Genomic DNA, 110,145 nt, shown 5'->3' with positions numbered 1-110,145 from the left:
TAGCTCGATTGACACACGCTGGACGAATATGAGGTAGTCGGACGCAAGCCTGTCGTGATGCATCCCACCCTCAGGGCCAGCATGGAAAGTCGTTCACCGGACGCCATTGGCGATTCAAAGGCCGATCGCGCGCCCAGCCTCTGGTGGTTTGCGCTCGCGCTCTTCCCGCACGTTGTATCCCAACTGATGCGACTGCATCAGCATAGTGCCGCGGGTTGGCTCATCTGGGACTATGCCGGCCGAATCGCCGCTCTGGTCATCCTTGCGGCGATTCCGGCAGCACGCGCTATCGCCTATCGCAGGGAGAAACGCCGGATCTCTCTACTTGAAATCGGGGTCTGGATTGCAGGGTTAGTGCTGCTGGACCGGTTGGGTCAGTGGCCGCAACGTCTCATCAATGCAACATTTCCAGCGACCATCGTCGGCGAGTATCCGCACCCAACCGGCTGGCTCAACGTCTTCGATCTTGTCGTTGGCCTGGTACTGGTCGCGGCCAGCGAAGAGATCATCTTCAGGCGGTTGCTTCGGAACGCCGCCCGACCTTACCTGGGTGACGGCGCCTTTGCCATTCTCATCACGTCTCTCATGTTCGGTGCCTATCATTGGTGGTCCGGGGTCGGGAACATCCTGCTCGCCACAATATTCGGCATCCTTTTCATGGCGATGTATCGGCGGTCAGGCGCCCTTTGGCCGGTCTTGCTCGCGCATTACCTCGTTGACCTGGTCGCGTTTGCCGGAATTTGGCGCTGGTTCTAAAGCGCGAAGGCAACTAGCGCGACGCCGACAATTGCTTCTCGGCGATGTTGAGCCACTCGTCCTGCGCCTTGCGCAGATATTTCGGCGCGCGGCGCATCTGGATCAGGAGCTCGTTGAAGACCATGCGCGCCTCCGCGGTACGCCCGACCGTCTGCAGCAGCATGCCGTAGCGCACGCGTGCTTCGGCGCCGGGGAAATAGCCGGCGAGAGCGTGATATTCCTCCAGGGCCTCGTCGAGACGACCGACCTCGGCCAGCGCACGGGCGTAGAGCAGATGCGCATCGGCGGAGTCGAAGTCCGGCCATTGCTTCTGGAGATCGTCCAGCGTCGCCAGCGCGTCGGCCGGACGCTTGGCGGAAAACTCGGTCTGCGCCTTACGAAACGCATAGGCGGGATCGTGGCCCATGGGCAGCTTCAGGATGTGATCATAATGCGCTTCCGCTTCGGCGAACCGGCCGATATTGGCGCACTCCTCCGCCAGCGCGGCGCGGTTGGCGATGGTATCGGTGCCGGCGAGGCGATCGGACAGCTCACGATAGCGCTTCTCCGGATCGAGGCGATTGGCGACACGCTGCCGCGCCTGCCTGGCACCGGGGCTGGAAAACCATTCGGGAATGAGCTCGACCGCGATATAGGCGAGCGCGCCCATCATCGGCACCAGCAGGATGATGAAGGCCCAGGGCCGCAGCCGCCCGGTCCGCGAGGCATGGTAGATCAGCGTGAGATCGAGCAGCAGAACGACCAGGGCAACGGGCATGTGACATCCACGGGCACAACGACAGCGCACGCTTCCTGATATCGCAACCGGCGCGACCGAACAACCTGGAGTTGCCAGCCTTCGCAGAAATCAGCGGCTCAAGACGCACGCGCCTGGAGGGCGACGAGGAATCAGTCGTCTCAAACGCAACGCAGGTTCACGGGATCGCAGCCGGAAGCGGCTATTGCTTGGCGTCGTCGGCCAGCATCTTCCGGTACTTCTCGACGTCGCGTGTCACGAGCTGCTGCAGCAGCTCCGGCGCATGCTCGTTGTCGTCGGGGGCAACGGTCGACAGATCGGCAAAGCGTTTCTTCACCGCCTCTGTCTCGACAGCCGTGCGCGCCGCGGCATTCAGCTTGGCGATGACGGCCGGCGGCGTGCCCTTGGGCGCGAACAGGCCGTTCCAGCCCTGCGCCTCGAATTCGGGCAGGCCTGCTTCAGCCGAGGTCGGCAGATCCGGCAGCGTGGCGAGCCGCACGGTCGAGCCGACCACCAGCCCCTTCACCAGCTTCTCGTTGATCGACTGCGAGACGGAAGCGGCCGCATCGCAGACGCCGTCGATCTGGCTGCCGACCGCATCGGTCAGCGCAGGCGCGGCGCCGCGATAGCCGACCAGCGTCGCATCGATCCCGGCCGCGGTGATGAAGCTCTTGCAGATCAGATAGTTCGAAGAGCCGACGCCGGCATGGCCGAGATTGATCTTGCCCGGATTGGCCTTGGCGTAGGCGATGAACTCCTTCAGGTCCTTCGCCGGAAAATCCTTGCGCAGCGCGATGATGCCGAACGTCTTCGCCACCATGGCGATCGGCACGAAGGAGTCAGGCGTGAACGGCAGCTTTGGGTAGATCGTGTAGGTCGCGGCATTGGTGCCGGCATTGCCGATCGCGATGGTATAACCGTCGGGCTCGGCGCGGGAGGCGCGCGCCAGCGCGGTCGAGCCGCCGGCGCCGGCAACATTCTCGATCACGATGGTCTGGCCGAGCGCAATCCCCATCTGCTCGGCGACCGCCCGCGCGATCACGTCCGAAGTGCCGCCGGCAGCGAACGGCACGATCATGGTGATCGGACGCTTGGGATAGTCCTGCGCGAATGCGCAAGTCGCTACTGAAAATGTCGCGAACGCCAGCGCCGCGACCGCGGCGAGAGCACGCTTCACCACGAACGGGATCACGCGGCTTTTTCCAGATGCTGGGCGAGGCCGGCGAACAGGCCGCGGCCGTCGGTGCAGCCCATGATGTCTTCGACGTGGTTTTCGGGATGCGGCATCATGCCGAGCACGTTACCCCCGTCGTTGACGATGCCGGCGATCGAATGTGCCGCACCGTTGATGTTGTTGAAATCGTCGACCTCGCCAGCAGCGGAGCAGTAGCGGTAGAGCACCCGCCCCTCGCCTTCGAGCCGCTTGATGGTTTCTTCGTCCGCCTCGTAATTGCCCTCGCCATGGGCGACCGGCACGCGGATCACCTGACCGGCATTGTAGCCGCGGGTGAACGGCGTGTCGGACCGCTCGACGCGCAGATGCACGTCGCGGCAGATGAATTTCAGCCGCGCATTGCGCATCAGGACGCCCGGCAGCAGGCCGGATTCGCAGAGGATCTGGAAACCGTTGCAGACGCCGAGCACAAGCCCACCCTTGCCCGCATAATCGCGCACCGCATCCATCACCGGCGCACGCGCGGCGATTGCGCCGCAGCGCAGATAATCGCCGTAGGAGAAGCCACCCGGCACCACCACGAGATCGGTGCCAGCGGGCAGCGACGTCTCGGCGTGCCAGACCATCGCCGGCTCGCTGCCGGAGATCAGCCTCAATGCGCGCGCCATGTCGCGCTCGCGGTTGATTCCGGGAAAGACGAGGATGGCGGCTTTCATGGCAGAGGTTCCGACGGAGCTGGGAATCGAGGCTGGCCAACGGGCCAATTCGCGAAGAGACATAACCATTTGACGGGGATTTTACCAGTGCTAGCGTTGCGGAGCGCCTTTGTACACAGGCCATAGCCACTCGCATTTGGCCGCTCGAATTGCCCGGGATTGAAGCCATGAACGTCCCGTCGCGACCCGCATCCCCTTCCGAACCGGTGTCCACCGAGGGCGTCGTCGCCGCCGGCGCCTATGTCGACGGCCGGCGCGTCGCCAACATCGCCATCAGCGAGGCATCGAGCTGGCGAGCCAAGCCCGGCCACGTGGTCTGGATCGGGCTGCACGAGCCCGACATGGCGCTGCTCGGCGCGGTGCAGAAGCAGTTCGACTTGCACGAGCTCGCGATCGAGGACGCCAACCACGCCCATCAGCGGCCGAAGATCGAGCAATATGGCGAGGCCCTGTTCATCGTCGCGCGCACGGCGCAATTGATCGAGGGACGGATCGCCTTCGGCGAGACCCACATCTTCATCGGCGACGGCTATCTGGTCTCGGTGCGCCACGGCGCCTCGACGTCCTACAAGCCGGTGCGCGAGCGCTGCGAAAGCTGCCCGCGGGCACTCGCCCGCGGCGAGGACTACATCCTCTATGCCATCCTCGATTTCATCGTCGACAATTACTCACCGGTGCTGGAAAGCATTCACGAAGAGATCGAGGAGATCGAGGACGACGTGCTCGCGCACGCGATCACCAAGACGCAGATCGAGCGGCTCTACATGCTGCGGCGTGACCTGTTGCGGCTCCGTAACGCAATCGGGCCGCTGGTCGAGGTCTGCCGCCGTCTCGAGCACGATGAGCTGTCGATGGTGCGCGCGACGATGCAGCCCCTGTTCCGCGACGTCACCGACCATGTCCGCAACATCCAGGAGCGCATCGATTCCATGCGCGAGGTGCTGGCCTTCGCCTTTGAGGCGAGCCTGCTGGTCGGCCAGGCCCACGAGACCGCGGTGTCCAAGAAGCTCGCCTCCTGGCTCGCGATCATCGCCATCCCGACCGCACTCGCCGGCATCTACGGCATGAACTTCAAGCACATGCCGGAGCTGGAATGGGACTACGGCTACTACATGCTGCTTGGCGTGATGCTGACGGCATGCGCCGCGCTGTACTGGCGTTTTCGCAGCGTCGGGTGGCTGTGAAGCGAAAGTAATCAGCCAGCAACGTCGTGACTGGCCTTGCCAGACCCTCATGGTGAGGAGGCGCGCAAGCGCCGTCTCGAACCATGCAGGCCCGGCTCTTACACCTCGGCCTTCATCCTTCGAGACGCGCGCCAAGGGCACGCTCCTCAGGATGAGGAGCGAAGCTCAGACGATCTCCACGCGATAATTCTCGATCACTGTGTTCGCGAGCAGCTTGTCGGCCGCTTCCTTCAGCGCCGCTTCCGCCTTGGCCTTGTCCGCACCGGAGAGCTCGATGTCGAACACCTTGCCCTGGCGGACGCTGGCAACGCCATCGACGCCGAGCGACTTCAGCGCGCCTTCGATGGCCTTGCCTTGCGGATCGAGGATGCCCGTCTTCAGGGTAACGGTGACACGTGCCTTCACGTCAAAATCCTCTTCAGCTCTTCACCAGCACCGGGCCGGAGCCCTGCGGACGCTCGTTTTCCATGAGAATGCCGAGACGCTTTGCGACTTCGGTATAGGCCTCGAGCAGGCCGCCGAGATCCCTGCGGAAACGGTCCTTGTCGAGCTTCTCGTTCGACTTGATGTCCCACAGGCGGCAGCTATCCGGCGAGATCTCGTCGGCGACGATGATCCGCATCATCTCGTTCTCGAACAGGCGCCCGCACTCCATCTTGAAGTCGACGAGGCGGATGCCGATGCCGAGGAAGAGACCGGTGAGGAAGTCGTTGACACGGATGGCGAGCGCCATGATGTCGTCGATCTCCTGCGGCGTGGCCCAGCCGAAGGCGGTGATGTGCTCTTCCGACACCATGGGGTCGTTGAGCTGGTCGTTCTTGTAATAGAATTCGATGATCGAGCGGGGCAGCTGCGTGCCCTCCTCGATGCCGAGCCGCTGTGACAGCGAGCCGGCGGCAACGTTCCGGACCACCACTTCGAGCGGCACGATCTCGACCTCGCGAATCAACTGCTCGCGCATGTTGAGGCGGCGGATGAAGTGGGTCGGCACCCCGATGTCGTTGAGGTGCTGAAACAGGTACTCCGAGATCCGGTTGTTGAGGACACCCTTGCCCTCGATCACCTGATGCTTTTTCGCATTGAACGCGGTGGCGTCGTCCTTGAAGTGCTGGATCAGGGTACCGGGCTCCGGACCTTCATAGAGAACCTTTGCCTTGCCTTCATAAATGCGACGCCGACGGCTCATGGGGATGTACCGTGTTTTGTTGAAATCCATGAAATTGGTGTGCTCCGGTTGACTAGGATTACGACCCACAGCGGAGCTGCCGTGAACGGCCTGGAACCCATGGAAACAGAACAGGAACCAGCCCTTCAGGCAACCTATCCGATTGGCTGTCCCAGCACAATCGATCCGGTCCATCCGACGCTGACTTATACCGCCTTGCCTGCGGCTTAACGGCCCGTTGTTTTGCCTATCCGTGCTATCTATGTAGGCATGCAGCCGGGTCGCCGCAACGGAAGGCTCCCGCGCCATTCAGCAGGGGATTTGGAACAGGCATGAGCGAGTTCGACAAGCGCCAGGAAGGTTTCGAGAAGAAGTTCGCCCTCGACGAGGAGCAGAAATTCAAGGCGGAGGCCCGCCGCAACCGGCTGCTCGGCCTGTGGGCAGCCGAAAAGCTCGGCATCACCGGTGACGCCGCCATCGCCTATGCCAAGGAGGTGGTCGCGTCGGATTTCGAGGAGGCCGGCGATGCCGACGTCCTGCGCAAGATCACGGCCGATTTCACTGCCAAGAACGTCGCCGTCACTGAACAGGCGATTCGCGCCAAGATGAGCGAGCTGCTCGCGGTGGCGGCCGCCGAGGTGAAGGCGGGGAAATAATCGGTTCAGCCGACACGCCGGCGCGCAATGCTCTTGCGCGCCGGCGATTTCTTTCCGGGCGTGGTCTGGACATCCAGCCCGGCATAGTTGCGACGGATGGTTTCGAGCAGGCGCTCTGCGGCAGCGCTCAAAAAGCCGCCGCGGCGCGTGACAAGGACGGTGTCCTGGTCCGCGGCAAGATCGCCCACGGTGATCGTCGCGATCGAGGCCGCACGCAGCTCCTCCGCCACATGGCTTCGCGCCAGTAATGCAAGGCCCAAGCCCGACTCGACGAGCCGCTTCTGCGCGGTGAGGCTGTCCACGGCCGTCCACTCCACGTCGCCGAGCCCTTGCGTCAGAAACAACGCGAACACGTGAGCCGCGGCGATCTCGCGACGCCCGCGATTCTCCGGGAATGCGATCCAGCGTTCGCCGCGAAGCTCGGCGAGGCGCTTCACGCGGCGTCCGGCCAGAGGATGATCAGGCGCACAGACCACCTGCAACGCCTCGCGCAGCACCAGCTCGCAGGCGAGATCGCCGGAGCGGTCGGTGTTGTAGCGCAGGCCGATCGTGGCCTCGCCGCGCCGGATGAGATCGCTGACCTCGGCGCTGGTCGCGGTGCGCAAGCTTAACGTGACGGCGGGATTTTCCCCGGCGAACCGCTTCATGATGGTCGACAGGCGGCCGTCGGCAAGCGTGCCGGTCACGGCCAGCGAAACCGGTCCCGAATTCTGCTTGGTCAACGCGCGGACCGCCTGTTCGGCGTCCTGCGCGGCGGCAACCGCGCGTTCGGCATAGGGGATCAGCACGCGCCCGGCATCGCTGAGCCGGGTGCGGCCTGCCACCCGCTCGAACAGCGGCACGCCGAGCTCCTGCTCCAGCAGCGCGATACGGCGCGAAATCGCCGGCTGCGAGCGGTGCAGGAATTTCGCGGCGTTCGAGATCCCGCCCCTGCGATGAATGGTCAGAAAGGTGTTGAGGGCGTCGCTGTCCATCCCGATCTCATGCAAAAAGCTGATGATGCTGGAAAGAATAACAAATTTGGCGGATGGCGAGAATGCTCGTAAAGCCTGCCTCGGCGGACAACACGGAGACGAGCCATGACGAGCCAATTGGACAAGGCGACGGCGTTTCGCGCGCTGCACGAGCGACCCGGGGCCTTCATCATTCCCAACCCATGGGATGCCGGTACGGCCAAGCTGCTCGCGGCGATGGGCTTCGAGGCCCTGGCGACCACGAGCCTCGGGGTGGCCAACATGCTCGGCGCTAGCCGCGTCAGTCTCGACGTCATCCTCGACAACGCGCGTGCGATCGTCGCGGCCACCGACCTGCCCGTCAGCGTGGACCTCGAGAATTGCGGCGCAGACGAGCCGAAGCGCGCCGCCGAAGCGATACGGCGTGCCGCCGAGGTTGGCGCGGTCGGGGGCTCGATCGAGGATTTCAGCGGCGACCGCGATCGCCCGATCTACGATTTTTCCCATGCCGTCGAGCGCGTCCAGGCCGCCGTGGAAGCGGCGCGCGCGCTACCAATTCCGTTCACGCTGACGGCGCGGGCCGAGAACTTCCTGCACGGCCGCAAGGACATCGACGACACGATCCGCCGCCTGCAGGCCTTCGAGGCCGCTGGCGCCGATGTCCTGTATGCGCCTGGCCTGTACGATCTCGCCACGATCCGGACCGTCGTCTCCTCGATCGGCAAGCCGTTCAACCACGTCATGGGCTTTGCCGACCCGACGCTGACAGTCGGACAATTGTCCGCCGCCGGCGTCAAGCGCATCAGTGTCGGCGGGGCGATGTCGCGCTACGCGCTCGCCGCGTTCCTGAATTGCGCGCGCGAGATGAAGGACAAGGGATCCTTCACCTATGTTCGCGAGATGGCTCCCGTCGGCGAGCTGCGCGCCGCCTTCGCCGCGGTCAGCCCTCCTTGAAGCCGTATTCCGGCACGTTGCCGCTGGCACCGTAATATTTGTACGGCAGGAACTTGCCGCTCATGGTGATCTTGACGCGGTCGCCCTTGGGGTTGGCGACACGTTCGAGCGCCATGTCGAAATCGATCGCCGACATGATGCCGTCGCCGAACTCTTCCTCGATCAGCGCTTTCCAGGCCGGACCGTTCACCATCACCATCTCGTAGAAGCGGTAGATCAGGGGATCGGTCGGCGGCATCGGCGTGCCGGTGCCGCGCATCGGCACCTCGTTGAGCATCGCAACTTCCGCCTTCGACAAGCCGAACAGCTCGCCGGCATTGGCGGCCTGCGGCTTCGTCAGCTTCATCTGGCCCATGATCGCACCGACGATCAAGACCTCGGAATAGCCGCCGATCTTCTCGCAGATGTGCTTCCAGCTCCAGCCCTTCTCGCGCTTGATGTCGAGCAGTTTTTCGGTGAGGTCTTCGCGCTTCATGTCAGGGTCTCCTTGGTTGTCGTCATGCCCGGGCTTGTCCCGGGCATCCACGTTCTTGGCCGCTGCTCAGGAAGACGTGGATGGCCGGGACAAGCCCGGCCATGACGCCTCTCTCGACGGTTCGGGCTTGGCATCGGACGCGATCGTCAGCTCGGGCTTGCCGACGTGCACCAGGGGCACGTTGCGTGGATCGTGATCGGGTGTCTCGGCGGCAAAGGTCTTGCTGCGCGTCACCAGGAAATCGATGATGTGGTTGCGCAAGGCATAGTAGAGCGGATGGCGGTGCAGATCGGTGCGGCCGCGATCCCGCGGCAGCGGATTCTCGACGACCTCGGCCAGCACCGCGCCGGGACCGTTGGTCATCAGAAAAATCTTGTCGGCGAGATAGATCGCCTCGTCGACGTCATGGGTGATCATGAACGCGGTCTGCCCGGTCTCGAGACAGATGCGCCGCACCTCGTCCTGCAGCGTACCGCGCGTCAGCGCATCCAGTGCCGAGAACGGCTCGTCCATCAGCATCATCTTCGGCGTGATCGACAGCGCCCGCGCGATGCCGACGCGCTGCTTCATGCCGCCCGACAGTTCCGACGGGCGCTTGTGCTCGGAGCCGGTGAGACCGACGAGATCGATGAAGGTCTGCGCATGCGCCTTGACCTTGGCGCGATCCCAGCTTCGCCATTTCGAGCTCACGGCATAGCTGACATTGCCGAGCACGGTGCGCCAGGGCAGCAGCGCGTGGCTCTGGAAGATCACGGCGCGATCAAGGCTCGTGCCGGAGATCGCCTGCCCGTCGACAATGACGGCGCCCTCGCTCGGCGCATCGAGGCCGGCGAGGATGTTGAGCACCGTGGTCTTGCCGCAGCCGGAATGGCCGATCACGCAAGCGAACTCGCCGCGGGCCATCGACAGCCATAGGTTCTCGAACACGGTGGTCGTGGCACCGCCCGCGCCGGAATAGCGCTTTGCGATGCCCTCGATGGAGATGAATTTATCGGTCACAAGCGCTACTCCGGAAACGTGACCATGCGCGTGAAGCGCGCCAGGATCTGGTCCAGCAGCATGCCGACCACCCCGATCAGCAGGATTGCGATGATGACATTGGTGATCGAGAGATTATTCCACTCGTTCCAGACGAAGTAGCCGATGCCGGTGCCGCCGACGAGCATCTCGGCCGCGACGATCACGAGCCAGGCGATCCCGATCGAGATGCGCATGCCGGTCAGGATCGTCGGCGCCGCTGCGGGGAGGATCACGGTGAAGGCGCGCCTGACGGTGCCGACCTCCAGCGTGCGCGCCACGTTGACCCACTCCTTGCGCACGCTGGCAACGCCGAACACCGTGTTGAGCAGCATCGGCCAGATCGAGCAGATGAAGATGACGAAGATCGCCGAGACCGAGGAATCCTTGATGGTGTAGAGCGCCAGCGGCATCCAGGCGAGCGGCGAGATCGGCTTCAGCACCTGGATGAAGGGATCGAGCGCCTTGCTCAGCAGCGGCGACATGCCGATCAGGAAGCCGAGCGGGATCGCGACCAGCACGGCCAGCAAATAACCGGTGCCGACGCGCGCGATGGAATAGGCGAGCTGGATGCCCAGCCCCTTGTCGTTCGGCCCGTTGTCGTAGAACGGCCGCTTGAGGTGCTCCCAGAGTTTTGCGCCGACGTCGAGCGGCCCTGGCATGGCAGATTTGCCTTGCGTGGCAGTCAGGCCCATCAGCTTGGCGTATTCCGGACTCATCGTTGTCGTTGTGCCGGTCGAGCGCGTGGCGAGATGCCAGATTCCGAGGAATGCGGCGAGCAGCACGATGGAGACGAGGCCGGCCCGGAGACGGAGGGAGGTGCTCATATTGCATACCCGAGGGGTCGTGTCCCGGGCGCAGCGCGGCACCCCCGGCGATGCGAAGCATCGTCCGGCGTGACGCGCTGCAGAACCGGGACCCATGCAGTCACACTGGGTCCCGGCTCAGCGAAGCAGCACTGCGTGCTGCATCGCGTCCGGGACACGAGAACGCGGCCCATCACGCCCCCTTCCTGATCTTGAAGCTCGCCAAATAGTCCTCCGGCTTGGCCGGATCGAAATTCTTGCCCATCACCGCGAACGATTTGTACGCACTGCCGGGAGGCGTGAGCCCCATCTCGGTCATCAACTTCTTCGTATCGGTCGCCAGATAAACCTGCTCGGCGACCGCCTTGTAGTCGACGTCGCCCTTGATCTGGCCCCAGCGCTTCATCTGCGTCAGCATCCACACCGCGAAAGATTGCCAGGGGAACGGATCGAAATCGACACGCTTGGGATCGGTCTTCACCCCGCCGAGGCCGTCGGCATAGGTGCCGGTCAGCACCTGCTCCAGCACCGTGACCGGCGCGTTGATGTAGTTGGCCGGCGCAATGGCTTCGGCGATCTGCTTGCGGTTCTCCGCCTTTGACGCATAGGCGGTGGCATCGACGATGGCGCGGGTCAGCGCCGCAAAGCTGTTCGGCGCCGTCGTGATGAATTCGCGGCTCGCGGCAAAACTACAGCAGGGATGGCCGTCCCAGATCTCCTTCGACAGCAGATGCATGAAGCCGACGCCGTCATAGATCGCGCGCTGGCAGATGTTGTCGGGCGCGAGGAAGCCGTCGATGTTGTCGGCGCGCAGGTTGGCGACCATCTCCGGCGGCGGCACCGAGCGGAGCTGCACGTCGGTGTCGGGGTCGATCCCGTGCTCGGCGAGATAGTAGCGCAGCAGATAATTGTGCATGGAATAGTCGAAGGGGATCGCGAATTTCAGCCCCTTCCAGTCCTTCGGATCGCGCTTGTCCTTGTGCTTGGTCGCCAGCACGATGCCCTGCCCGTTGATGTTCTCGATCGCGGGGACGGCAAAGGGAATCGCATTGGCCCCTAAGCCGAGCGAGATCGCGATCGGCATCGGCGCCAGCATGTGCGCGGCGTCGTATTCCTTGTTGATGGTCTTGTCGCGGATCACCGCCCAGCCCGCGGTCTTGACCACTTCGACGTTGAGGCCGTGCTTGGAATAGAAGCCCATCGGCGCCGCCATGATGATGGGCGTCGCGCAGGTGATCGGAATGAAGCCGACCTTGAGGTCCTTCTTCTCGGGCGCGCCGGCTTGCGCGAACACTTCGGTCGCCGTCTTGAGCGGGAAGAACTGCGAGAGGGCCGCGAGCGCGGTCGAGGCACCGACCGACTTCAGGAACGCACGCCGCGCCACATCCTGCGGAAACATCGCGCGCATCACCGCGGAGGCGACCACGCCCTCGTAGCGCTTCTCTTCGCTTTCGACCGGCTCGCAACGCAGCGCTGTCGCCTGCTCGTGCTCTTCCGCAGAACGATGCTGGCCGCAGGCACAGCCGGTTCGAAGGTTGCGATCGGGATCAAACGGATTGTCGAACGTGGACATCGGCCCTCCTGCGCGTCATTGCGAGGAGCAATTACGCAAGGAGCATGCCATCGCTGTCCGACCGGCCAGTGCCTTGATGACGCAGCGCTTTCGCCCACGCTTGGCCATTACGAAAACTCGTGATAAACGAGATTTCGTAGTTCAATGACGAGATTTCGTAATGGCAACGACGCCAATGCTGGCCCATGACGATACCGCCGAGACCCTCGACCCGCGCGTCGCAGCCTTCGAATCTTCGGTCGAGGCCACGCTGCTGGTTGATCCTTATGGCGACCAGATCGTCGATGCCAATCCCGCCGCCTGCGCCCTGCTCGGCTATGACCGCGCGCTGCTGCGGCAGACGAAGGCGAGCACGCTTCACGCCGGCGAGCTCCCTGCCCTCACCGTCTTCACCCAGGCGGTGCTGCACAAGGGCGCCTACTGGACCACGGCGCTCAAGCCCCGCCACGCCACCGGACAGGATCTCAGGCTGGAATATTCCGGCTGCGTGCTGCCCCATGACGGCCGCACGCTGGTGCAGCTCACCCTCACCGATCTCGAAGCGCGCCGCCGGCGCAATGTCGATGCCGCCGCCGAAGATCATATGCGCGGCGGCATCACGACCTGGCAGCGCGTCGAGCGCGTGTTCCAGGACATCGAGCGCGAGAACCAGCTGATCCTGCGCGCCGCCGGTGAAGGCATCTATGGCGTGAACGCGGAAGGCAAGACCACCTTCGTCAATCCCGCGGCCGAGCGCATGCTGGGCTGGACGGCGGAAGAGCTGGTCGGCAAGGAGATCCATCCGATCGTCCACCACACCCATCACGACGGCCGGCACTATCACAACCATGACTGTCCGATCTATGCGGCGTTCCGCGACGGCGCCGTGCACCAGGTCGACGGCGAGGTGTTTTGGCGCAAGGACGGCTCGCCGGCCTGGGTCGAATACACCTCAACGCCGATCCGCGATCGCGGTGTCGTCGTCGGCGCCGTCGTGGTGTTTCGCGACGTCAGCCAGCGCCGCGAGGCCGACGAGAAGCTGCACGCCGCCCTTGCCGAGGTCGACCGTCTGCGCGAGCGGCTGGAGCTGGAAAACGCCTATCTCCAGGAGGAAATCCGCATCGAGACCAATCCGCGCGGCATCATCGGTCAAAGCGAGGCGATCCAGAAGACGCTGCGGCAGGTCAAGCTGGTGGCACCGACGACGGCGGCGGTGATGATCAACGGCGAATCCGGCACCGGCAAGGAGCTGATCGCGCGCGCCATCCACGAGGATTCCACCCGCAGCGACCGGCCGCTGATCCGCGTCAACTGCGCCGCGATCCCGCGCGAGTTGTTCGAGAGCGAGTTCTTCGGCCATGTCCGCGGCGCCTTCACCGGCGCAACCCGCGACCGTATCGGCCGCTTCGAGCTCGCCGACGGCGGCACGCTGTTCCTCGACGAGGTCGGCGAGATACCGCTCGAATTGCAAGGCAAGCTGCTGCGCGTATTGCAGGAGGGGAATTTCGAGCGCGTCGGCCAGGAGCGCACCCGCGCGGTTGACGTCCGCGTCATCGCCGCGACCAACCGCGATCTCAAGCAGGAGGTGCAGCGCGGCCGGTTTCGCGAGGACCTCTATTTCCGCCTCAACGTTTTCCCGATCGAGACCGTGCCTTTGCGCGAGCGGCGCGAGGACATTCCCCTGCTCGCGCAGCATTTCCTGACGCGCGAGAGCAAGGCGCTGAAGTCGAATTTGCGCCTGTCGGAAGGCGATGCGCGGCGGCTCACCCGCTATGACTGGCCCGGCAATGTCCGCGAACTGCAGAACGTGATCGAGCGCGCCGCGATCCTGTCGCAGAACGGCCGCCTGCGCATCGATCTGCCTGACGCCTCCGGCGCGCAAGCGCCTAGCGGTGCCACCCGCCAGAAGCTCGACGCGCGTCCCGCCGTCATGACGTCGTCGGAAATGCGCGACCACGAGCGCGCCAACATCCTGGCCGCGCTCGAGGCCTGCGCCGGAAAAGTCTTTGGCCCCGGCGGCGCGGCCGAGATGCTCGACATCAAGCCGACCACGCTCGCCTCGCGGATCAAGGCGCTGGGGATCACGCCTCGTCCGCGACCAGGCGTGAACAGTTGATCAGGGTTGAGCTTTGGTTGAATCGATGCGAGCCGAGGCGACACCTCTCCCGTAGGGAGAGGTCGGATCGCATCGAAAGATGCGATCCGGGTGAGGGGTTACAGGCTCACCGAACGCGGCGGCCCCTCACCCGGATTGCTCAGCGCGCAATTGCGCGCCATAGCAATCCGACCTCTCCCCGTCGGGGAGAGGTGAACCAGCACTACGGTCGACGCGCGACACTCACGCCGCCTTGGTCGTCACATCAGATGCGATCGGCAAGCCCTGCTCGATCGGCAGCGACGGATCGCGCGACCATTCGTTCCAGGAGCCGAAATACATCCGCACGTCCTTCACGCCGGCGTTCTTCAGCGCCAGGAACGTGTTCGAGGCGCGCGCGCCCTTGAAGCAGTAGAGGTACACCGGCGTCGTCTGCGAGATGCCGACGGTGGCGCATTCGGCCAGGATTTCATCCTTTGACTTGAAGCGCGGGCCATCGGCAGTCGGCTTCATCATGCGGTACCATTCCAGCCACACCGCGCCGGGGATGCGGCCCTTGCGCGGGCAGAAATCCTTCCCATAAGGAGAAGAGCTGTCACCGATCCACTCATCGACGTCGCGCACGTCGAGGATCGCGATGCCGGGCTTGCCGACGGCGGCGAGCATGGTCTTGGCATCGATCAGGATCTCGCCCGCTTCAGGCACGATCGGGAACGAGGCCTTCACTGGGGCCGGAACGTCCTTCGTCACCGGCAAGCCCGCGGCTGCCCAGGCGTCGAAGCCGCCGTGCAGCACCTTCACCTTGGGATAGCCGAGCATGGTGAGCAGATAATAGCCGCGGCAGGACTGACCGAAGCCGGAATTCATCGACTGCTCGTAGACCACGGCCGTTTCCTTGCCGGAGAGACCGGCGGCGCCGAACGCGTCGGCGAATTTGGTCTTCAGCTCGCTGATACCCTCGGGCGTCGAGGTGGCGAGGAAGGTGAAGATGTCGTGCACGTTCACGGCGTCGGGCAGATGCCCGGCGCCGTAGGCGTCGGGATTGCGGGTGTCGATCACGACACACGGCTCGGTCTTCAAGAGATCGGCAAGTTCGCTGGCAGAGATCAGAACGTCCGTCATTGGCAGCCTCTCCGTTGAGGTTAGGTGGTCTTCGGGGTGGACTCGCAAAAACTCAGCTGTCGGCGAGCATCTTGCGCAGCTGCTTGGTGGCAGGCGTGACGATCGCGACGAAATAGGCCTCGCGCAGACGCCGCTGCGCGCGGTGGCTCTTCAGGTAGCCGCGCGCGCCACAATGCAGCATCGCCGCATGCGCCGCCGCGACGCTGGCATCGCCGGCGCGCAGCCGAAGCGCGATCACCTTGCGCCAGTAGGTCTCCTCCGCGTTGTAGGGATCGCGCGCCAGCGCCATGGTCTCGGCCTCGAGCTCGGCAGCGAGATCGCGGAAATGCACCGGCTGCTGCGGCAGATAGCGGTTGATATGGCCGAGAGGATTGCCAACCTCGCCCATGATGTTGATGCAATCCTTGATGAGGCCGAGCGCCATGCCGGCCTGAAGCAGGATGAAGCCGGCGCGGATCTTCTTCACGAAGGGCCCGGCGGGATCGGCGAGGATCAGCTCATCGGGGACAAAGGCGTCGCGGAACTGCACGCCATAGGTGCCGGTGCCGTCCATGGCGAGGAATGGCTTGCATGGCGTCAGCGTGATCGCGGGGTCGGAGCAGTCGGCCAGGAACATGACCGTGCCGGGCTCGCCCCTTGCGATGCCCTGATCATCCTCGCGCTCGAAAATCGTGCCGAAGAAATGATCGGGGCCGAGATTGGAGACCCAGGGCAGCGCGCCGCGGACGATATAGCCGCCCTCGACCTTCTTTCCCTTCAGCTTGAGCTTCTCGATGCCGAAGAAGCTCTTCATCGGGTTGGACAGGCCGGTGCCGCCGAGCGCGCGTCCGGTTGAGAACGCATCTCCAAAACGCTTGGCCAGCTTCAGATTGGTCGAGTTCGCCGCGTACCAGACCAGCGTGTTCTGGCACCATGCCATGAAGGCCGTAGCCCCGCAGACCTCGCCGATCACCGCCATCGCCTGGATCGCGCAGCGCAGATCGGCGGGCCCCTCGTGAGGCACGTGACTGCCCCACGCGCCGACCGCACCGAACTTGCGCAGCACCTCGGCCGGATAGACCGATCCGTCGTCGATGCCGGCGGCAAGCGGCGCGAGCTGCTCGCGCGCGATCCGCGCCACCTCGCCCGCAATGGACGGTGCGGGCTGATCCAGAACTTCGGCCCGTGATAAAGCCAGTGAACCCATGATCGTCTCCCGCACCCTGTGTCCTGTTGCCGCTGCTAGATGCCGACCTCGAGATTGACGGGGCGGGTGAAGGTGTTGGCGACCGGCGACCATTTCTTGACATGGGCGACCAGCGCGTTGATCTCGTCCGGCGAGATGCCCTCGCATTCCATGTCGACCTTGACACGGACATCCGTGAAGCCGACCGGCTTGTCGGAGGTGTCGCCGGTGCCCCAGACCGCGGTGATGTTGAGATCGCCTTCGAGCTCCAGCTCGAGCTTGTTGACGATCCAGCCGCGGTGCACGGCGTTGGCGTGCAGGCCGACCGCGAGGCACGAGCCGAGCGCGGCAAGCGAAGCTTCGGACGGATTGGGCGCAGTGTCGTCGCCCAGCAGCCCCGGCGGCTCGTCGACGATGTAGGGCGGCAGATTGCGGATGTAGTTGGCGTGGCGGAATTTTCCCTCCGCGACCGTCTTGCACTTCAAGGTCTTGATGACCTTCGGATTTGCCTTGCCATTGGCAATCAGTTGCTCGAGCCCGTTCTTGTCGATGGGCGCGAGGCAACCCGTCAGCACTGTCTTTTGGACGACGGCAGTCATCAGTCTTCTCCCTGGCAGAAGTGGAAATCGGTAGGATACCGAACGGTCTGTTTCCCTGCATGGAGCGTGCCAGACGAGGCCAAAAGCGAAATGCGAAACATTGGAGCCGCTTAAGCGTCGCTGCCTGCGGATTGATCAGCCGCCCTTTGCTCAAAGGCGATGCAGATGCGCTCTGCCATGCGAATCTTTTCAGCGCCGAACAGATGCGGCTTGCTGATGTGACGCGGCTACGATTAAGTTGGCGCTCATGGCAAAGACGTCATCCAAGAAGAATTCACCGCACGCCGGTGCCGGCGACGACGAATCCGCGCGCGGGCGCCTGCTCAGTGCCGCGACGCACCTGTTCTGCAAGAACGGCATCAACGCCACCGGCATCGATGCGATCATCGAGGAGGCCGGCACCGCGAAGACCACGCTCTATAAATTGTTCGGCTCCAAGACCAATCTCGTCAACGCCGTGCTGGAGAGCGAAGGCAAACAGTGGCGCGAATGGTTCATCGGCGCCATGGAAGCAGGCGGCGGCGATGCGCAGACCAAGCTCACGCGCATCTTCCCGGCGCTGAAGAGCTGGTTTGCCGAGGAGCGCTTCTACGGCTGCCCCTTCATCAACGCCGTCGGCGAGCACGACAAGGACGCAAAGCAGTTTCGCAACATCGCACTGAAGCACAAGAAGATCGTGCTCGGCCACATCGAGAAGCTCGCCGGCGAGCTTGGCTCGAGCGAGCCTGCCGTGCTGGCGCATCAGCTCGGCCTCATCATCGACGGCGCCATCGTCGCAGCGATGATCTCGCGCGATCCAGGCGTGGCGGATACGGCGGCGCTCACGGCGGGGCCCCTGCTCGGTCAGACGAAGGCGAAGAAGAAGCGCGTAGCGGATCAGCTGGAGGCGGTGTGAACGCGCCCATCCCGTAGCCCGCATGAGCGAAGCGACATGCGGGACCTTTCCCCGGATATCGCTTCGCTCATCCGGGCTACAAGAGCTACGACTCTTGCGCCATCATCCCCTGCAGCCGCTCCAGCTCCGCCTCCAGATCGCGCTCGACATCCGCCGCGCGAATGTCGAGCACCCGATAGTCCCGCGCTTCCAACCACGCCCGCCGCGACGCACGGTCCGCGGCGATCGCCTCCCCCTCGCCCGGGTTCACCAGTTCGATCGCGATCCGGTGCGGAAACGAGACGAAGTCCGGGATATGGCGCCCCACCGGGGTCTGGCGCTTGAACTGGCCGGCGAAGCGGCGGTCACGGGTCAGGGCCTGCCAGAGCAGCCGCTCGGCGTCAGTGGGGTTGCGACGGAGCAGCCGAGCGAGGCCGCGCACGGTCGAGCCGCTGTCAGGCACGCCGCCGCCCTGGCCGTGCTCGGCCAAGAGCGCACGCAGGCGCGTCGCCTGCGCGCCGTCGAGCACGCCGCCCTTGGCCGGGCCCTTGCGTCCCTCCGCGATCGCCATGACGACTCCATGGAGGGTGTGCATGTCCTGCTTGGTCGGCTCCATCCGGCTGAAGATGTTGCGCAGGTTCACCAGCATGGTGTCGCGCTTCTCGGCCGGGCGCAGGAATTCGACCTTGTCGAGCTCGCGCACGAGATTGTCGAAGAAGGCCTGCATCTGGTGCTGCGAGGCGCGCTCGGATCTTTCAGGCATGGCATGCGGCAGCGCGCCTGAGGTCGCCAGCTTGAACCATTCATAGCCGATCAGCAGCACGGCCTGGGCGAGGTTGAGCGAGGCGAAGCCCGGATTGACCGGGAAGGTGATGATGCGGTTGGAGAGCGCGACCTCCTCGTTGGTCAGGCCCCAGCGCTCCCGGCCGAACAGGATGCCGCACCTGCCGCCGGTCGCGACGTGCCCGGCGATCTCGCTCGCTGCGGCCGCCGGCCCGACCACGGGCTTGGCCTGGTCGTGGGGACGAGCCGTGGTGGCGAACAGCAGGTCGAGGTCGGCGACCGCCTGCTCCACCGTGTCGAACAATTCGACCTTCTCCAGAATGTGGTCAGCTCCGGCGGCGGCCCGCTGTGCCGCGATGTTGGGCCAGCCGTCCCGGGGGTTGACGATGCGCAAGGCGCCGAGCGCGAAATTGCCCATGGCGCGTGCGGCCATGCCGATGTTTTCACCCAGCTGCGGCTCGACCAGGATGACGATGGGTCCGTCGAGGGAAAGGCCCGCCTTGCTTCTATCAGTCCCCGACATCTCGCTTCGCTTTCACACTGTCTCTCAAGGCCTTGGCAAGGCCGGCTTAGGAATTGATTCAAGCCGGCCACCGGCCAGCCTGGGCGCTGCCCGCCTGTCGTTTGCCTGTCCTGACGAAATTCTCAAGGGAAATAACGGGTTGGATTCGACTTTTGAATCTCGCTGGGAACGTGAGCCCGGACCCGGCTGCGGGGCGGTTGGCCGCTCCCCGTCTGGGGAAGCTGGATGAGCTAAAAGTGCATAATCCCTTGGCTTTCGCCCGCCGCGTCTGGGTGCTAAGAGGCGGCGGATATTCCCGTGGCGCACCATCAGCGCCGTTCCCAAGAGGCTTCCCCGATCATGGCAAAAATCAAGGTATCCAATCCCGTCGTCGAGCTCGATGGCGACGAGATGACCCGGATCATCTGGCAGTACATCAAGGACAAGCTGATCAACCCGTTCCTGGATGTCGAGCTGATGTATTTCGACCTGGGCATGGAGCACCGCGACCACACCAACGATCAGGTCACCATCGACGCCGCCGAGGCGATCAAGAAGGTCGGCGTCGGCGTGAAGTGCGCCACCATCACCCCTGATGAAGCCCGGGTGAAGGAGTTCAACCTCAAGCAGATGTGGAAGTCGCCGAACGGCACCATCCGCAACATCCTCGGCGGCTGCATCTTCCGCGAGCCGATCATCTGCAAGAACGTGCCGCGCCTGGTTCCCGGCTGGACCAAGCCGATCATCATCGGCCGCCACGCCTATGGCGACCAGTACCGCGCCACCGACATCAAGTTCCCGGGCAAGGGCACCCTCTCGCTGAAGTTCGTCGGCGAGGATGGCACCGTGATCGAGAAGGAAGTGTTCAAGGCGCCCGGCGCCGGCGTCGCCATGGAGATGTACAATCTCGACGACTCCATCATCGATTTCGCCCGCGCCTCCTTCAACTACGGCCTGCTGCGCGGCTACCCGGTCTATCTCTCGACCAAGAACACGATTCTCAAGGTCTATGACGGCCGCTTCAAGGACATCTTCCAGGAGATCTTCGACAAGGAGTTCAAGAAGGAGTTCGACGCCAAGGGCCTGACCTACGAGCACCGCCTGATCGACGACATGGTCGCCTCGGCGCTGAAGTGGTCCGGCGGCTATGTCTGGGCCTGTAAGAACTACGACGGCGACGTGCAGTCCGACACGGTCGCGCAGGGCTACGGCTCGCTCGGCCTGATGACCTCGGTGCTGCTCACCCCGGACGGCAAGACCGTGGAAGCCGAAGCCGCCCACGGCACGGTGACCCGCCACTACCGCGAGCACCAGAAGGGCAAGGAGACCTCGACCAACTCGATCGCGTCGATCTTCGCCTGGACGCGCGGCCTGTCGCACCGCGCCAAGCTCGACAACAATGCCGAGCTCGCCAAGTTCGCGAACACGCTGGAGAAGGTCTGCGTCGACACCGTCGAGGCCGGCTACATGACCAAGGACCTCGCGCTCCTGGTCGGCGCCGACCAGCGCTGGCTCTCGACCACCGGCTTCCTCGACAAGGTCGCCGAGAACCTGACCAAGGAGCTGGCGGCTTAAAAGCCAACTGTCATGCCCCGGCTTGACCGGGGCATCCAGTACGCCGCAGCCCATCGGCTGACTCACCGCCGCCTCTGGAATACTGGGTCGTCCGGTCAAGCCGGACGACGACAGCGGAGGCGGCGTTGGCCACTCCCTATATCTTCGAAGGTACGCGCGTCGGCCTCAGCCCGCTCCGCCTTCCTTCTCCGCCTGCGCCAGCTCCGCCGCCGCGAGATCGCCGCTGTCGGCGAGCCGCGCCTTGGCGGTGGTGTGGACGTGCTCGGCCAGCGTCGGCATGCGCGCGATCAAGGCGTGAAAATCCTGGGCGTCGAGCACGAGCAGCCGCGTCTTGCGCGTCGCCGTCACGGTGCCGCTGCGCTTGGTCTTGTGCAAGAGCGCGATCTCGCCGAAGAAGGTGCCATCGGCAAGGCGCACCTGCTGGCTCGGCAGCGCGATCTCGACCTCGCCGGCGGTGATGAAATACATCGACGAGGCGACATCGCCCCGCCGCACCAGGATCTCGCCCTGCTCGATCGTGCGTGCCCGCAAGAGCCGCATGATGTCGGCGATTTCCGCGGCCGCTAGATGCGAGAACAGCGGCACCCGCGCCAGCATGCCCCAGGTGACGACGAAATCGCGCCGCCTCACCTCTTCGGCGAACGCCGAGGAGATGATCGCGACCGGAAGCGCGATCATGGCGAAGCCGCTGATGATCGCGAAAGTCGAGATGAACTTGCCGAGCGGCGTCACCGGCACGACGTCGCCATAGCCGACGGTGCCGAGCGTCACGATCGCCCACCACATCGCCTGCGGGATGGTGCCGAGCTTGTCCGGCTGCACGTCGCGCTCGACGACATAGAGCAGCGAGGCGAAGGTCAAGACCGCGCCGATCAGGATGACGATGCAGCCGATCAGCGCGCGCCGCTCGGCATGCACCGCGGCGAGCAGCGAACGCATCGCCGGCGAATAGCGGATCAGCTTGAAGAACGGCAGCACGCCGAGCCCGGCCAGCGTCGCGTGCCGGCCCGTGGCGAGCACGATTGCGGCCGGCAGGAACGCCATGAGGTCGATGATGCCGAGCGCCGAGAAGACATAGCCCAGCCGGTCGGACAACGCTGAGCCCTTGCGCGGCGTGTGACCCGCCACGGTCCACAGCCGTGCCAGATATTCGAGCGCGAACACGATGACGGCGAGGACGGCGATCGCGCTGAACAGCACATCGAACCGCGCGTCGAGCTCCGGCACCGAGGCGAGGACCATCGCGGCCACGTTGAGCACGATGACGCCGATGATGAGCTGGATGAAGCGCGACCCGACCGAATAGGCCAAGGGATCGTGCTCCAGCAATTCGTAGAGGCGATCCCGAAGCTCGGGATCGCGAAGCCCACGTCCTCGCGGAACGAGGCGCATGGGCCTTTAAGCGCCTGCCATCGCTTTTTCGATCGCCGACAGCGCCGCCGCCGCCTTGGCGCCGTCAGGGCCGCCGGCCTGGGCCATGTCGGGCCGGCCGCCGCCGCCCTTGCCGCCGAGCGCTTCGGAGGCGATGCGCACCAAATTGACGGCGTTGAAGCGCGCGGTGAGGTCTTGCGTCACGCCGACCACGACACCGGCCTTGCCGTCCTCGGTGACGCCGACGATGGCGACGACGCCCGAGCCGATCTGCTTCTTGCCGTCATCGGCGAGGCTCTTGAGATCCTTCATCTCGATGCCTTCCACGGCACGCGCCATCAGCTTGACGTCACCGACCTCGCGCACGCCCGCGGCTGCGCCGTTGCTGCCCGCGGACGCGCCGCCGCCCATGGCGAGCTTCTTGCGGGCGTCGGAGAGCTCGCGCTCCAGCTTCTTGCGCTCCTCCATCAGCGCGGCGATGCGCGCCGGCACGTCGTCGAGAGAGGTCCGCAGCTCGTTCGCCGCGGTCTTCGCCAGCGCCATGGTGTCGTTGGCGTGTTTTCGCGCGTAGTTGCCCGTTAACGCCTCGATGCGGCGCACGCCCGAGGCAACCGCGCTCTCGCTCGTCAGCGTGATCAGGCCGATGTCGCCGGTGCGCTTCACGTGGGTGCCGCCGCAGAGCTCGACCGACCAGCCGAGCGCGTTGGCGCCGCGCTCGCGCGCGGTCCTGCCCATCGAGACGACGCGGACCTCGTCGCCATATTTCTCGCCGAACAGGGCGCGCGCGCCGGCCTCGCGGGCTTCGTCGACGCCCATGATACGCGTGGTGACCTCGTCGTTCTCCAGCACGACGTCGTTGGCGATGTCCTCGACGCGGGACAGCTCCTCCGCCGTGATCGGCTTGGGATGCACAAAGTCGAAGCGCAGGCGGTCGGGCGCGACCAGCGAGCCGCGCTGGGCGATGTGGTCGCCGAGCACCTGGCGCAGCGCCTCGTGAATCAGATGCGTCGCCGAGTGATGCGCGCGGATCGAGGAGCGGCGCGAATGATCGACCTCGAGCTGCAGCGCAGCGCCGAGCTTCAGCTCCCCACTCTCCACCGTGCCGATGTGGACGAAGAGATCGCCGAGCTTCTTCTGCATATCGGTGACGCGGAATTTGAGTCCGCCCTCGCCCGAGAGCACGCCGGTGTCGCCGACCTGGCCGCCGGACTCCGCATAGAACGGTGTCTGGTTCAGCACGATCGCGCCCGTCTCGCCGGCCTTGAGGCCCGTGACCTCCTGGCCATCCTTGACCAGTGCGGAGACAACGCCCTCGGCACTCTCGGTCTCGTAGCCCAGGAATTCGGTGGCCCCGAGTTTTTCGCGCAGCGGGAACCAGATCGCTTCAGAAGCCGCTTCGCCCGAGCCTTTCCAGGACTCGCGCGCCTTGGCCTTCTGGCGCTCCATCGCGTCGGTGAAGGCAGCCTGGTCGACGCCGATGCCGCGCGACTTCAGCGCGTCCTGCGTCAGGTCGAGCGGGAAGCCGTAGGTGTCGTACAGCGTGAAGGCGACGTCGCCGTCGAACATGTCGCCCTTCTTTAAGGAAGCGCTCTTCTCGTCGAGGATGGCCAAGCCGCGCGACAGCGTCTTGCGGAAGCGGCTCTCTTCCAGCCGCAGCGTTTCCTCGATCAGATTCTCCGCGCGCATCAGGTCGGGATAGGCCTGGCCCATCTCGCGCACCAGCGCCCAGACCAGGCGGTGCATCAAGGGCTCCTTCGCGCCCAGCAGCTGCGCATGGCGCATCGCGCGGCGCATGATCCGGCGCAGCACGTAGCCGCGGCCCTCGTTCGAGGGCAGCACGCCATCCGCGACCAGGAACGCCGAGGAGCGTAAGTGGTCGGCGATGACACGGAACGAGGCCACGGTCTGCTCGGTCGGCCCGGTGCCGAGCGCGGACGCGGTGGCATCGATCAGGTTCTTGAACAGGTCGGTCTCGAACACGCTCTCGACGCCCTGGAGGATGCAGGCCATGCGCTCCAGGCCCATGCCGGTGTCGATCGAGGGACGCGGCAGCGGCTGGCGCTCCTCCTTCGTCACCTGCTCGAACTGCATGAACACCAGATTCCAGAATTCGAGGAAGCGGTCGCCGTCCTCCTCCGGCGAGCCCGGAGGGCCGCCCCAGATGTGCTCGCCGCGGTCGATGAAGATCTCCGAGCACGGGCCGCACGGGCCGGTGTCGCCCATCGCCCAGAAATTGTCCGAGGTCGGGATGCGGATGATGCGGTCATCGGAGAAGCCGGCGATCTTCTTCCAGAGCCCGTGCGCCTCGTCGTCGGTGTGGTAGACCGTGACGAGCAGCTTGTCCTTCTTCAGCCCGAACTCTGAGGTGATCAGCTTCCAGGCAAGCTCGATCGCGCGCTCCTTGAAATAGTCGCCGAACGAGAAATTGCCGAGCATCTCGAAGAAGGTGAGATGGCGCGCGGTGTAGCCGACATTGTCGAGGTCGTTGTGCTTGCCGCCGGCGCGCACGCATTTCTGCGACGTGGTGGCGCGCTGATAGGGCCGCTTCTCGACGCCGGTGAAGACGTTCTTGAACTGCACCATGCCGGCATTGGTGAACATCAACGTCGGATCGTTGCGCGGCACGAGTGGCGAGGACGGCACGATCTCGTGGCCGTTCTCGGCAAAGAAGTTCAGAAAGGTCGACCTGATCTCGTTGACGCCGCTCATGTTCATCCAATCGGGTATGCTTGGGCCCGCTTCTCGCCGTCCAAACCGGACGTTAAGGCTGATATCTGCGGACAGAAGCGCTTTTAGACAAGGCCAGCTTCGCTGTCCAGAAACTGTGCAAGGAGATCAGAGGGTTGCCGCAGCCGCGCAATCCGGTTGAAAGCGACAGAAGTCGCGTTGACAGGCTTGGCCGCGCTGTGGTCTCTACCCATCTGTATCGTACGGCCACGTCGGGAGAGACCGGCTTTAGGTAGCCGGCGCCGAAGGAGCAACCGCCCCGGAAACTCTCAGGCAAAAGGACCGCGTGGCTTTGACAGCATCTGGAAAGAGGCGCCGACGGGCTTGAAACCCGGGTGGCACCCGCCGACGGGATAATACTCTCAGGCACAGCGACAGATGGGGCTTCGACTGGCTTCCACGGGGAATCCTCCCCGGGAACCGCCGAGGGCCCCTTAAGATGCTAGCGCACAACCAAGACTCCCTGAAACGCACCCCCCTCTACAGCCTCCATGTGTCCCTGGGCGGCAAGATGGTGCCGTTCGCGGGCTACGACATGCCCGTGCAGTACCCCGCGGGCGTGCTGAAGGAGCATCTTCATGCCCGGGCAGCCGCCGGCCTGTTCGACGTCTCTCATATGGGCCAGATCGCGCTGCGGCCGAAATCCGGCAAGCTCGCGGACGCCGCCCGCGCGCTGGAACGGCTGGTGCCGCAGGACATCGTGGCGATCGCCGAGGGGCGGCAGCGCTATGCCCAGTTCACCAATGCGGACGGCGGCATTCTCGACGACCTGATGGTCGCCAATTTCGGCGATCACCTGTTCCTGGTCGTCAACGCCGCCTGCAAGGACGCGGACGAGGCGCATCTGCGCGCGAATCTGTCTGGCGAGTGCATCATCGAGCAGCTGGCCGACCGCGCGCTGATTGCGCTGCAGGGCCCGAAGGCGGAAGCGGTGCTGGGCAAACTTTGTGCAGAGGCGCCGGCCATGAAGTTCATGGACGCCGGCCCGCATGAGATCGCCGGCATCAAATGCTTCGTCTCGCGCTCCGGCTACACCGGCGAGGACGGTTTTGAGATCTCGGTTCCGGCTGGCGACGCCGAGCGCCTTGCCAGGATGCTCCTCGACAATCCCGACGTGCTGCCGATCGGCCTCGGCGCCCGCGACAGCCTGCGGCTGGAAGCCGGGCTCTGCCTGTATGGCCACGACATCGACACCGCCACCACGCCGGTCGAGGCCGCGCTGGAATGGTCGGTGCAGAAAAGCCGCCGCAGCGGCGGCGCCCGCGCCGGCGGTTTCCCCGGCGCCGAGACGATCCTCGCCCATTTCGATGGCGGCGCATCCCGCCGCCGCGTCGGCCTGCGGGCCGAAGGCCGCGCGCCAGTGCGCGAGGGCGCGCTGCTGTTTGCCGACAGCGCGGGCGGCGAGCCGATCGGAAAGGTCACCTCGGGCGGTTTCGGCCCGAGCCTGAGCGCGCCGGTCGCGATGGGCTACGTGCCCACCAACTTAAGCGCGCTCGGCACGAAACTCTTCGCCGAAGTGCGCGGCCAGCGCTTAGCCGTGCAGGTCGCCGCCATGCCCTTCGTGAAAAACACCTACAAACGCTGAGGACAAGACAATGACCACGACGCTGTACACTTCCGACCATGAATGGCTCGCCATCGACGGCGATACCGCTACCGTCGGCATCACCGACTACGCCCAGCAGCAGCTCGGCGATGTCGTGTTCGTCGAGCTGCCCAAGATCGGCCGCAGCTTGAAGAAGGCGGAAGCCGCCGCCGTCGTGGAATCGGTGAAGGCCGCCTCCGACGTCTATGCGCCCATCTCCGGCGACGTGATCGAGACCAACGAAGCTCTGGCCGCCGAGCCGGCGCTGGTCAATTCGGATGCGCAGGGCGCGGCCTGGTTCTTCAAGATCAAGATTGCCGACAAAAGCGAGCTCGGCGGCCTCATGGATGAAGCCGCCTACAAGGCACACACGGCGTGAGGATATGAGCCGAGCCATCACCACACACTCACTGTCATCGTCCGCGAAGGCGGACGATCCAGTACGCCGCGGCCCATCGGCCCTAACCGAAACGCCTGCGTTTACTGGATGCCCCGCCTGCGCGGGGCATGACGGCGACAGCGAAATCTAAAGCGAGGACCCATGATGACCGCGCACCGCAAGTCCAACGGCGACACCGCCACCTCGTTCGTTCGCCGCCACATCGGCCCCTCCGCGCGCGATGTCACCGCCATGCTGGAGGCCGTCGGCGCCAAGAGTGTCGATGCGCTGATGGCGGAGACGCTGCCGGCCTCGATCCGGCAGGCCGCCCCGCTCGATCTCGGCAAGGCCTTGAGCGAAACCGAGGCGATCGCGCATATGGGCGAGCTCGCAGCACAGAACCAGGTCTTCACCTCGCTGATCGGCCAGGGCTATTCCGGCACGATCCTGCCCGCGGTGATCCAGCGCAACATCCTGGAGAACCCGGCCTGGTACACGGCCTATACGCCCTACCAGCCCGAGATCAGCCAGGGCCGGCTGGAGGCGCTGTTCAACTTCCAGACCATGATCTGTGACCTCACCGGGCTCGATATCGCCAACGCCTCGCTGCTCGATGAGGCAACCGCGGCGGCCGAAGCCTTGGCGCTCGCCGAGCGGCACTCGCAGGTGAAGGCAAAGGCCTTCTTCGTGGACAAGGACGTGCATCCGCAGACGCTGGCGGTGATGCGCACCCGCGCCGAGCCGCTCGGCTGGAATCTGATCGTCGGCAATCCCCTCACCGATCTCGACAAATCAGACGTGCTCGGCGCGCTGCTGCAATATCCGGGAACCTCGGGCGCATTGCGCGACCTCAGGCCCGCGATCGCGGCGCTCAAGGCCAAGGGCGCGCTCGCCATCGTTGCTGCCGACCTCCTGGCGCTGCCCCTGCTCGCCTCACCCGGCGAGCTCGGCGCCGACATTGCGATCGGCTCGGCACAGCGATTCGGCGTGCCGATGGGCTATGGCGGACCGCACGCGGCCTATATGGCGGTGCGCGATGCGCTGAAGCGCTCGCTGCCCGGCCGCATCGTCGGCCTCTCCGTGGATTCGCGCGGGATGCCGGCCTATCGCCTCGCGCTGCAGACCCGCGAGCAGCACATCCGCCGCGAAAAGGCGACCTCCAACATCTGCACCGCGCAGGTGCTGCTCGCCGTGATCGCCGCGATGTACGCGGTCTATCATGGGCCCGAGGGCCTGACGCAGATCGCCCGCAACGTGCACCGCCGCACCGCCGTGCTCGCGGCGGGCTTGCGCAAGCTCGGTTTCGCGCCGCAATCCGACAGCTTCTTCGATACGGTGACAGTCGATGCCGGCGCCAAACGCGACGAGATCGTCGCGCGCGCGACCGCCGAGAAGATCAATCTCGGCCTTGGCGATGGCACCTTGCGTATCGCGCTCGACGAGACCACGACGCCGGCGACCGTCGAGGCTGTCTGGCGCGCCTTCGGCGGCACCCTCGCCTATGCCGAGATCGACGCAGCGACGCGCGAGGCGCTGCCGGACGGCTTGAAGCGCTCCACCGCTTTCCTCACCCATCCCGTCTTCCACGCGCATCGCTCGGAAACCGAGATGCTGCGCTACATGCGCAAGCTCTCAGATCGCGACCTCGCGCTCGACCGCGCCATGATCCCGCTCGGCTCCTGCACCATGAAGCTGAACGCGACCACCGAGATGATGCCGCTGACCTGGCCGGAGTTCGCCTCGCTGCACCCGTTCGTCCCGCGCGAGCAGGCCAAGGGCTATCACGCGCTGTTCGCGCGGCTGGAAAAATGGCTGTGCGACATCACCGGCTATGACGCGATCTCGCTGCAGCCGAACTCGGGTGCGCAGGGCGAATATGCCGGCCTGCTTGCGATCCGCGGCTATCACGCCGCACGCGGAGAGAGCCATCGCAAGATCTGCCTGATCCCCTCCTCCGCCCACGGCACCAACCCGGCTTCGGCCGCGATGGTCGGCATGGACGTGGTCGTGGTCGCCTGCGAGAAGAACGGCGACGTCGACGTCAATGATCTCCGCGCCAAGGCGGAGAAGCATTCGAACGATCTCGCTGCCGTCATGATCACCTATCCCTCGACGCATGGCGTGTTCGAGGAGCACATAAGCGAGATCTGCGACATCGTGCATGCCCATGGCGGCCAGGTGTATCTGGACGGCGCCAACCTCAACGCCCAGGTCGGCCTGAGCAGGCCCGGCGATTACGGCGCCGACGTCAGCCATCTCAACCTGCACAAGACCTTCTGCATCCCGCATGGCGGCGGAGGCCCGGGCATGGGCCCGATCGGCGTCAAGGCACATCTTGCCCCGTTCCTCCCCGGTCATCCCGCGACGAAGGCCGATGCGCCGGTCGGCCCGGTCTCGGCCGCGCCGTTCGGCTCGGCCTCGATCCTCACCATCTCCTACATCTACATTTTGATGATGGGCGGCGAAGGCCTGAAGCGCGCCACCGAGATCGCGATCCTCAACGCCAATTACATCGCAGCGCGCCTCGATCCGCACTTCCCGGTGCTCTACAAGAACGCCAAGGGCCGCGTCGCGCATGAGTGCATCATCGACCCGCGTCCGCTCAAGACGACCTCAGGCGTCACCGTCGACGACATCGCAAAGCGCCTGATCGATTACGGCTTCCACGCCCCGACCATGAGCTTCCCGGTGCCGGGCACGCTGATGATCGAGCCGACCGAGTCGGAATCCAAGGCGGAGCTCGACCGCTTCTGCGACGCCATGATCGCGATCCGCAAAGAAATCGCCGAGGTCGAAGCCGGCCGCTTCAAGATCGAGGCCTCGCCACTGCGCAACGCCCCGCACACCGTGCACGACATCGCCGACGATGCCTGGAATCGTGCCTACACCCGCAGCGAAGGCTGCTTCCCCGACGGCGTCTCGCGCACCGACAAATACTGGAGCCCCGTGGGCCGCGTCGACAACGTCTATGGCGACCGCAATCTGGTGTGCTCCTGCCCGCCGGTGAGCGATTACGCGGAAGCGGCGGAGTGACGGCTTCACAGGGTGGGTTAGCGGGCGGCTGCGCGAAGCGCAGTCCGCCGGCGTAACCCACCACTTCAGCTTCCGCGGAGACGCACGGTGGTGGATTACGACTGCGGCAAATCCACCCTACGATCCTATCAGTCAGGCCAACGCATCAAGCTTCCCGACCGGGCCACGAGGCTCTGACAATGGGTCCTCGCGACTGAGAGCGCCCATACTTGGGATTCATCGATCTTGCCCTGGAGATCGGCGAGAGCGCGCGCCTGCCAGTGCACTCGTTCGCGTCCAATCGGCAAAGATTCGGTCTCAGAATCAACTCCGACAAAGGGCATGATATCGGAATCATCTTCGAGGCGTGCCTTGAACCTTTGTCGTGCAATTGCTCTGGCACCCTCGACCGGAGACACGCTTCCCGCAAGTATGCCTTTCGCCGTCTCGATAATAATTTGGCGAGCGGCAATGACCTCGGATTGATTCCAACTCACGGCGATCCCGGTCTCAAGAACTGATCCTGCATCTCTTATATTACCCAAAACGAAACGGGCACCGAAGACGTCGGCAACTCAACGTCCTCAGTGCCCGCTCCTCGCGAAAACTCTTCGCGGTAAGTCTTACTCCTCCGCCGGCTCCTCGCCGTCGGCGTCGCGCTCCGGCGTGCCGGCCAAAATCTGCTCGGCGATCAGGCCGGAGTTCTGGCGGATCGCGGTCTCGATCTTGGCGGTGATGTCGGGGTTGCCCTTCAGGAATGCTTTCGCATTCTCGCGGCCCTGGCCGAGGCGCTGGCTGTCATAGGAGAACCAGGCGCCGGACTTCTCGACGATGCCGGCCTTGACGCCGAGATCGAGGATCTCGCCCATCTTGGAGACGCCCTCGCCGTACATGATGTCGAACTCGACCTGCTTGAACGGCGGCGCCAGCTTGTTCTTCACCACCTTGACGCGGGTGGTGTTGCCGACCACCTCGTCGCGCTCCTTGATCGCGCCGATGCGGCGAATGTCGAGGCGGACGGAGGCGTAGAACTTCAGCGCATTGCCGCCGGTGGTGGTCTCGGGCGAGCCGTACATCACACCGATCTTCATGCGGATCTGGTTGATGAAGATCACCATGGTGTTGGACTTGTTGATGGAGGCGGTGAGCTTGCGCAGCGCCTGGCTCATCAGGCGGGCTTGCAAGCCCGGTAGCGCATCGCCCATCTCGCCCTCGAGCTCGGCCTTCGGCACCAAGGCCGCGACCGAATCGACCACCAGCACGTCGACCGCACCGGAGCGCACCAGGGTGTCGCAGATCTCCAGCGCCTGCTCGCCGGTGTCGGGCTGCGAGATCAGGAGCTCGTCGATGTTGACGCCGAGCTTGCGGGCATAGACCGGGTCGAGCGCGTGCTCGGCGTCGATGAAGGCGCAGATGCCGCCCTTCTTCTGCGCTTCCGCCACCGTATGCAGCGCCAGCGTGGTTTTACCCGAGGATTCCGGCCCGTAGATCTCGACGATGCGCCCCTTGGGCAGGCCGCCAATGCCGAGCGCGATATCGAGCCCGAGCGAACCGGAGGACACCGCCTCGATGTCCATCGACCGGTCGTTCTTGCCGAGCTTCATCACCGAGCCCTTACCGAACTGGCGCTCGATCTGAGAGAGCGCGGCGGCCAGAGCTTTACTCTTGTCCATGGAAGATCCTTCGACGATACGCAGGGCAGTTGCGGACATTGGGTCGTGCTCCTTATGGCGAGGATTCGCTAGGGGGACAAACGATTGAGAGGCGGGCCGGCGATAAAAGCAATGTACCCTATTTGTTCCAGGTTCGCAATATGTTCTTTTGCGGATTTGGAAGCTTGGTAGCAGGGGAAGCGGCCTGGGCCGCCTCGGTTGGCCTCTTTCGTTTCTTGCCTCCGGGCGCTCGCGATTCTATCTCCAGTTCGCCGGTGCGCTCCTTTTCCCCTGCGGATGTTCATGGGTTTGCCGATCAATAGAGGTCCGGATTTCACGCCGGCGCAGTGGTTGGCTGCCGCGATCGGACTCATTGTGTCCATATCCGCGGCCCACGTTCTTGCACTCGCCAATTGGACTGTCGTCTTGGTCGCTGCCGGAGTGTGCGTGCCGCCAGCGATCATCGGGTGGCTGAAAACAAGAAGCCGCGGAACGTCCTGATTTGCCAGCGTGCCCTCTCCCACCGCGAAGAATGACCCGCATCAAGGACGCATCGCCCGCGCGCCGTCATATTTCCGCAATCCTGCGGCACCGAACCTTTTGGCGGTCTCGGGCCTTCTGTGGGGATGGGACCGCAACTCTGGGGACCTCAGTCATGACGGACAACAACACGAACCACGATGCGATCAGGCGCAATCCGTTGCTGGAGGCGGCGCAGCAGGAGATGGTGAAGTTCGAGCGCAAGGAAAACGAGTTCCGCAAGAAGGACCGTGAAGAGCGCGCCGCGGAGCTGCGTCTGCCCCTGGGCGAAATCAAGATTCACTAGGGCTTGCCCCGCGCTGGCCTCAGAACCGATACGGGCTGCGCCGTCGAACGATGCCCGTGCTGCCGCCGGGACAACCTTCGCAGACGATGGCCGCCAGGGAGCGGTCACCACTTCTTCATTCTGACGATCCCCTCACGCCGTCGGGACTTGCTTCGGCTGCAGGGCGATTGCGGGCGATTACGGTATCTAAATACTACCAGTAGGTCATTGACCAAATAGCAGAATTTTCCAACGCCCTACTGTGCATGGGGTTGTTTTCCATCTTTTGAAAGTCGAGGCGTGCCCCGGCAGGCGTATCCCGTCTACAGCACCGCCAGCAGCACCAGGCCGATCACCAGCACGACGAAGCCAGCCGCCGTCGCGGCGGCGAATGACCGCTCTACGTTATCCATGATGCCACCCCGTTTTCGGCGCGCCACGTTTCCCCCATGGCTGCGCCGAACGGATAAAATCTTGCCGACCGGTGTGTCCGCAGTGGTGCGAACGGATGTCGAAATTGGGACCGGTGCGGGGCCAGTCTGCGGCCTTTCGATCGCGACCTACACGGCCGTCAGGCCGGGGCAGACACGGCCGCCGCCCGTCAGGCTGTCGTAAGCTGAGCCGGCTAGGGTTGCTCGGCTATGGTGTTGCAGCCCAGCACCTCAGCCTCCAATAACTCTCTGCCCCGCTTGGCTCTCCCCAGGCGGGGCTTTTTCATGCCTGGCGGCCGGCACGCGGGTCCGGCTCCTCCTGGGTCAGGCGCAGCGAGAAGGCGCGGATCGCGGGCGCCGCCAGCAGCACGACCGGCAGCATCGCGGCCCATGCGATCAGCCATGACAGCATCCAGTGCTGAACGAAGATCATCAGGCTGCCTGCGGGAAAGCTAGCGATCCCCGCCGCGATCAGCGAGGTCAGTCCGGACTGGATGATGCCGAAGACGAAATGAGAATAGCGGCGGGGAATGCCGAGCATGGGGCGTCCGTGGTTGCTTGCCATCCATCGGGCAAGCAAGGCACATGCCGTCGCCTCGAGGGGCTCTCGAATCCCACCCTGCGGGCACGCCTTGCCCGTCGCCCGGCTGCACTTGGGATGGAGTTCAGGAACTCTGTTCATGGTCGGAGAACGACGGAGCGCGAGCGCCCGCCCGCGTGTGATCCGTGGCTTGCGGCAGATTTTGCTTGTCTCCGGAATATTGTGACGGCCAACATGTTTGCAGGCAGGAAGGTGAATCGTGGGAGGTGACCATGAATCACAGGGGCGTCGAGTTCACCGTGGCCAAGACGGCGATTCCCGGAGTCTGGCAGTGGCAGTTCCGCATCGGCGAGGAAGTCAAGACCGGCAAGACCGAGACGAAAATTGACCTGCTGGCGATCCGGCGCGTGCAGCTGCGCATCGATCGGGAGCTGAAGGCGATCGAGCGAAAGACGGCTTGAACCGGCCAAACGAGATCGGCCACGGCGGGGCACTCATGCGCTGCAGAGCGCCAGGGGGGTCCCGCGCGGCGTGATCCGTAGCCGCCCGGAATTGATCTGACGGTGGTTTGAGATTGCACTGTGCGCGCCCAGGGGCCTTGGGGGCGAGGCATCATGTGCGCGATCGGTGCCGGCCATGCCGCTCTATTTCTTTCGAATCCGCAACGGCCGTTATTCCGGCTGCGCCGAGCAGGCGACGGAATTCGCCGATCGCAATGCGGCCTGGAAGGAGATGACCAATGTCTGCGCCGACATGAGCGCCGGCATTGCCCGCAAGCTCCGGGAAAATTCCGAATGGCACATGGAGCTGCTGGACGAGGCCAAGGAGCCGGTGTTCCGGATCCGCATCGTCGCCGAAACCTTCGACTAGCAAGGCCTTTCGGGATCAGCCTCTTTCGGGATCAGCCTCGCCTCAGTCCGCGCTGGGCAGCCGCCGCATGGTGAACTCGATGTCGCCGCCGGGCAGTTCGCGCCAGGTCTCGACCGCGCTCATATAGCCGGCCTTGGGGTAGCGGGCGAAGAAGGCCTGCGCCCTTTCCCGCGCCGCCGCGCGCGGCAGCGTGAAGGTCTCGCGTAGATAGCCGTCGCCGGCCGTCTGGCCCGGCTTGCCGGCCATCTTGCGCCGCCGCGCCATCCGCTCGGCGAGATCCCGCGGACGATCGGCCATGTCGTGCCCTCCTCTACGCGCTACGCTGAGCCAAATGTAGGGCGCGGGCCGGATCAAGAGGAGTCCCGTCCGAAAGGCGTCGTGTCGCCCCGAAAGGAGCGTGCGGTCAGTTGGCCGCCGTGCCGCTCTTGGTCTTCTTCGGCGCGCTGGTTGCGGCCGACGCCTTCGGTGCCGCCGGCTGCTTCGGCGGATCGGAGCGCATGCCGCCCCAGGGATCGTTGGACACCTTGGAATCCGGAATCTTCTTCAGCGTTTCCTTGTAGGCCTTTTCACGCTCGGCCTCGGCAGCCTTCTCCTCGGGGGTCTTGCCCGGCCCTTCCTGCAGCAAATTGAGGTTGGGCATTTGTGCGTAGGCAGGTCCCGCCAGCACGGCCAGCACCGCGGCCAAACGGAAAAGCTTCATCGTCCACTCCTTGATCATCCATGAGGCGCGGATCGCCCCGCGCCGTGTCATTCTTGTCGCAGCCCGGTCGCGATCCGGAGCCGGCCAAGGCCGCATGGGCACGCTAGAGCCGATCCGATCTGCACGATTTGGGCGCATGCAGCCAGTCGTCCCAGATCGGACCGCATTTGGTGCACCCGCTCAGCACGAGACCGAGCGCGGCCATGCAAACGACGAGGACACACCGACGCAACATCATCCACCCGTACCCGAGCGAGGCATCATATCGGGCCAAGTCAGGCATTTTCAAGCCGAGGCGGCCGGCGCGAGACCGGGTGACTTTGCCGCGCCGATGCGCGCACAATGAGGCGAAACATCCGGCAACACAGGAGAGCGCGACAGCAATGCAAATGCAGCCAGAAGCCGAATTCGGTCTCGCCGACGCCCGACGCATCCTCGGCGAGGTTTTTGCGCCCTGGGTCCAGGATCTCAACCTCGCGGTCGAGCGCATGGAGCATGCGCAGCCGGCAGAGGTACCGGACTGGCAGCCGGGCGCGCTGCTGCGCATGCCGTTTTCGGAGCGACTGTGCCGGAACGGCGGCGTGGTCTGCGGCCAGGCCCTGATGGCGCTCGCCGACACCGCGATGGTGATCGCGATCCTCGCTGCCAATCGCGGCTACCGCCCCATGACCACGGTCGACCAGACCACGCATTTCATTCGCGCGGTCTCCTCGTCCGACGTGCTGGCGGACGCGCGCGTGGTGCGGCTCGGGCGTACCATGAGCTTTGGCCGCGTAACGCTGCTCTCCGCCGCCGACAGCAAGCCGGTCGCGATGGTGTCGAGCGCGTTCGCGATGCTGCCGGGGTGAACTCGCTCTGAAAGGAAGAGAGCCGCGGGAAGCGCAAAGCGCCGCGCGGCTCTCGATGGAAGCATGTCGGGACAGGAAACGCGGTCGCGCTTCGCCTCGTCACCCATGCGATGTTACTTGCCGAGGATCTCGTCGGCCGCGGTGACGACGCTGACGGTCGGATTCTTTCCACAATAGGAACCGAACTTCTTGGCGTTCGCGATGAAGACGTCGGTGTCGATGATCGCGTTGTCCTCGTCGCCCTTGTACCAGCCGTCCATCCAGGTCAGCACGACCGCGATGTTGTCTTCGCCGCTCTCGAGGAACTGCTTGCAGCTCATGGTCGAAAGATCCCACTTGACCGCGTGGGCGGGCATCGATGACAGCGAGAGCGCTGCGGCGAACAAAATCGAAAGCATGGTCTTCATCAATATCTCCATCGGCGCGTGGCGCCACAAAAGTAAGGCTCGTAGGGAAGTTCGTTGGAGCGGCTCTCCGCTCCAACGTCGTAAACAAAGTCTGAATCGCCGTGCAAGTAGCGCCAGTATTGAGTTTAGTTCGACGTAATTTCTATGCACTACTTCACAATCATCAGCAGGACTAACGCGGATGATCGAGAAGCGCGCATCGCAACGTCACCGTGTTTTCAAAGGTGGAACGATCACCTTCGAAAACAGCGGCATTCCTTGCACGGTGCGAAACATGTCGGCGGGCGGCGCGGCGATCGACCTCGACGTCCCCGTCATGTTGCCGCAATCGTTCACGCTCTCGATCGCGCGCGACGATTTCGTACGGCATTGTCGCACAGTTTGGCGCAGCCACAAGCGCGTCGGCCTCGCTTTCGTGCAATAGCACGCGCGATGTGAACGAGCGTTCGCATCGCATGCACAACACGATCATGATTGCTTGATACGGCGACGGCGACGGCAGCGCAGGCTTGCGATCACGAGCGTGATGATCGCGAGCGTGATCAATGCTGAACCCGCAACAAACCGTCCGCCCGGACGATCGATCGTGCGCGACCAGAGCGACGGCGCCTCGCCCAGCCGCGCCAGGCGGAACGCCACCACGCTGTCGCCGATCGAGGTGCCTGCCTCGGAATGGCCGCCGGCGCCGATCGCGACATATTGCTCGCCCTTCCAGAGATAGGTCATGGGATTGGCGACGCCCGGCACCGGCAGCCGGCCTTGCCACAGCTCCTTGCCGCTGCGCGCATCGAAGGCGCGCAAGTAAGCATCCATCGCGCCGGTGAAGACGAGGCCGCCGGCGGTGACCGCGAGCCCGTTGACGAGTGGCGCCCCCCAGGGCAGCGGCATGCCGAGCGGCGCCAGATCCTCGGTGGTGCCGACCGTCGAACGCCAGAGGATTTTTCCGCCTCTCAGATCGACCGCGACCATCTCACCCCAGGGTGGCTTGTTGCAGAGCAGCCCGAGCGGCGACATCACCACCACACGCGACATCGCGAACGGCGCACCACGCTGCTGGCCAAAATCGTGACCGGGCGGCGGATTGAATCCGGCCGCCTCAGCGCGCGGGATCAGCCTGATGAGATGAGCGGCGCGGCTGGTGTTGGCATAGAGGATCTGGTTGACCGGATCGAACGCCGCGCTGCCCCAGTTCACACCACCGCCGGTGAACGGAAATTCCAGCGTGCCCTGCACCGAGGGCGGCGTGAACAGACCCTCGTTGCGTGCTTCCGCGAATTGACGTTCGCATGCCGAACGGCCGAGGCCCGGCAATAGCGAGAGCGCATCATCGGGCGAGATCGTCTGCGACGTCAGCACCGGCACATGCGTCGGGAATGGCTGCGTCGGCGACAGCGCTTCGCCGTCCGCGCCGCCCTGCGGCACCGCGCGCTCTTCGACCGGCCAGACCGGCTTGCCGGTGTCGCGGTCGAGCACGAAGACAAAACCCTGCTTGGTCGGCTGGATCACGACATCGCGCGGCCCCTCGCCGGTGTCGATAGTCGTGAGCGTCGGTTGCGCCGCCACATCGTAATCCCAGGCGTCGTGGTGCACGGTCTGGAACGCCCACACCAGCTCGCCGGTCTCGATGCGCAGCGCGATCACGGAATTGGCATGCTCATTGTTGCCCGGCCGCCTGCCGCCCCAAAAGTCCGGTGACGGCGAGCTCGTCGGCAGAAAAACGAGCCCGCGCGTCTCGTCGACCGACATCGGCGCCCAGACATTGGCGTGGCCGGCCTCGATGCCGTCGCGCTGCAGCGGCTCGAAGGTCCAGCGCGGCTCACCGCTGCGCGCATCGAACGCGCGCACCACGCCGCTCGGCGCGTCGACACGGCGGTTGTCGCCGATCGCAGAGCCGATCACGACGACACCGCGGCCGATAGCCGGTGGCGAGGTGATCTGAAATTCGCCGGGCCAGTCCAGCCCCATGCCGATCTCGAGCTTGATCTCACCGCCCTTGCCGAAATCGGCACAGGGAATTCCCGTCTTCGCATCGAGCGCGATCAGGCGGACGTCGTTGGTGCCCATGAAGATGCGCGATCGGCAGACGGCATCCCGATGTGCCTGATCATCGATCCAGTGCGTGACACCGCGGCAGACATAGCGATTGGCGGGACGCTGATTGGTGGCGATCTTGGGATCGAAACGCCATTTTTGCACGCCCGTGCCGGGATCGAGCGCAATCACCTCGTTGAAGGGGGAGCAGAAGATGAGGCTGTCCTCGACGAACAGCGGCGTCGCCTGGAATTTGGTCCGCCGCATCAATTCGGGCGGGCGCGCGGTGAGATCGCCGGTGTGATATTCGAAAGCGCGGACGAGTTGCCCGACATTGTCCGGCGTGATCTCTCGCAATGGCGAGAAGCGCGAGCCGCCGATATCGCCGCCCCAACTCTCCCAGGCGAGGCACGGCCGCACTGCAAACAACAGAAGTGCGAGCCCGGCCGAAACCCGTAAGCAGGTCCGCAACATCCGCCTCACTTCATCTCGGCTTCTTGGCAGGTTCGCTCGGGCGGGCACCACCCCACGGGTCGTACTTCTCCTTGGGCTCGGGGATGCGCTCGAGCGCGGCCTTGTAGGCTTTCTCGTCGACCTTGGGGCGGTTGTCCGCCGGCTTGGCGCCGTCATTGGGCTGGCGCCGGCCCTGCGCCTGCGCCGAGGCCGCCGTCAGTGCCAAGACGGCGGCTGCTATGACCAGAATCCTCATTAGTGCAATCCCCCTCGTGTGGGGTACAAACTAGCCCGCAATCGCGGAATAGCAAATGCCGCGGGTTCCAAGGCTTCAGCAAATCTTGATCAATCGGGACTTCGCCCGATCACATTCGTGCCTATCTGTTGGCCCGCAGGGGACCTCCAGGGATGTTGCGGATTATTGCTCATGCGGCGCTGTTCGCCGGCGCGCTTGCGCTCGGCGCCTGCGGCTTTACCGACAGCCGCGCACCGGTGCCGGAGTTCATGCGCATGAAGGAGGCGGAGCAACCGCCGCCCGAGCCGCCGCCCGACGTCAAGCGGCTGGTGCGCGAGCAGATCGACGTCGTCTTCCTCACCACCTCCTATCCGCGCGAGGTGCACGTCGCCCCGCCCCATCGCGAGGTGCGAGGACCGGGCTGGACGGCGTGCGTCCGCGCGCAGCTCACCTCCGCGACCGGCACGCCGCTCGGCGCCCAGACCTACATCGTGACGATCAACAGCGGGAAGGTCGTGGACCGCCGGCGGGCGGAAGCCGACGATATCTGCGGGACGGAGACCTACGAGCGGATCTAGGCGCGGCCCCGGCGATGGACGTCCGCCCCGGTCGTTTTCGGACACGGTCATCGCATCGGACTCGCGCGACAAAGGTGTAGCCGCTATAGCGGGCGCCATGCTCGACTTCGAAGCTCACTACGATGCCCTCCGCCGCCGCGACGCAACGTTGGACGGCGTGATCTTCGTCGCGGTGAAAACAACAGGCATCTATTGTCGCCCGGTCTGCCCGGCGCGCACGCCACTCGCTCGCAATGTGACCTTCTATCGTAGCGCCGCCGCGGCCGAGCACGCCGGCTTCCGTCCTTGCCTGAGATGCCGGCCGGAAACAGCGCCGTTCTGCCCCGCATGGAAAGGTTCAAGGACAACCGTCGAACGCGCGCTGGCACTCATCGAGAAGGGAGAGCTCGATTGCGGCGGCGTGGATCGGCTGGCTGAACGGTTGGGAGTCGGCACGCGCCACCTGGCGCGCCTGTTCGCCCGACATCTCGATGCGTCTCCACTGCAAGTGGCGCTGTCGATCCGTGTGCAGCGCGCCAAGCGGCTGCTTGATGCAAGTGATCTTCCGATGGCCGCCGTCGCGGAACGCTCCGGCTTTTCAAGCGCGCGGCGCATGAGCACCGCATTCACGCGGCTCTACGGTCGCCCGCCATCGACCTTCCGGAGAAAGGCCGAAGCTTCGCGACTCGAACACAGGCAAGTGCGATGAGGAGATTCAGATGACCGCGAAGAGCTATGGAACGGTCGACGCCGGACGACAGAAGCAGTTGAGTGGGCAGGAGTTCGTCCAGGGCCTCGCCAACGGAACGTTGCCTCTCAACACGCTCGCCCAAACATTGGGCTATGATGTGGTGGAGGCTGAACGTGGCCGCGTCGTCGTCGCGCTCGTCCCGACCGGCGCTCACCTCAACCCGGCGGGCACGGTGCATGGTGGTCTCACGGCCACCTTGCTCGACAGTTGCATGGGGTTGGCGATCCAGTCGGTCCTCGACAAGGGGACCGGCCAGACCACGCTCGAGTTCAAGGTTTCGCTGCTGCGGCCGATTACGCCGGAGACGGGACTGATCACGGCCGAGGGCAAGGTTCTGAATTGCGGCCGCCGCATCGGAACGGCCGACGGACGTGTGACGGATGCCAAGGGCCGGCTGCTCGCTCACGGCACGACCACATGCCTCATCTTCCCGGCTTGAGATCAAGGGAACAAACCGCCCACAAAGTCCCGGTTCCAGGAAAAACCAGCATCGCGGCCGGGAACGATCACCGCCTCCTCTTCTTGTACCGCCGAGGGCAGTTTCGGACGGAGGAGACGATGAGGACAATCACGATTGCGCTGCTGGCGGGCGTCGGCGCGCTGGCCGCAGCGGGCGGCGCAAGGGCCGCGGACATCTACACGACGAGCGAATACACCAATCCCGATCTCGTCCAGCAGGTGCGGCTGGTCTGTGACGATGCCGGCAATTGCTATCGCACTCGCCGCGGCGCGCGCGTGATCGTGCGCGACTCCTACGCGACGATGCCGCGCGACCGTTATTACTACGAGCGCCGCACCTACCGCGATTGGGACGACGGTCCGCGCGCCGGTGTCGGCATTCGCGCGCCGGGCGTCAGCGTGGGCGTCGGTGTCGGCGACGATCGCTGGTAGTCGTTCCAAGACGAATGATGCGCGGGACCGGGCGGATTCGCCCGGTCCCGTTCACGTGCGCGGCCTGACCAGCGTCAAGCGGGCACAGCGTGCTGCTGAAACTGCTCGTAGGCCGCGATCGCATCGGCGGCGTACATCAACGATGGCCCGCCGCCCATATAGACGGCCATGCCGAGCGTCTCCTCGACCTCCTCGCGCGTTGCGCCGAGCTTGACCAGCGCCTCGGTGTGAAAGCCGATGCAGCCGTCGCAATGCGCGGCAACCCCGAGCGCCAGCGCGATCAGCTCCTTGGTCTTCTTGTCCAGCGCACCGTCGCGCGAGGCGGCTTGCGCGAGCGCGGCAAATCCCTTCATGGTGTCGGGAATGTCGCTCCGCAGCTTCTTCAGGTTGGCCGAGATGTTCCTGGTGATGTCGACGTAGTTCTTGTCCATCGGATCCTCGCTAGCTGGACTTGGCTATGGTCGGAGCCGCCTCGCGCGGCGCGCGCAAGGCGATGTAGATCGCGGGGATCACCAGCACGGTGAGCAGCGTTGACGACGCCAGCCCGAACAGGAGCGAGATCGCCAATCCCTGAAAGATCGGATCGAGCAGGATGGTTGCGGCCCCGATCATGGCGGCAAGCGCAGTGAGCAGGATCGGCTTGAAGCGGACGGCGCCCGCTTCCAGCACCACTTCGCGCAGCGACTTGCCCTCGGCGCCACTGTGGCGGATGAAGTCGACGAGCAGGATCGAATTGCGCACGATGATGCCGGCCAGCGCGATGAAGCCGATCATCGAGGTCGCGGTGAACGGCGCGGCCAGGAGCCAGTGCCCGATCAGGATGCCGATCAACGTCAGCGGGATCGGCGTCAGGATGACGAGCGGCAGCCGGAAGCTCCTGAACTGGGCGACGACCAGCACGTAGATGCCGAGGATGGCCGCGCCGAAGGCCGCGCCCATGTCGCGGAAGGTCACCCAGGTGATCTCCCATTCGCCGTCCCACAGCAGCGTCGGACGCGACTCGTCCGATGGCTGGCCGTGCAGGCTGATGGCGGGCTTCGGCAGCTTGCCCCAATCATGGGCATCCACGCGATCGGCGACCGCGAGCATGCCGTAGAGCGGCGCCTCGAAGCGCCCGGCAAGCTCGGCCATCACCATGTCGGCGAAGCGGCCATCGCGGCGGAAGATCGTCGGCGAGCCATCCTCCACGGTCGCCTTCACGACCTGGCCGAGTTCGACCACCGTCTTGCTGCCAGGCAATGTATTGGCCGGCACCGGCGTGGAGGCCAGAGCCTCGTCCCAGACCAGATCGCGCTTACCGAGATGCACGGCGATCTCGATCGGGTTGCGGTCCTCGCCGCGATGCGAATAGCCGATCGAGATGCCGCCGAACAGCGCCTGGATGGTGTCGTAGACGTCGCGCTGCTCGACGCCGAAGAATTCGAGCCGGTCCTGGTCGATCGAGAGCCGCAGCCGCGGCCGCTTCTCGCCGACGGAATCGTCGATGTCGACGATGAACGGCACTTCCGCGAATATCTTCCTGAGCTCGGCCGTGACCGCACGGCGCGTGGTCGCATCGGGACCATAGACCTCGGCGAGCAGCGTCGACAGCACCGGCGGCCCGGGCGGCACCTCGACCACCTTGATGCTGGTGCCGGTGGGCGCACCGAGCGCCTTGAGCTTCTCGCGCAGCTCGAGCGCGATCTCATGGCTCGCGCGCTTGCGCTCGCCGCGCGCAGCCAGGTTGACCTGCACTTCGCCGAGCTCGGGCCTCTCCCGCAAGTAATAGTGCCGCACCAAGCCGTTGAAATTGAACGGGGCCGGCGTACCGGCATAGGATTGCAGCGAGGTGACCTCCGGCAATTGCCGCGCAATCTCGGCCGCGCCGAACAGCGTGCGCTCGGTCGCCTCCAGGCTCGCCCCTTCCGGCAGGTCGACGACGACGGCGATCTCGGACTTGTTGTCGAACGGCAGCAGCTTCACCGTTACCGACTTGGTCGCAAACAGCGTCATTGACAGCAGCGTCGCGATGCCGACGCCGAGCAGGAATATCCAGGCCGACCGCTTGCTCCGCACGATCGGCGCGGCGAAGCGCCGGTAGAGCCGGCCGAGCCGGCCTTCATCATGGCCCGCGTGCGTCGAGGCAATCTCGCCCCTCGGCGCGAGCTTGAGCATCAGCCAAGGCGCCACCACCATCGCGACGAAGAACGAGAACAGCATGGCGGCAGACGCATTGGCCGGGATCGGCGCCATATAGGGCCCCATCAGGCCCGACACGAACAGCATCGGCAGCAACGCCGCGACCACGGTCAACGTCGCGACGATGGTGGGGTTGCCGACCTCCGCCACCGCCTCGATGGTCGCCTGCAGGCGCGGCCGGCCGTCGCGCATGGCCCAGTGCCGCGCGATGTTCTCGACCACGACGATCGCGTCGTCGACGAGAATGCCGATCGAGAAGATCAGCGCGAACAGGCTGACGCGGTTGATGGTATAGCCCATCAAATTGGCGGCGAACATCGTAAGCAGGATCGTCGTGGGAATCACGACGAAGGTCACCAGCGCCTCGCGCCAGCCGATCGCGATCGCGATCAGCACGACGATCGAGACCGTCGCGAGGGCGAGGTGGAACAGCAGCTCGTTGGCCTTCTCGTTGGCGGTCTCGCCGTAGTCGCGCGTCACCGTCACCTGGATATCCTCAGGGATCAGGCGCGACTTCAATCCTTCGAGACGCCTCGCGATGTTCTCGGACACGACGACCGCGTTGGCGCCGGCCCGCTTGGCCAGCGCCAGGCTGACGGCGGGCGTCCGCGCCCACTGTCCGGCGGCATCGCGTGATTCCGTCCAGACGCGATGCTCGATGGTGCTCGGGCCGACGACGACGGAGGCGACGTCCTTGACATAGACCGGCCGGCCGTCACGGCTCGTGATGAGCAATAGTCCGATATCGGGAATGCCGGACAACGTCTGCCCTGCCGCGACGCTTCGCACGATGCCGGCATCGCGGACCTGCCCCGCCAGGAACGAGCGGTTGGCGTCCTTTACCTTGGCCACGAGCTGCTGCAGCGTGATGCCGAACAGCGACAGCTTCTCCGGATCGGGCTCGACCCGGATCTGTTGCGCCGCCCCGCCGGATATGTAGGTCAGGCCTATGTCGTCGACCTTCATCAGCTCCGCGCGCAGCTTGTCGGCGAGCTCGTAGAGATCCTTGTCGGTCCAGCGGCTGGCAGCTTCCGGCTTCGGCGACAGCGTGAGCACCGTCACCGCGACGTCATTGATGCCCCGGCCGACGATCAGCGGCTCGGGGATACCGACGGGAATGCGGTCGAGATTGGCGCGGATCTTCTCGTGCACCCGCAGGATGGCATCCTCGAACTTGGTGCCGACCAGGAAGCGCGCGGTGACCATGACGCGATCGTCCTCGGTCTGGCTATAGACGTGCTCGACGCCGTCGATGCCCTTGACGATCGATTCCAGCGGTTTGCTCACCAGCTCCACCGCGTCCGGCCCGCGCAGACCGTCGGCATTGACACGGATGTCCACCATGGGAACGCTGATCTGCGGCTCCTCCTCGCGCGGGATCACCATCACGGCGATCAGCCCCACCACGAGTGCCGCGAGCAGGAACAGCGGCGTCAGCGGCGATGCGATGGTCGACCTGGTCAACCGCCCCGATAGCCCGAGATTCACGGCCGCACCAATTGGTCGCCGGCTGAAATGCCGGACAGGATCTCAAGTCCGTCGGGGAGCGCCGGCGTCGGCAGCACGCGGCCACGCTGCACCGGCACGTCTATCGTTTCGCCATCCTTCTGAAGCCGAACGTAATCGACTCCGAACCTGGTCGTCACATAGCTCGAGGGGATGACGAAGGCCGGTCGCGCGCCGCCGGAGATCCAGACCCGCAAGCGGTCACCGACGAAATATTCGCCGAGGCCCTCCACGCTCGCATCCGCAATGACGCGACCCTCCTCGATCTGCGGATAGACGAGATCGATGACGCCCAACTTGGCGGCTTCGCCGACGAACTCCGCGCCGTCGATGCGAATCTTGTCGCCCGCCTTGAGGAGGCGCGCATGCCGCTCCGGCACGCGAAGCCGCAGCTTGAAATTCTGCTGGGCGACGGTGACGATGGGATCGCCCGCGAGCACGACGGATCCTATCGTGATCAGCCGCTTCAGCACGCGACCGTCCGCCGGCGCGAGCACCTGCCCCTGGTTGAGCTGCTCGTTGATCACCGCACGTTCGGCGGTCTTGGCGCGCAGGCCGTTCTCGGCGACGTTCAGCGCGGTGCGCTGCTCGTCGAGCTTGATCCGTGGCAGGATGCCGCGCTCGACCAGACCTTCGGTCCGGGTGAAGTCGAGCTGCGCCTGGTTCGCCTGCGCCTGCAGCGCCTCGATCTGCGCGTCAAGCGATTTCATTTGCAGCACGAGCTTTTCGTCACCGATGGTCGCGATCGCCTGGCCGGCGGCAACGCGATCCCCTTCCCTGACCTTGAGCTGAGCCACCGTGCCGCCGATGCGCCCGCGCGCCGGCACCACGCTGATACTCTCGACCGTGGCGAATACGGCCTTTTCATCCGCGATCGATTGCCGCGTGACCACGAGTGTTTCGGCCGCCGTCGCCGGCGTTCCAGACGAGCCGATCGCCGCGAAGGCAGCCAGCAAACCCAAATATCTCGCCATACATTGCATGGGACTTTTCCGTGTCATGATCAAAGCATCACCACGCCGCTGCGCAGCTCATTTCATCTGCATGGGAATGGGGCGTGTTGATCCTGCTCAAGGCGCCCTCACCCGAGCTCTCCTAGATTTCACCTGGTCCTTGCGGACTTCGGTGCGCAGAACGTCTGGTAGAGCGTCTTCAGCACCTCGCGTGCCGGCTCGCTTGCGATCGAATAGAAGATCGTTTGCGCCTCACGCCGGGCAGACACCAGACCATCCTTGCGAAGGAGCGCGAGATGTTGGGAAACCGTGGAGTCCCGCAGGCTCAGGAATTCGGCAAGCTCGCCGACCGACCGCTCGCCGTCGATCAACTGGCAGATGATCAGCAGGCGGTGCCGGTTGGCGAGCGCCTTCAGCAGCTCGCTCGCCTGATCCGCCGCCCGCTCCATGATTTCAGCATTAACCTTCATACTTGCGTATATACGCAATTACGAATATATCGTCAAGCGCTGCACGACAGCCGGAACTGAACCGGCGGAGCGGCTTGGTCCAACGGAGGTACCCATGGCGGAAGTTGTCGTAATCGGAGCCGGTCTGAGCGGAACGCTGATGGCCTACGAATTGCTGCCCCAGTTGAGGAAGGACGATCGCCTGAGCGTCATCTCACAAGGCGCCGTCTATCATTTCGTCCCATCGAACCCTTGGGTCGCGGTCGGCTGGCGCAAGCGCGAAGAGATCGAGATCGATCTTGCGGACGTGATGAAACGCAAGGGCGTGCGACTGCTGACGCAGGGCGCAAGGCGTGTCCACCCGGCCGAGAACCGCGTCGAGCTCGGCGACGGCACGTCGATCGACTATGACTATCTGGTCGTCGCGACCGGCCCCGAACTGGCGTTCGACGAGATTCCGGGTCTCGGGCCGCAAGGCTATACCCAGTCGATCTGCCACGTCGATCACGCCGCGCATGCCCGTGAAGCCTTCGAGAAGCTCGTGGCCAACCCCGGCCCGGTCGTCATCGGCGCGGTGCAGGGTGCTTCCTGTTTCGGCCCGGCCTACGAATTCCTCTTCATCCTGGAGACGGAGCTGCGGCGGCGAAAGCTGCGCGACCGCGTCCCGATGACGTTCGTCACCTCGGAGCCCTATATCGGCCATCTCGGTCTCGACGGCGTCGGAGACACCAAGGGTCTGCTGGAAAGCGAGATGCGCGAGAAGCACATCAAGTGGATCACCAACGCCCGCGTCGACAACGTCGCCCCCGGCTTGATGTCGGTGGAGGAGTTCGCCGACGACGGCACCTCTCGCAAGGCCCACGAGCTGCCATTCGCCTATTCGATGATGTTGCCTGCCTTTCGCGGCGTCGAGGCGGTGCGCGGCATCGAGAAACTGACCAATCCGCGCGGTTTCGTCGTCGTCGACAAGCACCAGCAAAACCCCGCTTTTCCCAACGTCTTCGCGGTCGGCGTCTGCGTCGCAATCGCGCCGGTCGGCGCGACACCGGTGCCGGTCGGCGTCCCCAAGACCGGCTTCATGATCGAATCCATGGTGACGGCGACTGCGATGAACATCGGCGCCCTGCTTCGCGGCAAGGCGCCCGCGGCACAGCCGACCTGGAATGCCATCTGCCTCGCCGACTTCGGCGACTCCGGTGTCGCCTTCCTGGCGCAGCCGCAGATCCCGCCGCGAAACGTCAATTGGTCCTCCAAGGGCGAATGGGTGCACCTCGCCAAGGTCGCCTTCGAAAAATACTTCCTGCGCAAGATGCGGCGCGGCGAGAGCGAGCCGTTCTACGAGCGCTTCGTTCTCGACAAGCTGAACATCGCCAAGCTCAAGGAGGTCCGAACGGGCACATGAGCACGACGCGTCAGATCGTCTGTGGCAGTTGCGGGCGCATCAACCGCCTGCCTGCCGAACGCGCGGCGCAAGCTGCGCGTTGCGGCGCCTGTCACCAGCCGATGTTCAGCGGCCATCCGATCGAGGTGGACGAGGAAGCCTTCGGCCGCCACGTCGCCAACAGCGACATTCCCGTGCTGGCCGACGTCTGGGCACCATGGTGCGGCCCGTGCCGCGCCATGGCGCCGATGTTCGAGCGCGCCGCGCAGCAGCTGGAGCCGAACGTCCGGCTGTTGAAGCTCAATTCGGACAACGCACCTGAACTGTCGTCGCGCCTCAACATCAGCGGCATCCCGACCCTGCTGTTGATGCGCGGCGGCCGCGAGATCGCCCGCCATTCCGGCGCGATGGATGCACGCAGCATCGTCGCCTGGACTGAAGCCGGCGTGACCCGTTCGTAGCCCAGCCAGAAAGAAGGAGCCTGCCATGAATGTCGATAGAGCCGTTCTCGCCTTTGCCGGATGCGTCGTCCTGCTCGGTCTCGCACTGGGCACTTATGTGAATGCGTATTGGTACCTGCTGACGGCATTTGCCGGACTGAACATGTTGCAGGCCTCGTTCACCGGTTTCTGTCCGGCAGCGATCGTGTTCAAGAAGCTCGGCCTGAGCAGCGGCTGCGCGTTCTCCTGAACGCGCGTGGATGCAGCCTGTGATGCGGGGGAATTTGCCATGACCGACGACACCTTCATCGAGGGACCGCTCTACGAGAAGCGGAGGAAGGTCTATCCGCAGTCGGTCCATGGGCCTTTCCGCCGCATCAAATGGGCGATTCTCTGCGTCACGCTCGGAACCTACTATCTGCTGCCGTTCGTGCGCTGGAATCGCGGGCCTGGCCTGCCCGACCAGGCCGTGCTGATCGACTTCCCGCATCGGCGCTTCTACTTCTTCTTCATCGAGCTGTGGCCGCAGGAGGTCTACTACTTCACCGGTCTCCTCATCATCGCGGCGATGACGCTCTTCCTGATGAACGCGGTCGCCGGGCGGCTGTGGTGCGGCTACATGTGTCCGCAGACCGTATGGACCGACCTGTTCTACGCGGTCGAGCGCTGGGTCGAAGGCGACCGGCGCCAGCGCATGCAGGGCGACAAGGACTACTGGACATTCGGTCACATTCGAAAGGTCGCGCTGAAGCACTTTCTCTGGATCATGATCGCATGGTGGACCGGCGGCGCCTGGGTGCTCTATTTCGACGACGCGCCGACGCTGGTGAAGGAGCTTGCAACCTTCCAGGCCCCGTTCCTCGCCTATCTCTGGATCGGCATCCTGACCGCTACCACCTACGTTTTTGCCGGTCATGCCCGCGAGCAGATGTGCATCTACATGTGCCCGTGGCCTCGGATCCAGGCGGCGTTGACCGACGAATGGGCACTCAACGTTACCTATCGCCGCGACCGCGGCGAGCCGCGCATGTCGGTGAAGAAGGCGGATGCTGCCCGCGCCCATGGTGAACTGGCCGGCGACTGCGTCGACTGCCATCAGTGCATCAATGTCTGTCCGACCGGCGTCGACATCCGCCATGGCATCCAGCTCGGCTGCATCCAGTGCGGCCTGTGCATCGACGCCTGCGACAACGTCATGCGCGAGATCGGCCGGCCCAAGGGCCTGATCGGCTACGACACCGACATCAACATGCAGCGCCGGCGCGAAGGCAAGCCGCCGATCTACCGCATCATCCGCCCGCGCACGCTGGTCTATGCCGCGGCCATCGCCATCGTGGGCAGCATCATGCTCTACACCCTCGCCACCCGCGCGACCATGAGCATCAACGTCTTGCATGAGCGCAATCCGTTGTTCGTCCAACTCGCCGATGGCGGGGTCCGCAACGACTACACGGTGCGCCTGCTGAACAAGGGTGCAGCGAGATCCTTCGCAATCGAGGTCAAGGACTTGCCGGGCGCGCGCGCGCACATCGCCGGCGTCGAGCGCAAGCCCGACGGCCGACTGATCGTCGAGGTCGGGCAGGACCAGACCCGCGAGATCCGGATGTCGGTGCAGGTTGCGCCCGCGCAGATGCCGAAGGCAGCCACGGACATCGAGATCGAAGCGACCGAGATCGCCAGCGGCCAGACCGCGACGGCCCGCGACCACTTCGTGCCGTCGGACCAATGAGGGAGCAGGCAGAGGCGCGATGCACCGCCTGATGGACCATCACGTCTGGAAATCCGTGGCGGCCGGCTTGTGCGGCAATGCCGCGCATTCGAGCGTGATGTTCCTCAAGCGGTGGATGGACTGGCTTCCGACCTTCCAGCCGTATCAAGATCTTCAGCTCGGCCTCAGCGGTTGGCTCGGCGGTGGCCCGGTTCACCCCACCGTGCCCTGGGCAATGTCATTCGTTAACGGCACTCTGGTGCTCGGCGTCCTGTTCCGCCTCACCTATCATTTCCTGCCCGGGCACAACGCCATCACCAAGGGCTTCCTGTTCGGCATCGTGGGCTGGATCGCCATGGGATTGCTCTACTTCCCCATACTCGGACGAGGAGCGTTCGCTTCCGACCTGGGGCTCGGCGTACTTCCCGCCGCGTTTTCGCTTGCGATGGTGCTCGCCTACAGCATGTTCATGGGCATGGCGTTTTCGCTGCTGCATTCCGAACCCGTTCGGCTGTGGTCAACACGCGGTTAACACTACCGCTCGAATTGAAGCGGCATCCCAACGGTATTTTCCAATCTTTGCGCTAAGGATGGCCGCGTAACACGGGCTTGGCTCGTGTGAACGGGGGACGACGGGACGTGGTCGACATCGCGCATCAGGCTGCGATCAATCCGGCATCGGCAAGGGATGTCGCGATGGCGCGTGCGCGCGTCCCGCTCACGGCAATCGAACCCGGTCAATGGCGCGCGCTGGCGCAGCGGGCAGTCGAACCAAACGGATATTACCTCCCCGCCTGGGAGCTGGCCGTCAGCGCGACCGCGCGCGGCCGCAGCAATGCCTCCGCACTGCCGGCATTTGACGACTCTTCCGCGCGGCTGATCGGGCTGATGCCGGTCATCTCGCTCTGGCGCGCCTGGAAAATCCCCCTGCCCGCGCTGGTGGGCGCGCATCCCTACGGCACGCTGTGTAGCCCGCTGCTCGACCGCGACGCTCCGCTCGAAGCCGCCACGCGTCTGTTGCAGCAGGCGCGCGATGCCGGCGCGCATGCGCTCGTGCTCAACGACGTCGCGCTCGACGGCGCAGCGATGAACGCGCTCACGCAGGTTCTGAGCCGCGCAGGCCTGACGCCGCGCATCCTCTCGTCCTATGTCCGCGCCAGCCTCGACGCCACACAAGATGGCGAGACGCTGTTGCGCGACGCACTCGGCGCCAAGAAGCTCAAGGAGCTGCGCCGCCTGCGCCATCGCCTTGAGGAGCACGGCCCCGTCGTGTTCGAGGTTGCGCGCCGCCCCGACGAGATCGGACCGGCGCTCGAAGCATTCCTGCAGCTCGAAGCCAGCGGCTGGAAAGGCAAGCGCGGCACCGCACTGGTCCAGCATCCGGGCGATGCGACCTTCATCCGCCGCGCCGTGCCGGCGCTGGCAGAGACCGCGCAGTGCGAGATCGTCACGCTTCGCGCCGGCGCAACGCCGGTCGCCGCCGGCATCGTGCTGCGCCATCAGGATCGCGCCTTCTTCTTCAAGCTCGGCGTCGACGAGCGCTTCGCAAAATATTCGCCGGGCGTGCAGCTCACGCTCGACCTCACCCGCCATCTCTGCGCCGATCCCGCCATCACGAGCGCGGATTCCACGGCGAGCGCCGATCATCCCATGATCAACCCGATCTGGCGCGGGCGTTTTGCGATCGGCGACGTGCTGATCCCGCTGCGGCGGAACGATCCCGTCGTGGCGCTCATTCATGGAGCGCTCGCGACGTGCTACGTCGCGCGCGAAACGGCACGATCCGCGGTGCACCTGATCAGAAAATGATCTGCTACAAATCCTCGTCAGACAGTTCGGCCATCTTGATGGGATGGCGCAACAGTCCGGCCTTCAGAGGCTTGTTGCCGTGAATGGGGACTGACAGCCGCACGATGCTCCCCGGCTTGCCGTGGATGTGGTGGCTGCCGCTGACCCGAAGCAAACTCCAGCCGCGGCGCTCGACAATCCGTGCGAACTCCCGACCGGAGATTGACTTCACGCCGGCAGTTCCAGAATCCGCTCAACACCGCCTGGTTCGGGCGGCGCAACTTCGACGGATAGGCAGCCCTCGATCGCTTCCCGGAGGTTGGCCATCAGGTCATCCATGGTATCGCCTTCGGTGGCGCAGCCAGGAATCGCCGGGACCTCGGCCCAATAGCCTCCCTCTTCAGCTTCGTGCACAACTATCTTGATCTTCATGACGGCCTCGCCACCCCGATAGTCGCCCAAGCTGCTGATATATTCAACCTCAAGAGCTACTCCGCCGCCTCGGCGTTGATCTCCGCCGAAACCTGGCGGATGGCACGGGCGAGCAGGTTCGGATCCTGCGCGCCGGAGACGGCGTATTTCTGAGCGAAGACATAGGTCGGCACGCCGGAAATGCCTTTCTCGGCGGCCTCCTGCGCGTCCGCCGAGACGCGCGCGACGTCCTCGTCGGTGGCAAGACGCTTGCGCACGTCGTCGGCATCGAGGCCGATGTCGGCGGCCGCCTGCACCAGCACGTTCACATCGGTGAGATCGCCGCCGTCGCGGAAGTAGAGCTCCATCAGGCGCTGCTTCATCTCTGGCGCCTTGCCGATCGCCTCCGCCCAGAGGATGAGGCGATGGCAGTCGGTCGTGTTGGGCTGGCGCGCGACCAGCTCGGGCTTGTAGACGAGGCCCTCCTCGCTCGCGGCGGCAACGACGCGTCCTGCAATGCCCTTATAGGCCTCGACCGAGCCGAACTTCTGGGTGAGATAAGCCTCGCGGCTGATGCCCTCGCGCGGCACCCAGGGATTGAGGAAGAAGGGACGGAAATTGAGCTTGACGGGGACGTCCGGCACCAGCGCCAACGCACTCTCGATCCGGTGCTTGCCGATATAGCACCAGGGGCACACCACGTCGGAGACGACGTCGATCTGGAGCGGTTTCAGCGTGCTCATGTCAGGCGCCTCCTTGGCGGTAAAGGTTGGCCCAAACATAAGCCGAACCGTGGGTAGCGCAAGACACGGTCACTTGGCGGTCACCCGCCCCGGAGATACGACTTCTGACCGCAAGGCGTCAGACTAGCACAATGCTCACGTCCACATCCGCCCCGCGTTCGCGTCGGCGGGTCCGCACTTCGTGAAACAAGTCTACCACATCGACAATGTGACACTTGACCTCGGAGGGCAGGTCCACTGAATTTCGGACCTCGACGCGATAAGGCGGAACGACCTTGTTCACGTCACTGTGCAGCATTGTATCAATGAGAGCGACTCCGCTGCGGCCATGCCAATCAGGCGCCCCCAATGCCGACAGGAGCGCATCGTAGAAGTCATCGAGCGTCTTCCACGCGGAAGCATCCAACGTGATCACATTCATTTCAGGTTCCTCCGGCCGCCATCTGCTTCAGCCGCTCGGCGGTACGCTCATCGGCCGGGAAGAAGGTCTCCAGCGCCAGCTCCGAGAGCGTGATGTCGACGGGCGTGCCGAACACCATGGTGGTGGAGAAGAAACTAAGTATCTCTCCGCCATGACGTAGCTTGAAGGGGATCGCGACATTGTCGCTCGACAGCGGAGCCGAACGCGCCGGGATGGGATAGCTCTTCAGATCATTGTAGAGCTTGATCAGCTCGGGATCGGCCGTCGCCTCGCATTGCCGGTGCAGGCGCTCCAGCAGGTGCCCGCACCATTCGGCGAGATTGACCGTGCGCGGCGCCAGCGCCTCGGGATGAAAGGCGAGCCGCAGCACGTTGAAGGGCTGGCCGAGCAGATGCTGTGGGATGCCATCGAGCAGCGGCGCCACCATGCGGTTGGCGGAGACCAGGTTCCAATGCCGATCGACCGCGAGTGCGGGATTGGGCTCATGTGCCTTGAGGACAAGATCGATCGCCTGGCGGGCTGATTTCAAGGCGGGATCCTCCAGTGGGCGCTGCGGAAAGGCCGGCGCGAAGCCGGCCGCGACTAGCAGCACGTTGCGCTCGCGCAAGGGCACGTCGAGACGCTCGGCAAGCCTCAGCACCATGTCGCGCGAGGGCGCGGCGCGGCCGGTCTCGACGAAGCTCAAGTGCCGCGCCGAGATCTCGGCTTCGCCCGCGAGATCCAGCTGGCTCATGCGGCGGCGCTGCCGCCATTCCCGCAAATGGTCGCCGATATGGACCGGCTGGCTGCGTTCGGCGCGTGCCGTGGATGCATGTGCGTTCATGACCAGAAACCTAGCACGCAGATTTCGGCCCTTCCATTACCCGCGAGGTAATCGAATTGGCCCTCGGGCCGGCGCATCTTCAGTCGCGACAGGAGATGACCATGATCGCGCTGCTGCTCTACCGGACCGTCGCAGACCACGTCTTGCCCTGGGCCATGGCGTTCGCAAGCCGGATGCTGGCACGCGGCCTCAACATGCCCGAGCCGCTGGTGCATTCGACCGGCGACTACGTCGTAGCGCAGGTCATCGCCTTCGAGCACGGCGTCGGCAGGAGCCTCTGCCCGTTCCGTCTCGCCCGCCGCCTCCGCGCCCGGTGGCGCGGACGGCACTGAGTTTCACCCCGAGCCCACCCCACCATGGAGACCTGAGATGATCGATGCATCCACCTTCCTGCGCCGCGCCCTGCTCGCCGACGCCATCTTCAGCGGCGTCGCCGCGCTCGGCTTCGCCTTCGGCGCGAGCGCGTTCGCAGCGCTGTTCAACCTGCCCGAAGCGCTACTGCGGGAGACCGGCCTGTTCCTGATCGCCTATACCGCCCTGGTCGCCTGGCTGGCCTCGCGGACCACGGTGGCAAAGGCGCTCGTGCTGCTGGTGGTGGTCGGCAATGCGGCCTGGACGGTCGGCAGCATCGCCCTGCTGCTCTCCGGCACGGTGTCGCCGAACATCGCCGGCGAGCTGATGGTCGTCGCGCAGGCCATCGCGACCGGCGTGTTCGCCGAGCTGCAATATGTTGGATTGCGGAAGAGCGGACGTGTCGTGGCGGCGTGATCCTCTCGTGTCCCGGACGCGCTGCAACGCCTTTAGCGTTGCGGCGCAGAGCCGGGACCCAGATTGTACGGATCGCACTGGAATGGGCCCCGGCTCTGCAGCGCATCGCCGAAGAGGCGCTGCACTGCGTCCGGGGCACGAGAGCGAAGGCTACGCCCGCGCGCGGCCGTTGGGCTTGCTGAACGCGTGACCGTTCAGCTTCTTCTTTTTGGCAGCCTTGGTGCCCGCCTTCTTGGCCTTGGCTTCCGCGCGCGCCTTCACCTTGGCGCGTTCGGTCCGCACCTCGGCACGCAGCTTCTTGCGCTTCCTCTCACAGGAGTCGCACTTGCAGCCGATCGGCTTCAGATAGGCTTTGAAATAGTCCGTGCCGTAGTCGTAATTGATCTCGTCGCCCGGCTCGATGTTCTTGATTGCGCGGATGAACACCTTGCGCTCGCGCGGCCGGACGTCCGATTCCGCGTTGGGGCGGCAGGAATGATTGATGTAGCGGGCAAGGTTCTTGCGCACCGAGCCGTCGATGGTCCAGCGCCCGTTGAGCTCGAACAGATATTTGTTCTCGATCTCGTCCTGCTCGGGAATCCGCGAGTCCAGGATCGGCCCGAAATAGCGGATGATCCGGGTCCCCTTCTTGATCGGCTTGGTGGCGAAGAGGCCGAGCCCGGTCTTGGAGCGGCCGACGCGATAAGGTTTGTTCGAGGTGGCTGGCATGATCAGGAGAATGAGAACGCGAACGAGGCCGGATCGGCTTTAAGCGAAGCCGCTCTTCTAGAACGATTCCGCGCCGCTGTCAGGTATATCCTGTCGCTGTTTGAACCTTGCCCACAATCAAGACGTCTGACGGTACGGAGTTCCCACCGCGTCGAAGCCCGGCTGCCGCCTGGCCCGGTCTGCCACGTCGCCGATGCCATCGCCAATGCGAACGCCAACGAGCTTGCGCGCAAGGCCGCGGACGATTTCGGCCGCGGCTTCACCTGCGGCAAGGACGAGGTGAAGATCATCGGCACGCGCGGCCGCGCCGTCGGGCTCGCGACCATGCGCTAGCCTTCAATTCAGCAGCCGCTACACCGGAAGCTTCGAGGTCACGGGCGCCGTCAGCATCGCCTCGAGCAGCCTCTCCGCCGTCGTGCCCTCGGGCAGCCGCTCGAGGATGTCTTCGAGCCGACCATCGAGCAGCAACATGGTGAAACCATGCACGAGCGACCAGGCGCGTGCGATCGCGGCACCCTGGTTCAGCGTCAGTGCGTCGCCGCTGATCTGCTCCTGCCGCATCATGCCGATCGCATTTGCAAGTCCGGCGAAAGAAGCTTCGGCCGCCTCGTGCAGCGAGGGCCTGGAATAATCGAGCCGCTCGGTGCGGAACATGATGCCATACATGCCGGGATGCGCCTGCGCATAGGCCACGTAGGCCTTCGGCCGCGCCAGCGCGCGTTCCAGCGGCGTGGTGGCGGTGTCACAGGCCGACGCCATCGCCGCGTTGAACTGGCGGAAACCGACGGCCGCAAGCTCGCTGAGAAGACCGGTGAGATCGCCGAAATGGTGCGTCGGCGCGGCATGCGAGACGCCCGCCTCGCGCGCCACCGCGCGCAAGGTCAGGCCGGCGAGGCCATCGCGCTCGAGCACGCGTTCGGCGGCCTGGAGCAGCGCTTCGCGCAGGGCGCCATGGTGATACGGCGTCTCGGTCTTCGCGCCCGTCGCACGGCGTGCCGGACGCGATGCCACAGTCGATGTCGTTCTTCGGGGGGCGCGCGAGGTTCGCGCCGTTTCGCCCTTGGTGTCGGTCTTGGTGTCGGTCTTGGCCATTTGCAAGCTATATGACGCAATATTGACAGTGTAAAGATTTCACTTGACGGACGCTGCGATCGGCTCTATTCGATCTTTACGATGTAAAGATAGGGAGGGATACGCCGTGCAGCACGACGCCATCACCGAGCGCCGCAACAATATCGCGCCGATCCCGTTCGAAGCGGACGCGCCCTTCCTGAAGATCATCGGCGAATTGCCGCGCGAGCTGAACGGCACGCTCTATCGCAACGGCCCCAATCGACAATTCGATTCTCCCGGCGCGCACTGGTTCGTCGGCGACGGCATGCTGCACGCTTTTCATCTCGAGAACGGACGTGCGAGCTATCGCAACCGCTGGGTCCGCACGCCGAAATGGCTCGCCGAGCACGACGCCGGCCGCGCGCTGTTCGGCGGCTTCGGCCGCAAGCTGCCGGATGCGCCGGCCAACCTGACCGACGGCGGCGTCGCCAACACCAACATCATCTTTCATGCCGGCAAACTGCTCGCGCTGGAAGAAGCGCATCTGCCGACCGAGATCGAACCGGGCACGCTGGCGACGCGCGGCTATCACAACTACCAGGGCCGCGTCGCCGGCAGTTTCACCGCGCATCCGAAGGTCGATCCCGTCACCGGCGAGCTCGTATTCTTCGGTTACAACGCCGCGGGGCCGCTGACGGCTGTCCTCTCCTACGGATCGATCGACGCGTCAGGTAGGGCGACGCGCTTCGAACGGTTCGAGGCGCCCTATGCAAGCATGGTGCACGACTTCATCGTCACCGCGAACCATCTGCTGTTTCCGATCCTGCCCATCACCGGCAGCATGGAGCGCGCGATGAGCGGACGGCCGCCCTATGCCTGGGAGCCGGACAAGGGCGCCTATGTCGGGGTAATGAAGCGCAGCGGCACGGCGAAGGACATCGTCTGGTTTCGTGCCGAGGCCTGCTACGTCTTCCATGTCATGAATGCGTGGGAGGACGGCGACCGCATCATCGCCGACGTCATGCAGTTCGAGGAAGCGCCGCTGTTTCCGCATCCGGACGGGCGGCCGACGGATCCGGACAAATCGCGCGCCCGCCATTGCCGCTGGACGTTCGATCTCTCAGGGAATACCGACAGCTTCCAGCAAACATATCTCGACGATCTCACCGGCGAATTCCCGCGCATCGACGACCGCCGCGCCGGGCTGAAGAACCGTCACGGCTGGTACGCCTGTGCCAATCCGAAACTGCCGATGTTCGGCGCGCTGTCGGGCATCGTCCATGTCGACGGCAACGGCCGACGGCTCGGCCATTACCTGCTGCCGGCCGGCGACACCATCTCCGAGCCCGTTTTCGTCGAACGATCCAAGGATGCGGCCGAAGGTGACGGCTGGCTGCTCGCTGTGGTCTGGCGCGCGCGGGAGAATCGCAGCGATCTCGCCGTGTTCAATGCGACCGATATCGAGGCCGGCCCAGCCGCATTGGTGCAGCTCGGTCATCGCGTACCCGACGGCTTTCACGGCAATTGGGTTGGCGCGGCGTAGCTCTCGTCATTCCGGGGCGCGCCACTTGGCGCGAACCCGGAATCCATTTCGCGACACGGGTTGCTGTCCGATGGATTCCGGGCTCGCGCTGACGCGCACCCCGGAATGACGAAAAAGGAGTTTTCCATGCACATGCCCTCGATCACCGCGGTTTGCCTGGCCCTGCTCGCCCTGACCGGTGCTGCGCTCGCATTCCAGATGACCCGGCTGCGGCGGAGCCGCCATACCATCTTCAACGGCGGCGTCTTGCTTTGCCTCGGCCTGTTGACCGCCGCCGCACTGCCGCTCCTGCCCTGGGCGGAGCTGGCCGAGGAAGCATTGAACCAAGTCGTTGCGGCCCTTCATGTTTTGGAGGTCGCTTACGTCATTTTGACATTGTAAAGATTTCGCTTGACCCGGCATCGTCCGCCCATTATCAATCTTTACATCGTAAAGATTGATCCTGCCGAGGCGGCCCATGGCGATTTTCCTCATCCTCGCGCCCTACGGCGTCTACGCCTTCCTGATGCTGGTGACGTCGGCCGTGTTCAGCCTGCTTGCGGCATCGGCGATCTGCCTCGCCACCATCGCGATCGATGTCGCGCGCGGCCGCTCGGTGAAGATCCTGGCCGCGGGCTCCGCAATCGTGTTCGCCGCAATCGGCCTTTACCTCGCGCTGATCGACCCCGCGCTCGGCACGCTCAGCATCAAGCTGTCGGTCGATATCGGCATATTCCTGATCTCGCTCGGCTCGATGCTGGTCCGCCATCCCTTCACGTTGCAATATGCGCTTGAATCGGTGCCGGCCGAGACCGCGGCAATGCCGGGCTTTCTCCGCGCCAATTACATCATCACCGCCGCGTGGACGGCAGCAGCGCTGTTGATGGCGGCCGCCAATCTCGTGCTGCTCTACGTCCCCGGCCTGCCGCTTTGGTCGAGCCTTGCGGTCGCCTTCGCCGCCCGCAACAGTGCCATCTACTTCACAAAGTGGTATCCCGAGTATCGCCAGATCAAGTACGGTACGCCGGCCCGCGCTCTTCCCGACGCCCGCTGAACAGGATCGACGATGAAGGACGTATTCGCCCGCCTCGCCTCCGACTTCCTCTCCGCTATCGTCTTCCTGGCCGTCTACCTCATCACCGACAATGTCATCCTGGCGACGTCGGTGGCGATCGCCGGAGCGATCGCGCAGGTCATCTACGCCCGCGTCAAGGGGCAGCCGCTCAGCTACATGACCTATGCGAGCCTCGCACTCGTCGTCGTGCTGGGCGCGATCACGCTGCTGACCAATGATCCGCGCTTCATGCTGGCAAAACCCTCGATCGCGCATTTCGCGATCGGCCTCATCATGCTCAAGCGCGGCTGGATGCTGCGCTACATGCCGCCGATCGTCACCGAGACCGTTCCGGAATATGTCACGGCTGCAGGCTATGTCTGGGCAGGGCTGATGTTCGTGATCGGCGCCGGCATGATCGTGGTCGCCTCCACGGGCGATCTCAAGCTGTGGGCGTTCTACATCACTGTGGTTGCCGGCGGCGTCAAGATCCTGGCCTTCGCCGTGCAGTATGTGGTGCTGCGGCTCGTCGTCACCAGCCGGCGGCGCGCCGCCGCCCGCGCCTAGTTGCCCCATCGCAGGGTTAGGCAGGAACTGCGAGTTGGGCTATAGGCTCGCTCAGGACGGCCGCGGATCGTCGCGGACCGCCGAAATTTGTTCGGGAGACGGGAATGGCCGTAGACGGCAACTGGAATCTGACCATGACGACGCCGATGGGCGAGCGCCAGGCGACGCTGAGCCTGAAGGCTGCGGACGGCGCGCTCACGGGCACGCAGGGCGCGGAGGGTAATACCGCCGAGATCTTCGACGGCACCGTCTCTGGCGACAACGTCTCCTGGAAGGTCTCGATCGACAAGCCGATGCCGCTCACGCTCGAGTTCACCGGCACGGTCTCCGGCGACAGCATCAGCGGCGAGATGGGCATCGGTCCGATGGGCAGCTTCCCGTTCACGGGCGCGCGGGCGTAAGCGCGCGCTGCACCGATGCGTACGCTTCGTCTCATCGCGGCGACAATCCTGTGTGTGGCGACACAAGCGGCGCGCGCGGATGACACCGAACCGGCGTGGCGCGCCAGCGCGCTCGCCATGGTGCCGGCAGGCTATGTCGCCGGCACCGCTTATCGAACCGAAGGTTCGACGGGCTATCTCGCGGTCTATCCCGCGACATCGAACGATCCGAAGACGCCGGGAAGCGTCTTTGCGGCGCGTCAGGCTCTGATCGTCACGCTGACGACGGATGCGACGCGCGCGATGTCAGCCGAGCTGAAGCCGCGCACCGAGCCGGATCCTGACAACGACGACAATGATTTCGCCAAGCTGCACGCCGAGCTCGCCGCGAAACGCGCAAGCCTGCCCGAAGGCACCGAGCCGTGCGATCTCGGCGCCTGGTCCATCGACAAGGATCCTGATGGCCTCAACGTGCGCGCCGAGCCGTCGGTCAAAGCGCGCGTGCTCGGCACGCTGCCGCCGCCCTACCGGCTCAAGCTCGGCGGCGCCGAGAACACGCCGGAGGGTGGCTGGCTCACCGAATTCCGCATCATCGGTTTCAAGGACGGTTGGTTCCTGATCGAAGGCGCGAGGCCCCCGGGCAAGGATTACGAGGACGAGAAGCGATATCCGCGCAGCGCGCCAAAACCCTATGCCGGGCGCGGCTGGGTTGCATCGAACAAGGTCGGCGCGAACTACGCCAATGGCTACACGCGCGAGGGCGGGCTGTTCCAGGCGCCTTTCATCGACGCCAAATGGATGCCGGCCCAGCGCGAGCTCGGCGGCCCGATTGATGGCGATGGTGGACCGAAGCGGCTTCTTGCCTGCAGCGGGTATTGGGGCCTCGTCGAGAGCCATGACGGCGTGCGTGGCTGGTGGCGTTCGCTGTGCTCGAACCAGGTCACGAATTGCAGTTAGTGAACGCGAGCTAACGCCGCTCGTGTCCCGGACGCGGTGCAGCGTCTAACGCTGCTCCGCAGAGCCGGGACCCATGCGCCACGTGGACCCCGGATCTGCAGCACATCACTTCGTGCTGCGCAGCGTCCGGGGAACGCTGGGCTAGCCCAGATTCAATTCCTTGAAGAAATCGTTGCCCTTGTCGTCGATGATGATGAAGGCGGGGAAGTCGACGACCTCGATGCGCCAGATCGCTTCCATGCCGAGCTCGGGATATTCGAGCACCTCGACCTTCTTGATGCAGTGCTCGGCGAGATTCGCCGCGGCACCGCCGATCGAGCCGAGATAGAAGCCGCCATACTTCTTGCAGGCCTCGCGCACGGCCGGCGCGCGGTTACCCTTGGCCACCATCACCATCGAGCCGCCCGCGGCCTGGAACTGATCGACGAAGGAATCCATACGGCCCGCGGTGGTCGGACCAAACGCGCCGGAGGCATAGCCCTCGGGCGTCTTGGCGGGACCGGCGTAGTAGACCGGGTGGTTCTTGAAGTAATCCGGCAGCGGCTCGCCCTTCTCCAGCCGTTCACGCAGCTTGGCATGGGCGCTATCGCGCGCGACGATCATGGTGCCGGTCATCGAGACCCGCGTCTTGATCGGATACTTCGAGAACGTCGCCAAAATATCCTTCATCGGCTGGTTGAGGTCGATCTTGACGACCTCGCCGCCCAGCGACTGCTCGACCTGCGGCAGGTACTGCGCCGGGTTGTGCTCGAGCTCCTCGAGATAGACGCCGTCCTTGGTGATCTTGCCAAGCACCTGGCGGTCCGCCGAGCAGGACACCCCAAGCCCGATCGGCAGCGAAGCGCCATGGCGCGGCATGCGGATCACGCGGACGTCGTGGCAGAAATACTTTCCGCCGAACTGCGCGCCGACGCCGAGCGACTGCGTCATCTTGTGGATTTCCTTCTCCATCTCGACGTCGCGGAAGGCATTGCCGTCAGGCGAGCCGTGGGTCGGCAGCGCATCGAGATAGCGGGCGGAGGCGAGCTTCACCGTCTTCATGCAGAGCTCGGCCGAGGTGCCGCCGATCACGATGGCGAGGTGATAGGGCGGGCACGCCGCGGTGCCCAGCGTCAGGATCTTCTCCTTGAGGAAGGCGAGCAGCCGGTCCTTGGTCAGGACGGAAGGCGTTGCCTGGAACAGAAAACTCTTGTTGGCGCTGCCGCCGCCTTTGGCCATGAACATGAACTTGTAGGCGTCGTCGCCCTCGGCGTAGATCTCGCACTGCGCCGGCATGTTGTTGGCGGTGTTCTTCTCCTCATACATCGAGAGCGGCGCGACCTGCGAATAGCGCAGATTACGGCGCAAGTAAGCATCGCGCGCGCCTTCCGACAGCGCCGCCTCGTCGTCGCCGTCGGTGATGACGTTGCAGCCCTTCTTGCCCATGATGATCGCAGTGCCGGTGTCCTGGCACATCGGCAGCACGCCGCCGGCCGCGATGTTGGCGTTCTTCAAAAAATCCAGCGCCACGAACTTGTCGTTCGGGCTCGCCTCGCCGTCCTCCAGGATGGAGCGGAGCTGCTTCAGATGGCCGGGGCGCAGATAATGGTTGATGTCGCCAAAAGCCGCCTCCGACAGCGCCCGCAGCGCTTCGCGCGACACCACCAGCATGTCCTTCCCCAGGACCTTCTCGACCCTGATACCCTCGGACGAGATCTTCTTGTAGGGCGTCTCGTCCTTGCCCAGCGGGAACAGCGGGGTGTGCTTGTAGGGCGGAACGGGTTTTGACGGGTCGGGAAAGGCAGTGGGAGCGTTCATGGGGCGAATCTCGGGGTTTTGGAGCCCTCGCGGGCCTCTAAGCATAGAAGCGTTCTAAGCTTTTTTGTCGCAAAGGGAAGCCTCGGAAGCCCATCTGGCGCAATGGGAGAGCCCCTAGATTTCGCGATCCCTCGCCCCGTGAAGGATGGCCAATACGTCGATCTGCTCGTTTGGCTGGTCGATCGCGTAGACAATGATGTAGGGTGCCTCCACGAGCTCTCGCGTCCCTTCGAGCAGGCCCGGACGACCTATGTGGGACAGGCCGGAAACGGCAAGGCGCTCGACTTTGGCTCTGATGCGATCAGCCAGTCGTACCGCTGCGCGGGGATTTCCTGAGATATCCAGTCAATAAACTCGTCGAGATCACGAGCCGCCGTCTCGTGAATGACGACCTTCATTCGCCGAGGCGCTGCTTAAGACGTTCCTTAAACTCCTCGAGCGTAAGCCGGCGCGCATTCGGATCGGACCGGCGGCGGCGAACCTCCTCGACCTGCTCATCGGTCAGCCGATAGACGCTCTCGTCCTGCGACTCCATGAGCATCAGCATCTTCGCCGCGTCCTCCTGGCGCTCGGGCGGCCAAGTCAGAACGCGATCCAGGATGGTCTTTACCTGCTCCTTGCTCATGTGCTTTTTATATCACGCGCCTGCCAACAAAACAGCCCCCACCTTGCGCTTCGCGGCTGCCGACGCTTGAATGCGCCCCTAAGGGGCTTTTCATCATGATTTTCAAACTGAACGTCCGCGGCGCGATCCTGGTCGCCGCCGCCATCACCGGCCTTGTGGCTCTCGCTTCGCCTGCCCGCGCCGATCGCTGTGACGACAGCGCCAAGGAGCTGGCGAACCAGATCGACCGCCTCAAGGTGAATTTCCGTGCCGCCAACATCGTCTATTTGACGCATCCCGCGGCGAAGGAGCTGTCGGTCGGCTGCCGCGGCGACAAATATTCGATCGAGCTCTATGCCAAGGGCGATCGCAAGCCCAAGCCGGAGTTCTATGCGCTGGTCGGATCGATGGCGGCGATCGTCTTCACCGTGACGAAGGACGACACCACGACGGGCGCGACACGCTGCCTGAAGCGGATGGGCCTGCTCCGCGGCGACAAGATCAACATGCGCTACCGCCGGCTCAACATGGAATGCACACGCACCAAGACGGAGGCGTCCATCGCCATCACGCGCGGCAAGGACGAGTAGCGCTCGCTCTTTCCACACACTCCGTCATTGCGAGCGCAGCGACTTGTCCGCCGGAGCCTTGGCGAAGGCGGAAGCGATCCAGAATCTTTCCGCGGCAACAGTTTGGATTGCTTCGTCGCAAGAGCTCCTCGCAATGACGCGGAGAGGTCTCGTGATATCACGCAGACGGGCACGTGGCGGCAGCAAAGACGGCCCACCCCTGCGCACCCATTCCCTCGCATTTTAACAATTGGCTTGAAGGAAATTTCGTTCCTCGCAGGGCAGGCTCGATTGTTTCCATGTGTGAGGATTTGCGGATGAAGGTTTCCACCGTTGCGCCGCCGCCGATCGCGATCGTGGTTCCGAGCTACGACACGACCAAGCAGCAGGACGATCAGACCAAGGTCAAGGACGAGGATCCGACCTTTAAGCCGCAGCCGCCCGCGCCGCTGCCGCCGGGTCAGGGCACGCGGATCGATCAGCTCGCCTGATCCTCGCCGGTCAAGCGCGCGATGGCATCCATGACTCGTCCCCAGCCGGAGCTCATGGCGTCGAACGCGAACTGGTTGCCCGGGAAGACGAAGCCCTCATGCGCCATGCGAACCCGCGTACCGCCATCGACCGGCGTCAGCTCCCAGGTCAGCGTCGAGTTGAGTCGTGATCCGTAGGCCGGATTGCTATCCGAGCCACCACGCCACGAATAGCGCAACAGCTTCGGCGGCTCGCAAGCGAGCACCTTGCACTGCACGACGCCATCCCAATCGCCCATCGGCTTGGTGCGGAAGGTAAATTCGCGGCCGATGACGGGCGCGAAATCATTTGGCATCAGCCATCTTGCGAGGGTTTCGGCCGTAGTCAGCGTGCGCCAGATCTTCTCCGGCGGATAGGGCAGCACCTTCTCGACGACGATCGCGTGCGTTTCACTCATCACTCGTTTCCCTCAACAGCTTCTCGAGATTTTCGAAGCGCTCGCGCCAGAACGACTGGTAATGGCCGAGCCAGTCGATCAGCGGGGCGAGTCCTTTGGGCGCGATCCGATAGTGAATGTTGCGTCCCTCGCGCCGCTCCAGCACCAGGCCGGCCTGCCGCAGCGCGCGCAGATGCTGCGATACTGCGGGCTGCGACACCCTCGTCCCCTCCACCAGCCCAGTAGCGGCGACCTCTCCGTCCCGCATGATGCGCTCATAGACGGCTCGCCGCGTCGGATCTGCGAGCGTCTTCATCACGGTGGTGAGCTGGGGCGTGCCCATGAATACATATAAGTAAATACTTATATGTTTGTCAACGGCATTCCGGCGACGTCTGACCGCATCTTTGCCGGATAGTGGGACCAATATGCGCGCGGCCATCCCGGGATCCTGCGCATGATCGCACGGCTGCTGTTGCAGAACACAGTCTTCGTCGTCGCAATGGGCGCGCTGCTGTTCGCGTGCGCCGGAACATTGCAATGGCCGGCGGCCTGGACGTTCCTCGCCACCTCCGCGCTGCTCGGCCCGCTCTGCGGCTGGTGGCTCTACCGGATCGATCCGGCGCTGCTCGCCGAACGTCTGCGACCGGTCCTGCAAAAAGATCAGCCCGCCGCCGACAAGATGTTCATGACCCTCTTCGTCGTCGCAATGCTGGCTTGGCTGGTCGTGATGGGGCTCGACCGGCGCGTTCAATCCTCCGACATGCCGGCCGCGTTGCAGGTGCTCGGCCTCGGGCTGTTCCTGGCTTCGACACTGTTCACCATGTGGGTCTTCCGCGAGAACTCGTTCGCCGCGCCCGTGGTGAAGCTGCAAGCCGAGCGCGCGCAGCACGTGATCTCGACCGGTCCCTACGCCTATGTCCGCCATCCCATGTACAGCGGCATGGTCCTGTTCTTCACCGGCGTGCCGTTGCTGCTGGGGTCGTGGTGGGGACTTGCGATGATGCCGCTCTTCATCGCCTTGTTCGCGGTCCGCATCCCTATCGAGGAGCGCACGCTGCGCGAGGGCCTGCCGGGCTATACCGATTATGCGGCGCGGGTGCGCTATCGCCTGGTGCCGGGCGTCTGGTGAGGCCAGATCATCAGGACCATCAGTCATCCAGCTCGCGATAGCGGCGGAAGATGCCCTGCTCATTGAACGGAATGCGGCGCTCGCTTTCGAGATAGGCCTTGATATGCGGCCGCGCGGCGATGCGGTCGTGCAGGCCGACCAGGCCCGGGATGTCTCCCTCGAACGCCTTCATGCGCTTCGGGAAGGCATAACGCAGCCCGTCGACGATCTGGAACAGCGAGAGGTCGACGTAAGTCAGGCGGCGACCGGTGACATAGGTGCCGCCGCTCTCGGCGAGAAGCTGCTCGAAATAGCCGAGATATTTCGGCACGCGCTCGTCCCAGAACTCGGCCGTGCGCTTCTTCGCCGGCGCCTTCTGGTCCTCATAATAGAGCGAGGGCCCGAGCGGATGATGGGTGTCGTGGATCTCGACGACGAGGTCGGTGATGGTGAGCTGGAGCTGGTGCACCCAGAGCCTGCCAGCTTCCGTCTTCGGCGCAAGCGAGTGGCGGGCGCCGAGATAGAGCAGGATGTTGGCAGTCTGGCCGATGACGAGCTTGCCCGCTTTCAGGAACGGCGGCGCAAAGGGCGGCGTGCCCCTATGCGCGTCCATCATCTTCATCATCGCAGCCGTTCCGCGCGGGCCGCGCGCGACATCGACGTAAGCGGCCCCCGCCTCCTCCAGCGCCAGCCGCACATATTCGCCGCGGCCCTGGATCTCGGGCCAGTAGTAGAGCTCGTACTTCATGGGAGGGGTCCGTGAACGTGGGAGCGATCGGACCAATGTAGCATGCGGCTCGGGGTTCCGTGAGGGCGAGACGGAACGGCCCTCGACACTCCGTCATTGCGAGCGCAAGCGAAGCCATCCAGAGTGTCTCCACGGAAAGATTCTGGATTGCTTCGCTTCGCGCGCAATGACGAGTGGAGCGAGCTTCGCTCCTTAATTCAATTCGCCGCGAAACAATACAACAGGCCATCGCCGCCGGTGCTCTTCAGATCGGCCTGCGAGCAGCCGCCATCGGGACCGCGCGAGGGGTGAGAGCTGTTCCAGGATTTCGAGGGCTCGTCGTCGCGCAGGCCCCGTCGATCGAGGTGGCCGACCATCGCGGCACCTTGCGTGCTCGATGTCCAATTCTTGCAGGTGCGATCGTCCGGACCGGCAAACGCCGTACCGTCTGGTTGAGATCCCGTGAGAATGTCGTGCCGATTTGGCTGGTCGCCGACACCATTGATCCCCTCGCCCTTCTCGCTGAGCGCGGTCTGCTTGGTGAGGTTGTTGGCCGCGCTGTGCAGGTCGGCAACGTCCTTGGCGATGACCGCGCCCTTGGCGTTCTGCCACGGTCCCTTGCCGATGCGGTCGCGCGCGTTGACGGCCGGCTTGCCGTCGGCGGCCTGCGTCGAGAGATAGGCGCGCCAGGTCTTGGTGCCGGTGCCGGCGGCCTGAGCGAGCTTCTGGCACTGCGCATCGGCTCCCTCCAGGCCGCCGAGATCGGCGCCCTTGCCCGGGCCGTTGGAGGTCACGAAGAACGTCATGTCAGTTGATTGCGCGTGCGCCGAAGGTGCCGCGAGCAAGGCCAACGTGAGCGCGAACCCTGAAATCGTCACGGATCTCTCGATACGGAGCATCTTGTCCTCCCAGGAGTGTTTTTTGTTCGCCGCCTGACTTCAACCCGAGGCGCACCCGCTTATTCCCATCCCGCGACACGAGACGACCAAAAGAAAAAGGCGCCGTGCGGCAAGCACGACGCCTTTGTCTTCAATCTCCAAGCGATCAGTTGGTCTGCTGGATCGCCGACAGTTCCCAGCCGGTGCCCGGCCGGCGGGCGAAGGTCCAGATCTCGGTCGCCTCGCCCGGCTGCTCGCTGCCGGCGACGATCGCGCCGGTGTTGCGGTCGACCGTCTTATCGGTGAGCGCAAAGCGCAGCGCCACCGTGGCGTAGTCGGTCTCGCCTTCGCGCCAGGATTCCGCGAGGTCGCCCTGCAACAATTTCACGTTGGTGACCTTGTTGACGACGTTGCGCGCGCGGTTTTGCGCAAGATCCTGCTCGAAATAGGAGACCATTTCCGGCGTCGCGAGCGTGTGCAGCTTGGCCACGTCCTCGTTCGACCAGGCGGCTTGGATCTCGCCGAGCAGCCGCTCGAACGCCTCGTAGTCATCAGGCTTGATCTCGAGCGGCGCGTTGTTGGCGCCGAAGCCGAAGCCGCCAAGTCCACTGCCAAGTCCACTGCCAAGTCCACCAGCAAGACCGCTGCGATAGTTCGTCTGCGGTCCAGGCGCTGCGCCTGCATCAGCATTGGCATAAGCCGCCCGCGGGGCGTGACGGCGCTGCCACCAGGACATTGCCAGCCGCACCACGAGCACCACCAGCGCGATCTGGATGATCAGGCCGAGGATCGAGGACAGGCCGCCGAGGCCCCCGAACAGGCCGCCGCCGAACAGCATGCCGAGCAGGCCGGCGCCGAGGAAGCCCGCCGCAAGGCCGCCCAGGAAACCGCCGCCGCGGCCGAACAGGCCACCGCGCGCGGGCGCGGAAGCAGCCGAATTCATGCCTGCGCCCGGCTGGGTGTAGGTGCGGTTGAACTGCGAGGTTGAGCCCGGCGCGGTCGTGGTCGAAGGCGGCGCCGAATAGGTGCGCGAGCCGCGCGAACCCGACGACATGCCACCACCAACGCGCGCGTCGGCGGACGAGATCGCCAGCGCAGTCGGCAGCGCAAGCGCCAGCACGACGGCGATCGTCTTGAAGAGATTGCGGGAGCGTAGCGAGAAAGTCATGTGCGTTTCCCAAATCCCCGGCATGGGGAGGTGCGCCTAAGATGGGCAGACTTCCCGAAAAGTGAAGCCGGTTTCGGACCTTGTGGCTGCGGCCCTCAGTCGCGGGGAATGTGGCAAAAGCCCATATCTGGCGGGGATTTGGGCCCGAAGCGGGCGGGAACAATGGTCGCTGGTTACCGGCGGTTTTAGGGGCGAGTTTCCGCTGTTCCCCGTCGCGGCAATGGCGGCGAATGCGGCGGAGCCCTCACCCCTGCTTCGTCATCGTCTCCTTCACCGCCGCGACGAGCTGGCTGAGTGTGAAGGGTTTTGGCAGGAAGTCGAACTGCTGGCCTTCGGGCAGGCTCTTCTCGAAGGCGTCCTCGGCATAGCCGGAGACGAAGATGAACTTGATGTCGGGGTTCTTTTCCCGCATCGCCTTCAGCAGCGTCGGGCCGTCCATCTCGGGCATGACGACGTCGGAGACGACGAGATCGATCGCCCCGCCCTGCTCCTCCAGCACCTCCATGGCCTCGACGCCGTTCTCGGCCTCGACCACGGTGTAGCCGCGCGAGCGCAGGCCGCGGGCGTTGAGCGCGCGCAGGCCCTCTTCGTCCTCGACCAGCAGAATGGTGCCCTGCCCGGTGAGATCGGTGCGCGGCTTCGCCTCTGCCGGCGCGGCTTCCTTCGCGGCGCCATTGGTCGCGCTGACTGCTGCTGCAGGCTGCTCGACCTGCACCTCGGCCTCGGCGTGGTGGCGTGGCAGGAAGATGTGGAACGAGGTGCCCTGCCCCGGCTCGGAATCGACGTAGATGAAGCCGCCGGTCTGCTTGACGATGCCGTAGACGGTGGAGAGCCCGAGTCCGGTGCCCTTGCCCACCTCTTTCGTCGAGAAGAACGGCTCAAAGATCTTGTCACGGATGTCGGCGGGAATGCCGGTACCGGTGTCGGCGACCTCGATCCGCACATAGTCCGCCGCCGGCATGCCCTTGTAGGCGAGCTTGCCGGCCTCCTCGCTGGTGACGTTGGCGGTACGGATGATCAGCTTGCCGCCGTCGGGCATGGCATCGCGCGCGTTCACCGCGAGGTTGACGATCACCTGCTCGAACTGCGAGACGTCGACCTTCACCGGCCAGAGGTCGCGGCCGTGGACGAGGTCGAGCTTGACCTTCTCGCCGATCAGCCGGCGCAGCAGCATGGTGAGATCGGAAAGCGCGTCGCCGAGATCGAGCACCTGCGGCCGCAGCGTCTGCCGCCGCGAGAACGCCAGCAGCTGCCGCACCAGGGTCGCGGCCCGGGTCGCGTTCTGCTTGATCTGCATGATGTCCTGGAACGACGGGTCGGTCGGCTTATGCGCGTTCAACAGGAAGTCGTTCGCCATCATGATGGCGGACAGCACGTTGTTGAAGTCGTGGGCGATGCCGCCGGCGAGCTGGCCGACCGTCTCCATCTTCTGGGACTGGTTGATCTGGTTCTCCAGCGCGCGCCGCTCGGTGGTCTCGAGCATGTGCACGATGGCGGCTTCCGCCTCGTTCTCGGCCGCGTCCACCGGCGTCACGAAGAACTGGCCCCAGCGCTCCTTGGCCCCTTCCAGCGCCACCTCGACCGGCGCGATGTCGGCCTTGCCTTCGGCGGCCTGGTTGATGGCCGCGATCAAGAGGTGGCGGTCGCGCGAATTGACCGCGCGGAAGATCGACTTGGAGGCGCTGTCGAGCCCGAGCGCCTGGCCGAGCTTGGCGTAGCGCGCATTGGCGCGCACCACGTTGCCGGCGCGGTCGACGGTCGCGATCGCCATCGGCGTGTGGTCGAAGAAGCGCATGAAGCGCACTTCGGCGGCGCGGTCAGGATCGCTGCGCTCGTCGCGGGCGCGGCTGATCACGAGCGTGCGTGACGGCCCCGGCGCGCCGTCGGCGCCGAAGGCGAGCTTGTGATAGAGCCGCACCGGCATGGTCTTGCCGGTGCGCATGCGCAGGTCGATGTCGAAGACCTCGGTCTTCACCTCGCCCGGCACCGCCACGATCGAGGTCAGCAGCGAGGCGCCGTCGCCGGAGACGATGTCGGTGAGCTTCAGGCCGCCCGAGCCGATCTCGGCGAGATCGTAGTCGAGCCAGTTTGCCAGCGTCGCGTTGACATAGGCGAGCTCGCCGGCCGGATTGACCGAAAAGAAGCCGCACGGCGCATGATCGAGATATTCGATCGCGTGCTGGAGCTCCTGGAACACGTCCTCCTGGCGCTCGCGGTCGCGGGTGATGTCGGCGATCGACCACACCGCGTATTTTGCCTCGCGCTTGCCGGTGCCGAGCGGGCGCACGCGCATCCGCAACCAGCGGCCCTGGTTGCCGTCATGGCCGGAGATGCGCACCTCTTCCTGCTGGCGCTTGCCCTCGCGGGCGGCCTTGAGCAGGCGGAACACCGCCTCGGAGACATCGGGGTTGCCGATGAAGACACGCTCCACGGGGCGCACGTCCTGCGGACCGCTGGCGCCCGTCAGGGTCAGATAGGCGGCATTGGAATAGACCACGTGGCCGCGCGAATCGGTCACGGCCAGCCCGTCGAATCCATGATCGGCGATCCGACCCACAACCGGATCATCGAGACCGCGGTCGGCGAAACGGATGATGCCGGCGGCAAAGGCGAACAGGTTGAACAGGCCGACCATCGCCAGCACGGCGAGGATACCGAGAATATAGGGCTGCGCCTGTGCGCGCCCGAGCGTCATCAGCCCGACGGCGACCGCGACGAGGCCGGCGGCCACCAGCAGCACCAGCGCAATGCTGCCCGAGCGCGGCGACGGTTCGTGCGCCGCAACGGGCTCGCGTGTGAGGTCGTGGTCGGTCTCGGCGGTCATTCTCGAGCTGGCGCAGCCTGTCGGCAGAGAATCAACGCGCTACGGGGCGCGTGGGGTCCTCCCTGCCTGAATCGGACCCTGAGGTGCAAGGGCAGCAGGGGCGAAAGGTACGCTGATTCCCAGATTACGGCCATTTCCGGTACTTTTCGGGCATTTTATCCCCGCCCGGCGCTGAATCCGCGCTTCAGCCGCATGACGTAGCCGATCACCTCGGCGACCGCATGGTAGTGCTCGGTCGGGATTTCCTGGTCGATGTCGACGGTGGCGTAGAGTGCACGGGCCAGCGGCACGTTCTCGACGATCGGGATGTCGTGCTCGCGCGCGATCTCCCGGATCTTGAAGGCGAGGTTGTCGACGCCCTTGGCGACGCAGATCGGCGCGGTCATGCCGCGCTCGTAGGACAGCGCCACCGAATAGTGGGTGGGGTTGGTGATGATCACCGACGCCTTGGGAACCGCAGCCATCATGCGCTTCTTGGCGCGCTGCTGCCGCAACTGCCTGATCTTGCCCTTGATGTGCGGGTCGCCTTCGGACTGCTTGAACTCTTCCTTGATCTCCTGAAGCGACATCTTCTGGCGCTGGAACCAGCTGCGGTACTGGAAGAAATAGTCGGCGATGGCGACGATCGCGAGTGCCGCGACCACCGCGCCGAGCAGATGGATGGTCATGCTGGTGCTGGCGCCGAGCATGGCGGCCGGATCGAGCCTGACCATCGCCTCCATGCGATGCCGCTCCGGCCACAGGATCATGGTCATGACCACGCTGAGGGCGATCAGCTTGCCGATGCCTTTGAGAAAATTGGCGGCCGCCTGCTTGCCGAAGATGCGCTTGAAGCCGGCGCCGGGCGAAATCTTGTTGAATTTGGGTTTCAGGGATTCGGCCGACCAGACCAGGCGGTGCTGGAGCATGTTGCCGGCGATGGCCGCCAGCACCAGCATCAAGAGTGGCACACCGATCGCTGCAAGCACGGCGAACTCGATCTGCTGCATCAGCGCGAGCAGGGCCCTGCCGTCGGTCTTGATCATCCAGGAATTGGCCAGCAGGTTGCGCATCGGCGTCAGCAGCCCGCTGCCGACCGAGCCCGAGAAGGTCGAGACCACGAGCGTGCCACCCGCCATCATGAACCAGGTGTTGATCTCCTGGCTCTTGGCGACGTCGCCGCGTTCGAGCGCATCGTCGAGGCGCTTTTGCGTCGGGTCTTCTGTTTGACTTTCGGGATCGTTGTCTTCCGCCATCGATCGACCCCTGTTACTTGAGCGGCATCATCTGGTGCATGACACCGATGAAATAGTCGAGAAACGTGCCCATCATCGCGGTGAGCACCACGGCGAGCACCAGGAAGCCTGCGAAGATCGACAGCGGCACGCCGACGAAATAGACCTGCATCTGCGGCATCAGCCGCGCCAGCACACCCAACCCGATGTTGAAGACGAGGCCGAACACCAGGAACGGTCCGGAGAGCTGCAAGCCGAGGCGGAACGCGGCGGCGAAGGCGCGCGTCGCCAGCGAGGCGACGTCGCCGCTCGATACCGTCTCGCCCGGCGAGAAGATGGTGTAGCTGTCGTTCAGCGCCGCGATCACCAAATGATGGCTGTCGGTGGCGAACAGCAGCGTCACTCCCAGCATGGTCAGGAAGTTGCCAACCAGCACGCCCTGCTGTCCCTGCGTCGGATCGACCGAGGTGACGAAGCCGAGCCCCATCTGCTGCGCGATCACGGATCCCGCGACCTGGAGCGCCGACAGCGTCACGCGCGCGGTTGCGCCGAGCACAATGCCGATCGCAATCTCATGCAGCATCAGCACCAGCAGCGGCGCCAGCGAACCCATGTCGACCTGATAGGCGTTGCGATGCAAGGGAAGGATGATCAGCGTGAGCAGCAGCGCGATCGACAGCTTGATCCGCATCGGGATGTTGGTCTCGCCCAGGCCCGGCAGCAGCATCACCATCGCGCCGACCCGGGCGAAGGCGAGCATGAAAGCAGCGGCGAGCGCCGGCAGCAGCGAGACGTCGATGCGCATGGTTCACGCATCTTGCCTCAGCCGCCGATGATTCGCGACGAGATCCGCAGCATGTGGGCGTGAAGCGAGTCGGCCATGAACGGCAGCGCCAATAGCATAGTGGCGAAGATGGCCAGAATCTTCGGCACGTAGATCAGCGTCTGCTCCTGGATCTGCGTCAGCGCCTGGAACAGCGACACGATGACACCGACCACGAGGCCGACCACCATCAGCGGCGACGACACGATCACAATGGTCCAGATCGCATCACGCGCGACGTCGAGGGTCTCGGGTCCGGTCATTTTGAATTCTCGCTTCCAGTCAATTCCGTCATTCCGGGGCTCGCGAAGCGAGAACCCGGAATCTCGAGATTCTCAGGTGCGCAATTGCGCACCTTAGTTCGGTGCTTCGCACCGCCCCGGAATGACAACCTCGTCAGATCGGCATCTTCATGATGTCTTCATACGCCGCGATCACGCGGTCGCGCACCGAGACCAGCGTGGACACCGCGACATCGGTGTCTGCGACCGCCGTCACCACGTCCATCACGTTGGCCTTGCCGGCGGCCATCGCCACCGTCTGCGCGTCGGATTTGCGGCCGGACTCCATGACGCTGCCGACGGCGTCTTTCAGCAGCGAAGCGAAGGACTGCCCGCTGGCTTCGCTGCCTTTGCTCGCACCGCTGTTCTCCAGCACGCGGGCAAGATTGGCATAGGCGTTGGCGGCAATTGTCGGTGATGCCATGGCTCAAATGTCCTGTTCAGCTCTTGAGGATGTCGAGCGTGCGCTGGATCATCCGGCGCGTCGCACTGATGATGTTCAGATTGGCCTCGTAGGACCGCTGCGCGTCGCGCATGTCGGTCATCTCGACCACCGAGTTCACGTTGGGATATTTGACGTTGCCGCTCGCATCCGCGGCGGGATTGTTCGGCTCGTATTTGACGCGGAAAGCGGACTGGTCGGGCTTGATCCGGCCGAGCGTGACGACCTGCGCCTCGAGCGTACGGTCGAGCGCGGAGGAGAAGGTCGGAACCTTGCGCCGGTAGGGATCGCCGCCGGCGGTCTGCGCCGTCGAATCGGCATTCGCGATGTTCTCCGAGATCACCCGCATGCGCCCGGCCTGCGCGCGCAGGCCGGAGGTGGCGATTGCCATCGAGCGGGCAAAGTCACTGCTGTCATTCGCCATGATGCACCTCTGGCTCTCCTGGTTCCCCGATCACGCCTAACCCTTGCCGATCGCGGTCTTGAGCAGGTGCAGGCTCTTCGAGTAGAGCGAGGTCGCGGCCGCATAGTCCATCTGGTTGCTGGCGGCCTTCATCATCTCCTCCTCGAGATTGACGGCATTGCCCGCAGGACGGGTCTCAAAGCCCGCATTCTTGTTCTGGTCGAAGGCGGAAGCCGCACCTAGCGGCGTCATGTGCGAGGCGCTGGTCCGGGCCAGGGCCAGAGGGCCCATGGAGCCCGTGACGGCGCCGGTCTTGTCGAGCTTGGGCTCGACCAGGTCGCGCGGCCGGAATTTGGGCGTGTCGGAATTGGAGACGTTCTCGGACAGGACGCGCTGGCGCTCCTGGTGCCACTGCATCTTGGTGCGAAGCGCCGACAGCACCGGGAGGTCGTTGATGGACATCGTTGCGGCTCCTTCCGCCGTCGGACTTGTGTCCGAAGCTAGGCAGAATTTGCCGCCTGTATGGTTAACAGCTGGTTAAGGCCCCTGCTAACGCATGCCCCCCGAGCGAGGCACGATCTTGCGCCCCGTGATTCTACGCGGCGAAAAGTGGCGTTAACCCAACCGTTTGGCGGCGCGTGGACAGGGCAAGAAGTCGTTTTGGATCGGGCGATTCATAGGTTATTAAGAGTTGGGGACGGCAAAACTTGCCGTGGAACGTTAAGAAATCGCAGTTTGGGGCATCGTCCGCCGGTGGTCGGTAAACTGACCATGGGCACGAGAAAAGCGCCATTTGTCGGGGACAAGTATGCAAGGCAGCCCTATTACCTTCATCGTCGCGTTCATCGTCGTTCTGGCGTTGATCGGCGTCGCTGCTTGGCTGGTTCGCCGATTCGCCTCTAGCCGGATCGGCGCCAACTCCCAGCGCGGCCGGATGCCCCGCCTCGCCGTGATCGACGCTGCCGCGGTCGACGGCCGACGCCGGCTGGTGCTGGTCCGGCGTGACAATGTCGAGCACCTGCTGATGATCGGCGGCCCGACCGACATCGTCGTCGAGCCCAATATCGTTCGCGCCGCGCCCAGCCGGGACCAGCTCCCGCAACGTCCGAGCGCCGCCGAACCGCCGCGCCTCGCCCCCATGCCCGATGCCGGCGGCTGGGCCGACGAAGCGCCACGCCCCGAACTGCTCGATCATCCCGAGCCGCAAATGCCCGAGCCGCCGCCGCGGCCCGCGCGCCCATCCTTCGCCGACGAGGTGCGCCGACCTGCTCCTGCACTGGCCGAACGCCGCAGCGAGCCGCCCCTGGGAGGCTTTCCGCCGGAGCCGATCGCGCCACGTCCGGAGCGCGAACCACGGCCCGAGCCGCTGCCGCCGCGCGTCCCCCGCGGCGAGCCGCCGCTGATGCCGCGTCCGCCGCGCGGGAGCGAGCCGATGAAGATGCCGCCAGTACGCCCCGAGCGCGCCGCTGCAGCACCGCCTCCTCCGCCTGTGCCGCAGGCTCCGCCCGTTCCGCCGCCGGCATCTGCTCCTGCGCCCTCGAGCGCCGAGCAGAATCTCGCCGAAATGGCGCAGCGGCTAGAGGCTGCGCTGCGCCGCCCGGCCGGCGAAACGGTCGCGCCTCCGGTTGCGCCGGAGCCGCCGCCCGCTCCCCCGCGCAGCCCACGCAGCGAGCCGCCGGCGCCACCGGCCCCGCCCGCAAAGCCGGCCGCGGAGAAGACCAGCTTTGAAAATCTCGAAGACGAGATGGCCTCCCTGCTCGGCCGTCCGAAGCCGTCTTCGTGAGGTTGCCGGCCCTCCCGCGTAGAGTTCTTGTCCTTTCTGTCCTGTTCAGTGCGGCCTCGCTTGCGATGCCGGCGCATGCCCAGGACATCAGCATCAACCTCGGCGGCGGCGCTGGCGGCGGCGGCGTCACCGAACGCGCGATCCAGCTGATCGCACTGCTCACGGTGCTGTCGATCGCGCCATCGATCCTGATCATGATGACGTCGTTCACGCGCATCGTGGTGGTGCTGTCGCTGCTGCGCACCGCGATGGGCACTGCGACCGCGCCGCCGAACTCGGTGATCATTGCGCTCGCGATGTTCCTCACCTTCTTCGTGATGGGCCCGGTGCTACAGAAATCCTACGACGAAGGCATCCGCCCGCTCGTCGCCAACCAGATCAGTGTCGAGGATGCGCTGCAGCGCGCCTCCGTCCCCTTGCGCGGCTTCATGCAGAAGAACGTGCGCGAGAAGGACCTCAAGCTGTTCCTGGATCTCTCCGGCGAGCCGCCGCCATCTACTCCCGACGATCTCGCCTTACGCATTCTCGTCCCCTCCTTCATGATCTCCGAGCTGAAGCGCGCCTTCGAGATCGGCTTCCTGTTGTTTCTCCCCTTCCTGATCATCGACCTCGTCGTCGCCTCCGTGCTGATGTCGATGGGCATGATGATGCTGCCGCCGGCAACGATCTCGCTGCCGTTCAAGCTGATCTTCTTCGTGCTGGTCGACGGCTGGTCGCTGGTGGCGGGGAGCTTGGTGCAGAGTTACGGGGGGTAATGTCGGGCTCCCCGCCTCTTCCGCAACGAAAGCCGCTTCGGTCCCGCATCGCATAGACACCTGGCGTGACGGAAACCTGGCCTGATCGCCGCGGCGGAGGTGCACTCCCTCTCCCGCTTGCGGGAGAGGTTGGGGAGAGGGTGTTTCCGCAATGGGACAATCCCCAAGAGGACACAGCCCTCACCCGGCGCTTCGCGCCGACCTCTCCCGCAAGCGGGAGAGGTGAACCCAGCCGCCGCAGTGATTGATGCAGCCTGAAGCCCGTCGGTCCTACCGCGTCATCTTGATCTGCCGCACCACCGGAATCGTCGGCAGCGAGCCGGTGTGATCGGTCTCGTCCCTGGCCTGCGGCGCGCCAGGTGCGCGGGCGGTGGCGTCGGGGAAGCGCTGCTTCATCTCGCGCAGGAAGCCGTCGAGCGTATCGACGCTGGCAGCGAGCTTGGCGATCTCGGCGAATTCGGCGCTGGAGGCTGCGGCCGGCTTGCTCGCGATGTCGAAGGCGAGACGGTCGGCGCTCTCGCTCATCAGCGGCGCGTATTTCTCGCGGAAGCGCGACAGGCCGATCGAGTCGTCGGCGAGCGCATAGCCGACCGCGGCGCGGATGATGTCGCTCTTCTCGACCGCATTGAGCGGCTTGAAATCGCGGAAGCGCTCGCCGTAATAGAGCTCGATCTGCTCGGCGGATTCGCGCCAGCGCCGCGCGGCCCAGAAGATGTCGGAGCGCAGGCGGAGCACTTCGCGCCCGGAGACGTTGGAGACGATGTCGAGCGCGAGATCGTGACGGCCGACATCGCTCTGCGCGCGCGCCTCCAGCAGCAGGCGCTGCTGCCGGAGCTCGCCTGAGAGATCGCTGATGCGGCTCGCGCGCAGCGCGGTGATCGCCATGTCGGGCTTGCGGTTGGCGAGATAGATCATGGCAAGGCGCGCGGCGACCTGGGCGCGCGCCGCGCCTTCGAGGCGATGATCGACCTGGTATTGCAAGAGCTCGGCGGCCTGGTCGAGCAGATCGATCGAGGCGAGACGGTCGGCGAGCCGGCGGATCAGCTCGTCGCCGCGGCGGCCGATCGGCGTCAGCTCGCGGAACTCGTAGAACATCCCGAGCGCCTCGACCGGCGGCAGCTCGTCGCCCTTAGGCCCCAGGAATATCTGCGTGAACAGATCGGAGGCAAGATCCTGCGCCAGGCGCGAGGCTTCGGCGTTCGGCTGGAGCCTCGTCGCGGTGCGCGCGGCGGTGAGCGCATCCCGGTAACGGCCGTTCTCCGCATACAGCTGCGACAGCATCTGCAGTGTCTTGACCTCGATCGCGTCGCCGCGCCAGGTCATCGACAGCGTCTCGAGCTCGCGCAGTGCCTCTTCCTTGCCGATCTCGTCGCGCTTCTGACGCAGCGCGACCTCGAGCTGCTTGGCCTCGGCCGCGGCCGGACGGTCGTTCGAGGCGACCGCGAACTTGTAGTCGTCAAGCGCATCTTTGTCGTGGCCGAGCGCCTCGGCGAGCCGGCCCCGCAGCACGGCGAAGGCGGGTGCAGCCTCAGGTGGGACACCGACCACCTCGAGCTCGCTGCGCCGCTTGGAAGCGCCGGCATAGTCCTTCACCTCGAGCGACGCGCGCATCGCGTCCATCGTCACGATGCGCTGGATGTCGAGCGGCAGAGAGGCGATGGCGAATTCGACGTTCTTGAACTTCTCGCGCGCGTCCGCCCATTTGCCCTGCCGCGCATAGGCGAGCGCCTTCCAGAGCTGGGAATCGTGGCTGTTGCCGATCACGGGATTGGCGAGGTCCTTCAAGCCCTGCGCCGGCCGGCCGATGAGGATGCTCGCGATCGCATGCATGATCAGCGCGCCGCTCTCCTCCTTGTTGAGGGGATCGCTCAGCATCAATTCGGTCACGGCCTTGGCTTCGTGATACATGGCGCGCGACATGTAGAACTGCGCGAGATCGAGCCGCGGCAGCGAACGCAGCGCGGGCTCGACGGCCGAGATCGACGTCGTCAGCTCGCTCTGGCGCGTCCAGAAATTCTCCGACTGTCCCTTGCGCCAGCCTTCGGGGCTGAAGATCGGCCGCACCGCGGTCGGCGCCCGCTCGGCCGAGATGTCGACGGGCGAGAGCGTCAGGCCGCCCTTCTTGCCGAGGATGACCTTGTCGGAGCCGACCTCGACGCCGACCTCATCCGAGTTCGGCCGGATCGCGATGCCGTGCGCGGATTCCAGCAGCGAGAGATCGACGAGATCCTGTCGCTTGATGAAGCCGCGCACCGGCCGCTGCGCGGTGACGACATAGAGCGTATCGCCGGCATCGGGGTCGGTGAGCTTGTGCAGGAGGCCCGGATTGGCGAAGGGGATCGCGATATTGGCAAGCGCGGGATCGGTGATGTTGCGCGACATCATCAGCGGCAGCGGCGTCGCCTGGATCTTGTCGGCGAGCGTCAACATCCAGTTGGTCTCCTTGCCGACCTCCTCGCTCGTCAGCGAGTAGACCAGCGGACGGGTGAGACGGATGCGCACCGCCTGCCCCTTGTCGAGCGGGATGCGGCCGACCTCGCCGATCATAGCGCCGCCCTTGCTGCGGATCGCCTCCACATCGATCGGCTTCGGCGTGTCGAACACCAGCCAGACAGTATCGCCACGGCGGAATGCCGCCGCGGCGGTTGAAACCTGAAGCGGGAACGTGACGCGCAAGCCGTCGCTGTCGCGACGCGCATCGACGCTGGCGACGGACAGCTGCGGGGCGGCGGGCGTCTCGGCGGAGGCGGCCCTCGGGGATTCCTTGACTGGCTCCTTCGCCGCTTCCTTCGCGGCCTCCTTGGGCGCTTCGGCAACCAGAGGCTTGGCAGGCGCGGCCAGGGCTTCGGCGACAGCCGGCACGGGCTTCGGGGCTTCCTTGGATGTCTCCTTGGGCGCTTCCGCTGCGTGCGCAGCCTCAGTCGCGGCAGCCGGCGCCGGCTTCGGTGCTTCGGCGGCCGGCATCGCGGCGGGCGCGTCCGGCATCACCTCGGGCTTCACGTCGATCTTGGCCTCGCGCGCGATCGTCTCCGACGTCGGCGGTGCGATCTCGCGATGCGCATCCTTGGGCTTCTCGGCCGCCGGCTTTTCCGGCGCAGGTGCCGGTCCGTGACCGGCCGGCTTCATCTGCGCGATCGCCGCCTCGGGCGTCGCGGCCGACTTGCCCTTGTCGGGCTGGAACGAGACGTCGACGACATAGTTCTTCTCGTCGCGGAACGAATGCACGTCGGAATCGCCGATCAGCGCGATCTCGACATTGGTCTGGTCGATGTCGGACTTCTGCTTGATCGAGGCGACATTCGGCGGCGCCGCGACGACCGCATCCGCCAGGTCGAAATTGAGGTTGGCGTTGAAGACGAGCGTGAGCTTCTGCTCGTTGAGCACGGAGGAGACGCCGACGCCGTCGGGCATCTCGAACACGAAACGCACGAAGGTCGGCTGCACCGAGGCACGCACGCGGATCTGCGGACGCTTCTTGGCCTCGGCAGCGGCGCGCTGGGCGCGCAGCGCGCGCTCGGCCACGCGTGCGCGCTCGGCGAGCTCCTTGACCACGTCCATGGGCAGGCTCGGCGGCGGTCCCTTCCAGCCCTCGGGCAAGAGGTCGACGAAGGTGCGCTCGCCGGCGTTCATGGTGTTGACGGTGACGCGCCGCGCCAGCGACAGGCGGATGGCGCCGCCGTCAGGGTCGCGGCGGGCAGAGTTGACGTAGTCGGGCGCGCCTTCCGGAACCCGGTCGACGGGAACATCGACCGGCCGGTCGAAGCGGATGATGAGGATGGAGCCGGCGGTCGTCACCTCGGAAGGAACGTCCTCGCCGAGCTTGATGACCAGACGGGCAAAGCCGCCGCCAGCGGAAAACGTCGCCTCGCCCCTGATCGGATCGGCCGCCCGGACCGGCGCCGCGAAGCCAATCAGGAAACAGGCCGCCAGCAAGGTTGCCCCGCGGACATGACGCGACAAGCCCCGTGCCAACGCGCGGGCTCGCGACACAAATCCAGCGGCAGCCTCTCGCGCCATTGGCGGCATTTCTTCCAGTTCGGCGGTCATGCCGGCAATGGCGCCGGCGGTGCCGTCGACTGTAGGTCTCGGCAATTAAGGACTTGTTAATGCTATATCTTGATTTGCGCTGGGGGCAGCACGCCGTGCCGGATCGAGCGGGAGCAGATCCGCCAGTTTCGGATTTGAGAGGCAGGCGGTTAAGGAGTTGTTAACACCTGCACCTGCACCAGCGCCGTCGCGGTTGGTCAGTCCCTTCACGGCACCCCATAGCGGACGAAGTCCTCGCCAATTCCAGCGTCGATGCTTCTGGCCGCCGCGATGTCGCTATTGCCGCCATCGATGTCGCCGAGCTTGAATCTGGCTACCCCGCGACCGTAGAGCGCGCTCGCCAGCTTGGGCGCGAACCGCAGCGCTGAGTTGTAGTCATCGATAGCCGCGGAGAATTGTCCCAACTTCAGATTTATCAGGGCGCGCGAGTCATATGTTGCGGCGTTGCCTGCTCCCGATCGAAGCGCCATGTCGCAGTCTTCCAGCGCAGCCTGCAAAGCGCCAAGGACGGCTCGGGCCCAACAGCGTCCGCTCCACGCCGCCTCCAGCTTCGGGTCAAGGCGAAGCGCCTCGTCATAGTCCTGCGCTGCACGATCGTACGCATTCCTCCTCAAGTGGGCTGACGCACGGTTGGCAAAAGCAGCGCCATAGTTCGGGTTGAGCTTGAGCGCCTCCTCGAAAGCGCCAAGAGCAAGGTCGTGCGAGCCTGTTCTCAGATAGGCCACGCCGAGGTTGTTAAAGGCTTTGGCATAATTCGGGTTAAGCCTGGTCGCTTCAATGAAATCCTTGATCGCGCGTTCGTAGTCGGCTTTGGCGCTGTAGGCATTGCCCCTGTTGTTGTGGGCGACGGCGAAGCCGTTGGCGCTCCCCTCGCCCGCATCGATAAACGCCGTGCAGCCATCGATCCGAGCTTCGGGCGACACGCGATTTGAGCCGTTACACAGTTCAACATTCTTGAGTGAGCTGCCCGTCTTCGGCTTCTGCGCCAAGCTCGACGAACCGAACAGCACAACGATGAGAATGAGCATCACTGCCTTGATGACACTGGCTCTTGCGATCATTTTCACACCAGCCGCCAAGCTCCGCGAGTGAACGAAGCGCTAATTCCAGAATATCTGCCCGGCCCGGCGTTGCCGCCGGCATCACGACGGCTTCAAGCAAACTTCTCAGCATCCCCGACAGATGTTGAGCCTGCGATCGGCACGTCGATCGGGCTTCGGCGCCGCGGGTGTCGGCGGCTTCTTCAGGAGCTTGCCCTCTTCGATCAGGGTCGAAAATTTGACTGACCCATCGTCCGAAATCTCGATATGCGGCGTCGTGCCTCGGATCCCCAGCGTGGCGACGGGAGTATCGACCTTCATGTCACCGGTCTTGGCGACATTGCCCGCGACAAGAGTGAACGTTCCCCTGGCGAGATTGAACAGGGTCGCATTGGACTTGCCGGCCGGCTCATACACATATTGATCCAACTCGATACGGGCGTTGTTCGACAGATTGAACGAGCTGCCGTCGGTAAAGTTGATTCCGACTCGGCCATCGGCCCCGGTCAGCACCACGTCACCGAGATATACGGGATCACCCGTCTTGGCCCGGCCGGGCTCACCCGAGACATTCGCTTGAACGACCACCGCGGCCGCATGTTCGATCGTGACCGAGCCCGTGGCCGCCACCACCTTCCCGATCGGTTTCGACGACGGGCTGGCGACGGCGGGCTTGGCGGAATCGATTTGCGCTTGAACCGGCACGAAATTGGCAAGCGCCAAGACCAAGCCGGTCGCCAAAGCGGCTATCGTAGGTCTGCACATGATCCGCCCTTTCCGAGAAGATCTTGTCGCTATCGGCGGCTCATTTCTCGAGCCGCGAAGCGCCGTCACAATAAATATAATTCTTGTTTAATTCGTTTAATCGGCCTATTTTACCGCAACGCTACGGAAGCGCCATAAATTAAATACGCATCGTTTGTCAATTTAATCACTTTAGCGGGAGGGATACGCCGGGAATGGCATTCGCGCCGCCGTCCCCGCGCCATGCGTCTCTCTGGATCAGACTTGTTGATGATTTCGGCGGGCAAGCCTTCGGCTGCCAGCGCCTAGGATATTTGTCCCTTGGCGAGGGCCGCCCCGAAAGACCATGGCAGCACGCCGAGCCTGAATCGATCACCCAGGCGAGGTCGAGCCATGTTGGTTGCATCCGGTGTCCAGGTTGGTGATGGGGCCGCCGCGGCCCTGCCCGTCCAAATCATTGGTCATATTCATGCAGCGATCGGCTGCGGCACGCTCACGCGAGCCAGCGGCGTCGCCACACAGGCCGTAGTCGGCGCGCCTGTCTACCGGGCTGACGTGATAGAGACCGATGCCGACGGACAGATCACGATTCGCTTCATCGACGGTACCTTCTTCAACATCTCCTGCGACACTCGCCTCGCGCTGAGCGAATTCGTCTTCGAAGTCGAAGGCACGTCACCTACAGCCCTGTTCGACGTGACCCGAGGGAGCTTCAGTTTCGTACCAGGTCGGCTGGCAGAAAGCGGGTCTCTCCAGCTGAATACGCCAATTGCAGGCATTCGCGCCCGGAGTCACGCGGGCGGTTTCGGAATGCTGACGCTTGCAGCATTGACTTTCTCGGTCGCGCAAAATGCCGAGGCCGCGGACCCGGACGTCACATTCCTGGATGACGACTCCATCACTTACAAGGACCTTGCGCACGGCGCATTTGAGCTCGTGACCAAGGAACGGATCCCGCGACACATCATCGTCGAAGATCCTGGCGAGACGATCGTCGTCAAGAAGGTGGGATCCAGCATCAGTGTCAATCAGGTCGCGAATACGGCCGCTCGCATGGACGAGTTGCGCGCTGCGCAGCAGGAGGTGCTCGCCAATCTGGAAGGACAAGGGCCGCATGGCTCGAGCACGCCTCCGTTCGTCAAAACCCAGTCGCTGCAGCCGATCAATTTCATTCAGCCCGACGCGCCCGCGCTGCAGAATTTGCTGGCGCCTGCGTCACCATTCGTTATTCCCATTTTCGACCCCATACCGCCGACGCTCAGCACCGGAGCGGGGCCAACAGAGCTCGATACGGTGGTGTTCGATACATTCACTGCGACGAGCGGAATTTTCGCTGCCAGCAGCACCAGCAGCAGCGCCAAGCTGACCTTTGGCGTCGTAGGGGCGACCGCCGGCGAGACGGTCCTCGACGGAGTGACATACGATCTGTCAAAGACAGGTCCGTACGGGACGCTCTACGTCAACAGTACGAGCGGCGCCTACACGTTCGTGCCTGACAGCGTCGCGATCAACGCGCTGAAGGCGCCCACGACCGACGGTTTCGTCATCACGGTTTCCGACGGCCTCAATTCTGCGAGTCAGACGTTCACGGTCACCATTAACGGTGTCAACGACGCTGCAATCATCTCCGGCACCACGACCGGCTCGATCATCGAGGCTGGCGGCATTGCCAATGGAACGCCCGGCACGCCGATTGCGACCGGCACGCTTTCCGATACCGACGTCGACGATCCGCCAAATACGTTCACGACCGTGAGTTCGCCAACAGCGAGCGCCGGTGGCTATGGCACCTTCACGATGACGGCTGCCGGCGTGTGGACCTACACCTTGGACAATTCCAACCTCGCAGTGCAAGGGCTCAATGCCGGCGAGACGCTGACCGACAGCTTTACGGTGACCACGATCGGAGGCACCGCCCAGGTGGTGACGATCACCATCCACGGAGCCAGCGACGCCGCGATCATCTCCGGTGCGACGACCGGCGCGGTGATCGAGGCTGGCGGCATCGCCAATGCAAACCCCGGCACGCCCATCGCGACCGGCACCCTCACCGACACCGACGTCGACACGATCGCAAATGCCTTCACGGCAGTCGGCTTGCCGACGGCCAGCGCCGCCGGCTACGGCGCCTTCACCATGACGGCTGCCGGCGTGTGGACCTACACGCTCGACAATGTCAACGCTGCGGTGCAGGCGCTCAATACCGGGGAAACGCTGACCGACACGTTCACAGTGACCAGTCTGGACGGAACTGCCCAAGTGGTGACGGTCACCATCCATGGCACCAACGATGCCGCCATCGTTTCCGGCACCACGACCGGTTCGGTGACCGAGGCCGGCGGCATTGCCAATGCGACACCGGGCAGCCCGAGCGCAACCGGTACGCTCTTTGCCGCCGACGTCGACAATGCGTCCAATACCTTCACAGCGGTGAGTTCGCCCAAGGCAAGCACGAATGGTTATGGCACCTTTACGTTAACCGCTGCCGGCGTGTGGACCTACACGCTCGATGACGCCAGCGCGGCGGTGCAGGCTCTCAATGTCGGCGGCACGCTCACCGACAGTTTCACTGTCACAACCCTCGACGGCACGCCGCAGGTGGTGACGGTCACCGTTCACGGCAGCAACGACGCGGCCGTCATTTCCGGCACCGCGACCGGCTCCGTGACCGAGGCAGGAACTTTCTCGCCCGGCGTTCCCATCGCGACCGGCACGCTCACCGATACAGACGTCGACAACACGCCGAACACGTTCACCGCAGTCTCTTCGCAGACTGCGAGTGACGGCGGATACGGCACCTTCACGATGACTGCAGCCGGCGTATGGACTTACACCCTCGACAACAACAACGGCTTGGTTCAGGCGCTCGACGTCGGCGACACCTTGACCGACACTTTCACGGTAACTGCCATCGACGGTACGACGCAGACGGTGAGCGTCGCCATTCATGGCGCCAGCGACGCAGACCCGAACGATTTTGACAACCTGGCCACCGGATCCGTCGTGATCACCGATCCCCCGAACGTGTATGGAACACCGGGGAGCGAAACCATCGCCGGCGGCGGCGACACAGGTCAGATCATCTATGCGGGGGCCGGCAATGATACGGTCAATGGGACCGGCAAAGCGGACGTTCTCTATAGCGGCTCCGGCAATGACACGATCAAGGGCAACGATGGGAATGACGTCATCTACGGCGGCTCGGGCAACGATACAATCAACGGCAACAACGGCGCCGACACCATAACCGGTGGATTTGGCGCGGACCAACTCACCGGCAGCAATGGGAACGACCGTTTCGCCTACTTGTTCGTAGCCGATTCCAACACAGGCCAGTTCGACACCATCACCGACTTCGCATCGGGAGCGGACAAGATCGACTTGACCGCCCTTGGCGCGCTCGGGTTCGCCATCTTGGCGTTGAGCTTAACCAGCACGGCGGTGCCGGCACATACGATCGCCTGGCTCTATGACAGCGCGGCGAATGAAACCATCGTGTACGTCAATCCAACGGACCAGACCCTGCACATCGGCGATTCCAGTCTGCTCGAAGTCCATTTGCAGGGAATTGCAACCATCGACGCGTCGGACTTCATCCTGGCGCCGGCGGCGGCACCTGTCATGGCGGCCGCCGGCGAATTGCTCGACCTCACCGCAACCGCGCAGAGTGACGCGACCGCTGTGACAGCGACCACTTCCGGAGTCTCGACCGATGCCAGCGGCGGCGACGGCACGCTCCTCTCTGACGGGAGTTCGACAACCCAATCAACCGAGGCGACCTACAGCCTCGATTCGAGCTGGGACCAGATTGGATGGACCGAATATTCCAGCCTCTCCAGTTCGGACGACGTGCAAACGCTCGCGACCGAAACGCCCCGCGGTGACGGGGTAGCTCCCTCAGCCGGCGGACTGTCTACGATCGTACAGCACATGGTTGCACCGACGGAGGCCAGCTTTGTCTTCGACCACTTGACGGGGCCCGACACAGCCTCGGCGGCTGGCAAAAATGGCGCGATCGCCGGAGGTGGCCAGATGCCTGATATTGCCATCGCCGCGCTGAATTTTGCCCACAATGCCGCCGAACAGCACGCCGGGCGCGGGCTTGCGCTGGGGAACGATGCCGGGAATCACGTCGTTTCGTCCCCGGGAAACGCCGACCAGGCAGCTCATGCCCACGGTCGTGGCAGCGATGAAACGGCGGACACGGCGCTCAACCCAAGCCTTCTGAAGTCATCGACCGGAGGCGCCAGCCATTCGCCTGCAAGCGAGACGCAGCAGCTCGGCGAGTCATTCCGGTTCAAGGATAACGCTTCGCTGGGCTCACAGCACAGCGCAGTGCCGGATCACCTCTCGGACCTCGCCACGCACCCTGGAGGATTTGAGTCCGAGCTGGCAATCATGCCTGAATCATCTCCGCCCGATGTTGATCCGCCTCATGGGGCAAGTACAGCTCACGGCCATGTGCTGCACGATCTGATCGTGTGACGCCCTCAAGCGATTGCGTTTTCAATGTTGCTTGCTGGCGCCTTCGGGCGCCGAGGAGTTCGCTTCGTCGAGAGAAAATTCATCATCGTTACCGTCATCGCCTTCCGGCGGCGCTGCATGCTGATGGACTAGCGCGGATCTCCACGCGGATGTCATCGCCGCTATGAGCAGCCGGTTGACGGCCTCGATGACGCGTTCTGCTGCGGACGAGTAATTCATGGCCTCCTCCTGCGCTGCCGATTGCGACTGGCCGGAACGTAGGACGGTGCCTCGAGCGCCACTGTACGCCACTTCACAGTCGCGCGCGTCAACTCATCGCAGTCTCAGAGGATGCCGCCTGCGTCGGCTGCATCCGCCACGGGAGTTTGATCTGCCGCCTTGACGAGTTGCTGAGCGCGCGCATTCACAACCTTCGGGGCGTTGCGGTTCGCGCGCGACTCTGAATCAGATGTGACCTCGGCGATGCGAATCGCATTGGTTAGCTTTTGGGGGTAATCAATGAGCGGAGAAGCCGGTTGCATTGTGTGTAGCAGGGCAAGAGCGGTCGTAGCGATCGTTCCGATCGCCAGAGGATATGCCCTGAAAACATATGAATGCTCCTGTTGCCATAGCACCCTGCAGCTCGTGACTCGAGTCACAAAGGCGGCGCTGATCAAGCAGCAGGTCAAGATCCTTCCTCGGGTGGAGAAGCAGTTGCGCCCGCCTGTTCGCAGGGTGCAACAGGCCTTCGCGAACTAGAGCATGATCCGGAAAAGTGTGGAGCGGTTTTCCGAACAGATCATGCTCAAGCAATAACCTGAAGCGCGATGACGATTCATCCTGATCTCATCGCGCTTTAGCCACGCAAGGCCTCGCGCTGGGCTCCGATCGAACGATCACGCGACAACGCGCGGGGTCGCAAAGCACGCTCGAGCCCTCAGTTCGGCTTTTGCGTCGGCTTGCCGTCGATCTTGGGAAGATCGCCGGCCGAGGCCGACTGATCGCCGCCGCCATTGGCGCGGCGGGCCATCTCGACAGTCAGCCGCTCGGCGGCCTCCGGTGACATCAGTCCCAGGATGTCAGACATCTTTCGTGGCGCGATGGCCGAGGCGATCTCGATCAGCACGCCCATCTCGAGCCGGTCGAACACCCGCGCGGCATCCTTGGGCTTCATGCCCTCGTACATGGTGACGAGGCCCTTCATGCGCTGGGCTTCGGCGGCTTTCTGCTCGGCCTGGGTCGCGGAGATCCGGGTTTCCACCGCCTTCATCTCCTCGACCTTGTTCTCGATGCGCTTCTCGGCGGACTTGAGCAGACTTTCGCGAATATCGATCTCGCGCTGGCGGGCCTCGATCTCCTGCCGCCGCGCCTGCAACCGTTCCAGGATCGCACGCTCCGAGGCCGAGACCTGCGGCTGGCCTTCCTCCACCTTGATCACGGTGCCCTCGGGCTTGGTCTCGGGCGCGGCCGGCTTGGGCGCCTCCTTCGGCGCGCCATGGCTCGATCCGGTGGTCGATCCGGTGATATCCGGGTCCTCGCGACCGGTCGGGAAATTCAGGTTCTCCTGCGCCCAGGATTTCTTGGTCTGGTTCGGCTTGTAGTCGAACACATAGCCGCCGTTGATCACGAGGCCCGCCACTTTCAGCGTGGCGAGGCCTGCGACGGCAACCAGGACGACCGGAATGACGCGGATGTTACGAAAGGATTTCATACCCAGGCTTCATGCGGCAAGGCCGTTGGATCGACGGCGCTCGGAGAAGGCTTCGGCCGCGGCCGCCACCGCCTTCGCCGACGCGGGCTTGGCCGCGGGCGCGGCGACCGTTTCCGGGTTCGTCACTGGGCGCGCGGCGATTGCGATCTTGGACAGGCGCCGCACGACGTTGTCGGCCTCGCCGAGCTGCTTGTAGAGCTGATCCGACATCTGCGTCGCGGCGGCGAGCTGGCTGCCCAGGTTCTCGTTGACGTCGCGCACGGCGAGCTTCAGCCCGCCGATCGCGCGCTCGGCGATCTCGGTCGCGGTGATTAGCTCGCCGATGACCGCCTTCAGCGAATGCTCGTCCGCCTTCAGCCGCGTCAGCCGCTTGTTGAGCATGACGCAGTAGATGATCGTCAGCATCAGCAGGATAGCCACCAGCGTCTCGATCGCCATTCCCAGGGAGTGGTTCATGGGGCCTCCATCATCTTGTTCTGCTCGTCCACCTTCTCGAACATCGCAAGTGTCGTACTTGGCTTGCGCAAGGGTTTCGTCACGCGGATCGCGACGCGGTCGCCGACCCGGCCCATCCGTCCCTCGGTCAGCGTGACGTCGCCGCAGCGCACGGTGACGTTGGCGTCGGCGCGCATGTCCAGCGGCAGCGTGTCGCCGACCTTGAGCCGCATCAGCTGCTTGAGCGGAATGTCGGCCTCGTAGAGCACGGCATCGACGGCGATCTCGGCCTGCACGATCTCGGTGGCGAAATGGCCTTCCCAGACCGGGTCGCGGCCGAACTTTTCGCCCATGAACATCTGGAGCAGGACGCCCCGGATCGGCTCGATGGTCGCGTAAGGCAGCAACAGCTCGATGTTGCCGCCGCGGTCTTCCATGTCGATGCGCAGGCGCACCAGGATCGCGGCATTGGCGGGACGGCTGATCGCGGCGAAACGCGGGTTGGTCTCGAGCCGGTCGATCGTGAAGGTCACCGGCGACAGCGGCCGAAACGCCTGCTCGGCGTCGGCCAGCACCACCTCGACCAGCCGCTTGACCAGCTCGGTCTCGATCGTGGTGTAGGGCCGGCCCTCGATGCGCAGCTGACTGGTGCCGCGGCGGCCGCCGAGCAGCACGTCGATCATCGAATAGATCAGGTTGGAATCGACCGTCGCCATGCCGAAGTTCTCCCACTCCTCGGCCTTGAAGACGGTGAGGACGGCGGGCAGCGGGATCGAGTTCATGTAGTCGCCGAAGCGCACCGAGGTGATGCGGTCGAGCGAGACTTCGACGTTGTCCGAGGTGAAGTTGCGCAAGGACGTCGTCATCAGCCGCACCAGGCGGTCGAAGACGATTTCGAGCATCGGCAGACGCTCGTAGGAGACCATCGCCGAATCGATGATGGCGCGGATGCCGGAATGGTCGTCGAGCGTGACGTCGCCGACGGTGAAGCCGAGGAGATTGTCGATCTCCTCCTGCGACAGCACCCGCTCGCCGGAATTCTTGCCGTTGCCGAGATCGCGGCTGCCGTCCTCGACCATGGCCGCCCATTGCAGGGCCATAGTCTCCGATAGCTCGTTCTCGGCGGCAGCCTTTGCCGCCTCGGCGGGATCCTCGGAATCGAGCGAGGCCTCCCACTGGGCGGCAATTGCATCCTGGTCGACTTGGTCGTTGCCCGCCATGATCCCTAGTCCGTCATGCTCACTGGACCACGACTTCCTTGAACAGCACCGCGCTGACCTGGATCGGGGCGACCGCCGCGTTGACGCGCTTGGTCAGCTCCTCCTTGAGGCGGAAGATGCCGGCGGAACCGTTGAGGTCGGAGGGACGCAGCTCGCGCACATAGGTCTGGAAGATGTCGGTGACGCGCGGCATCGTCGGCTTGATCGCCTCGATCTGCTTCTCTTCCTTCAGCTCCAGCACGATCTTCAGCCGCAGATATTGCACGCGCTCGCCCGGCGCGCCGGCGAGGTTGACCATCATGTCGGGGACGTCGACGAAGGCCGGCGGCTTCGGCGCAGGCGCGGCCTCGGCATGATGCTCGTCGTCGCCATGACGGAAGAAGAAGAACCAGGTCGCCGCACCGCCGCCGAGGACGGCGAGCAGGCCGACGGCCATGATGATGAGCTTGAGCTTGTTCTTCGGCGCAGCGGCCTCCGCGCCATCAGTGGCTGCGCCGCCTTCCTCATTCTCTGCCATGGTTGCCGCGCTCGTTCATCTCAAAGGGGTCGAAAGAGCGAAGCCTCCTGGCAGACAATGACGCGATACAAATGCCCCAGCGCAATGCGCTCCTCTGATGCGCAAACGCTACGGTAATAATGGTTAACGGAATCTTTCGATTGGGCCTCCGCTAGGAAAAATCTGCCGGGCAAACATGGCTAACAGAACCTTTCTGCCGCCCTCCCGCGCCCATCAAAATCCGACAAGCTATTGAATTTACATGACTTATTGAGTTGGCACGGCTTTCGCTGAGAGAGGACCGAGACTGAACGGTTTGGGAGAACCTGAAGGTCTCGGTCACGGGGTCCGCCACGGCGCTTGGGAGAGCGAAATGGCAGATCTCACTCAGGGGAGATTTCCGATGCAGAACGCGCTTCTGATCGGCTTGTCACGGCAGATGACGTTGGAACGGCAGATGGATGTCATCGCCAACAACGTCGCCAATGCCAACACCAACGGCTTCAAGGCCGACCATTCGCTGTTCGAGGAGTATCTCAACTCGAACGCGCGTGAGGACAATTTCATCGGCTCCGACCGCCGAGTCTCCTATGTGCAGGACCGCGGTACCTTCCGCGACGTCGGCCAGGGGCCGATGGAGCCGACCAACAATCCGCTGGACATGGCGATCAACGGCAACGCCTATTTCGCGGTGCAGGCCAATGGCGGCGAGCTCTATACCCGCGACGGCAAGTTCTCGCTCAACAGCACAGGCCAGCTCGTCACCGCCGACGGCAATCTCGTGCTCGGCAATGCCGGCCCGATCACCTTCCAGCCGACCGACCACGACATCAATGTCGCGCCCGATGGCACCGTCACGGTGCTCGAGGGTACGGCGCGGACCGACTCGATCCGCGGCAAGATCCGCATGGTGTCGTTCGACGATCCGGCCAAGCTGACCAAGCTCGGCGCCAACCTCTATGGCGCCGGCTCGGCAAACCAGCAGGCCGACACCAAGTCCACCTTGCAGCAGGGCTACATCGAGAAGTCGAACGTGAACTCGGTCGGCGAGATGACCCGCATGGTCGAGGTGATGCGCAGCTACACCGCGATCGCCAACCTGCTCCAGCAACAGAGCGACATGCACAAGTCGGCGATCGAGAAGCTCGCAGACGTTCCGGCCTGATTGAAGGAGAACTGACATGCAGGCGCTTCACACCGCAGCGACCGGAATGGCGGCACAGGAACTCAACGTTCAGGTGATCTCCAACAACATCGCGAACCTGCGCACCACCGGCTTCAAGAAGCAGACCGCGGCGTTCCAGGACCTGATCTACGAGCACGTGCGCCGCGTCGGTGCCCAGTCGTCGGACCAGGGCACCATCCTGCCGGTCGGCGTCGACATCGGCGGCGGCGTCAAGACCGTCGGCACCCCGCGCAGCATGACCCAGGGCACGCTGTCGCAGACCGGAAACGACCTCGACCTCGCCGTCTCGGGCGAGGGCTTCTTCAAGATTCTGATGCCCGACGGCACCTTCCAGTACACCCGCGACGGCACCTTCCAGATGGACAATCAGGGCCGCATCGTCACCGCGCAGGGCAATCCGGTGCAGCCGACCATCACCATTCCGAACAACGCCTCGGGCATCACCGTGAGCGAGCAGGGCCAGGTCTCGGTGACGCTGCCGGGCTCGTCGACCTCGACCATTCTCGGCCAGATCGGCGTCACGCGCTTCATCAACAAGGCGGGCCTTCAGCCCGTCGGCAATAACCAATTCACCGAGACCCCCTCCTCCGGCACGCCGCAGGACGGCACCGCGAACTCCGAGGGCTACGGCAAGATCACGCAAGGAAGCCTCGAGCAGGCCAATATCGACGTCGTCTCGGAGATGAGCGACCTGATCGCCGCCCAGCGCGCCTACGAGATGAACGCCAAGGTGATCAGCGCCGCCGACCAGATGATGCAATCGACCACGGCGCTGTTCCGCTGAGGTGATGACGATGATCCGCGCCACCCTCGCCACGATCTCCACCCTTCTCGCGCTGGCCTTGCCGGCAGCAGCAGCCGACGATTTCATCGCCGCGCCGACGCTGCGCGCAAGCATCACCGTGACCTCGGACGTGGTGCGGATCGGCGATCTCATCGACAACGCCGGATCCGCCGCGATGATCCCGGTCTACCGGTCGCCCGATCTCGGCACCACCGGCACGCTAACGGTCGGCCAGGTGCTCTCGGTGCTGCGGGCCAAGCAGGTGATCGGCGTCATGACCGGCGACATCAAGGAGGTCCAGGTCACCCGCCTCGCCCGCACGCTCGCGAGCAAGGATATCGAGAATGCGGTCGCCGCCGCGCTCGAGCGCCGCTTCGGCCTCGGGGAAGCCGCCAACATCACCGTCACGTTCGACCGCAGCGTCGCCGAGATGCGGCTCGATGCCTCCAACACCGGCGCGCTGCAGCCGGTCGCCACCCGCTACGATGCCCGCAGCGGCCGTTTCGACATCGCCTTCGAGATCGCCAACGACAGCAATCCCGTGCCGACCAAGCTGCGCTTCAGCGGCACCGCGATCGAGATGGTGGAGGTGGCCGTGCTGACCCGCGACATCGACCGCGCCGAGCTCCTGAAATCCTCCGACGTCTCGCTCGAGCGCCGGCCGAAGGCCGAGGTCACCGGCGAGCCCGCCTCGCGCGATCGTACCCTCGGCATGCAGCTGCGCCGGGCGATGCGGGCGGGCACGCCGATCCGCCTCGCCGACATCGTCAAGCCCGACTTCGTGCTGCGCGATCAGGCCGTCACCATCATCTACCAGGTGCCCGGCCTCTATCTCACCACGCGCGGCAAGGCGATCGAGAGCGGCGCCGAGGGCGACACCGTCAGCGTGCTCAATCTGCAGTCCAAGCGCACGCTGACCGGCACCGTCACCGGCCGCGGCCAGGTCACGGTCCAGGGCGCCAGCCAGTCCGCACCGATGGCGCCGGCGGTCGAGCGGACCTCCTCGCTCAAGCGTGACGACGTGCCCGCACCTGTCGACACTGCAGCCCTCGTCCGGAACCTGATCCAGACCCCCGCGTCGCCGGCTCAAGTCGCACAAGCCCCGATCCCGCAAGCCCGCATCTCGCAAGCTCCAGCCAAGTCAGAGTAAGTCATGTCCCCGTTCAGTTCGGCTTTCCGTCTTCGTCGCATCGCGATTTCTGCCTTGCTGCTGGCCTCTTGCGCACTGGGCGGCTGCTCCTCGATCGACCGCCTGTCGCAGATCGGCGAGCAGCCGAAGCTGTCGGCGATCGACAATCCGACGACGCAGCCCGGCTACAAGCCGGTGCAGATGCCGATGCCGAAGCCGGAAGTCGCCTCGTACAATCCGAACTCGCTGTGGCGCAACGGCAGCCGCGCCTTCTTCAAGGACCAGCGCGCCCGCCAGGTCGGCGACCTCCTGACCGTGACCGTGAACATCACCGACAAGGCCAACATCGAGAACGACACCTCTCGCAGCCGCACCAACAAGGAAGATTCAGGAATCACTAACTTCATTGGCGCCCAAACGATCACCCAGGCCAACAAGATCCTGCCGGGCCGCATCCTGACCGCCGACTCGACCTCGTCGAGCGAGGGCAAGGGCAGCGTCGACCGCAAGGAAGCCCTGCAGACCAACGTCGCCGCCGTGGTGACCCAAGTGCTGCCGAACGGCAACCTGGTCGTCGAAGGCAAGCAGGAGATCCGCGTCAACTTCGAAATTCGCGAGCTGATCGTGGCCGGCATCGTCCGCCCCGAAGACATCCAGAGCGACAACACCATCGACTCCACCAAGATCGCCCAGGCCCGCATCGCCTATGGCGGCCGCGGCCAGATCACCGACGTGCAGCAGCCGCGCTACGGCCAGCAGGTCATGGACGTGCTGCTGCCCTTCTAACCCTCTTCAAGAGCTCCCACATCGTGCTCGCGAACCTAGGCGCGAACGACGATGTACGACGCGGCCTCCGGTAGCTCCCCTGCCGGAGGCCGCATGTATTTTGGCGGTGGCGATTGAAGCAACTGCTCGTACCCGCGGGATCTTGATCAACACAAATACAAACCAAGGCCCGGCTGTCATCGTCCGCGAAGGCGGACGATCCAGCACTCCGAGGCCTTCGTTGCTCAACCGACAAAGCGCGGCGTACTGGATTCCCCGCCTTCGCGGGGAATGACGCGGTCGCCCCTCACGTAAACTCCGCCTCCACCACGCCGAGCCCATCCAGCTCCATCCGCACCTTGTCGCCGGCCTTCAGCCACAGCGTCTTGACCAGGCTGCCGGTGAGCACGAGCTGCCCCGCGTGCAGGCCCTTGCCCTCGGCTGCGAGATGGTTGGCGAGCCAGGCGAGGGCATTGTGGGGATGGCCGAGCACGTCGGCGCCGGTGCCGTGGCTGACCTCCTCGCCGTTGACGATGGCGCGGCCCTTGACGGCCTTCAGGTCCGGCACCGACGAGCGCGGAACCTGCGGCCCCAGCACGCAGCCGGCGGCGAAGAAATCGTCGGCGATCAAGGTCGGCGCGCCCATCGTCTCCCACTTCACGTAGCGGTCGTCGACGATCTCGATCGCGGGGTGGTAGGCCTCGACGGCCTCGCCGACCCATTCGGCCGTGAACGGCGCCTCTCCGGCGGCGAGGTCGCGCTGCAGCCGCACCGCGATCTCGCATTCGACGCCGACCCGAACATAATTGGAGGCGGCGAGCTTGGCGCCGCTGTCATGGACGCCCTTCTGGAACACGCCGCCGCCGCAGGGGTGCGGGATGCCGATGTAGTCCTGCATCACCTGGCTGGTGCAGCCGATCTTGTAGCCGACGAGCGGGCCGACATGCGGCAGCAGAAGATCGTGCAAGGCGCGCTGGACCTGATAGCCCTCGGCTTCATCAGCGGGGGGACGCTCCAGCGCCGCGAGCGGCGCATGGTTGCGGCGCGCCAGCGCGATCGCCTTTGCGGCTTCGAGAACCTTGACCATCGGCGCCGCCTCCCACGCTACGCATTCGAAGGCGGCACTTCAGCATCCCCGCCGGGGCGTGACAAGCCACGGACAGCCTCACGCCTTGACCAGGCCGAGCCGGATCAGGCTCTCGGCGGTCGCGAGGATCGCCTCCTCGCCGGAGCGCGCCTGCCAGCCGAGCATGGTCTCCGCCTTGGCGCCGGTGGCGCGGCGCACCTTGCCCAGCATTGGCACGACCGCCTGCAACAGCGGAATGCGGGTTGCGGCCAGCCGCACCACCCAGTCGGGGGCCTGCAGGCGCGGAACCCGGCGCGCTCTTGGCCCCAGTTCCCGCCGCAGCAGCCTGCCAATGTCGAGGATCGACATCGTGTCGCCGGAGACCGCGATGAAGCGCTCGCCCTTGGCCTCGGGGGCCGTCATCGCCCGCAAGTGCAGATCGGCGACGTCGCGGACGTCGACCACGCCGAAATAGACCCGCGGCACCGCGGGCATGGCGCCATCGAGCAACGATCTGACGATCTCGATCGAGCCGGAAAAATCCGGCCCCAGCACGGGACCGAAGATGCCGGCAGGGTTGATCACCGACAGTTCGAGCCCATTCCCTTCGCGCGCGATGAAATCCCAGGCCGCCCGCTCGGCCAGCGTCTTGGACTTGATGTAGGGCTGCACGTCGGCACCATCGAGATTGGTCCAGTCGGTCTCGTCGAACGGCTTTTCGCGCGGCTTGTGGCCATAGCCGATCGCGCCCAGCGACGAGGTGACGACGACGCGCCTGACGCCGGCATCGCGCGCGGCACGCAGCACCCGGAGCGTGCCGTCGCGGGCCGGGACGATCATCTCGTTCTCGTCCTTGGGAACGCTGGTCGACAGGGGCGAGGCGACATGGATCACGTAGTCACAGCCGGCGACCGCCTCGCGCCAGCCCTGGTCGGCCGTGAGGTCCGCGGTGAAGAAGCTCAGGCTCTCCGGCGCAGCCGCCCCGCCCTCACGCAGCATCGCCAGCACGTCGACCTGCCGGTCCGGCCGACGCACCGTCGTCCGTACCGCGTGACCGGCGGCCAGGAGCTGCAGGACGACATGAATGCCGACGAAGCCCGACCCGCCGGTGACCAGAATAGTAGCCATTGCCAAATTCCCCTCGGTGTGCGGGCCGGCGAATTGGTTCGGCCACCCTGCTCAGGGCCGCATCTGGTCACTATCTCTTTCCGGACAAGTAGAATGGATTTCGAGACCAGTATGGAACACCTGACCAGCGCTTGCGACCACGACTGTGATTGCAGCCCCGACCCTGCCCTGCTTGCCGACTTCAAGCGGGCCATCCACGCGCTCGGCGGCAAATGGAAACTCGAGATTCTGTTCGCGCTGATGAACGGCGCGGTTCGTTTCGGGGCGTTGCGGCGGTCGATCGGCGGCATCACCCAGCACATGCTGACCACGCAGCTGCGCGAGCTCGAGCAGGACGGGCTGGTGATGCGGACCGCCTTCGCGGAGAAGCCGCTGCGCGTGGAATACGAGCTGACGGAGGCGGCTTATGGCCTGCTGCCGGCGTTTAAGGAAATATTGAGCTGGGCCAGGCTTTATGGCGACGCACGCCTTGCAGCGTCCCATGAAGCCTGATTGCAGCGATGCTTGATGCAGCTCGATCAGCGCTTCAACAAGCGAATCGATCCCGTTGATGCGACTCGCGAAATCCCCCGCACCTGAAGTGAAGGCTGTTTCTCATCCGAACTCACGTGAGCGCGGAGCAATCGAGTCTAGCCCATTGATCGCGATTCACTTTTCGCGATTGCGCTCCGGCGTTGATGGCGCGTGGCAAGCCACAGGCAAAATCCGAGCACGGCGCGAAATGGCGCCCTGCGCCCAAAAACAAAGAGCCGCAACGCTGCGGCTCGGGCTCTATTCGTCGCGATAAACCTTCTCGCGTTTCTCGTGGCGCTCCTGCGCTTCCACCGAGAGCGTCGCGATGGGCCGGGCCTCGAGCCGCTTCAACGAGATCGGCTCCCCGGTTTCCTCGCAATAGCCGTAGGTGTTGTCCTCGATGCGCTGGAGCGCGGCGTCGATCTTGGCGATCAACTTGCGCTGGCGGTCGCGGGCGCGGAGTTCGATGGCACGGTCGGTTTCGGACGAGGCCCGATCGGCGAGATCGGGATGGTTCACGTTCTCCTCCTGCAGAGCTTGCAGGGTGAGCTTGGACTCTTTGAGGATCTCATCCTTCCAGGCGAGGAGCTTCAAACGGAAGTACTCCTTCTGCCGGTCGTTCATGAAAGGCTCTTTGTCGGTCGGTCGGTAGTTTTTCAACTTTTCCAAGGGCGGCCTATCTTCTTAAGCAACGACTCGCGAACGGAACGAGGTCCGTTGAGCCGGGCCTTATATAGTGGCCTCCCGTGACAGACAATATTTCCCTCACCGCCCGGTCCTCGCCCCCAAGCCCTTGCACAGGAAGGTTTATCCTTGAGGGGCTCGGAGGCGGCTGACGGCTTAATAGCCGACCGTAAAGCGCTGATTCAGATGGGCCGGCCGTTCGATCTCGTCGGCGAGCGCGATGGCGTAGTCGGCGAAGGTGATCCAGCTCTTGCCGTTCGCATCTGCGAGAAGCTGGTCAGCCCCAAGCCGGAACTTGCCCGTGCGTTCCCCCTCGACGAACAGCGCCGACGGCGAGATGAAGGTCCAGTTCAGGTCCTTTTCTCGCCGCAGCAGGTCCAGGAAGGCCGAGCCTGCCTCCGCTTCAGCCTTGTATTGAGTGGGAAAATTGGGAGTCGTGACCAGCTTCACCCCTGGGGCAACCTCAAGGCTCCCGGCGCCGCCGACCACGAGGTAACGACCGACCTTGGAATCCTTCGCCGCACCGATCAGCTTGAGCGGGTCGCTGGCCAGGAAGTGCACGGAACTCACGGCGACGTCGTGCCCGGCCCACAGCTTTGCGAGGCCGGCCTGGTCGAGCACATCCCCCTTGGTCGGCGTGACGTTGGGCAGGGCTGCGATCTTGTCGGGGTTCCGGGCGATGGCTGTGACCGCGTGGCCGCGGCGGGACAGTTCCTTGGTGATCTCCGACCCGGCCCGGCCCGAGGCGCCGGCGACTGCGATTTTCATGGAAGGCTCCTTTGCTTCTATAGTAACTAGTAGTTACTAGATATCGCAAAGGATGCTGGTGTTAAGAGAGCACTTTGTGCTTACCTGATTACGTAAAGGTGACCTGGACGCTTGACCGATCACGTACGGCCGTCACGCGTACCGCCCGCGACGAGATGGATTCCGAGGACCGACGATGAAACCCGACGTCTACGCAGCGAACTGCCCCACCCGCCAAATCCTCGATCGCGTCGGCGACAAATGGGCGGTGCTCATCCTCTTGCTCCTGCGCGAGGAGCCGATGCGCTTCAATCAGTTGCGCCGCACGATTGAAGGCATCTCGCAGAAGATGCTGAGCCAGGTTCTCAAGTCGCTTGAACGCGACGGCCTTATCAAGCGCCATGCCATCGCGACCGTGCCTGTGACGGTGGAGTATTCGATCACGCAGCTCGGGCTGACGCTGGCGGCGGCGGTCGATGCCTTGCGCGATTGGGCCGAGCAGAATCTGAAAGACGTGCTCGCCGCCCAGCGTCGCTACGACGCGCAGCAGAAGGAGGAAGCGGCGTAGGCGTGTGTGAAGCGACGTACGGCTTCGCCCCAAACTCCGCTGTCATTCCCCGCGAAGGCGGGGAATCCAGTACGCCGCGGCTTCTCGGCTAAGCCTCTGCTGTCTCTGGAATACTGGATCGCCCGCCCCAGTGCGCAAGTGCGCACAAGGCGGGCGATGACAGCGCGCGATGCCTGACTACGCCCGCCCTGCCTTCGCCAGCTCGACCTCCACCCGCAGCTCGATCTCGGACAGCACCGCATCGAGACCGGCATCGCCCGAGGATGATTTCAGGTTCGCCGCAGCATCGCGCAGCCGCATCACGGTCGACGCATCGAGATTGCCGGACAACAGGCCCATCTTGAGATCGTCGAGCACGTCGAGCGCGGTCCTGCCGCGGGCGACCGAGCGCTTGCGGCGTTCGACCGGATCCTCCTCGACGCCCTGCAAAGCCAGCAGCGCATCGATGTTGGCGGCGGCCTTCGGTGCGGCGGCGCTGCGCGTCTCCTGCGCCGATGAGGTGTCGGGTAGCACGAAGGTGCCGGAGCCCGTCCGCCTGGCCTGGCTGGCCGGCGTTCCAAGCGTCGTGCCGTTCGGTCCGTAGATGCGCATCGGAAGCAATCCGGGTGATCGATGCCTCACCTTCGCCGTTTTATGGTTAACGGTGCGTAAACGGCCCGGCAAAATCTGCCGAGAGGCGGCAGTTTCGCTCCTCAGGACGAACGACCGCTGACACCGGTCGAAACAGATTTATTCAACCTATTCAGCCACCTACCCCGCTGCCCCGGGTTGGCACAGCGCTCGCAAGGAAAGCGCCGGACCAGCTCGTCATGAGAGTGTCGTGCCGGTCTTGTCGATTTGAGAGGCCTTCTTCGAAGGGCCTTGGGGAGCAGAGGATGCCAGGCGTTCGTTGGGTGAGGATTGTTGGGGTGGCCTGCGCCGCGCTGTCAGCGCTGGCGCTCTCGGTCACGTCAGCGGCTGCGACCTCGCGCATCAAGGACCTCGCCAACATCGAAGGCGTGCGGCAGAACCAGCTCATCGGCTACGGCCTCGTCGTCGGCCTCAACGGCACCGGCGACACGCTCAACAACATCCCCTTCACCAAGCAGTCGCTGCAAGCGATGCTCGAGCGCATGGGCGTCAACATCCGCGGCGCCACCATCCGCACCGGCAACGTCGCCGCCGTGATGGTCACAGGCAACCTGCCGGCCTTCGCCACCCAGGGCACGCGCATGGACGTCACCGTCTCCGCGCTCGGCGATGCCAAGAATCTGCAAGGCGGCACGCTGCTCGTCACGCCCCTGCTCGGTGCCGACGGCAATGTCTATGCGGTGGCGCAGGGCTCACTCGCGATCTCCGGCTTCCAGGCCGAGGGCGAGGCGGCCAAGATCGTGCGCGGCGTACCGACCGTCGGACGCATCGCCAACGGCGCCATCATCGAGCGCGAGATCGAGTTCGCGCTCAACCGGCTGCCGAACGTGCGCCTGGCGCTGCGCAACGCCGACTTCACCACTGCCAAGCGCATTGCAGCGGCGGTCAACGATTATCTCGGCATCAAGACCGCCGAGCCGATCGATCCCTCGACGGTGCAGCTATCGATCCCGCCGGAGTTCAAGGGCAACGTCGTCGCCTTCCTCACCGAGATCGAGCAGCTCCAGGTCGATCCCGATCTCGCCGCCAAGATCATCATCGACGAGCGGAGCGGCATCATCGTGATGGGCCGCGACGTCCGCGTCGCCACCGTTGCTGTGGCGCAGGGCAACCTCACCGTCACGATCTCCGAGAGCCCGCAAGTGAGCCAGCCCAACCCGCTGTCGCGCGGCCGCACCGTGGTGGCGCCGCGCAGCAGCGTCACCGTCAGCGAAGACGGCAAGAAGCTGGCGCTCGTCAAGGACGGCGTATCGCTCCAGCAGCTCGTCGACGGGCTCAACGGGCTCGGCATCGGCCCGCGTGACATGATCAGCATCCTCCAGGCGATCAAGGCCGCCGGCGCCATCGAAGCCGACATCGAGGTGATGTGATGCAGACCGGCGCGATCAACACCCCGCGCGTCGCCACCTCCTCGGCCTTCGCGGTGGAGAGCCGCAACGGCCGGCCGGACTTCGAGCTCGCGAGCGCCCTGCAAAAGGTCTCGCCGCAGCAACAGGCCAAGGCGCAGAAGACCGCCACCGATTTCGAGGCGATGTTCCTCAACAGCATGTTCGCGCAGATGACCTCGGGCCTGAAGGGCGAAGGCCCGTTCGGCGATACGCCCGGCACCGGCGTGTGGCGCTCGATGCTGACCGAGCAATATTCCAAGAACTTCGCCAAGGCCGGCGGCGTCGGCGTCGCCACCGACGTCTACCGCACCCTCATCCTGCAGCAGGCGAAAACGATCCGCACGGCATAAGGTCAAACGAGATGAATCATTTCAACGCCTCACGTCAGCCGATGCAGGCCCAGCGTCCGAACACCACGCCCGGCGGCACCGAGGCGCGCAAGCTCGCCGAAGGCCTGATGGATGCGATGAGCGCCCTGCTTGGACTGATCGAGCGCGAGACCGAGCTCGTTCGCGCCGGCAAGGTCCGCGAGGCGATGACGCTCGAAAGCCAGAAGCAGGAGCTGTCGCGCAATTACGTCGGCGCCGTCAGCCAGTTGAAGGCGAGCCAGGCCCAGCTCGCGAAATCCGCGCCGGAGCTGCTCTCGACGCTCCATCGCCACCACGATGCGTTTCGTGCGATGCTCCAGGTCAATCTCACCGTGCTCGCGACCGCGCACGCGGTCTCCGAGAGCGTCGTGCGCGGCGTCAACGCGGAGATCCAGAAGCGCAACGTGCCGAATACTTATACGGCCGCGGGGCGTCGCGCAGCGCCAGGTCCGCGCCACATCACTCCGCTCGCGGTCAGTCGCTCGCTCTGAGCGTAGCCAAAAACAAACCGACAATTTTACGAAAAACCGCGCGGCGATAGCGTCGCGCGGTTAGGCACGTTTGCTTACCGGGTCTTCAATCCTGGTGGTCCATGCTTGCGTGATTAGAGGGGTTGGGATTTGACTCACGTAAGGCAACCAGGAGGCTGCCATGAGTACAGATTTCAGCATCAGGCCGGTGGGGATACCGGCCCCCGTGCAGATCATAACGACGTCGAATCCGGCGGCGAACGAGGCTGTGCAAACCGATCTTCCGGTGAGCCAGACGGTCGCCGCGGCCGACACGAGCGCGCCGGTACGCAATGATTTGCCGAACCACGAGAACATCACGCGCCAGGTCGTGTTCGATCAGGCGGCTGCGTCCTTTGTCTTCCAGGTCGTCAACGACAAGACCGATGCGGTGGTCAATCAGTTCCCCGACGAAGCGATGCTGCGCCGGCGGGCCTATTTCCACGCCCTGGATATGAAGTCCGAACCCTCGCGTCCGCTCAGCACGGACCTCAGCGCTTGATCAACATCGGTCGAGCCGATCGCAAGATCGGCGACGATGTCGTTGATCTGCGCCCTCGCCGGCATCCGTCAGCGTGAACTTGGCCCGCGGTCGACAAGATGCTCGACCGCGAGAGCTCTCCGTCACGGCCGTCCGGACAGACCCGCGGCGATGTTGCGGTTGATCTCGATCAGCGGGCGGAAGTGATCGAACTGCGGGCTCATCTGCAGCGCGGCGGTCTGGCTCAGCACGAACACGCTGATGTTGGCGATCTTCTGCCGGACGTCGATCGGCTGCGGATTGGTGTCACGCATCGCCTCGCTCAAGAAGATGGTCCAGAGCTTGCGATTGAACATCAAGGCCTGCATGGTCTGCTCGCTGAGCGGATCGGCGTTATTCACCGCGTCCTGGAGCTTGTTGGCGGCCTTGAGCAGGGTCTGCGCCTCGATGTCGCGAGGAGATGCGGTGGTCGTTGCGACACGCGCATAAGCCGAGGCAGCGGAATTCGACATCAATCACACCCTGGACGTTTCACCTAGCGCGTTGAACGCGCTTAAGGATTTCTTTCCCAACCCTAGGCAGCACCGCTTAAGATTTGCTTACGTGTGTGCTTGGAAGAACTCCGCATTATTACGCACCGTGGTCGCGGAGTTTCTTCGTCAGCGAAAACGCTAGATGCACGCACGCATGCTGTAAACTGGCTTCGCATGATGCGCGTCGATCTCAGCTAATCTTGTCTTAGCGATCTCCCTCAAAAGAACGGCGGAGCGTTAGCTCCGCCGCACGGTCTCCATCAGCGATCTCGCGCTGCGAACTAGCGGAGCAGCTGCAGCACACTCTGCTGCGACTGGTTAGCCAGCGACAGCGCGGACACCGCGATCGACTGGCGGGTCGACAGTGCCTGGCTGTTGGCCGCTTCCTCGTTGGTGTCGGCGAGCGTCAGGTTGGACGAACCGGTCTGCAGCACGTTGATCAGGTTCTTGGAGAAGTCCTGACGGACCTGCACGATCGACAGATTCGAACCGAGCGTGGAGCCTTCCGAGCGCAGCGTGCTCGAGGCCGCATTCAGGCTGGCCAGCACCTTGTTGGTGGCGCCGTTGTCGATGAAGTCGACGCCGTTGACGAGATTGCTGAGACCAAGGCCCGCCGCATTGAACACCACGCCGTTGATGCTCAGCGTGGAGCTGCCGGTCTCGTTGAAGACGAGCTTCAGCGTGTCGCCGTTGAGCAGGTTGACGCCGTTGAAGGAGGAATCCTGCGACGTCGTGTCGATCTGGGCCAGGATGTTGTTGAACTGGTTGACCAGGTTGGAGCGCGCGGTCTGCGCCACGGGATCCTGGACCGGCGGCTGCGCGGTGGTGAAGGCAAGAACGCCGGTGATCGTGCCGCCGACTGCGCCGCCAGCGATCGTCGAACCGAGCGTCGAAGAGGCGTATTCGTTGACGGTGGTCACCGTCAGCACGCCGTTGGCATCGATCGTCGCCGTCAGGTGGTTGGCCTGCAGCTGCGCGTTGAGCTGATCGAGCGTCTTGACCGTGCCGTTGGTGCCGTCGCCGAAAGTGACGTTCACCGGGGTGCCGCCGTTGAACGAGGTGAAGGTCAGCGTCTTGCCGCTGATGCCGCCGACGCCGGAGGTGCGGGCTGCGGTGAAGGCGGTCGCCGTCCCGGTATTGCCGCTGAGGCCGAAGGCGCTGAGGGCATTGCCGGTGCCGGTGATCGAGAGATCGGCATTGATGCCGGTGGAGAGCGCAAGCTGGCCGCTGCTGTTGACCGACGACGGGATCTGGCCCGCAGTGGTCGACAGCGTCGCCGCGCCGTTGAAGATGCTGGCCGTCTTGACGCCGGTCGCAAGGTCGACCGCATTGAGCAGGTCGGTCAGCGTCGCGCTCTGGATGTAGACGGTCGAGTTGCCGTTGCCATCAGTGACGATGTTGCCGCTGACACCACCCGACGTGACGCTCGCCGCCGATTGCGGCGTCTGCGCGTTCTTGAAGGTGATGGTGTGACCGTCGATGTTCAGCGTCGAGCCGTCCTGAACGAGAGTGCCCAGCGAGCCGGCCGTCGTCGATCGGTTCGCGGTCACATTCGCATTGCCGGCGCCAGTTGCGGAAGTCAGACCGAGCGCCTTGAGGAAGTCAGCCTTTCCGGTCACGCTCAGATCGGCGCCGGTCGAGCTCTTCAACGTAACAGCGCCCGCCGTGATCGAGGATGCCACCTGAAGCGTGCCGACGGGACCGGCCGAGCCGCTGACGGCGATGGTCGCCGCGCCTGCGCTAATGGTCGCGGTCTTGACGCCGCTGGCGAGGTCGATCGCGCTGAGGACGTCGTTGACAGTCGCCCCGGGCGCTGCCGCGGTTCCCTCGTAGACGATCGAATTGCCGTTGCCGTCGGTGGCAATGTGCCCGCTGGCGTCGAGGCCCCAGCCGGTCGGTTGCGTGCTCGGAGCGATGCCGGTGCGGAAGGTGATGGTCTTGCCGTTCACCGTGATGGTGTCGCCGTCGGCGGGCGGCGTGCTGAAGGTGGCGGATGCGGTGGTGCCGAGCAGCGTGGCGGTGCCGGACAGTGCGGTGGTGCCGTCGGCGGCGGTCGCTGCCGTGCCGGTAAAGGTGCCGGCGCTCGAGCCCAGCGAGGCACCCAGCGCGGCACTGCCCGTGACCGGGGTCACGCCGCCGGCTGCACCGGTATAGAGCACGTTGCTCTTGGCGGTCGCGCTCGCATAGGAGGTCGTGCCGCGCAAGTCGGCGGGCGTCGCACCGGGAATCGTGGTGGAGACGTTCGACTTGGTGGAATAGCCGACCGTGGTCTGCAGCGCCTGGTTGGCGATCGACTTGGCACTGTCGATCAGCTTCTGCAGCGAGGTGATGCCGGTGTTGGCGGCCTGCAGCACCTGCACGCCGTTGTTAATGCCGTCGAGCAGGTTGCTGATGTCGCTAGCCCGGTTGTCCAGCCCCTGCGCCGTGAAGAAGTTGGTGGGATTGTCGAGCGCCGTGTTGACCTTCTTGCCGGTCGACAGCCGCTCCTGCGTCGTGGCCAGCAAGTCGGCCGTCGACTGCAGCGACAACAGGTTCTGGCGAACGGACGCCGAGAGAACGATGTTGGACATTGGCGAGTCTTCCTCTTGAACCGGATACGAATCGGCCGCGCGGTCTGCAAAGCGGGCTTTTGTCCAGTTCTATGAGGTGTCCTTTAAAGTATGGTTAACGCCGGTTTAAGCGACAGGGTTAATGGCCGGTGAACGCCCCCTGCCCGTCTCCAAACGCAAAAAAGAGCGGCGGGGCAATGGCCCCGCCGCTCGATTTTTAGTCGCGATTTCAGTGGCTTATTAGCGGAGCAGCTGGAGCACGCTCTGCTGCGACTGGTTGGCCAGCGACAGTGCGGAGACCGCGATCGACTGGCGGGTCGACAGCGCCTGGCTGTTGGCCGCTTCGACGTTGGTGTCGGCCAGGGTCAGGTTGGACGAGCCGGTCTGCAGCACGTTGATCAGGTTCTTGTTGAAGTCCTGACGGATCTGCACCACCGAGAGGTTCGAACCGAGGCTCGAGGCCTCCGAGCGCAACGTGCTCGAGGCGGCGTTCAGATTGGTCAGCACCCGGTTGGCGGCGGCGTTGTCGATGAAGTCGACGCCAATCGTCAGCGCGGCGAGGCCGAGGCCCTTCGAGTTGTAGGTCACGCCGGTGATGCTCAGGCTCGACTTGGCGGTCTCGTCGAACACCAGCTTGAGCTGGTCGCCGTTCAAGAGGTTGACGCCGTTGAACGAGGAGTCCTGAGCGGTCGTGTCGATCTGGTTCAGGATGTTGTTGTACTGAGACACCAGGTTCGCGCGCGCCGTCTGGGCAACCGCATCCTGGACGGGGTTCGAAGCCGTCGAGAAGGTCAGCGCGCTGGTCAGCGTGCCGCCGATCGCACCGCCTGCGGCCGTCGAGCCGAGCGTCGAAGACGCATAGTCGTTGGACGCAGTGATGGTCAGCAGGCCGTTGGCATCGATCGTTGCAGACAGGTTGTCGGCCTGAAGCTTGGTGTTGAGCTGATCGAGCGTCTTGACCGTGCCGTTGGTGCCGTCGCCGAAGGTGACGTTGACCGCCGTGCCGCCGTTGAAGGAGGTGAAGGTCAAGGTCTTGCCGGCAATGCCGCCGATGCCGGAGGTGCGGGCCGCGGTGAAGGCGGTCGCACTGCCGGTGTTGCCGGCGAGGCCGAACACGTTCAGCGCGTTGCCGGTGCCGGTGATCGACAGGTCGGCATTGATGCCGGTCGAGATCTTGAGCTGGCCGGACGTGTTGATCGTCGAGTTCGACTGGCCGGTGGCGGTCGCAAGCGTCGCGGTGCCGTTGGCGTTGATCGTCGCGGTCTGCACCCCGGTGGCGAGGTCGATCGCCTTCAGCACGTCGTTGACCGTGCCGCCCTGCAGATAGACCGTCGAGTTGCCGTTGCCGTCGGTGACAACCGCACCGTTCGCACCATATCCGCTCGGAACGCTCGGAGCACCGGTCGAACCCGGGATCGGCGCGTTCTTGAAGGTGATGACGTGACCGTCGACGTTCAGCGTCGAGCCATCTGTGATCGTCGCGCCCAGCGAGGCCGCGCTCGTGGTCCGGTTGACGTTCACGGTGGCATTGCCTGCACCCGTAGACGTCGTCAGGCCGAGCGCCTTGAGCAGGTCGGCCTTGCCGGTGAGGCTGAGATCCGCACCCGTCGAGCTCTTCAGTGTGACGGCGCCGGCGGCAACGCCCGAAGCGGCACCACCCTGGGCGACGCTGGTGGCGATCGTCGCAGCACCCGAGGTGATGGAAGCCGTCTTCACGCCGCTGGCAAGATCGACCGCGGTCAAGAGGTCGTTGACGGTCGCAGCCGGGGTGCCGGCAGTGCCGAGATAGACGGTGGTGTTGCCGTTGCCGTCGGTGACGAGATTACCGCTGACGCCCGAACCGGACGCAACCGCGCTCGACGCCGGAGCAGAGCCCGAGCGGAAGGTGATGGTCTTGCCGTTCACGGTCAGCGTGTCGCCGTCGGCGGGCTGGGCGTTGCCGACGAGGCCGGTCGCGCTGGTGCCCGAGGTGGCGATCAGGGTGATGGTGCCGGTCAGGGCGGTGGTGCCGTCGCCGGCCGTTGCCGCGGTGCCCGTGAACGAGCCGAGGGTGGCGCCAAGCGTCGTAGTGCCGTTCGCCGCGGTGGTGCCGCCGGCCGTGCCGTTATACAGCACGTTGCTGCTCGCGGTCGCGCTGGCGAACGAGGTCGTGCCGCGCAGGTCAGCCGCCGTCGCACCGGCGATGGTGGTGGAGACGTTCGACTTGGTGGAGTAGCCGACCGTGGTCTGCAGCGCCTGGTTGGCGATCGACTTGGCGCTGTCGATCAGCTTCTGCAGCGAGGTCAGGCCGGTGTTGGCAGCCTGCAGCACCTGCACGCCGTTGGCGATGCTATCGAGCAGGTTGTTGATGTCGCTGGCGCGGTTGTCGAGCGACTGAGCCGTGAAATAGTTGGTGGGATTGTCCAGGGCCGAGTTCACGCTCTTGCCGGTCGACAGACGGTTCTGTGTGGTGGCGAGGAGGTCGGCGGTGGACTGGAGAGAGAGCAGGTTCTGACGAACCGACGCAGAGAGAACAATACCGGACATGACTCTTACCCTTCTGGCTTACGCGTCTTCGTTCGATCGCTTCTGGATCGAGTGACGGGGCCAGCGTGCCGTGACGTGGCTAACAAAGGGTGAAACGAGTGCGACTTGCATAAGCGCCGGTTCACCATAAGCCGGCCGAAGGCGTCGGCACGGTTGGCAATCCATCTGAAATCATTGGCGATTCTTGGCGCTTACGCTCCGTTAACCATAACCGCTGGTTACTTTTTCGAGCGTCGCCTGCCCTCTCGATCCTCGAGCGACGAACGAAAAAAAGCGGCGGGGCCGAAGCCCCGCCGCCGGATCTTGCTTGCGATGTCGTCCGCTTATTAGCGGAGCAGCTGCAGCACGCTCTGCTGCGACTGGTTGGCCAGCGACAGCGCGGAGACCGCGATCGACTGACGGGTCGACAGCGCCTGGCTGTTGGCGGCCTCGACGTTGGTGTCGGCCAGCGTCAGGTTGGACGAACCGGTCTGCAGCACGTTGATCAGGTTCTTGTTGAAGTCCTGACGAACCTGCACGATCGTCAGGTTCGAGCCCAGAGCCGAAGCTTCCGAGCGCAGCGTGCTCGACGCCGAGTTCAGGTTGGTCAGCACCTTGTTGGTGGCAGCGTTGTCGATGAAGTCGACACCGCTGGTCAGCGCGGCGAGGCCCAGACCCTTGGAGTTGTAGGTCACGCCGGTGATGCTCAAGCTCGACTTGGCGGTCTCGTCGAACACCAGCTTGAGCTGATCACCGTTGAGCAGGTTGACGCCGTTGAACGAGGAGTCCTGAGCGGTCGAGTCGATCTGCTGGAGGATGTTGTTGTACTGGTTGACCAGGTTGGCGCGCGCCGTCTGGGCAACCGTATCCTGAACGGGGGTGGAAGCCGTCGAGAACGTCAGTGCCGTCGTGAGCGTGCCGCCGATCGCACCACCCGCGGCGCTCGAACCGATCGTCGAGGACGCATAGTCGTTGGTGGTGGAGACCGTCAGCAGGCCATTGGCGTCGATCGTCGCCGTCAGGTTGTTGGCCTGAAGCTTTGAGTTGAGCTGATCGAGCGTCTTGACCGTGCCGTTGGTGCCGTCGCCGAAGGTGACGTTGACCGCCGTGCCGCCGTTGAAGGAGGAGAAGGTCAAGGTCTTGCCGGCGATGCCGCCGATGCCGGAGGTGCGAGCCGCCGTGAAGGCAGTCGCCGTCCCGGTGTTGCCGGCAAGGCCGAGCGCGTTCAGTGCATTGCCGGTGCCGGTGACCGAC

General features: G+C 64.7%; 116 protein-coding genes, 1 pseudogene and 1 riboswitch. Of the genes and pseudogenes, 51 read left to right on the top strand and 66 right to left on the bottom strand.

Translation table 11 applies throughout. The annotated features are described in order from the left end of the window. The first annotated feature begins 81 nt into the window (after positions 1-81). Entirely contained in the window at positions 82-756 is a 675-nt protein-coding gene (locus CVM73_RS06775; RefSeq protein WP_100231443.1) for a CPBP family intramembrane glutamic endopeptidase, read from the top strand. 13 nt (positions 757-769) lie between these two features. Here CVM73_RS06775 and CVM73_RS06770 read toward each other — a convergent pair whose 3' ends face one another. From CVM73_RS06770 to purQ, 3 genes are all read right to left on the bottom strand, one after another. Beyond that, positions 770-1,513, bottom strand: a complete 744-nt coding sequence (locus CVM73_RS06770; RefSeq protein WP_100231243.1) for a tetratricopeptide repeat protein — start codon at positions 1,511-1,513, stop codon at positions 770-772. Positions 1,514-1,694: 181 nt separating this feature from the next. Next, positions 1,695-2,684, bottom strand: coding sequence for a tripartite tricarboxylate transporter substrate binding protein BugD (locus CVM73_RS06765; RefSeq protein ID WP_100231242.1), 990 nt, complete (start codon positions 2,682-2,684; stop codon positions 1,695-1,697). Beyond that, the gene (gene purQ, locus CVM73_RS06760) at positions 2,681-3,382 is read right to left on the bottom strand and encodes a phosphoribosylformylglycinamidine synthase subunit PurQ (protein WP_100231241.1); all 702 of its coding nucleotides are present in this window, start codon (positions 3,380-3,382) and stop codon (positions 2,681-2,683) included. Before purQ ends, CVM73_RS06765 begins: the two co-directional genes overlap by 4 nt. A gap of 167 nt (positions 3,383-3,549) precedes the next feature. On the opposite strand from purQ, the gene CVM73_RS06755 reads away from it, so the two are divergent. After that, entirely contained in the window at positions 3,550-4,566 is a 1,017-nt protein-coding gene (locus CVM73_RS06755; RefSeq protein ID WP_100231240.1) for a magnesium and cobalt transport protein CorA, read from the top strand. A gap of 165 nt (positions 4,567-4,731) precedes the next feature. On the opposite strand, the gene purS is transcribed toward CVM73_RS06755, so the two are convergent. Beyond that, complete coding sequence (gene purS / locus CVM73_RS06750; protein WP_100231239.1) at positions 4,732-4,971, bottom strand: phosphoribosylformylglycinamidine synthase subunit PurS; 240 nt, start codon at positions 4,969-4,971, stop codon at positions 4,732-4,734. 13 nt (positions 4,972-4,984) lie between these two features. Beyond that, positions 4,985-5,752 carry a phosphoribosylaminoimidazolesuccinocarboxamide synthase gene (gene purC, locus CVM73_RS06745; protein ID WP_173015815.1) on the bottom strand — a complete coding sequence of 256 codons (768 nt, stop codon included), beginning with the start codon at positions 5,750-5,752 and terminating at the stop codon, positions 4,985-4,987. A 311-nt stretch (positions 5,753-6,063) separates the two neighbouring features. Here purC and CVM73_RS06740 point away from each other — a divergent pair, with 311 nt between their 5' ends. Further along, complete coding sequence (locus CVM73_RS06740; protein WP_100231238.1) at positions 6,064-6,387, top strand: DUF1476 domain-containing protein; 324 nt, start codon at positions 6,064-6,066, stop codon at positions 6,385-6,387. Between the two features lie 5 nt (positions 6,388-6,392). On the opposite strand, the gene CVM73_RS06735 is transcribed toward CVM73_RS06740, so the two are convergent. Continuing rightward, the gene (locus CVM73_RS06735; RefSeq protein WP_245452235.1) at positions 6,393-7,511 is read right to left on the bottom strand and encodes a LysR family transcriptional regulator; all 1,119 of its coding nucleotides are present in this window, start codon (positions 7,509-7,511) and stop codon (positions 6,393-6,395) included. Between CVM73_RS06735 and CVM73_RS06730 the strand changes: the two genes are divergently transcribed. Continuing rightward, positions 7,467-8,294 carry an isocitrate lyase/PEP mutase family protein gene (locus CVM73_RS06730; protein ID WP_100231236.1) on the top strand — a complete coding sequence of 276 codons (828 nt, stop codon included), beginning with the start codon at positions 7,467-7,469 and terminating at the stop codon, positions 8,292-8,294. The two genes, CVM73_RS06735 and CVM73_RS06730, sit on opposite strands and share 45 nt — an antisense overlap. Here the strand turns inward: CVM73_RS06730 and cynS are convergent. The 4 genes from cynS to CVM73_RS06710 all read right to left on the bottom strand — a co-directional run bounded on the left by cynS (position 8,281) and on the right by CVM73_RS06710 (position 12,165). Next, the gene (cynS, locus tag CVM73_RS06725; protein ID WP_051380595.1) at positions 8,281-8,769 is read right to left on the bottom strand and encodes a cyanase; all 489 of its coding nucleotides are present in this window, start codon (positions 8,767-8,769) and stop codon (positions 8,281-8,283) included. The two genes, CVM73_RS06730 and cynS, sit on opposite strands and share 14 nt — an antisense overlap. A gap of 66 nt (positions 8,770-8,835) precedes the next feature. Then, complete coding sequence (locus CVM73_RS06720) at positions 8,836-9,768, bottom strand: ABC transporter ATP-binding protein (protein ID WP_100231235.1); 933 nt, start codon at positions 9,766-9,768, stop codon at positions 8,836-8,838. A 5-nt stretch (positions 9,769-9,773) separates the two neighbouring features. Further along, on the bottom strand, positions 9,774-10,613 hold the full coding sequence (ntrB, locus tag CVM73_RS06715) for a nitrate ABC transporter permease (RefSeq protein WP_100231234.1): 840 nt from the start codon (positions 10,611-10,613) through the stop codon (positions 9,774-9,776). A 172-nt stretch (positions 10,614-10,785) separates the two neighbouring features. Next, a complete protein-coding gene (locus CVM73_RS06710; protein ID WP_100231233.1) occupies positions 10,786-12,165 on the bottom strand; it encodes a CmpA/NrtA family ABC transporter substrate-binding protein in 1,380 nt (459 codons plus the stop codon). A 160-nt stretch (positions 12,166-12,325) separates the two neighbouring features. Between CVM73_RS06710 and CVM73_RS06705 the strand changes: the two genes are divergently transcribed. Next, positions 12,326-14,260 (top strand): sigma 54-interacting transcriptional regulator, encoded by a 1,935-nt coding sequence (locus tag CVM73_RS06705; protein ID WP_100231232.1) that lies wholly within the window; start codon positions 12,326-12,328, stop codon positions 14,258-14,260. A 222-nt stretch (positions 14,261-14,482) separates the two neighbouring features. Here the strand turns inward: CVM73_RS06705 and CVM73_RS06700 are convergent, their stop codons facing one another. From CVM73_RS06700 to CVM73_RS06690, 3 genes are read right to left on the bottom strand one after another with little or no spacing between them, the layout of a single operon-like run. Beyond that, positions 14,483-15,361, bottom strand: coding sequence for a sulfurtransferase (locus CVM73_RS06700; RefSeq protein WP_100231231.1), 879 nt, complete (start codon positions 15,359-15,361; stop codon positions 14,483-14,485). A 52-nt stretch (positions 15,362-15,413) separates the two neighbouring features. After that, positions 15,414-16,547, bottom strand: coding sequence for an acyl-CoA dehydrogenase family protein (locus CVM73_RS06695; protein WP_167406675.1), 1,134 nt, complete (start codon positions 16,545-16,547; stop codon positions 15,414-15,416). 35 nt (positions 16,548-16,582) lie between these two features. Next, complete coding sequence (locus CVM73_RS06690; protein ID WP_027576569.1) at positions 16,583-17,125, bottom strand: OsmC family protein; 543 nt, start codon at positions 17,123-17,125, stop codon at positions 16,583-16,585. A 247-nt stretch (positions 17,126-17,372) separates the two neighbouring features. On the opposite strand from CVM73_RS06690, the gene CVM73_RS06685 reads away from it, so the two are divergent. After that, positions 17,373-18,020 (top strand): TetR/AcrR family transcriptional regulator, encoded by a 648-nt coding sequence (locus CVM73_RS06685; RefSeq protein WP_100231229.1) that lies wholly within the window; start codon positions 17,373-17,375, stop codon positions 18,018-18,020. An 85-nt stretch (positions 18,021-18,105) separates the two neighbouring features. Here CVM73_RS06685 and CVM73_RS06680 read toward each other — a convergent pair whose 3' ends face one another. After that, on the bottom strand, positions 18,106-19,305 hold the full coding sequence (locus tag CVM73_RS06680) for a TrmJ/YjtD family RNA methyltransferase (protein WP_100231228.1): 1,200 nt from the start codon (positions 19,303-19,305) through the stop codon (positions 18,106-18,108). Positions 19,306-19,644: 339 nt separating this feature from the next. Here CVM73_RS06680 and CVM73_RS06675 point away from each other — a divergent pair, with 339 nt between their 5' ends. Beyond that, entirely contained in the window at positions 19,645-20,859 is a 1,215-nt protein-coding gene (locus CVM73_RS06675) for an NADP-dependent isocitrate dehydrogenase (protein ID WP_100231227.1), read from the top strand. A gap of 165 nt (positions 20,860-21,024) precedes the next feature. Here CVM73_RS06675 and CVM73_RS06670 read toward each other — a convergent pair whose 3' ends face one another. After that, on the bottom strand, positions 21,025-22,251 hold the full coding sequence (locus tag CVM73_RS06670) for a cyclic nucleotide-gated ion channel (RefSeq protein WP_100231226.1): 1,227 nt from the start codon (positions 22,249-22,251) through the stop codon (positions 21,025-21,027). Positions 22,252-22,257: 6 nt separating this feature from the next. Further along, the gene (gene alaS, locus CVM73_RS06665) at positions 22,258-24,939 is read right to left on the bottom strand and encodes an alanine--tRNA ligase (protein ID WP_167406674.1); all 2,682 of its coding nucleotides are present in this window, start codon (positions 24,937-24,939) and stop codon (positions 22,258-22,260) included. 221 nt (positions 24,940-25,160) lie between these two features. Beyond that, a riboswitch (glycine riboswitch) is annotated at positions 25,161-25,251 on the top strand. Between the two features lie 145 nt (positions 25,252-25,396). Between alaS and gcvT the strand changes: the two genes are divergently transcribed. The 4 genes from gcvT (at position 25,397) to CVM73_RS39075 (ending at position 30,454) form a co-directional block, all read left to right on the top strand. Then, complete coding sequence (gene gcvT, locus CVM73_RS06660; protein WP_100231224.1) at positions 25,397-26,542, top strand: glycine cleavage system aminomethyltransferase GcvT; 1,146 nt, start codon at positions 25,397-25,399, stop codon at positions 26,540-26,542. 10 nt (positions 26,543-26,552) lie between these two features. Further along, positions 26,553-26,921: a glycine cleavage system protein GcvH gene (gene gcvH, locus CVM73_RS06655; RefSeq protein ID WP_100231223.1), complete on the top strand. Its 369-nt coding sequence runs from the start codon at positions 26,553-26,555 to the stop codon at positions 26,919-26,921. A gap of 165 nt (positions 26,922-27,086) precedes the next feature. Continuing rightward, the gene (gene gcvP, locus CVM73_RS06650; RefSeq protein ID WP_167406698.1) at positions 27,087-29,954 is read left to right on the top strand and encodes an aminomethyl-transferring glycine dehydrogenase; all 2,868 of its coding nucleotides are present in this window, start codon (positions 27,087-27,089) and stop codon (positions 29,952-29,954) included. Between the two features lie 209 nt (positions 29,955-30,163). Next, the gene (locus CVM73_RS39075; protein WP_146006569.1) at positions 30,164-30,454 is read left to right on the top strand and encodes a hypothetical protein; all 291 of its coding nucleotides are present in this window, start codon (positions 30,164-30,166) and stop codon (positions 30,452-30,454) included. 102 nt (positions 30,455-30,556) lie between these two features. Here CVM73_RS39075 and recA read toward each other — a convergent pair whose 3' ends face one another. Further along, entirely contained in the window at positions 30,557-31,645 is a 1,089-nt protein-coding gene (recA, locus tag CVM73_RS06645) for a recombinase RecA (RefSeq protein WP_100231221.1), read from the bottom strand. Between the two features lie 595 nt (positions 31,646-32,240). Here recA and CVM73_RS40030 point away from each other — a divergent pair. Continuing rightward, positions 32,241-32,411 (top strand): hypothetical protein, encoded by a 171-nt coding sequence (locus CVM73_RS40030; protein WP_167406673.1) that lies wholly within the window; start codon positions 32,241-32,243, stop codon positions 32,409-32,411. A 693-nt stretch (positions 32,412-33,104) separates the two neighbouring features. Here the strand turns inward: CVM73_RS40030 and CVM73_RS06640 are convergent. Beyond that, the gene (locus tag CVM73_RS06640) at positions 33,105-33,362 is read right to left on the bottom strand and encodes a DUF2798 domain-containing protein (protein ID WP_100231220.1); all 258 of its coding nucleotides are present in this window, start codon (positions 33,360-33,362) and stop codon (positions 33,105-33,107) included. A 272-nt stretch (positions 33,363-33,634) separates the two neighbouring features. On the opposite strand from CVM73_RS06640, the gene CVM73_RS06635 reads away from it, so the two are divergent. Both CVM73_RS06635 and CVM73_RS06630 read left to right on the top strand, forming a co-directional pair. Beyond that, complete coding sequence (locus CVM73_RS06635) at positions 33,635-33,823, top strand: hypothetical protein (protein ID WP_100231219.1); 189 nt, start codon at positions 33,635-33,637, stop codon at positions 33,821-33,823. A gap of 175 nt (positions 33,824-33,998) precedes the next feature. Beyond that, positions 33,999-34,232 carry a DUF6894 family protein gene (locus tag CVM73_RS06630; RefSeq protein WP_100231218.1) on the top strand — a complete coding sequence of 78 codons (234 nt, stop codon included), beginning with the start codon at positions 33,999-34,001 and terminating at the stop codon, positions 34,230-34,232. Between the two features lie 42 nt (positions 34,233-34,274). Here the strand turns inward: CVM73_RS06630 and CVM73_RS06625 are convergent, their stop codons facing one another. Both CVM73_RS06625 and CVM73_RS06620 read right to left on the bottom strand, forming a co-directional pair. After that, on the bottom strand, positions 34,275-34,529 hold the full coding sequence (locus CVM73_RS06625) for a hypothetical protein (RefSeq protein WP_100231217.1): 255 nt from the start codon (positions 34,527-34,529) through the stop codon (positions 34,275-34,277). A gap of 106 nt (positions 34,530-34,635) precedes the next feature. After that, on the bottom strand, positions 34,636-34,932 hold the full coding sequence (locus tag CVM73_RS06620; protein WP_100231442.1) for a hypothetical protein: 297 nt from the start codon (positions 34,930-34,932) through the stop codon (positions 34,636-34,638). Between the two features lie 383 nt (positions 34,933-35,315). Between CVM73_RS06620 and CVM73_RS06610 the strand changes: the two genes are divergently transcribed. Next, on the top strand, positions 35,316-35,780 hold the full coding sequence (locus CVM73_RS06610; RefSeq protein ID WP_100231216.1) for a PaaI family thioesterase: 465 nt from the start codon (positions 35,316-35,318) through the stop codon (positions 35,778-35,780). 113 nt (positions 35,781-35,893) lie between these two features. Here CVM73_RS06610 and CVM73_RS06605 read toward each other — a convergent pair whose 3' ends face one another. Next, entirely contained in the window at positions 35,894-36,187 is a 294-nt protein-coding gene (locus CVM73_RS06605) for an HdeA family protein (RefSeq protein ID WP_167406672.1), read from the bottom strand. A gap of 181 nt (positions 36,188-36,368) precedes the next feature. On the opposite strand from CVM73_RS06605, the gene CVM73_RS06600 reads away from it, so the two are divergent. Continuing rightward, positions 36,369-36,611 (top strand): PilZ domain-containing protein, encoded by a 243-nt coding sequence (locus CVM73_RS06600; RefSeq protein ID WP_100231214.1) that lies wholly within the window; start codon positions 36,369-36,371, stop codon positions 36,609-36,611. A gap of 44 nt (positions 36,612-36,655) precedes the next feature. On the opposite strand, the gene CVM73_RS06595 is transcribed toward CVM73_RS06600, so the two are convergent. Together CVM73_RS06595 and CVM73_RS06590 are read right to left on the bottom strand one after the other, a co-directional pair. Beyond that, entirely contained in the window at positions 36,656-38,692 is a 2,037-nt protein-coding gene (locus CVM73_RS06595) for a pyrroloquinoline quinone-dependent dehydrogenase (protein ID WP_100231213.1), read from the bottom strand. 10 nt (positions 38,693-38,702) lie between these two features. Next, on the bottom strand, positions 38,703-38,927 hold the full coding sequence (locus CVM73_RS06590; protein WP_100231212.1) for a hypothetical protein: 225 nt from the start codon (positions 38,925-38,927) through the stop codon (positions 38,703-38,705). Between the two features lie 152 nt (positions 38,928-39,079). Between CVM73_RS06590 and CVM73_RS06585 the strand changes: the two genes are divergently transcribed. The 4 genes from CVM73_RS06585 (at position 39,080) to CVM73_RS06570 (ending at position 41,105) form a co-directional block, all read left to right on the top strand. Further along, complete coding sequence (locus tag CVM73_RS06585) at positions 39,080-39,484, top strand: hypothetical protein (protein WP_100231211.1); 405 nt, start codon at positions 39,080-39,082, stop codon at positions 39,482-39,484. Positions 39,485-39,581: 97 nt separating this feature from the next. Continuing rightward, the gene (locus CVM73_RS06580; protein WP_100231210.1) at positions 39,582-40,172 is read left to right on the top strand and encodes a bifunctional transcriptional activator/DNA repair enzyme AdaA; all 591 of its coding nucleotides are present in this window, start codon (positions 39,582-39,584) and stop codon (positions 40,170-40,172) included. 10 nt (positions 40,173-40,182) lie between these two features. Next, the gene (locus CVM73_RS06575; RefSeq protein WP_100231209.1) at positions 40,183-40,653 is read left to right on the top strand and encodes a PaaI family thioesterase; all 471 of its coding nucleotides are present in this window, start codon (positions 40,183-40,185) and stop codon (positions 40,651-40,653) included. Between the two features lie 119 nt (positions 40,654-40,772). Further along, positions 40,773-41,105, top strand: a complete 333-nt coding sequence (locus CVM73_RS06570) for a hypothetical protein (protein ID WP_100231208.1) — start codon at positions 40,773-40,775, stop codon at positions 41,103-41,105. 74 nt (positions 41,106-41,179) lie between these two features. Here CVM73_RS06570 and CVM73_RS06565 read toward each other — a convergent pair whose 3' ends face one another. From CVM73_RS06565 to CVM73_RS06550, 4 genes are all read right to left on the bottom strand, one after another. Continuing rightward, positions 41,180-41,536 (bottom strand): carboxymuconolactone decarboxylase family protein, encoded by a 357-nt coding sequence (locus tag CVM73_RS06565; RefSeq protein WP_100231207.1) that lies wholly within the window; start codon positions 41,534-41,536, stop codon positions 41,180-41,182. Positions 41,537-41,546: 10 nt separating this feature from the next. After that, the gene (locus CVM73_RS06560; protein ID WP_100231206.1) at positions 41,547-44,771 is read right to left on the bottom strand and encodes an efflux RND transporter permease subunit; all 3,225 of its coding nucleotides are present in this window, start codon (positions 44,769-44,771) and stop codon (positions 41,547-41,549) included. After that, the gene (locus CVM73_RS06555) at positions 44,768-45,763 is read right to left on the bottom strand and encodes an efflux RND transporter periplasmic adaptor subunit (protein WP_167406671.1); all 996 of its coding nucleotides are present in this window, start codon (positions 45,761-45,763) and stop codon (positions 44,768-44,770) included. Before CVM73_RS06555 ends, CVM73_RS06560 begins: the two co-directional genes overlap by 4 nt. A 128-nt stretch (positions 45,764-45,891) precedes the next feature. Continuing rightward, complete coding sequence (locus CVM73_RS06550) at positions 45,892-46,191, bottom strand: ArsR/SmtB family transcription factor (RefSeq protein WP_430641290.1); 300 nt, start codon at positions 46,189-46,191, stop codon at positions 45,892-45,894. 115 nt (positions 46,192-46,306) lie between these two features. Between CVM73_RS06550 and CVM73_RS06545 the strand changes: the two genes are divergently transcribed. From CVM73_RS06545 to CVM73_RS06520, 6 genes are all read left to right on the top strand, one after another. After that, positions 46,307-47,593 (top strand): NAD(P)/FAD-dependent oxidoreductase, encoded by a 1,287-nt coding sequence (locus CVM73_RS06545; RefSeq protein ID WP_100231203.1) that lies wholly within the window; start codon positions 46,307-46,309, stop codon positions 47,591-47,593. Continuing rightward, positions 47,590-48,033 (top strand): thioredoxin TrxC, encoded by a 444-nt coding sequence (gene trxC, locus CVM73_RS06540; RefSeq protein ID WP_100231202.1) that lies wholly within the window; start codon positions 47,590-47,592, stop codon positions 48,031-48,033. Before CVM73_RS06545 ends, trxC begins: the two co-directional genes overlap by 4 nt. Positions 48,034-48,058: 25 nt before the next feature. Beyond that, the gene (locus CVM73_RS06535; protein WP_100231201.1) at positions 48,059-48,262 is read left to right on the top strand and encodes a YgaP family membrane protein; all 204 of its coding nucleotides are present in this window, start codon (positions 48,059-48,061) and stop codon (positions 48,260-48,262) included. A 39-nt stretch (positions 48,263-48,301) separates the two neighbouring features. Beyond that, entirely contained in the window at positions 48,302-49,741 is a 1,440-nt protein-coding gene (gene ccoG, locus CVM73_RS06530; RefSeq protein ID WP_100231200.1) for a cytochrome c oxidase accessory protein CcoG, read from the top strand. 19 nt (positions 49,742-49,760) lie between these two features. Next, positions 49,761-50,252: a DUF6789 family protein gene (locus CVM73_RS06525; RefSeq protein ID WP_100231199.1), complete on the top strand. Its 492-nt coding sequence runs from the start codon at positions 49,761-49,763 to the stop codon at positions 50,250-50,252. Between the two features lie 107 nt (positions 50,253-50,359). Continuing rightward, positions 50,360-51,529 (top strand): GNAT family N-acetyltransferase, encoded by a 1,170-nt coding sequence (locus CVM73_RS06520; protein ID WP_100231198.1) that lies wholly within the window; start codon positions 50,360-50,362, stop codon positions 51,527-51,529. A 4-nt stretch (positions 51,530-51,533) separates the two neighbouring features. On the opposite strand, the gene CVM73_RS06515 is transcribed toward CVM73_RS06520, so the two are convergent. From CVM73_RS06515 to CVM73_RS06495, 5 genes are all read right to left on the bottom strand, one after another. After that, the gene (locus tag CVM73_RS06515; RefSeq protein WP_100231197.1) at positions 51,534-51,740 is read right to left on the bottom strand and encodes a type II toxin-antitoxin system HicA family toxin; all 207 of its coding nucleotides are present in this window, start codon (positions 51,738-51,740) and stop codon (positions 51,534-51,536) included. Next, positions 51,737-51,940: a type II toxin-antitoxin system HicB family antitoxin gene (locus CVM73_RS06510; protein WP_100231440.1), complete on the bottom strand. Its 204-nt coding sequence runs from the start codon at positions 51,938-51,940 to the stop codon at positions 51,737-51,739. The genes CVM73_RS06515 and CVM73_RS06510 overlap by 4 nt, the downstream gene beginning before the upstream one ends. A gap of 56 nt (positions 51,941-51,996) precedes the next feature. After that, positions 51,997-52,662: a DsbA family oxidoreductase gene (locus CVM73_RS06505; protein ID WP_100231196.1), complete on the bottom strand. Its 666-nt coding sequence runs from the start codon at positions 52,660-52,662 to the stop codon at positions 51,997-51,999. Positions 52,663-52,780: 118 nt separating this feature from the next. Beyond that, positions 52,781-53,083: a barstar family protein gene (locus tag CVM73_RS06500; protein WP_100231195.1), complete on the bottom strand. Its 303-nt coding sequence runs from the start codon at positions 53,081-53,083 to the stop codon at positions 52,781-52,783. A gap of 1 nt (position 53,084) precedes the next feature. Then, complete coding sequence (locus CVM73_RS06495; protein WP_100231194.1) at positions 53,085-53,906, bottom strand: helix-turn-helix domain-containing protein; 822 nt, start codon at positions 53,904-53,906, stop codon at positions 53,085-53,087. Positions 53,907-54,007: 101 nt separating this feature from the next. On the opposite strand from CVM73_RS06495, the gene CVM73_RS06490 reads away from it, so the two are divergent. Both CVM73_RS06490 and CVM73_RS06485 read left to right on the top strand, forming a co-directional pair. Further along, positions 54,008-54,238 (top strand): hypothetical protein, encoded by a 231-nt coding sequence (locus CVM73_RS06490; protein WP_208639177.1) that lies wholly within the window; start codon positions 54,008-54,010, stop codon positions 54,236-54,238. Between the two features lie 37 nt (positions 54,239-54,275). Continuing rightward, positions 54,276-54,674: a hypothetical protein gene (locus CVM73_RS06485; protein WP_100231192.1), complete on the top strand. Its 399-nt coding sequence runs from the start codon at positions 54,276-54,278 to the stop codon at positions 54,672-54,674. Positions 54,675-54,824: 150 nt separating this feature from the next. Here the strand turns inward: CVM73_RS06485 and CVM73_RS06480 are convergent, their stop codons facing one another. Beyond that, the gene (locus tag CVM73_RS06480; RefSeq protein ID WP_100231191.1) at positions 54,825-55,382 is read right to left on the bottom strand and encodes an SET domain-containing protein; all 558 of its coding nucleotides are present in this window, start codon (positions 55,380-55,382) and stop codon (positions 54,825-54,827) included. A gap of 150 nt (positions 55,383-55,532) precedes the next feature. Between CVM73_RS06480 and CVM73_RS41720 the strand changes: the two are divergent. After that, positions 55,533-55,715, top strand: a pseudogene (locus CVM73_RS41720) (hypothetical protein); the annotation flags it as partial. Positions 55,716-55,733: 18 nt separating this feature from the next. Here CVM73_RS41720 and CVM73_RS06475 read toward each other — a convergent pair. After that, entirely contained in the window at positions 55,734-56,474 is a 741-nt protein-coding gene (locus CVM73_RS06475; RefSeq protein ID WP_100231190.1) for a TetR/AcrR family transcriptional regulator, read from the bottom strand. 106 nt (positions 56,475-56,580) lie between these two features. On the opposite strand from CVM73_RS06475, the gene CVM73_RS06470 reads away from it, so the two are divergent. From CVM73_RS06470 to CVM73_RS06445, 6 genes are all read left to right on the top strand, one after another. Continuing rightward, complete coding sequence (locus tag CVM73_RS06470; RefSeq protein WP_100231189.1) at positions 56,581-57,978, top strand: carotenoid oxygenase family protein; 1,398 nt, start codon at positions 56,581-56,583, stop codon at positions 57,976-57,978. Positions 57,979-58,104: 126 nt separating this feature from the next. Further along, the gene (locus CVM73_RS06465; RefSeq protein ID WP_100231439.1) at positions 58,105-58,359 is read left to right on the top strand and encodes a hypothetical protein; all 255 of its coding nucleotides are present in this window, start codon (positions 58,105-58,107) and stop codon (positions 58,357-58,359) included. 76 nt (positions 58,360-58,435) lie between these two features. Continuing rightward, positions 58,436-59,011 carry a hypothetical protein gene (locus CVM73_RS06460; protein ID WP_100231188.1) on the top strand — a complete coding sequence of 192 codons (576 nt, stop codon included), beginning with the start codon at positions 58,436-58,438 and terminating at the stop codon, positions 59,009-59,011. A 12-nt stretch (positions 59,012-59,023) separates the two neighbouring features. Next, positions 59,024-59,578, top strand: coding sequence for an inner membrane-spanning protein YciB (locus tag CVM73_RS06455; RefSeq protein ID WP_100231187.1), 555 nt, complete (start codon positions 59,024-59,026; stop codon positions 59,576-59,578). Between the two features lie 104 nt (positions 59,579-59,682). After that, entirely contained in the window at positions 59,683-59,979 is a 297-nt protein-coding gene (locus CVM73_RS06450) for a hypothetical protein (protein ID WP_100231186.1), read from the top strand. A 15-nt stretch (positions 59,980-59,994) separates the two neighbouring features. Continuing rightward, positions 59,995-60,915 (top strand): SH3 domain-containing protein, encoded by a 921-nt coding sequence (locus tag CVM73_RS06445; RefSeq protein WP_100231185.1) that lies wholly within the window; start codon positions 59,995-59,997, stop codon positions 60,913-60,915. Positions 60,916-61,056: 141 nt separating this feature from the next. On the opposite strand, the gene CVM73_RS06440 is transcribed toward CVM73_RS06445, so the two are convergent. The 3 genes from CVM73_RS06440 to CVM73_RS06430 form a co-directional block, all read right to left on the bottom strand. Continuing rightward, positions 61,057-62,712 (bottom strand): fumarate hydratase, encoded by a 1,656-nt coding sequence (locus CVM73_RS06440; RefSeq protein WP_100231184.1) that lies wholly within the window; start codon positions 62,710-62,712, stop codon positions 61,057-61,059. A 114-nt stretch (positions 62,713-62,826) separates the two neighbouring features. Continuing rightward, positions 62,827-63,009 (bottom strand): type II toxin-antitoxin system RelE/ParE family toxin, encoded by a 183-nt coding sequence (locus CVM73_RS41715; RefSeq protein ID WP_430641289.1) that lies wholly within the window; start codon positions 63,007-63,009, stop codon positions 62,827-62,829. A gap of 97 nt (positions 63,010-63,106) precedes the next feature. Next, entirely contained in the window at positions 63,107-63,337 is a 231-nt protein-coding gene (locus CVM73_RS06430) for a hypothetical protein (protein ID WP_100231183.1), read from the bottom strand. Positions 63,338-63,432: 95 nt separating this feature from the next. Here CVM73_RS06430 and CVM73_RS06425 point away from each other — a divergent pair, with 95 nt between their 5' ends. Next, positions 63,433-63,906: a hypothetical protein gene (locus CVM73_RS06425; RefSeq protein ID WP_100231182.1), complete on the top strand. Its 474-nt coding sequence runs from the start codon at positions 63,433-63,435 to the stop codon at positions 63,904-63,906. Between the two features lie 296 nt (positions 63,907-64,202). Further along, positions 64,203-64,376, top strand: coding sequence for a hypothetical protein (locus tag CVM73_RS40025; RefSeq protein WP_164937146.1), 174 nt, complete (start codon positions 64,203-64,205; stop codon positions 64,374-64,376). Here the strand turns inward: CVM73_RS40025 and CVM73_RS06415 are convergent. After that, positions 64,364-64,813, bottom strand: a complete 450-nt coding sequence (locus CVM73_RS06415; RefSeq protein ID WP_100231180.1) for an SRPBCC family protein — start codon at positions 64,811-64,813, stop codon at positions 64,364-64,366. The two genes, CVM73_RS40025 and CVM73_RS06415, sit on opposite strands and share 13 nt — an antisense overlap. Beyond that, positions 64,806-65,135, bottom strand: a complete 330-nt coding sequence (locus CVM73_RS06410) for an ArsR/SmtB family transcription factor (RefSeq protein WP_100231179.1) — start codon at positions 65,133-65,135, stop codon at positions 64,806-64,808. Before CVM73_RS06410 ends, CVM73_RS06415 begins: the two co-directional genes overlap by 8 nt. A gap of 114 nt (positions 65,136-65,249) precedes the next feature. Between CVM73_RS06410 and CVM73_RS06405 the strand changes: the two genes are divergently transcribed. After that, on the top strand, positions 65,250-65,924 hold the full coding sequence (locus tag CVM73_RS06405) for a methyltransferase family protein (RefSeq protein WP_100231178.1): 675 nt from the start codon (positions 65,250-65,252) through the stop codon (positions 65,922-65,924). A gap of 19 nt (positions 65,925-65,943) precedes the next feature. On the opposite strand, the gene CVM73_RS06400 is transcribed toward CVM73_RS06405, so the two are convergent. The 10 genes from CVM73_RS06400 to flgB form a co-directional block, all read right to left on the bottom strand. Beyond that, positions 65,944-66,651: a glutathione S-transferase gene (locus CVM73_RS06400; protein ID WP_100231177.1), complete on the bottom strand. Its 708-nt coding sequence runs from the start codon at positions 66,649-66,651 to the stop codon at positions 65,944-65,946. A gap of 197 nt (positions 66,652-66,848) precedes the next feature. Beyond that, complete coding sequence (locus tag CVM73_RS06395) at positions 66,849-67,529, bottom strand: lectin (RefSeq protein WP_100231176.1); 681 nt, start codon at positions 67,527-67,529, stop codon at positions 66,849-66,851. Positions 67,530-67,674: 145 nt separating this feature from the next. Continuing rightward, positions 67,675-68,700 carry a Tim44 domain-containing protein gene (locus CVM73_RS06390; RefSeq protein ID WP_100231175.1) on the bottom strand — a complete coding sequence of 342 codons (1,026 nt, stop codon included), beginning with the start codon at positions 68,698-68,700 and terminating at the stop codon, positions 67,675-67,677. Between the two features lie 220 nt (positions 68,701-68,920). Next, positions 68,921-71,500 (bottom strand): cell cycle histidine kinase CckA, encoded by a 2,580-nt coding sequence (gene cckA / locus CVM73_RS06385; RefSeq protein WP_100231174.1) that lies wholly within the window; start codon positions 71,498-71,500, stop codon positions 68,921-68,923. Between the two features lie 155 nt (positions 71,501-71,655). After that, positions 71,656-72,735 (bottom strand): flagellar biosynthesis protein FlhB, encoded by a 1,080-nt coding sequence (gene flhB, locus CVM73_RS06380; RefSeq protein WP_100231173.1) that lies wholly within the window; start codon positions 72,733-72,735, stop codon positions 71,656-71,658. 13 nt (positions 72,736-72,748) lie between these two features. Continuing rightward, positions 72,749-73,519: a flagellar biosynthetic protein FliR gene (gene fliR / locus CVM73_RS06375; protein ID WP_100231172.1), complete on the bottom strand. Its 771-nt coding sequence runs from the start codon at positions 73,517-73,519 to the stop codon at positions 72,749-72,751. A gap of 17 nt (positions 73,520-73,536) precedes the next feature. Continuing rightward, on the bottom strand, positions 73,537-73,800 hold the full coding sequence (gene fliQ / locus CVM73_RS06370; protein WP_011088555.1) for a flagellar biosynthesis protein FliQ: 264 nt from the start codon (positions 73,798-73,800) through the stop codon (positions 73,537-73,539). Between the two features lie 133 nt (positions 73,801-73,933). Further along, the gene (fliE, locus tag CVM73_RS06365; protein WP_100231171.1) at positions 73,934-74,242 is read right to left on the bottom strand and encodes a flagellar hook-basal body complex protein FliE; all 309 of its coding nucleotides are present in this window, start codon (positions 74,240-74,242) and stop codon (positions 73,934-73,936) included. 16 nt (positions 74,243-74,258) lie between these two features. Beyond that, positions 74,259-74,684 (bottom strand): flagellar basal body rod protein FlgC, encoded by a 426-nt coding sequence (gene flgC / locus CVM73_RS06360; protein WP_100231170.1) that lies wholly within the window; start codon positions 74,682-74,684, stop codon positions 74,259-74,261. Positions 74,685-74,720: 36 nt separating this feature from the next. Beyond that, positions 74,721-75,125, bottom strand: coding sequence for a flagellar basal body rod protein FlgB (gene flgB / locus CVM73_RS06355; protein WP_100231169.1), 405 nt, complete (start codon positions 75,123-75,125; stop codon positions 74,721-74,723). Between the two features lie 346 nt (positions 75,126-75,471). On the opposite strand from flgB, the gene CVM73_RS06350 reads away from it, so the two are divergent. Further along, positions 75,472-76,446 carry a flagellar biosynthetic protein FliO gene (locus CVM73_RS06350; protein ID WP_100231168.1) on the top strand — a complete coding sequence of 325 codons (975 nt, stop codon included), beginning with the start codon at positions 75,472-75,474 and terminating at the stop codon, positions 76,444-76,446. Continuing rightward, positions 76,443-77,201, top strand: a complete 759-nt coding sequence (gene fliP / locus CVM73_RS06345; RefSeq protein ID WP_100231167.1) for a flagellar type III secretion system pore protein FliP — start codon at positions 76,443-76,445, stop codon at positions 77,199-77,201. Before CVM73_RS06350 ends, fliP begins: the two co-directional genes overlap by 4 nt. Before the next feature lie 270 nt (positions 77,202-77,471). On the opposite strand, the gene CVM73_RS06340 is transcribed toward fliP, so the two are convergent. From CVM73_RS06340 to CVM73_RS06330, 3 genes are all read right to left on the bottom strand, one after another. Beyond that, positions 77,472-81,218, bottom strand: a complete 3,747-nt coding sequence (locus CVM73_RS06340; protein ID WP_167406697.1) for a tetratricopeptide repeat protein — start codon at positions 81,216-81,218, stop codon at positions 77,472-77,474. A gap of 236 nt (positions 81,219-81,454) precedes the next feature. Beyond that, on the bottom strand, positions 81,455-82,309 hold the full coding sequence (locus tag CVM73_RS06335; RefSeq protein WP_167406696.1) for a tetratricopeptide repeat protein: 855 nt from the start codon (positions 82,307-82,309) through the stop codon (positions 81,455-81,457). A gap of 105 nt (positions 82,310-82,414) precedes the next feature. Beyond that, positions 82,415-83,011, bottom strand: a complete 597-nt coding sequence (locus tag CVM73_RS06330; RefSeq protein ID WP_347338452.1) for a FecR family protein — start codon at positions 83,009-83,011, stop codon at positions 82,415-82,417. 414 nt (positions 83,012-83,425) lie between these two features. Between CVM73_RS06330 and CVM73_RS06325 the strand changes: the two genes are divergently transcribed. Continuing rightward, positions 83,426-87,517 (top strand): VCBS domain-containing protein, encoded by a 4,092-nt coding sequence (locus tag CVM73_RS06325; protein WP_245452233.1) that lies wholly within the window; start codon positions 83,426-83,428, stop codon positions 87,515-87,517. A gap of 21 nt (positions 87,518-87,538) precedes the next feature. Here the strand turns inward: CVM73_RS06325 and CVM73_RS39070 are convergent, their stop codons facing one another. The 5 genes from CVM73_RS39070 to fliL form a co-directional block, all read right to left on the bottom strand. After that, complete coding sequence (locus CVM73_RS39070; protein ID WP_146006568.1) at positions 87,539-87,736, bottom strand: hypothetical protein; 198 nt, start codon at positions 87,734-87,736, stop codon at positions 87,539-87,541. A gap of 697 nt (positions 87,737-88,433) precedes the next feature. After that, positions 88,434-89,207: a MotE family protein gene (locus CVM73_RS06315; protein WP_100231162.1), complete on the bottom strand. Its 774-nt coding sequence runs from the start codon at positions 89,205-89,207 to the stop codon at positions 88,434-88,436. A 9-nt stretch (positions 89,208-89,216) separates the two neighbouring features. Beyond that, complete coding sequence (locus tag CVM73_RS06310; RefSeq protein ID WP_100231161.1) at positions 89,217-89,663, bottom strand: DUF6468 domain-containing protein; 447 nt, start codon at positions 89,661-89,663, stop codon at positions 89,217-89,219. Further along, on the bottom strand, positions 89,660-90,862 hold the full coding sequence (fliM, locus tag CVM73_RS06305; protein WP_100231160.1) for a flagellar motor switch protein FliM: 1,203 nt from the start codon (positions 90,860-90,862) through the stop codon (positions 89,660-89,662). The genes CVM73_RS06310 and fliM overlap by 4 nt, the downstream gene beginning before the upstream one ends. 19 nt (positions 90,863-90,881) lie before the next feature. Then, a complete protein-coding gene (gene fliL, locus CVM73_RS06300) occupies positions 90,882-91,379 on the bottom strand; it encodes a flagellar basal body-associated protein FliL (RefSeq protein WP_100231159.1) in 498 nt (165 codons plus the stop codon). Between the two features lie 382 nt (positions 91,380-91,761). Here fliL and flgF point away from each other — a divergent pair, with 382 nt between their 5' ends. From flgF to flgH, 4 genes are read left to right on the top strand one after another with little or no spacing between them, the layout of a single operon-like run. Then, positions 91,762-92,523 (top strand): flagellar basal-body rod protein FlgF, encoded by a 762-nt coding sequence (flgF, locus tag CVM73_RS06295; protein WP_100231158.1) that lies wholly within the window; start codon positions 91,762-91,764, stop codon positions 92,521-92,523. A gap of 16 nt (positions 92,524-92,539) precedes the next feature. Beyond that, a complete protein-coding gene (gene flgG / locus CVM73_RS06290; protein WP_100231157.1) occupies positions 92,540-93,328 on the top strand; it encodes a flagellar basal-body rod protein FlgG in 789 nt (262 codons plus the stop codon). Between the two features lie 10 nt (positions 93,329-93,338). Beyond that, positions 93,339-94,478 carry a flagellar basal body P-ring formation chaperone FlgA gene (gene flgA / locus CVM73_RS06285; RefSeq protein WP_167406669.1) on the top strand — a complete coding sequence of 380 codons (1,140 nt, stop codon included), beginning with the start codon at positions 93,339-93,341 and terminating at the stop codon, positions 94,476-94,478. Positions 94,479-94,481: 3 nt separating this feature from the next. Further along, entirely contained in the window at positions 94,482-95,243 is a 762-nt protein-coding gene (flgH, locus tag CVM73_RS06280; protein WP_100231156.1) for a flagellar basal body L-ring protein FlgH, read from the top strand. A gap of 286 nt (positions 95,244-95,529) precedes the next feature. Here flgH and CVM73_RS06275 read toward each other — a convergent pair whose 3' ends face one another. After that, positions 95,530-96,309, bottom strand: coding sequence for a 2-keto-4-pentenoate hydratase (locus CVM73_RS06275; RefSeq protein ID WP_100231155.1), 780 nt, complete (start codon positions 96,307-96,309; stop codon positions 95,530-95,532). Positions 96,310-96,387: 78 nt separating this feature from the next. Continuing rightward, a complete protein-coding gene (locus CVM73_RS06270; RefSeq protein ID WP_100231154.1) occupies positions 96,388-97,416 on the bottom strand; it encodes an SDR family oxidoreductase in 1,029 nt (342 codons plus the stop codon). A 93-nt stretch (positions 97,417-97,509) separates the two neighbouring features. Between CVM73_RS06270 and CVM73_RS06265 the strand changes: the two genes are divergently transcribed. Beyond that, a complete protein-coding gene (locus CVM73_RS06265; protein WP_208639172.1) occupies positions 97,510-97,908 on the top strand; it encodes a winged helix-turn-helix transcriptional regulator in 399 nt (132 codons plus the stop codon). Positions 97,909-98,187: 279 nt separating this feature from the next. On the opposite strand, the gene dksA is transcribed toward CVM73_RS06265, so the two are convergent. Next, the gene (dksA, locus tag CVM73_RS06260) at positions 98,188-98,553 is read right to left on the bottom strand and encodes an RNA polymerase-binding protein DksA (protein WP_085966600.1); all 366 of its coding nucleotides are present in this window, start codon (positions 98,551-98,553) and stop codon (positions 98,188-98,190) included. Positions 98,554-98,769: 216 nt separating this feature from the next. Next, a complete protein-coding gene (locus CVM73_RS06255) occupies positions 98,770-99,381 on the bottom strand; it encodes an NAD(P)-dependent oxidoreductase (RefSeq protein ID WP_100231153.1) in 612 nt (203 codons plus the stop codon). Between the two features lie 175 nt (positions 99,382-99,556). Here CVM73_RS06255 and CVM73_RS06250 point away from each other — a divergent pair, with 175 nt between their 5' ends. Next, entirely contained in the window at positions 99,557-99,928 is a 372-nt protein-coding gene (locus CVM73_RS06250) for a winged helix-turn-helix transcriptional regulator (RefSeq protein WP_100231152.1), read from the top strand. 177 nt (positions 99,929-100,105) lie between these two features. Here the strand turns inward: CVM73_RS06250 and CVM73_RS06245 are convergent, their stop codons facing one another. Next, complete coding sequence (locus CVM73_RS06245; RefSeq protein ID WP_100231151.1) at positions 100,106-100,519, bottom strand: flagellar assembly protein FliX; 414 nt, start codon at positions 100,517-100,519, stop codon at positions 100,106-100,108. Positions 100,520-100,803: 284 nt separating this feature from the next. Here CVM73_RS06245 and CVM73_RS06240 point away from each other — a divergent pair, with 284 nt between their 5' ends. The 4 genes from CVM73_RS06240 to CVM73_RS06225 all read left to right on the top strand — a co-directional run bounded on the left by CVM73_RS06240 (position 100,804) and on the right by CVM73_RS06225 (position 103,325). Continuing rightward, the gene (locus CVM73_RS06240) at positions 100,804-101,928 is read left to right on the top strand and encodes a flagellar basal body P-ring protein FlgI (protein ID WP_100231150.1); all 1,125 of its coding nucleotides are present in this window, start codon (positions 100,804-100,806) and stop codon (positions 101,926-101,928) included. Continuing rightward, complete coding sequence (gene flgJ, locus CVM73_RS06235) at positions 101,928-102,296, top strand: flagellar assembly peptidoglycan hydrolase FlgJ (RefSeq protein ID WP_167406668.1); 369 nt, start codon at positions 101,928-101,930, stop codon at positions 102,294-102,296. The genes CVM73_RS06240 and flgJ overlap by 1 nt, the downstream gene beginning before the upstream one ends. A gap of 11 nt (positions 102,297-102,307) precedes the next feature. After that, complete coding sequence (locus tag CVM73_RS06230; RefSeq protein WP_100231148.1) at positions 102,308-102,805, top strand: hypothetical protein; 498 nt, start codon at positions 102,308-102,310, stop codon at positions 102,803-102,805. Between the two features lie 160 nt (positions 102,806-102,965). Further along, positions 102,966-103,325 carry a hypothetical protein gene (locus tag CVM73_RS06225; RefSeq protein ID WP_100231147.1) on the top strand — a complete coding sequence of 120 codons (360 nt, stop codon included), beginning with the start codon at positions 102,966-102,968 and terminating at the stop codon, positions 103,323-103,325. A gap of 122 nt (positions 103,326-103,447) precedes the next feature. Here CVM73_RS06225 and flaF read toward each other — a convergent pair whose 3' ends face one another. From flaF to CVM73_RS06205, 4 genes are all read right to left on the bottom strand, one after another. Continuing rightward, positions 103,448-103,816, bottom strand: a complete 369-nt coding sequence (flaF, locus tag CVM73_RS06220; protein ID WP_028181463.1) for a flagellar biosynthesis regulator FlaF — start codon at positions 103,814-103,816, stop codon at positions 103,448-103,450. A gap of 302 nt (positions 103,817-104,118) precedes the next feature. Then, the gene (locus CVM73_RS06215) at positions 104,119-106,407 is read right to left on the bottom strand and encodes a DUF1522 domain-containing protein (protein ID WP_100231146.1); all 2,289 of its coding nucleotides are present in this window, start codon (positions 106,405-106,407) and stop codon (positions 104,119-104,121) included. 219 nt (positions 106,408-106,626) lie between these two features. Further along, positions 106,627-108,912 (bottom strand): DUF1522 domain-containing protein, encoded by a 2,286-nt coding sequence (locus tag CVM73_RS06210; protein ID WP_100231145.1) that lies wholly within the window; start codon positions 108,910-108,912, stop codon positions 106,627-106,629. A gap of 326 nt (positions 108,913-109,238) precedes the next feature. Then, positions 109,239-110,145: DUF1522 domain-containing protein (locus CVM73_RS06205; RefSeq protein WP_283809891.1), on the bottom strand; the 907-nt coding region annotated here is incomplete at its 5' end.

Source organism: Bradyrhizobium forestalis (assembly GCF_002795245.1).
GTDB classification, from domain to species: domain Bacteria; phylum Pseudomonadota; class Alphaproteobacteria; order Rhizobiales; family Xanthobacteraceae; genus Bradyrhizobium; species Bradyrhizobium forestalis.
Note: the sequence above shows the minus strand (reverse complement) of the source record. Positions and strands in the feature narration are given on the sequence as shown.

Bases quoted from the DNA above. Each gene is read 5' to 3' on its own strand.
- CVM73_RS06590 (WP_100231212.1), bottom strand. From the start codon at position 38,927: ATGAGGATTCTGGTCATAGCAGCCGCCGTCTTGGCACTGACGGCGGCC.
- flgJ (WP_167406668.1), top strand. From the start codon at position 101,928: ATGCAGACCGGCGCGATCAACACCCCGCGCGTCGCCACCTCCTCGGCC.
- CVM73_RS06485 (WP_100231192.1), top strand. From the start codon at position 54,276: ATGATCGATGCATCCACCTTCCTGCGCCGCGCCCTGCTCGCCGACGCC.
- CVM73_RS06230 (WP_100231148.1), top strand. From the start codon at position 102,308: ATGAATCATTTCAACGCCTCACGTCAGCCGATGCAGGCCCAGCGTCCG.
- flgF (WP_100231158.1), top strand. From the start codon at position 91,762: ATGCAGAACGCGCTTCTGATCGGCTTGTCACGGCAGATGACGTTGGAA.
- CVM73_RS06460 (WP_100231188.1), top strand. From the start codon at position 58,436: ATGGCGATTTTCCTCATCCTCGCGCCCTACGGCGTCTACGCCTTCCTG.
- CVM73_RS06730 (WP_100231236.1), top strand. From the start codon at position 7,467: ATGACGAGCCAATTGGACAAGGCGACGGCGTTTCGCGCGCTGCACGAG.
- fliL (WP_100231159.1), bottom strand. From the start codon at position 91,379: ATGGCAGAGAATGAGGAAGGCGGCGCAGCCACTGATGGCGCGGAGGCC.
- CVM73_RS06600 (WP_100231214.1), top strand. From the start codon at position 36,369: ATGATCGAGAAGCGCGCATCGCAACGTCACCGTGTTTTCAAAGGTGGA.
- trxC (WP_100231202.1), top strand. From the start codon at position 47,590: ATGAGCACGACGCGTCAGATCGTCTGTGGCAGTTGCGGGCGCATCAAC.
- CVM73_RS06275 (WP_100231155.1), bottom strand. From the start codon at position 96,309: ATGGTCAAGGTTCTCGAAGCCGCAAAGGCGATCGCGCTGGCGCGCCGC.
- gcvP (WP_167406698.1), top strand. From the start codon at position 27,087: ATGACCGCGCACCGCAAGTCCAACGGCGACACCGCCACCTCGTTCGTT.
- CVM73_RS06500 (WP_100231195.1), bottom strand. From the start codon at position 53,083: ATGAATGTGATCACGTTGGATGCTTCCGCGTGGAAGACGCTCGATGAC.
- flgA (WP_167406669.1), top strand. From the start codon at position 93,339: ATGATCCGCGCCACCCTCGCCACGATCTCCACCCTTCTCGCGCTGGCC.
- CVM73_RS06415 (WP_100231180.1), bottom strand. From the start codon at position 64,813: ATGAGTGAAACGCACGCGATCGTCGTCGAGAAGGTGCTGCCCTATCCG.
- CVM73_RS06690 (WP_027576569.1), bottom strand. From the start codon at position 17,125: ATGACTGCCGTCGTCCAAAAGACAGTGCTGACGGGTTGCCTCGCGCCC.
- CVM73_RS06225 (WP_100231147.1), top strand. From the start codon at position 102,966: ATGAGTACAGATTTCAGCATCAGGCCGGTGGGGATACCGGCCCCCGTG.
- CVM73_RS39070 (WP_146006568.1), bottom strand. From the start codon at position 87,736: ATGAATTACTCGTCCGCAGCAGAACGCGTCATCGAGGCCGTCAACCGG.
- CVM73_RS06340 (WP_167406697.1), bottom strand. From the start codon at position 81,218: ATGGCGCGAGAGGCTGCCGCTGGATTTGTGTCGCGAGCCCGCGCGTTG.
- flgH (WP_100231156.1), top strand. From the start codon at position 94,482: ATGTCCCCGTTCAGTTCGGCTTTCCGTCTTCGTCGCATCGCGATTTCT.
- CVM73_RS06635 (WP_100231219.1), top strand. From the start codon at position 33,635: ATGAATCACAGGGGCGTCGAGTTCACCGTGGCCAAGACGGCGATTCCC.
- CVM73_RS06335 (WP_167406696.1), bottom strand. From the start codon at position 82,309: ATGATCGCAAGAGCCAGTGTCATCAAGGCAGTGATGCTCATTCTCATC.
- CVM73_RS06625 (WP_100231217.1), bottom strand. From the start codon at position 34,529: ATGGCCGATCGTCCGCGGGATCTCGCCGAGCGGATGGCGCGGCGGCGC.
- flgG (WP_100231157.1), top strand. From the start codon at position 92,540: ATGCAGGCGCTTCACACCGCAGCGACCGGAATGGCGGCACAGGAACTC.
- CVM73_RS06545 (WP_100231203.1), top strand. From the start codon at position 46,307: ATGGCGGAAGTTGTCGTAATCGGAGCCGGTCTGAGCGGAACGCTGATG.
- CVM73_RS06620 (WP_100231442.1), bottom strand. From the start codon at position 34,932: ATGAAGCTTTTCCGTTTGGCCGCGGTGCTGGCCGTGCTGGCGGGACCT.
- CVM73_RS06505 (WP_100231196.1), bottom strand. From the start codon at position 52,662: ATGAGCACGCTGAAACCGCTCCAGATCGACGTCGTCTCCGACGTGGTG.
- purQ (WP_100231241.1), bottom strand. From the start codon at position 3,382: ATGAAAGCCGCCATCCTCGTCTTTCCCGGAATCAACCGCGAGCGCGAC.
- CVM73_RS06270 (WP_100231154.1), bottom strand. From the start codon at position 97,416: ATGGCTACTATTCTGGTCACCGGCGGGTCGGGCTTCGTCGGCATTCAT.
- CVM73_RS06770 (WP_100231243.1), bottom strand. From the start codon at position 1,513: ATGCCCGTTGCCCTGGTCGTTCTGCTGCTCGATCTCACGCTGATCTAC.
- CVM73_RS06350 (WP_100231168.1), top strand. From the start codon at position 75,472: ATGCAAGGCAGCCCTATTACCTTCATCGTCGCGTTCATCGTCGTTCTG.
- cynS (WP_051380595.1), bottom strand. From the start codon at position 8,769: ATGAAGCGCGAAGACCTCACCGAAAAACTGCTCGACATCAAGCGCGAG.
- CVM73_RS40025 (WP_164937146.1), top strand. From the start codon at position 64,203: ATGAAGGTTTCCACCGTTGCGCCGCCGCCGATCGCGATCGTGGTTCCG.
- CVM73_RS06700 (WP_100231231.1), bottom strand. From the start codon at position 15,361: ATGACGGACGTTCTGATCTCTGCCAGCGAACTTGCCGATCTCTTGAAG.
- flgC (WP_100231170.1), bottom strand. From the start codon at position 74,684: ATGGCGAATGACAGCAGTGACTTTGCCCGCTCGATGGCAATCGCCACC.
- CVM73_RS06440 (WP_100231184.1), bottom strand. From the start codon at position 62,712: ATGAACGCTCCCACTGCCTTTCCCGACCCGTCAAAACCCGTTCCGCCC.
- CVM73_RS06575 (WP_100231209.1), top strand. From the start codon at position 40,183: ATGACCGCGAAGAGCTATGGAACGGTCGACGCCGGACGACAGAAGCAG.
- CVM73_RS06565 (WP_100231207.1), bottom strand. From the start codon at position 41,536: ATGGACAAGAACTACGTCGACATCACCAGGAACATCTCGGCCAACCTG.
- CVM73_RS06255 (WP_100231153.1), bottom strand. From the start codon at position 99,381: ATGAAAATCGCAGTCGCCGGCGCCTCGGGCCGGGCCGGGTCGGAGATC.
- CVM73_RS06605 (WP_167406672.1), bottom strand. From the start codon at position 36,187: ATGAAGACCATGCTTTCGATTTTGTTCGCCGCAGCGCTCTCGCTGTCA.
- CVM73_RS06775 (WP_100231443.1), top strand. From the start codon at position 82: ATGGAAAGTCGTTCACCGGACGCCATTGGCGATTCAAAGGCCGATCGC.
- CVM73_RS06445 (WP_100231185.1), top strand. From the start codon at position 59,995: ATGCGTACGCTTCGTCTCATCGCGGCGACAATCCTGTGTGTGGCGACA.
- flaF (WP_028181463.1), bottom strand. From the start codon at position 103,816: ATGTCGAATTCCGCTGCCTCGGCTTATGCGCGTGTCGCAACGACCACC.
- CVM73_RS06465 (WP_100231439.1), top strand. From the start codon at position 58,105: ATGCACATGCCCTCGATCACCGCGGTTTGCCTGGCCCTGCTCGCCCTG.
- CVM73_RS06430 (WP_100231183.1), bottom strand. From the start codon at position 63,337: ATGAGCAAGGAGCAGGTAAAGACCATCCTGGATCGCGTTCTGACTTGG.
- CVM73_RS06395 (WP_100231176.1), bottom strand. From the start codon at position 67,529: ATGCTCCGTATCGAGAGATCCGTGACGATTTCAGGGTTCGCGCTCACG.
- CVM73_RS06675 (WP_100231227.1), top strand. From the start codon at position 19,645: ATGGCAAAAATCAAGGTATCCAATCCCGTCGTCGAGCTCGATGGCGAC.
- CVM73_RS06475 (WP_100231190.1), bottom strand. From the start codon at position 56,474: ATGGCCAAGACCGACACCAAGACCGACACCAAGGGCGAAACGGCGCGA.
- cckA (WP_100231174.1), bottom strand. From the start codon at position 71,500: ATGACCGCCGAGACCGACCACGACCTCACACGCGAGCCCGTTGCGGCG.
- alaS (WP_167406674.1), bottom strand. From the start codon at position 24,939: ATGAGCGGCGTCAACGAGATCAGGTCGACCTTTCTGAACTTCTTTGCC.
- CVM73_RS06680 (WP_100231228.1), bottom strand. From the start codon at position 19,305: ATGTCGGGGACTGATAGAAGCAAGGCGGGCCTTTCCCTCGACGGACCC.
- gcvT (WP_100231224.1), top strand. From the start codon at position 25,397: ATGCTAGCGCACAACCAAGACTCCCTGAAACGCACCCCCCTCTACAGC.
- CVM73_RS06670 (WP_100231226.1), bottom strand. From the start codon at position 22,251: ATGCGCCTCGTTCCGCGAGGACGTGGGCTTCGCGATCCCGAGCTTCGG.
- CVM73_RS06595 (WP_100231213.1), bottom strand. From the start codon at position 38,692: ATGTTGCGGACCTGCTTACGGGTTTCGGCCGGGCTCGCACTTCTGTTG.
- CVM73_RS06710 (WP_100231233.1), bottom strand. From the start codon at position 12,165: ATGTCCACGTTCGACAATCCGTTTGATCCCGATCGCAACCTTCGAACC.
- CVM73_RS06510 (WP_100231440.1), bottom strand. From the start codon at position 51,940: ATGAAGATCAAGATAGTTGTGCACGAAGCTGAAGAGGGAGGCTATTGG.
- CVM73_RS06525 (WP_100231199.1), top strand. From the start codon at position 49,761: ATGCACCGCCTGATGGACCATCACGTCTGGAAATCCGTGGCGGCCGGC.
- CVM73_RS06570 (WP_100231208.1), top strand. From the start codon at position 40,773: ATGAGGACAATCACGATTGCGCTGCTGGCGGGCGTCGGCGCGCTGGCC.
- CVM73_RS06410 (WP_100231179.1), bottom strand. From the start codon at position 65,135: ATGGGCACGCCCCAGCTCACCACCGTGATGAAGACGCTCGCAGATCCG.
- flgB (WP_100231169.1), bottom strand. From the start codon at position 75,125: ATGTCCATCAACGACCTCCCGGTGCTGTCGGCGCTTCGCACCAAGATG.
- CVM73_RS06450 (WP_100231186.1), top strand. From the start codon at position 59,683: ATGGCCGTAGACGGCAACTGGAATCTGACCATGACGACGCCGATGGGC.
- fliM (WP_100231160.1), bottom strand. From the start codon at position 90,862: ATGGCGGGCAACGACCAAGTCGACCAGGATGCAATTGCCGCCCAGTGG.
- CVM73_RS06685 (WP_100231229.1), top strand. From the start codon at position 17,373: ATGGCAAAGACGTCATCCAAGAAGAATTCACCGCACGCCGGTGCCGGC.
- CVM73_RS06490 (WP_208639177.1), top strand. From the start codon at position 54,008: ATGATCGCGCTGCTGCTCTACCGGACCGTCGCAGACCACGTCTTGCCC.
- dksA (WP_085966600.1), bottom strand. From the start codon at position 98,553: ATGAACGACCGGCAGAAGGAGTACTTCCGTTTGAAGCTCCTCGCCTGG.
- CVM73_RS06535 (WP_100231201.1), top strand. From the start codon at position 48,059: ATGAATGTCGATAGAGCCGTTCTCGCCTTTGCCGGATGCGTCGTCCTG.
- CVM73_RS06210 (WP_100231145.1), bottom strand. From the start codon at position 108,912: ATGTCCGGTATTGTTCTCTCTGCGTCGGTTCGTCAGAACCTGCTCTCT.
- CVM73_RS06315 (WP_100231162.1), bottom strand. From the start codon at position 89,207: ATGAAATCCTTTCGTAACATCCGCGTCATTCCGGTCGTCCTGGTTGCC.
- CVM73_RS06245 (WP_100231151.1), bottom strand. From the start codon at position 100,519: ATGCGCATCTACGGACCGAACGGCACGACGCTTGGAACGCCGGCCAGC.
- CVM73_RS06705 (WP_100231232.1), top strand. From the start codon at position 12,326: ATGGCAACGACGCCAATGCTGGCCCATGACGATACCGCCGAGACCCTC.
- CVM73_RS06695 (WP_167406675.1), bottom strand. From the start codon at position 16,547: ATGGGTTCACTGGCTTTATCACGGGCCGAAGTTCTGGATCAGCCCGCA.
- fliQ (WP_011088555.1), bottom strand. From the start codon at position 73,800: ATGACCGGACCCGAGACCCTCGACGTCGCGCGTGATGCGATCTGGACC.
- CVM73_RS06555 (WP_167406671.1), bottom strand. From the start codon at position 45,763: ATGGCGAGATATTTGGGTTTGCTGGCTGCCTTCGCGGCGATCGGCTCG.
- fliR (WP_100231172.1), bottom strand. From the start codon at position 73,519: ATGCGCATCGACGTCTCGCTGCTGCCGGCGCTCGCCGCTGCTTTCATG.
- fliE (WP_100231171.1), bottom strand. From the start codon at position 74,242: ATGGCATCACCGACAATTGCCGCCAACGCCTATGCCAATCTTGCCCGC.
- CVM73_RS06585 (WP_100231211.1), top strand. From the start codon at position 39,080: ATGTTGCGGATTATTGCTCATGCGGCGCTGTTCGCCGGCGCGCTTGCG.
- CVM73_RS06215 (WP_100231146.1), bottom strand. From the start codon at position 106,407: ATGTCCAACATCGTTCTCTCGGCGTCCGTTCGCCAGAACCTGTTGTCG.
- CVM73_RS06630 (WP_100231218.1), top strand. From the start codon at position 33,999: ATGCCGCTCTATTTCTTTCGAATCCGCAACGGCCGTTATTCCGGCTGC.
- CVM73_RS06250 (WP_100231152.1), top strand. From the start codon at position 99,557: ATGAAACCCGACGTCTACGCAGCGAACTGCCCCACCCGCCAAATCCTC.
- CVM73_RS06610 (WP_100231216.1), top strand. From the start codon at position 35,316: ATGCAAATGCAGCCAGAAGCCGAATTCGGTCTCGCCGACGCCCGACGC.
- gcvH (WP_100231223.1), top strand. From the start codon at position 26,553: ATGACCACGACGCTGTACACTTCCGACCATGAATGGCTCGCCATCGAC.
- flhB (WP_100231173.1), bottom strand. From the start codon at position 72,735: ATGGCGGAAGACAACGATCCCGAAAGTCAAACAGAAGACCCGACGCAA.
- CVM73_RS06740 (WP_100231238.1), top strand. From the start codon at position 6,064: ATGAGCGAGTTCGACAAGCGCCAGGAAGGTTTCGAGAAGAAGTTCGCC.
- CVM73_RS06480 (WP_100231191.1), bottom strand. From the start codon at position 55,382: ATGCCAGCCACCTCGAACAAACCTTATCGCGTCGGCCGCTCCAAGACC.
- CVM73_RS06265 (WP_208639172.1), top strand. From the start codon at position 97,510: ATGGATTTCGAGACCAGTATGGAACACCTGACCAGCGCTTGCGACCAC.
- CVM73_RS06755 (WP_100231240.1), top strand. From the start codon at position 3,550: ATGAACGTCCCGTCGCGACCCGCATCCCCTTCCGAACCGGTGTCCACC.
- CVM73_RS06425 (WP_100231182.1), top strand. From the start codon at position 63,433: ATGATTTTCAAACTGAACGTCCGCGGCGCGATCCTGGTCGCCGCCGCC.
- purC (WP_173015815.1), bottom strand. From the start codon at position 5,752: ATGAGCCGTCGGCGTCGCATTTATGAAGGCAAGGCAAAGGTTCTCTAT.
- ntrB (WP_100231234.1), bottom strand. From the start codon at position 10,613: ATGAGCACCTCCCTCCGTCTCCGGGCCGGCCTCGTCTCCATCGTGCTG.
- CVM73_RS06580 (WP_100231210.1), top strand. From the start codon at position 39,582: ATGCTCGACTTCGAAGCTCACTACGATGCCCTCCGCCGCCGCGACGCA.
- ccoG (WP_100231200.1), top strand. From the start codon at position 48,302: ATGACCGACGACACCTTCATCGAGGGACCGCTCTACGAGAAGCGGAGG.
- CVM73_RS06390 (WP_100231175.1), bottom strand. From the start codon at position 68,700: ATGCCGGGGATTTGGGAAACGCACATGACTTTCTCGCTACGCTCCCGC.
- CVM73_RS06400 (WP_100231177.1), bottom strand. From the start codon at position 66,651: ATGAAGTACGAGCTCTACTACTGGCCCGAGATCCAGGGCCGCGGCGAA.
- CVM73_RS06640 (WP_100231220.1), bottom strand. From the start codon at position 33,362: ATGCTCGGCATTCCCCGCCGCTATTCTCATTTCGTCTTCGGCATCATC.
- CVM73_RS06310 (WP_100231161.1), bottom strand. From the start codon at position 89,663: ATGAACCACTCCCTGGGAATGGCGATCGAGACGCTGGTGGCTATCCTG.
- CVM73_RS06550 (WP_430641290.1), bottom strand. From the start codon at position 46,191: ATGGAGCGGGCGGCGGATCAGGCGAGCGAGCTGCTGAAGGCGCTCGCC.
- CVM73_RS06325 (WP_245452233.1), top strand. From the start codon at position 83,426: ATGTTGGTTGCATCCGGTGTCCAGGTTGGTGATGGGGCCGCCGCGGCC.
- CVM73_RS06405 (WP_100231178.1), top strand. From the start codon at position 65,250: ATGATCGCACGGCTGCTGTTGCAGAACACAGTCTTCGTCGTCGCAATG.
- CVM73_RS06495 (WP_100231194.1), bottom strand. From the start codon at position 53,906: ATGAACGCACATGCATCCACGGCACGCGCCGAACGCAGCCAGCCGGTC.
- CVM73_RS06455 (WP_100231187.1), top strand. From the start codon at position 59,024: ATGAAGGACGTATTCGCCCGCCTCGCCTCCGACTTCCTCTCCGCTATC.
- CVM73_RS40030 (WP_167406673.1), top strand. From the start codon at position 32,241: ATGACGGACAACAACACGAACCACGATGCGATCAGGCGCAATCCGTTG.
- recA (WP_100231221.1), bottom strand. From the start codon at position 31,645: ATGTCCGCAACTGCCCTGCGTATCGTCGAAGGATCTTCCATGGACAAG.
- CVM73_RS06240 (WP_100231150.1), top strand. From the start codon at position 100,804: ATGCCAGGCGTTCGTTGGGTGAGGATTGTTGGGGTGGCCTGCGCCGCG.